Here is a 105879-nt window from a genome sequence, read left to right as displayed (position 1 = left end):
CCAGCGTTTGTGCCAGCGTTCCGGCAACCCCCAACAGGATCAGCCCGATCGCCATGGAATAGCCCAAATCCTGGCGGCGGGGCAGATCGAAGCTGTGCAGCACTTGCAGCTGGACCAGCAGCCGGGCCAGGACTAGGCGCATGTCGTTGAGGCTCCCCAGCAGCTGCCCGAAGAACGCCGCCAGCGCCAGCACCATGCCCAGCGCGATCGCGGCTTTAACGGCAGCATTGTTGCGGTAGCGCCGGTACCAGCTCCAAGCGGCACCGGCCAAGCTAGCCGGCAGCGCCCAAGCGCTCATGGCCGTGCCGGCCGCCCCATCGACCGCCACAATGCCGATAGCGACCAGCCCTTGCACGCCCGCGCGCAGGCTGACCGAATCTTCGACGGCTGCCCTAGGCGGCGCTCGCCCCAACTGCCGCAGCCGGCGGCGCCATGGCGTGCGTGGCAACGCGGCTAGCCCCATGGGCGATCGCGGTCCCTCAGGTGGCAAACGGGTTGGCATCCCGGCGCTTTACGATGGCCGGGTAGGCGCTTCCCCTAATCCCAACCTTCCCGGCAAGCAGCCCCCAGCCAACAACCCATGGATCTCGAGGCCCAACTCCAAGCTTTAATTGATGAAGCGCCGCAGGACGGAAGCATGCCGGAGGTGGTGGCCAACGCCGTCGTGCCCGTGCTGCGCGCGATCGCCGAGCAACTGCAGCAGCGGGAGTACTACATTCTCCAAACCATCGACGGGCGTTGGATGCTGACCGCGTTGCGCGATCCCGAGCGACCAGAGCGCGAGAAGCAGGCCATCTATGCCTTTGCCACCCATCAGGATGCGGCGCGCTTTCAAGGCAGCGCCGACCCGCAAGCGATGGCAGCGCCCGTGCCGGTTGCGCACGTGCTGTTCCAGCTGTTTGCCATGGAAGCCGCCGACAGCGTCGTTGTTCTGGACGCGCCAGGAAGTCTCAGCGACGGGATCGAGCTGCCGCGCCGTCAGCTGCAGGCGCTTATCGAACAGCAGCTCGAGCAAGACCGAGGCAGTCAGGAATCGGCTCCTTCCGATTGGGCTTGAGGAAGAGGGCTACTATCCCGGCTCCCCATCGCCCATTCCTGTGCGAAACCTCAAACGGTTGGGCTACGTCACCGACCCCTCAAGCGAGGTCGTTGCGATCTCAGCCTGCATGGGATAACTTAAACGCGCTCTGCCGGGCCATCGCTTTGTTGGGTGTGAAACAACTGCCGGATTGCATATGACTTCTATCCTGGTGACTGGCGGCGCCGGTTATATTGGCTCGCACGTGGTGCGGCAGCTGGGCGAAGCCGGCTACTTCCCCGTCACCTACGACAACGCCAGCCGCGGCGACCCCGCCCAAGTGCTCTACGGTGACTTCGTGCAAGGCGATCTGAGCGATCGCGAGCGGTTGCGCCAGACCTTCGCCCGCTACCGCTTTGCCGCCGTGCTGCACTTTGCGGCCAGCACGGTTGCCCCGGAATCGGTCGAGCAGCCGCTGGCTTACTACGCCAACAACACCGCCAACACGCTCAACTTACTGAGCTGCTGCCAGGAATTTGGCGTTCGCCAGTTCGTCTTCTCCAGTACGGCAGCGGTTTACGGCACGCCCCAGACTGTGCCGGTGGATGAGTCGGCGCCGCTGGCCCCCATTAACCCCTACGGCCACTCCAAGCGCATGAGCGAGCAAATCCTGCGCGATTGCGCGGCGGCCTGGGGGTTGCGGTTTGTGATTTTGCGCTATTTCAACGTGGCCGGGGCCGATCCGGCTGGGCGCTTAGGGCAGCCAAGCGCGCATGCGCTGCACCTGATCGACGCGGCTTGCGAAGCTGCCGCCGGCAAGCGAGATGGGGTCAGCATTTTTGGCACGGACTACCCCACCCGCGACGGTACGGGCATCCGCGATTACATTCACGTCGAGGACTTAGCATCCGCTCACCTGCAGGCCCTGCGCTACCTGCAAGCCGGCGGCCCCAGCGAGACGCTCAACTGCGGCTACGGGCGCGGCTACACCGTGCGCGAGGTGCTGCGTACCGTCAAAGCCGTGGCCGGGACTAATTTTCCGGTGTACGAAGCCCACCGCCGCCCGGGGGACCCGGCTGCCGTGGTGGCCCAGGCAGATCGAATCGCGCGCGTGCTGGACTGGCAGCCCCAGTACGATAGCCTCGAGGCCATTGTTGTCACGGCCTTAGCGAAGGGACAGCGCTTGGCGGCCGCCTGAGCTGGCCTAAGGCATTATTTGCGGTGTGAAGCGTGCGCCATGATCCCAGCGACGCAATCGGAACGCTGGTTGCCCCTGGCCCTGCTGCTCGCCGACCTGGTGGGCTTGGGGGCCGGCTTTGGAGCGGCCTACTGGCTGCGATTGGATCGGCTGCCGCTGGCCCAGGAAGCCGTTCCCTTTTACGGGCTAGCTCTGCTGCTGCCGGCTGGGTTGTATCTGGCCGATACGTACCACCCCGAGCGCGAGACCAAAATCGCTGGCCTGCGTCCGCCCTACCGCGTGATCGCGGCAAACGCGGTTGCGGGCATCTTGCTAGCCGCGATCGCCTACGTCGTCGGTGCTTGGGGCACCAACCCCTTCTACGGACGCACGGTCCTGCTGGGCGGGCTGGCCCTGTTTACGCTCTGGGCGACGGCAGCGCGGTTGAGCATTGCGCGCTGGTGGCGCGCGCAGTCGCTGCGCGCGCGCTGGCTGCTCGTGGGCGATCCCGACCGGACGCCGGCCCTGGCGGCTACCATCCAGCAGCGCTATCCCCAGGCCACCCTCGTCACGCGCAACCCGGATGGCGAGGGCTTGCCCCAGGGCTGCCAGCAGGCTTGGTCGGGCATCCTGCTGGCGGTCCCATCGCCGCTGCCGCAAGCGCTGGCCGCCGAGCTAGCCGAGCTGCGGCTGCGCGGCATCCCCATCTACCGCCCCATCGACTTTAGCGAGCGCTTTTTGGGCAAAATTACCCCTAGCGACGTTGCCAGCGAGTGGTTCCTGTTTGCCAATGGCTTTAACTTGCTGCAGAACCCCATTCAGGGGCGGGTCAAGCGCTTGGGCGATTTGGCGCTGACCGTAACGTTGCTGGTGGGGCTGTCGCCGCTGCTGGTGCTGACCGCCGCCGCCATCGTCTTGGAGAGCCCGGGGCCGGTGTTCTACCACCAGCAGCGCACGGGGCTGCACCGCCAACCGTTTTGGGCCCACAAGTTCCGCTCCATGGTGCCCAATGCCGAGCAAGGGCAGCAGCCCCAGTGGGCGGGCGCCGCCGATCCGCGCGTGACGCGCGTGGGGCGCTGGATCCGGCTGCTGCGCATCGATGAGCTACCGCAGCTGGGCAACGTCCTCAAGGGCGAGATGAGCCTGATCGGCCCGCGCCCGGAGCGGCCGGCCTTCGATCGCGAACTGGCAGCCCAAATCCTCTACTACAACATTCGCTATCTGGTCAAACCCGGCATCACCGGCTGGGCGCAGGTGCTCTATCCCTACGGGGCCTCGGTGGAGGATGCCTACGCCAAGCTCGAATACGACCTCTACTACATCAAAAATTACTCGCTGGCGCTAGATGTGGCGATCGCCCTCAAAACGCTGCGAGTGGTGCTGTTGGGCAAGGGCCGCTAGCGTGCGGCTGTTTGGCCGGACTTAATCAAAACTTTACCAGAACTTAACCTTGTTTTTGCAAAAGGCGATTGCAATAGCAGGTAGGATGGCGGCGACTCCTGAGCGATGACCCACTCTAGAGCGCAACCCGATTTAGGAATTACTTATGATGGTGTGGAACGCCCGGACTAAGCGAGCTATCTCGCTAACCTCGACCACGCTTTTGGCAGCGACGCTCGCTGCCTGCGGTCCGCAAGCCCAACAAACCAGCTCCGAACAAACTGGCTCCGATACAGGAGGCGAGTCCCAACCTAGTCAAGAAGGCGGAGGCGGAGAAATTAGCGGCTCCGTTGCCGTGGACGGCTCTAGCACGGTGTTCCCCATCGCCGAGGCGGTGGCCGAGGAGTTCCAGAAGGAATACCAAGGCGTCAACGTCACGGTGGGCGTCTCGGGGACCGGCGGCGGCTTCAAAAAGTTCTGCCGCGGTGATACGGATATCTCAGACGCCTCGCGCCCCATCCAGGCCGAGGAGATCGAGGTCTGCGAGAACAACGACATCGAGTATGTCGAGGTTCCGGTGGGCCGGGACGCGCTAGCCGTACTCGCCAACCCGGAAAACGACTGGGCCAGCTGCCTGACTACCGAGGAGCTCAAGACCATCTTTGAGCCCGAGGCTCAGGGCGAAATTACCAACTGGAGCGACATTCGCAGCGAGTTCCCGAACCAAGAGCTATCGCTCTACATCCCAGGCACGGACTCGGGCACCTTTGACTACTTCACCGAGACCATCGTGGGTGAGGCCGGCGCCAGCCGCGGCGATGTCACCGCCAGCGAGGACGACAACGTCCTGGTCCAGGGCATCAGCGACGACGTGAACGCCCTGGGCTATTTTGGCCTGGCCTACTACGAAGAAAACCAAGACAAGCTCAAGCCCATTGCGGTCGACAATGGCGACGGCTGCGTCGAGCCCAGCACCCAGACGGCCCAGTCGGGCGAGTATACGCCGCTAACGCGCCCGCTGTTTATGTACATCAATCGCGAGTCGCTAGAGAACAAACCCCAGGTTGAGGAGTTCGTCAGCTTCTTATTGGCGAGTGAGAACCAGGAACTAGTGAGCGAGGTGGGCTACATCCCCATCAGCGACGAGCTTTACCAGAAGGCCCAGACGCGCGTTGAGGAGCGCAAGACGGGCACCATGTTTGAAGACAACAGTGCTGTGGGCAAGAACTTGTCCGATCTGATGTAAGACCGCTAGCGCTCGCGCGAAGGATCCGTTCTAGTTAACGGATCCTTCGCATGCCGGCAATGGGAATCGTCGTGCGATGACAAACCGCCAACTGCTAACCGAGCTAGGGCGCAACTCGCAGCTCTGGCAGCCGCCGCGCGGGCTCAACAAGCTTGTGGAGCGCATTGCCGTTACGGTGTTCGGGCTCTTTGCCCTGGTCTCGGTGCTAACCACGTTCGGCATTGTCTTTGTCCTGCTGGGCGAAACGGTCAATTTCTTCGGCGAAGTCTCGCTCTGGCGCTTTTTGACCGATACGCGCTGGACGCCGCTGTTTACCGACAAGCAGTACGGCATCATGGTGCTGCTGAGTGCCACCTTCATGACGGCCACAATCGCGCTGCTGGTGGCTGTGCCCATCGGGATTATGGGCGCCATCTATCTGAGCGAGTACGCCAACGCCAAGGTGCGCCAGTGGGTCAAGCCCATGCTGGAGATCCTGGCCGGGGTGCCCACAGTGGTCTTTGGCTACTTTGCCCTGCTGTTTGTTACCCCGCTGCTGCAGGATCTGCTGGCGCCGCTGGGCATCGAACTTGACGGCTTTAACTCGATCAGCGCCGGCGTTGTCATGGGCTTTGCCATCGTGCCGCTGGTGGCTTCGCTGAGCGAGGACGCGCTCTACGCGGTACCGCAGCGCCTGCGCCAGGGCGCCTACGCCCTGGGGGCCACCAAGCGCGAGGTGGTTACGGGCGTGGTGCTGCCGGGAGCGCTCTCGGGCATTGTGGCCTCGATGGTGTTGGCCATGTCCCGGGCGGTGGGCGAGACCATGATCGTCACCGTGGCCGCCGGGCAAAGCCCCACCCTAACGCTCGACCCCACGGTGGCGGTCCAGACCATGACCTCGTTCATCGTGCAGGTGTCGCTGGGCGACGCGCCGGCCGGAACCCTGGCCTACAAGACCCTATTTGCGGTGGGCACGACTTTGTTCCTCATCACCCTCGCGCTCAACCTATTTAGTTTCTGGTTCGTTCGGGCCTTTCGGGAGGAGTACGAATGACGTCGTTTAGCTCTGCACCGGGGACTGCCACCCGATTCAAAACCTCACTGGCGCGCCGCTACCGGCAAGGCAGGATTTTTGAGTCGCTGGGCGTGATCGCCATTGTCCTGAGCCTGGTGGTGCTGGCAACGCTACTGGTCGATGTGCTCACCGATGGCCTCGGCACCCTCAACTGGAACTTTTTGAGGAGCTATCCCTCGCGCAAGCCAGAAGAGGCCGGGTTTCTCTCGGCCATTGTGGGCAGCATCTGGTTGATGGTCTGCACCGCGGTCATCTCGTTCACCATTGGCGTGGGGGCGGGCATCTTTTTAGAGGAATTCGCCCCGGATGCCCACTGGACCCGCGTGATCGAGATCAACATCAACAACCTGGCCGCCGTGCCCTCCATCATTTACGGGCTGCTGGGCCTGCAAATCTTTGTCAGCCTTGCCGAGCCCATCACCGGCGGGCGCAGCGTGCTCTCGGGCTCGCTGACCCTATCGCTGCTGGCGCTGCCCATCATCATTGTCTCCACACGCGAGGCACTGCGCGCCGTACCCAGCAGCATCCGTCAGGGGGCCCTGGCGCTGGGGGCGACGCGCTGGCAGACCGTGCGCCAGCAAGTCCTGCCGCTGGCGTTCCCCGGCATTATGACTGGCACCATCCTGGCGCTCTCGCGCGCCATTGGCGAGACGGCGCCGCTAATTGCGGTGGGCGCGCTCACCTACATTGCCTTCATTCCGGATTTCTGGCCCGTTTGGGAGGGGTTACGAATGCCGTTCACGGTCATGCCCATCCAAATCTACAACTGGGTCTCGCGCCCGTTCGAGGAGTTCCACGCCCTCGCCGCCACCGGCATCATCGTACTGATGGTGTTGCTGCTGCTAATGAATTCCATCGCCATTTTCATTCGCAACAAGCTCCAGCGCACGATCCAGTAATCCATCAAGTCTCGTCAATATATTACTGCCCTGCCGTTCTAGCCGAAGCTTCTTATGTCGAGCACCACCCCAGCTACTGCCCCAACCGCAACCGCCACCGAGCCGGTTATCCAAACCAATGACGTGCACGTCTACTACAGCGGCGCGCTGGCCGTGCGGGATGTCACCCTAGACATCCCGCAAAACCAAATCACGGCCTTCATTGGCCCCTCCGGCTGCGGCAAAAGCACCATCCTGCGCTGCTTCAACCGCCTCAACGACCTCATTCCTGGCGCGCGGGTTGCGGGCAGCATTCGCTACCGCGGCCGCGACCTCTACGGCAAGGGCGTGGACCCGGTGGAGGTGCGCCGCCGCATCGGCATGGTGTTCCAGCAGCCCAACCCCTTCCCCAAGCCCATCTACGACAACATCGCCTTTGGCGCCCGCGTCAACGGCTACCAGGGCAAAATTGACGATTTGGTGGAGCAGACGCTGCGGCGCGCGGCGCTCTGGGACGAGGTCAAAGACAAGCTCCAGGAGAGCGGCCTCTCGCTCTCGGGCGGCCAGCAGCAGCGGCTCTGCATTGCCCGCGCGATCGCCATTGAGCCCGAGGTCATCCTGCTGGACGAGCCCTGCTCGTCGCTGGATCCCATCTCCACCCTGTCGATTGAGGAGCTGCTGCGCGAGCTCAAAGAGGACTACACCATCGTCATTGTGACCCACAACATGCAGCAGGCCTCGCGCGTCTCGGACCGCACTGCCTTTTTCAACGCCGAGCCCAACGAAAAAACGGGCAAAACCGGCTATTTGGTGGAGTACAACGACACCAAAATGCTCTTTCAAAACCCGAAAGAGCAAGCCACGCACGAGTACGTTAGCGGCCGGTTCGGGTAATAACGACCGAGAACGCTTGCGCGGGGGCCATGCAATCGCTCCAGCAGCCCCAGCAGCTAGCCATGGATAGCGGTACTGTCCCGCCCGGACAGATTCTTCTCATTGAGGATGAAGCCCTGATCCGGGAGATGGTGGCAACGGCACTGGAGGAGCAAGGGCATACCATTACGGCGGTAGCCGACAGTCAAGCGGCCTTCGATCGCCTGCGCGCGGCCGAACCGGCTTTCGATTTGCTGGTGCTAGATCTAATGCTGCCCCAGGCAGATGGCCTCGAAATCTGCCAGTGGCTGCGCTACCAATCCAACGCCGTGCCCATTTTGATTCTCTCGGCCAAAGCTAGCGAGGGCGATCGGGTCGGGGGGTTGCAAGCTGGCGCCGACGACTACGTCACCAAGCCCTTTAGCCTGACCGAGTTGGTGGCGCGCTGCAACGCCCTGCTGCGCCGCCAGCAGTTTTTGGCCGCGCAGCAGCCGCCGGTGTTGCAGCATCGCGACATCCGGTTGTTCCCCAACGAGTGCCGGGTCACAGTGGGGAACCAGGAGCTGGCCCTCTCGCGCAAGGAATTCCAGCTGCTGGAGGCCCTCATCGAGACGCCGCGACGCGTGTGGTCCCGGGAGCAGCTGCTGGAGCGGATTTGGGGCCCCCATCACGTGGGCAACTCCAAAACGGTGGATGTCCACGTGCGCTGGCTGCGCGCCAAGCTAGAGCCCGATCCCTCCCACCCGCAGTACGTTGTCACCGTGCGCGGCTTTGGCTACCGCCTGGACTAAGGGGCAGTTCAGGCTTGGGCGCTAGCTTGGGGTGGCCCTCAGCCAGAGGAGGCGCTCATGCCAGACCAACGCCATGCCCTGCCGCTGTTGGGCGCGCTTGCCGTAGCGGCGGCCGGCTGCCAAGGTGGCGCAGGCAAGGCGGACCAGCGCGCCCAAACCTACCTCGAGCGCGGGCGCGTCCACCTGGAGCAGCAGGCCTATCCCCAAGCGATCGCAGCCTTCACCCAAGCCATCGAGCGCGACCCCGAGCTGGCGCGGGCCTACAACGAGCGTGGCGTCGCGCGGGCGCAGCTCGAGCGCTATCGCCCGGCGCTAGCAGACTACAACCGCGCCATCGCGCTAGATGCGGAAGTGGGCCGTGCCTACTACAACCGCGCGATCGCGCGCACCCAGCTGGAGAACTACGAGAGCGCCGTTGCGGATTTCACGCGCGCCATCGAGCGCCAGCCCGAGTTTGCCCCTGCCTATGCCAACCGCGGCGGCGCCTACTTGCAGCTCGGGCAGCCTAAAGCCGCCCTGCGCGACTTCCAGCAGGCGGCCCAGCTGTTCGAGCAGCAGGACAATCCGCGGGGCTACCGTCGCATGCGCAACGCCATCCGCTCGGTAGCCCCTTGATGTGATCGGCTCAACTAGAGCCAGCCGCCGCGCGCTCTTGCTCTTGGGCCAAGTACTTCTCGAGCTCCTGCAGCGTGCCATCGTCAAACTTGGTCTGCATGGGGCAGAACTTGGGCCCGCACATGGAGCAGAACTCGGCGCTTTTGTAGATGTCGGCCGGCAGGGTTTCGTCGTGGTACTCGCGCGCCCGCTCGGGGTCGAGCGCCAGCTCGAACTGCCGGTTCCAGTCAAAGTTGTAGCGGGCCTGGGAGAGCTCGTCGTCCCAGTTGCGGGCCCCTGGCCGGTGCCGGGCCACATCGGCAGCGTGGGCGGCGATGCGGTAGGCCATGAGGCCGTTGCGCACGTCCTCGGCATTGGGCAGCCCCAGGTGCTCTTTGGGCGTGACGTAGCAGAGCATGGCCGTGCCGTGCCAGCCAGCCATGGCCGCGCCGATGGCCGAGGTGATGTGGTCGTAACCAGGCGCCACATCGGTCACCAGCGGCCCCAGCACGTAGAAGGGCGCCTCCGAGCACTCTTCCATCTGCTTTTTGACGTTGTACTCGATCTGGTCCATGGGGACGTGGCCGGGGCCCTCCACCATGACCTGGACGTCGTGCTGCCAGGCCCGGCGCGTGAGCTGCCCCAGCGTGCGCAGCTCGGCCAACTGCGCCTCGTCCGAGGCGTCGTGGGTGCAACCCGGCCGCAGCGAGTCGCCCAGGCTGAAGGAGACATCGTACTTTTTGAAAATCGCGATGATGTCGTCAAAGTGCGTGTAGAGCGGGTTCTGCTGGTGGTGGTGCAGCATCCACTTAGCCAGGGTGCCGCCGCCGCGCGAGACAATGCCGGTGAGGCGGTTTTTGACCAGCGGCAGGTGCTCGATCAGGATGCCGGCGTGGATGGTTTGGTAGTCCACCCCTTGCTTGGCGTGCTCTTCAATGACGTGGAGGAAGTCGTCGGCGGTGAGGTGCTCGACGTTGCCGTGGACCCGCTCGAGCGCCTGGTAGACCGGCACCGTCCCAATGGGCACGGGCGAGGCATTGATGATGGCGCTGCGGATGGTATCGAGATCGCCGCCGCCGGTGGAGAGGTCCATGACCGTGTCGGCGCCGTAGTGGACGGCCTGCCGGAGCTTGTCCACCTCGCCGTCCAGGTCGGAAGTGTTGGGCGAGGCGCCAATGTTGGCATTGACCTTGCAGCGCGTGGCAACGCCAATCGCCATGGGCTCGAGGTTGGGGTGGTTGATGTTGGCCGGGACGATGGCGCGGCCGCGCGCCACTTCGTCGCGAATGAGCTCGGCCGGGAGGTTCTCCCGTTGGGCCACGTGGGCCATTTCTTCGGTGATGGTGCCCTGGCGGGCGTAGTGCATTTGGGTGACGTTATCTTGCCCGCGCCGCCGGGCGATCCAGTCTTCGCGCATGGTCGATTCCTCTCAGTAGCCGCTTCCCTGCGCCGGTACTAGCCGGACTCAGGTTCTAAGGGTGTGATCTCAGCCTGGTTGCGTTCAGGCACCCCTAGCATTGCTAGCGGATTCTACCACTGGCGGTTGGGCGGCAACCAGACTGGCCGCGATCGCCGCGCCGAAATGCCCGGTGGCAGTCGCGGCGGCTGACTGGGCCTCTAGCACTGTGGCTTCAGCCAAGCAGAAGGCAATCGCTTTGCCGCGGGCGCAATCGTTCCTATCATGGGGTGACGCTTGCGACCGCGCGGCTGCTTGTCCCGGTTGCTGCCCGTCGAACGTCGAGCTGTCATGTTCCAATCCCGCCGCCGCTTCTCGAACCGCCGCAGCTTTGCCAGGCGATCGCGCCGCCAGCGCGTGCCCTGGATCCGAGTGGGGATAGCTTTAGTTGCGGCCGCGATTGGGCTGGAGCTGGCTGCGCGAGCGTTCCTGGGCGTTTTGGGGGCAGGCGGATCCCCGAGCGTCAACGGTCCGGGCGGCATCCCGGCAGCGGCCTACCAACTGCAATTCCAAACCCAAGATGGCCGCCCCATCGCTGGCCTAACCGAAGGCGGCAATCCTATCGCGCGGCGCGATCCGCAATTGGGCTATCGCTTGGCCGGCGACCAACAAAGCCCCTTCTGGCAGATCGGCGAGCGCGGCTTCCGCAACGCTGAGCCCGTGCCGCCGGCCAAACCGGAGGACGAAATTCGCGTCTTTATTTTGGGCGGATCGGCAGCCTTCGGCCAGTGGGCCGATGGCAACAGCGCCACCATCGCGCCCAAGCTCGAGCAGCAGCTCAACGAGCGCGTGGCGCGCCAGCAAAACTCGCCGGGGGAGTACCGCCCCGACGTTCTGCCGTTTTACAAGCCCACCCGGCGCGAGGCGCTGTCGCGACCGCCCAAAATTCGGGAAGGCAACTACCGCGTTATTAATGCCGCCGTGCCCGGCCATGCCTCGGGCAACCAGCTGGCGCGGCTGGCGCTGCAAGTGCTGTCTTACCAGCCGGATGCAATCGTCGCCATTGACGGCTACCGCGATTTGCTGTTGCCCGGCGATCGCCAGGCCGCGGATATCCCGCAACTGGATGCCCTGCTGGCCGATGCCGGCCGTCACCTGCGCGCGCAGTGGGGCAATCCCCTGCAGCGCTGGTTGCAACAAACGGCGCTGGTCCGGGTGCTGGGGGCCTGGTTCTCGCCCAGCGGAACGACGTCGCTATCCGTGACCGAGGCCACTCTGGCAAGGGGCGGTCGCGCCGATGCATCCCTGACCGAGCGCCTGCCTACCCAGCAGGCCGAGCGCCAGCGCCGGGCAACGCGCTACCGCCGCCACCACCAGGCCATGGCCCAGGCGATCGCGGGCACCGACATCCCGCTGGTGAGCGTTTTACAACCCGAGATAACGGGACGCAGCTCGGCCCATCGCGCGCCCCAGGAGCAGGCCACGATCGACGAGCTGGGCGAGGCCTACGTGCAGCGCTTGCGGCAAGGCTACGCCCGGCTGGGGGCCGCCAACCAGCAGCTCGAGGCCGCCTTCGATGGCGTCACAGCGCTCAATCTGTACCAGCTCTATCAGGACTCGCCGGATCGGGCCTTCTACGACCCCATCCATCTCACCGAGCGCGCCAATGCCGCGCTGGCCGAGCGGCTCTATCAGGCTTTGGCCGGCCTCGAGGCCATGCAGATCGTCCCCGAGAATGCCGAACTCCCCGAGGGCGAATGAGCGAGCGCGCTACATTCCTGGCAATTGCAGGCCGCTGGTGAGGTCTTCCATGCGCGTCCGCATGGTCTCAGTGGAGCGGTTGTAGGCGTCTTTCATGGCAGCCGTAACGGCTTCCGAGAGCGCCTCTGCCCCCTTATCGAGAGCCTCGGGTGCAATCTCGACCTGACGCGGTTCCTGGTTGCCGCTCATGACGACCTTGACTAGGCCGTCTTCGCTCTGCCCTTCAATGTCAGTTTCCTCCAACTCTTGTTGGAGTTGCTGCGCGCCTTGCTGGACCTGCTGGGCTTTGCTAAAGGCCTCGCGCAGCTCTTTCATTTTGCCCAAGCCGAAGCCAAAGCCTTGGCCGCGCTCGTTGCGCTCGTTGCTGTCAGTCATACCTTAGGGTGGCTCGTTGCTGTGCGCGGTCTTCCAATTCTGGCACGGCTGCACCCCGCCGGTGATCGCCGCCGCGCTAAAACTCGCCTAACAATCGGACCTCGCGCTGCAGCCGGATCGCCCAGCGTTGCTCGACGCGCTCTTGGATGTAGCCAATCAGCTGCCAGATGTCGCTCGCGCGGGCATCGCCGCAGTTGAGAATGAAGTTGGCATGGCGCTGCGCGATCTGGGCGCCGCCAATTTGGTAGCCCTTGAGCCCGAGCTGCTCGATCAGCGCGGCAGCTGCGTAGGGCTCGGGGTTGCGAAAGACGCTACCGCAGCTGGGCAGGTGGTAAGGCTGGGTGCGCTTGCGGTGCTGCAGATTTTCCCGGGTGGCGGCTACTACTGTGTCTTTGGCGGCGCCGGGTTGCAACTGGAAGGTGGCCTCGACCACAACCCAATCGCTGCCTTGCAGGTTGGAGCTGCGATAGGCAAACGCCAGCGCCTCCGGGCCCCGCTCCTCAAGTTGGCCGTCGGGCCGCAGCAGCCGGGCGCGTACGAGCCGATCAGCAACGCAGCCTTGCTGGGCCCCGGCGTTCATTACCACCGCCCCGCCCACCGTTCCGGGGATGCCGACCGCCCATTCCAGGCCCTGCCAGCCCCATTTGGCTGCCTGCCACGCCAAGCTGGGGATGGTCTTGCCGGCCCCGACAGTGACCCGACCGGTTTCGGGATCGAAGTGCGCGTCGCGCAAGTGGCGCGTTGCGATCGCCAAGCCCGAAATGCCGCGATCGGCGATCAGCAAGTTGGAGCCAGCCCCCAGGACGGTAACGGGCAGGCCTTGCGCGCAGGCCCACTGTAGGCTGGCTTGCAGGTCTGCCCCGTTGTGGGGAGCGAAGTAGTGCTCGGCCGGTCCCCCGACCCGATACGAGGTCAGGTTCGCCAGCGGCAGCTGCGCGTAGAGCGGACAGTCCGTACCGGGAACGTAACCTGCCTCTGCCATGCTTGCTGTTGCGCGGGGGCGCTATTGAACTCGCTCCTCGGCCGAGAGCGCGGCGACTTGCTGCTGCTCTAGCTGCGCGAGCAGGTTGGGAACGATCTGGTTGAGGTTGCCTGCCGCCAACAAGATGACCAAATCCCCTGCTTGCAGGATTTCGCCGGTGAGCATCTCACTCAATCCGGCTAGGGTGGGGTGGTAGCGCGTGCGGGGATGACAGGCCGCGATCGCCTCAGCCACGCGGTCGCCCTCAACCGCGCCTGGCGCCTCGCCGGCACCGTAAACATCGGTCACGGCTACCACATCGGCATCGGCAAACGCGTCCCCAAACTCGTTCAAAAGCGCTTGCGCGCGGCTGTAGCGGTGGGGCTGAAAGACAGCCACCACGCGCCGTTGCGCGGGCGCGGCGCGCAAGCGGGCCGCTGCCAGGGTCGCCCGAATTTCGTTGGGATGGTGGGCGTAGTCATCGAACACATCGATGCCGTTGCAGCAGCCGCGATGTTCGAACCGCCGCTTGGTGCCGGCAAACGTGCCCAGCGCTTCGGCAATGGTGGCAAACGATAGGCCCAACTGCCGCCCCACTGCAACGGCTGCCAAGCCATTGCTGAGGTTGTGCTGGCCCAGCAGCTGCAGGCGCAGCTGGCCCAAGCAGCGATCGCGCTCCCAGACGGTGGCGGTCGTCTCCTGGGCGCCGCAGGCAATATCGGTGGCGGTGTAGGTGGCCCCAGTTTGGGGCGAGAGGCTGTAGCTCACTTGCGGGCGCAGCTGCGTTCTGACCTGCTCGCAATCGAGGCAGCCCACCAAGAGCTGGCACTGGCGCGCGAAGGTGGCAAACGTTTGCACGGCGGCTTCCACGCTTGCGTAGCGATCGGGGTGATCCAGAGCAATGTTGGTCACGACCCCAATCTGGGGGTGCAGCTTGGCCAGCGTACCGTCCGATTCGTCTGCTTCGGCGACTAGGTGGCGCCCCTGGCCCAGGCGAGCGTTGCCCCCCCAGGTCTCCACTTCACCGCCCACGGCGATGGTGGGGTCCAGCCCCGCTTGCAACAGCAGATGCCCGATGGCACTGCTGGTAGTAGTTTTGCCGTGCGTCCCGGCAACCGCAATGCTGTCGCGCTCGTTGGCTAGCGCCGCTAGGACATCAGAGCGATGCCAGATCGCGCAGCCGCGCTGCAGGGCGGCGTCGTACTCGTGATTGGTGCTGGCGATCGCGCTCGAGCAAACCACCTGCGGCGGTTGGGCAGCGCCATTGCCCGAGGCAAGGGCTGCCAAATTGCTGGCCGCTTGCTGCTCGAAGATCCGCACGCCTGCCGATTTCAGTCGCTGCGTCACGCGACTGCTGCCGAGATCGGAGCCTGAGACAGGGAACTGGCGCTGGGCCAGGATGTAGGCCAACGCCGACATGCCGATCCCGCCAATGCCAATGAAATGAAACGGCCGACCGCTCAAATCGACAGTATCCGACATCAAATCCTCGCAAGCAGCGGCACGTGCCGCGTCGCAACACGCGCCATCATAGTTGAGCGCGCGACCGATGTCACCGATCGAGGCGATGGAAGGCCCGGTTGCCGGCGATCCGTTCCCGAAGGCCCGTTGTTTTCGGCCTGCGCTCATCGAGTTTAAGATTCTTTTCAACAGCACTCACCCGTTACGATACAATCGGTGTCGCTAACAATGACCGTACTGTTATCGAGCTTGCACGCGAGGGCGAGGCCAATTGATTAGAGTAGCCATTAACGGGTTCGGACGGATCGGACGCAACTTCCTGCGATGCTGGCTGCAGCGCCAGAACAGCCAGGTTCAAATTGTTGCCATCAACGATACCTCCGATCCCAAAACCAACGCGCACCTGCTGAAGTACGACACGACTTTTGGCGAACTGAAAGCTGATGTTAGCGCCAGCGAAGATGCCCTCACCGTTGGCGGGAACACCATCAAGTGCGTTTCGGATCGCGATCCGGTCAACTTGCCCTGGGACTCGCTCGGGGTCGATTTGGTGGTGGAATCCACGGGGATCTTTACCACTAAAGAAAAGGCCTCCAAGCACTTGGCAGCAGGCGCCAATAAGGTCCTGCTAACCGCGCCGGGCAAAGGTGGCGGCATTCCCACCTATCTGGTAGGGGTCAACGAAAACAGCTACCGGCACGACGACGGTAACGAGGTCATCAGCAACGCGAGCTGCACCACCAATTGCCTGGCCCCAATCGCCAAAGTCCTGCACGAGGAGTTCGGCATCGTCCAAGGGACGATGACCACCACCCACAGCTACACCGGGGACCAGCGACTGCTCGATGCCAGCCACAAAGACCTGCGGCGCGCGCGGGCCGCGGCCAACAACATCGTTCCGACAACCACCGGCGCTGCCGAGGCCGTAGCGCTGGTCGTCCCCGAGCTCGAGGGCAAACTCAACGGGGTCGCCATGCGCGTGCCCACTCCCAACGTCTCGGTGGTCGATTTCGTGGCGCAGGTGGAGAAACCCACCATCCCCGATCAAGTCAACGAGGTTCTCAAGGCTGCTTCCGAAAATTCCATGCGGGGCATCATTGAGTACAGCGACGAGCCGCTGGTCTCTTCCGATTACTGCGGTCACGATGCCTCCTCCATCGTCGATGCCAGCCTGACCATGGTCCTGGGCGGCAACATGGTCAAAGTCATCTCCTGGTACGACAACGAGTGGGGCTACTCCCAGCGCGTGCTCGATCTGGCCGAAGTCGTCGCCGATAAGTGGCCGGCTTGAGCAGCTCGGACGCTCCCGATTGACCGTCCTAGTATTAGCTCCCTAGGCCGTGCGGCTTGCTGCCACACGGCTTTTTTAGCGGCACGGCTCAAAAATGCTGGTAGCCCGCCCCCAGCACCTGCTGGTTCCCGGCGCGATCGGCAAGGGCGACCGAGCGCTCCGCCGTGATGCGGCCGACGATCGCGGCACCGGCGCCCAACTGCGGCAGCAGCCACCGGGCGCTAGCAGACGGCAGGCATAGCACTAGCTCAAAATCTTCGCCGCCGTAGAGGCACCACTGCTGGCTGCGCTCGAGCCCCACAAAACGCGCCAGAGCAGCGGAGATGGGCAGGGCCTCGCGCTCCAGGGTTGCCCCCACATCGCTGGCCTGGCAGAGCTGCAAAACGGCCTCGGCTAGGCCGTCGCTGCTATCGGTCCCGGCAACGCTGGCTTGGGCGCTAACAGCTGCAATAGCGGCCAGGGCATCCAGCCGCGGCTGCGGCCGCTGGTGGGCCTGCACCAGCTCGGCCCGCTCGCTGGCACCCAGATGGTCCCCTTGCTCGGGGTTGAGGAGCAGCTCCAAGCCGGCTCGCGCGCAACCGTGGTAGCCCGAGGCAACGATGGCATCCCCAGCGCTTGCCTGGGAGCGTCGCAGCAGGTGCTGGGGCGCAACGCTCCCCAGGGCCGTCACGGCGGCCGCGATCGCTGGGGCGCGGCTGAGATCGCCGCCCACAATGCCAGCTCCGTGCGGCTGCAAGCAGGCATTGAATCCGCTGTAGAATCGCTCCACCCAATCGAGCGCCGTATCGCGGGGCAGCTGCAGGCCCACGGCCAGTCCAAGCGGCGCCGCCCCCATGGCAGCCAGATCCGAGAGGTTGGCCGCGGCTGCCCGCCACCCGGCATCTTCCGGCTGCGTCGTGCGCTCGCTGAAATGAACGCCTTCGACCAAGGTGTCGGTTGTGACGGTCAGCCAGCGATCGCGCTCCAGCGCCAGAACGGCTGCGTCGTCGGCTAGGGCCTGGGGCGGGCAAAAGCGCTGCAGTTGCTGGAGTAGCAACCGCTCGCTCAACTCGCCGACCGGGCGCGATGGCTGCTCCATGGGGTGGCATCCGCCGTCGTTTAGCGTGTCTGGGGGGCGCCTTGGGGGCGCACCAAGTCATCTAGCCCGCGCACTACGCGCGCCGAGCGGATCTTGTCGCCTTCCTGCAAATCTTGCAGGATTTCGTCGCCTTGGATGGTGTAGCCGAACGCGGCGTAGCGGCCGTCCATGACGTTAAAGCCAGGCGGCGTCAGCTCCGAGTCGTATTTGAGCAAGAAAAACTGCGAAGACCCGCCGTTGGGATCGTCGCTCGGTCGCGCCAGGGCAACGGTGCCATTAGCGGAGAAAGGTAGAACCGGTTGGGCCTGGTAGCGGCCGGCCTCTTCGAGCGTCTGCCCGTAGCTGGGCCGCCGGTCGCCGCGGACGAAAATCTCGAGCGGAACGGTGCGCTCCTGGCCGGTCTCGGGATCGATGAAGCCCGTCTCAGCCCCCTGCGGGTTGCCCGTCTGGGCCAAAAAGTCGCGCACGCGGTGGAAGGGGAGCCCGTCGTAAAAGCCGCGATCGACCAGATCGACAAAGTTACCGGCGGTGAGGGGGGCACTGTAGCCGTCGGCCACTACCGTCATGGTGCCCTGCGTGGTCTCAAGCTCGACCGTGGCGCGCCCCTTGAGCCGCGGCAGGTGATCGAAGCGCTCGGGAATGGCGTACGGAAACGCAGCCACCATCTGCTCGGCCAACCGATCGAAGCGCTCGAGCAGCTCGCGCCGCTCGTCCCGGACGCGCTCCACATCGCGATCGGCAACGGCTGCCTCCACCTGTTGGAGCTGCGAGCGCAGCTGCGGCAGCAGCTCCTGGGCCGCTGCCTGATGCTGCTGCGGCACATCGGCCATTAGCGCCGAGCGGCGATCGCGCAAGAGGCGGGCCGCTTGTTGGAGGTTTTGCTCGATAGCACCCCAGCGCCGCCGTCGCAGCAGCCGCACGGTTTCCTCAACGTGGCGTTCGAACTCGCGCGCGGGCTCGCTGTCGATGGGAAGCGCCCGGCGCAGCAAGGTTTTGGGGTTGGTGACCGTGTCGCCTTGCGGCAATCGCTCTTGCGCGGGCTCAGTACTGCCATTGCCGCCGAACCAGTCCTCCCACCAAGCGCCGCTCAGCCCAATGGTGAGCGACACTAGCACGATAGCCGCAGCCGCCGCGCGAAGCGCACGCACGAGCCTGCTCCATGGGATGCGGTTGGTACCAGTCATAGTTTCCCCTGCTGGCAGCGGACCAGGGCGTCACGCACTCCACAATCCTGCCACAGGGGGACGGACGGGCGCTCGGGGTCGTTGATGCGCGTGGTGCCATGCGCCGCCCAGCGGTGCGGTTTTGCTAAGCTAAGGGCCGCCCAACTCGCTTGCAAGCGGGCTGAGTAGCAGGCAGGCTAGTCAAGCGCACATCAAGCCAAGTTCCCCGTGTCCGGTCGCGCGACTGTTTACCCAAGACGCCGCCCCAAACGCCGCGAGCGTTCTCCTGCAGCTGACTTTGCTAGCGGCGTTTTGAAATCGACTGGCGGTACCGTTTTGGGCATTGGCATGCTGGCCAGCGCCATTGCAGCTGGCGGGCTGGTAGGCCTAGCCGTCAGCTTTCGCAACCTCCCCAATATGGGGGTCCTGCAGAACTATTCGCCTACTGAAGCCAGCTACATCTACGATGTCAACGGCAATTTGCTCACGCGCATTCACGATGGCTCCCTGCGCGAAACCGTCGAGCTAGACCAAGTCTCGCCCCATCTCAAGCGGGCCGTCCTGGCGATTGAAGACAGCCACTTCTACCAGCATCCCGGCATCAATCCCACCAGCGTTGCCCGCGCCTTTCGGGCCAATCTGCGGCAGGGCGATATTGCCCAAGGGGCTTCAACGTTGACCATGCAGTTGGTCAAGAACTTGTTTCTGTCGCCCGAGCAGACCTACAGCCGCAAGTTGGCTGAGAGCGTCATGGCGCTGCGCATCGAGCAAATCTATAGCAAGGACCAAATCTTTAAGCTCTACCTCAATAACGTCTTTTGGGGCCATAACACTTACGGTGTCGAAACGGCGGCCTACACTTACTTTCGCAAGTCCGCCTCAGAGCTCAATCTGGCCGAAGCGGCCATGATGGCCGGTCTCATTCGGGCCCCCGAGCGCTACAGCCCCTTTGTCGACTATGCGGCCACCAAGCGGCGGCAGGCCGTCGTACTCGAGCGCATGCAGCAGCTGGGCTGGATTAGCGCCCAGCAAAAAAAGCAGGCCTTCAACAAGCCGCTGCGGGTGGGCAAACCCATCGCCTGGCTCGATAGCGAGCTGCCCTACGTGACGCAGGCCGTTAAAGCCGAGCTCAAGGGGCGCTTTGGAGCCGAAGCCGTACGTGAGGGTGGGTTGCGCGTGCAGACCACCATCGACCAGGGCTTCCAGGACATGGCCAAAGCCACGGTGAAGCAGGCGCACCAAAATATCGTCCGCCAAGGGGTCAATGCCAAGCAAATGGCGCTGGTGGCAGTCGATCCGCGCACCCATTTCGTCAAGGTCATGGTCGGTGGCGTTGACTACGACAAGAGCCAGTACAACCGCGCTGTCCAGGCGCGGCGCCAGCCCGGATCGTCGTTTAAGCCCTTCGTTTACTACACCGCTTTTGCCAGCGGCAACTACCTGCCCGGCTCCAAAATCAAAGATATCCCGGTTCGCTACGGCAACTACAAGCCGACTAACTACGGGGGCGGCTACATGGGCACGATTACGCTGCGGACCGCCCTGGTTCAGTCGCGCAACATCCCGGCGGTCAAGCTCGGCCAAGCCTTGGGGCTGGAGAACGTCATTTTCAACGTGCGCAAGCTGGGCGTTGAGAGTCCCATGGCGCCGGTGCGATCGCTGCCGCTGGGACCGGAGGAAGTCTCGCCGCTGGAGATGGCCAATGCCTATGCCACCTTCGCCAGCAATGGTTGGTACGAAGATGCCACCGCCATCGTGCGTGCGACCAACAGCGACGGCCGCGTCCTGATTGACAACCAGCCCCAGCCCAAGCGCGTTCTCAATCCCTGGGCAACGGCAACGCTAACGGACGTGCTGAAAGACGTAGTCGCTGTCGGCACGGGGCAGGCTGCCCGCATCGGCCGGCCGGCCGCCGGCAAGACGGGAACGACACGCTACTCGCGCGATGCCTGGTTTGTGGGCTACGTCCCGCAACTGGCAGCAGCCGTTTGGGTGGGCAACGACGACAGCACCCGCATGGGAACCAACATCAGTGGCGGTGCCGTAGCCGCCCCTGCCTGGCGGCGCTTTATGATAAAAGCCCTAGATGACAAACCCGTCCAGCAGTTCTCCGACCCCAATCAGTTTCAGCGGCCGGCTTCCTAAAAGGCGCTAGCGCTCGTTTTCCAGCTCGGCTTTCATGCGCTCCAGGGTCGCTTCCATGTGGTCGAACATTTGCTGGGGCGTGAGGCCAAACCGATCGAGCTGGGTCTGGAGCTGCTGGGTCGTCATCTGGGCCATGAAGTCCTCGGAGAGCTCAAAGCGCTTCATGAAAATCTTGTAGCGCTCCATGAGCTCTTCCATGCGCTCGATAAAAAGCTTTTTGCCCTCGTGATCGAACTGGCCGTACTTGCTGCCCAGCTGCATCAGCGACTGGTACTGCTGGAACAGTTCTTGGGCTTCTTGTTGGACGATTTCGGAGTCAAAAAATCCCATGGCTGAGCGGCTAGCCGTTGCGCTAGCGGACCGTATCGGCTGCTTGGTATCTATTGTAGAGTGAGCGCGTGCTGCGCCTGCGTTCGGTTTTCCGGCCCTGGATCCGGTTGGCCCATCTAGCCGTTGCGCTCGCCGGCAGCTGTATCGGCTGCAGCAGTAGTGATCGCCATCGCCGCAATGGGGGCGGTGGCTGCGCGCAGGATGCGATCACCGAGCGAAACCGTCTGGAACCCTGCAGCTGTTGCCGCTTCCAATTCCGATTCGCTCCAGCCGCCCTCAGGGCCGGTCGCAATGGCAATTGCGCTTGCCTTGGTTGGGGGCAGGCAGGCCAGCAGGGGCGGCGCGCCGGCGCGGGCAGCTGCCAGGTAGCGCGCTCGGCCGGCATCCGGCACTTGCAGGGCTCGGTCGAACGGAACGGGGTCACCCACAGTGGGGACAACGGCCCGCTCGGCTTGCTCGGCGGCTTCTTGCGCGATCCGGCACCAGCGGCGCAGCTTGTTGGCGCCAGGTTGCAGCAGGGCACGATCGCTGGTGACGGGCACGATGGTGCTAACGCCCAGCTCCGTCGCGCAGCGCACGACCCCATCAAACGCGCTCCCTTTGGGCAGGGCAGCCAGCAGCATTACATCCCAAGCCAGCTCGCGGGCAGCCGCTGCCGTTGCGACTAGGCGAGCCGCAGCGAAATCTTCCAACTGCACCTGCCACGAGCGCCCGCAACCGTCGGTGGCCACAAAGCGATCGCCGGGCTGGAGTCGCAGCACCCGATAAAGGTAATGTTGCTGCTCGCGCGTCAATTGGAGCCGATCGGCAGCCAGCTGCTCCGGCGCAACCACCAACCGTTGCTGCTGCGCCAATGCGACCTTCGCGAGCTCGCCCTAAAAATCGTACCGCGCCAGCTGCTGTTGGCAGCCGAGCGGATGACAGGCTGCCGAAGGGAAGCTATCCTAACGGCGCCTCTTTTGAGATGGACCCTATCTGGCCTGCTAGTCGAACGACTATCGGACTGGATGGAAACGTATCACCAGGAGCGGAAACCATGGCGCTTCCCAACAAACAGTCTGAATTGAGGTTACCCACCTCTCGGCGCAACTTACTGAAATTAGGCGGGCTTGCTTTAGGCGGCATGGCCTTGGCAAGCGTTCCCACAGCAATTAGCGCGCAAACGAGCAACGGGGCCAAAACGATCCGGTTGCGAAATAACGATACCGGCATTCTCAACTTTGCCCTTCTCCTGGAAGAGCTAGAAGCCGCGTTCTATCAGCAAGCTGCCCAATCCGGGCAAATAACCGACACGCAAGAAAGCGAGTATATTGAAGCCCTAGGGCGCCACGAGTCCGAGCACGTCAGCTTCCTGCGCGAGGTTCTAGGGCAAGACACGGCGTTTGAAACCAACGAGCTCAGCTTCAACCAACAAGGGGTCTCCGAGCTGTTGGCCGATTGCCAAACCATTCTGGATAGTGCGGTTCTGCTCGAGGATTTGGGCGTTCATGCCTACAACGGCGCGGGCGTCAAAATTAAAAACCCAACTTACCTGCGGGCAGCCGGCTCGATCGTCTCGGTTGAGGGGCGGCACAGTGCTGGCGTCCGCGGACTGCTAGGGCGCTCGGCCACGCAAACGCCTGAGGAGCGCCAGGTGAGCGATGCCGACTTGGCCAGCAAGCTCAACCCCTTTCAGGGGCGCGCCTACGACGAGCTCTGCACGCCCAAGCAAATCGTCTCCGTCGTGGACTCGCTCAATATCCTCAACAATCCCATCCGAGGGTCGCTGGTTCGCTAATAGGAGGACTGACCGTGAAACGCTTATTCCAAGGCGCGCTCGCGCAACTCAAAGGCATCCCCAACAGCTGGGTTGCTCGGCCAGTCAGTATCGGAGTGCTGGCATGGGCCCTGGCAGCCCTACTGGCCTTTGGTCCCGCCACCCCAGCGCGGGCGCAACCCCAAACCGAATCCCTGAGCACGCAGCAAGTCATCGAATACGCGCTCACCCTAGAAAAATTAGAAGCGGATTTTTACCAACGCGCCGCGGATGCCGTCGCCAGCGGTCAACTCGGCGACGTTCCCCAGCCGGCGATCGATGCCATCCAGGCCTATGGCGAAGATGAGGCCCAGCACGTGGCCGATCTGTCCCAGGTGCTGAGCGCGCTGGATGGCAACCCAGACCAGGTCACTATTCCAGAGGAACCCAACTACACTGCCATTTTGGACCGCGATCCGTTCGCCAGCGTCGAGGATCTGCTGTTGGCCGGCCAACTGGTAGAGGATTTAGGCGTTGCAGCCTACAAAGGGCAGGTCACCAACCTGCAAGCTGAAGGCCAAGAACCCCCTCTGAGGCGAATTCTGCCGGGGCAAAAGCGCAACCCGGGGTTGGCAGGGGCGCTCGAAATTCACTCGGTCGAAGCCCGCCACGCCGCTGGCCTCCGTTACCTGCGCCAGTCGCTGCTCGATGCCGACATTCGGCCCTGGATCCGGAGCGGGGAAGAAGTCATCTATACCGAGGAGCGCTCGGGCTCGACGATTCCGTACGCCTCCGAGGCCTTTGATGGCTACGCCACCCGAAGCGAGGTCCTAGAGCTCGTCAATCCTGTCTTGCAAGCTGAGGCCGCGCCGCAACCGGCGCCAGAGGACGAACAGTGCCAGTGCCCGCCCCAACAGCAGCAACCGCCTCAGCAGCAACAACCCCCCCAACCGCAACCGGAGCAAGACCAAACCGAGCAAGGTGGTGACGTCCGCGGTTTGTGGTAGCGGCCTAGCGATTGGCTAGCGGCTGCAACAATTTGAGCAGCAGATGCACGCTGACCAAAGTTCATAACTCCTATATTGAAGGAGTTTTGGAGATCGCAATCTAGTGCACAAGCCACGAGAATTGGTATCAACCGTTCCGCTTATGCAATCCCAACTGCCCGGTATGGTCCAGCGCTGCTTGTCGTTGGCTGCCGCCATGGTTGGTGGGAGTTGGCTGTTGGGCGCACCCCCGCTTATAGCCCAGCAAGCACCGCGTTCTGCCGCTGATCGCCCCTCAGGGCAGCCACAAACGACGCGGGAGGCGCGCACGCGCTTGGTGCTCAACCGCAAGCGCCGCCAGGTCACCCTCTATCGGGGGGATACGCCGGTTGAGAGCTACCCGGTTGCGGTGGGCAAACCGGGTTGGGAAACCCCCACCGGCACCTTTAAGGTTGAGCGCAAAGTTCGCGACCCCACCTGGGTGAGCCCGTTCTCGGGCGAGGTTGTCCCTAGCGACGCTCCGGATAATCCCATTGGGGACTACTGGTTGGGCTTTGCCAGAACTGACAAAAACGTGATTGGCTTTCACGATACGCCCAGGCCCAGCTCGGTGGGTAAAGCCGCTTCGCACGGCTGCGTTCGCCTGTACCGCGATGACATGCGCGAGCTGTTTTCCCGCGTTACAGTCGGGACGCCCGTCCAAGTCGTTGACCGGCAGGTCTCACGGCGCGGCAGCGGCTCTCGGCGCGCCAGCGATCGCTAGGTTGGGTTCCCATCGGCGGGTAAGTAGGCCTCCAGCGCCTCGTTGGCCAACGCTGCCATCGATTTGCCCTGCCGCGCGGCTGCCGCTTTGAGGCGGGCATGCACCTCATCGCGGACGCTGATGCGGTGGCGCCGGCTCCCGCCGTTGGCCGGGCGCGGGTGACGTTGGGCGCGAACTACTTCTTCTGCCGGCGCTGCAACGGGCGTGTAGGTAGCTGCAAACTGCCGAATGGCCTCAAAGCCCACGCGGTTGCAGAACGGCCCAAGCCCTTCGCCCGCACGGCGCGCTTGCTTGAAATAGGCCAGGATGGGCTCGAGCGTGCTATCCAGTTCTCGCTCGGGCACTTTGTCTTGATAGGGCTGTGCCAGTTGCGTCTGATCGGGGGTGCCACCCAACCAGATTTCGTAGGTTCCGGGCGTGTTGCCCACCAAGCCCAGCTCGGCCATGTAGGGGCGGGCGCAGCCGTTGGGGCACCCGGTCATGCGGATGGCAATGGCCTCATCGTCCAGCGCCAGCTTATGCAACAACGTCCGAATGCGATCGATGACCCCTGGTAGGACCCGCTCGGATTCGGTAATGGCCAAGCCGCAGGTGGGCATGGCCGGGCAGGCCATGGAATAGCGCAGTAGCGGGTCGATCTCGCCCGGATCGGTGGGCGTGCCGTGCTGGCGAAACAGTGCCTCAATTGCCGCTCGCTCGCTGGGATCGATGTCGCAGAGCAACACGTTGTGGTTGGGGGTCAGCCGCAGCGGCAGCTCGTAGCGATCAACGGCCTGCCGCAGTGCCGTTTTGAGCTGCAGCTGCCCCTCGTCTTTGATGCGACCGTTTTCGACGGGCAGGCCCAGAAACAGTTTGCCGTCCCCCTGCTCGTGCCAGCCCAGGTAGTCGCGGTAGCGGAACTCGGGCAGCGGTTGCCAGGCCTGGAGGGGCTTGCCCAAATAGCGCTCCACCGTTTGGCGGAACCGCTCGATGCCCCAGTCGTGGATCAGGTACTTCATCCGCGCGTGGCTGCGATCGGCGCGATCACCAAAGTCGCGCTGCGTGGCCACCACGGCCTTGACCAAATCGTAGACATCCGCCCGGTCGATGTAGCCTAGGGGCTCGCCCGCGCGCGGAAAGGTGGCTTCTTTGCCGTAGGTGCGCCCCATGCCGCCACCCACCAGCACATCGAACCCTTGGAGCTCGCCGCGCTCGTCGGTAATGACCACCAGCGCCAGATCGTGGGTGTAAACATCGATGGAGTTGTCGCCGGGGACAGTGACGCAAGTTTTGAACTTGCGCGGCATGTAGTGCTCCCCGTAGATGGGTTCTTCCTTGTCCGGGAAGATCGTGCCGTTGCCATCGCGCTGCCGCGCGGCTTTGACCTCAGGGGCTTCCTCGGCCGAGATGGCTTTTTCGCCATCCAGCCAGATCTCGTAGTAAGCGCCGGACTGCGGCCGCAGCAGGTCGGCGATGTTGTGCGCGTACTCGCGGGCGTAGCGGTATGCCGGGCGATCCTGAAATGGGGCCGGCGGCGCCATAACGTTGCGGTTGAGGTCGCCGCAGGCCCCCAGCGTCGAGCCCATGTTGCGAACGATGCTGGCGATCGCCGTTTTGAGGTTCTGCTTGAGGATGCCGTGCAGCTGGAAGCCCTGCCGGTCGGTCACTCGCAAGGTGCCGTTGCCGTACCCATCGGCCAATTCATCCAGGGTTCGGTAGAGCTGCGCCGGGATGAACCCGCCCGGCGAGCGGGTGCGCAGCATGAACTGGTAGTCCTTATCCTGTCCTTTTTGGCGGTTGTCGCGGTTGTCCTGCTGGTAAGAGCCGTGAAATTTGAGGATTTGGACGGCATCCTTGCTAACGCAGGGTGCATCCTCAGGCAGCTCGTCAGCGAGCGGCTGGCGCAAATACTGGCTGCTGGCTTTGATGCCCTCTAGCTTGGCGGGCTTGGTGCGCTTGCGGGCTCGGGTCTGGGGGGTGGTAACCATGGCGTTCGCTAGGGCGAATCGCAACTGTCGGGGGTTGGATCGCCGGTAAGTCGGTCGGGATTGTGAAGATTATCTTACATCCTATCGTCCCAAGGGGCGGCTGCCAGCAGGGCGGCGGTTACGTTCTGTAACGCCCGTCACAGCGCGCGCTGCTAGCGGGACAGGCGCGCTAGTTGCGCTCCGCTTCGCTCAGGCGGCGGATGTTGAGCACGTCGCTCATTTTTTTGATCTGGTCGAAGCTGCGCTGCAGCTGCTCGCGATCGCGCACCTCAATCGACAGGTGAATCAGGGCAGGATGGCCCGAGTCCGTTTTGACCTGCGCATTGCACACGTTGATGTGGCGATCGCTGAGGCGCGAGAGAATGTCTTTGAACACGCCCACGCGATCGATGGCCTCGATCTCGACCTCTACTGGGTATTTGGGCGCGCGTCCGTTCTGCTGCTTCCAGGCCACCGGCACCAAGCGCTCTCCAGGCACGTTGGCTGCGTTGGGGCAGTCCTGGCGGTGGATGGTGATGCCGCGCTTGCGCGTAACTACCCCCAGGATCGCTTCGCCCGGCACCGGATGGCAGCAACCGGCGATCGCGTGCGTCAGGCCTTCCACGCCTTCAATGGGGGACTCGGTGCCGTCACCGGGGCGAAACTCGCGCGTGGGCGCCGAGCGGAAGGCTTGCAGCTCGCTCTCCTCGCTCGTATCGGCGGCGGGCTCGCTGGTATCGGCAACCGGTTGCTGCTCGAGCAGGGCCTCGCGCAGCTTGTTGACGGCCGATTCGAGCGCGATCTCGCCGTAGCCGATGGCGGCCAGCCAGTCATCGACGCTCTGGTAGTTGCTGCGCTCGACAACGTTCAGGATGGGCTCCGATTTGAGCATGGACTCAAAGCCCGCTTTGCCCAGAGCCTTCTCCAGCATGGACCGGCCGCGGGCAATGTTTTCGTTGCGGTGGGAGCGCTTGTACCACTGCCGGATGCGGGTGCGCGCGCTGGGCGTGACGGCAAAGTTGAGCCAATCCAGGCTGGGATGGGCGTTTTTTTGCGTCACGATTTCGACGATGTCGCCGTTCTCGAGCGGCCTATCCAGCGGGCTCCACTGGCCGTTGACCCGGGCGCCTTTCATGTGATTGCCCACCTCGGTATGGATGTGGTAGGCAAAATCGACGGGCGTGGCCCCGCGCGAGAGGGCAACGACGTCCCCTTGCGGGGTAAAGACGTAGACGTCGTCTTCAAACAGGTTGTCTTTGAGGTGCTCGACGTACTCCTGGGCATCCTTGAGGTCGTTTTGCCACTCCAGCAGCTGCCGCAGCCAGGTGAATTTTTCCTCCTGCGGGCTGGCCTGGACGTTGCTCATGCCGCCACTTTCTTTGTAGAGCCAGTGTGCGGCGATGCCGTACTCAGCAACGTGGTGCATCTCCACGGTGCGGATCTGCAGCTCCAGCGGCCGGCCTGTGGGGCCAATGACGCTGGTGTGCAGCGACTGGTACTGATTGGGCTTGGGCAGGCCGATGTAGTCCTTAAAACGGCCGGGAATGGGGCGAAAGGCGTCGTGGACGATGGCCAGGGCGCGGTAGCACTCTTCCTTGGTGCTAACGATGATGCGCAGGGCAGCAATGTCGTAGATTTGCTCGAAGGACTTTTGCTGCTGCTGCATCTTGCGGTAGATGCCGTAGAGGTGCTTGGGCCGCCACGTCAGCTCGGAGACGTTAATGCCGGCCCCTTCCAATCGCTGGCGCAACGTCTCGGCAACCGTTTCCAGGCGGCGCTCGCGATCAGTGCGGCGCTCGGCGACCAGCGCTTGAATGCGCTGGTACTGCTCCGGCTCCAGAACCTTAAAGGCCAGATCCTCGAGCTCCCACTTAACGCGCCCGATGCCCAGGCGGTTGGCGAGCGGGGCAAAAATTTCGCGCGTTTCCTGGGCAATGCTGCGCTGCTTGTGGGCTGGCAGGTGCTCGAGCGTGCGCATGTTGTGCAGGCGATCGGCCAATTTGACCACAATTACGCGGATGTCCTGGGCCATCGCCAAAAACATGCGCCGAAAGTTCTCGGCCTGGCGCTCGGTGGTGCTGGCAAAGTTGAATTTGGAGAGTTTGGTAACGCCCTCTACCAGCTGCCGCACTTCGCTGCCAAAGCGCGCCTCGATGTCCTCGGGCGTGACCTCGGTATCTTCAACAATGTCGTGCAAAAAGCCCGCGGCTAGCATGGCGCTATCGCCGCCCAATTCGCGCAGCAGCCCGGCAACGGCAATAGGATGGGCAATGTAGGGCTCGCCCGATTTGCGGTACTGCCCCTCGTGCAGCTGGTAGGCAAAGTCAAACGCGTCAGCCACCTGGCAGGCATCGGGCTGCTCTGTGGGGGCCGCTTCGCTGGGCTGGCGGGCCGTGCGACAGGTGGCGAGGCACTCGCTCAGCCATTCGGGCAGCGCGACGTCTTGGTAGTTGCCAGCGGCTGCGATCGCATCCATAATTGTTGCGTCGAATGGGCAGCAGTGCGCGCTTGAACCCAGCCAGCTGCCAGCGCGGCAGGATCCTGGGTAGCAAAAATTCTAACCTACATAGGCAGCCGATGTTACCGCAAACACATTGCGAGCGCTATCGGGCGCTGGGGCAACAATTGGGGCAGTTGCAGCAGCTTGCCGAAGCGCCCGATGCGGATGCGGCCGAACTAGCGCGCCAGTGCCAGCAGCTTGAGCAGCAGTTTCAAACCGACATCATGGCGCTCACCGACCGAGAACTCGATCCCCAGATGGGCGCGCAGTGGCAGTCGCTGCAAACGGAGATGCATCGCATGATGCGGTTGCTGCGCACCGATGTCACGTTCTTGCAGGCCGCGCGGCAGTCGGCTTTGCGGCAGAAGCGGCAGGCCAGCATCCGTGATCGCCTGGCGCACCTCAGCAGCTACGTTGAAGCGCTACTGCAGCTATAGTCTGGGCCCATGGGCGAGCCGTTACTGCAACTAGAGCACCTGCGCGTGGGCTACGGCAGCCCCCCAACGAATTGGGCTGTCGATGGCGTGTCGCTGCAGCTCGCCGCGGGCGAAAAGCTGGGCCTAGTGGGCGAGTCGGGGTGCGGCAAATCGACGCTCGGCCGCGCCATCATGCGGTTGCTTCCCCAAGCCACAGTCGAGGGCAACGTGCGGGTTGGGGGACACTCGGTCTGGGCGCTCGATGCTGCCCGACTGCGCCGGTTCCGCGGCGAAACGGCGGCGCTGATCTTTCAAGATCCGCTCACGCGCCTCGATCCGCTCATGACCGTGGGCGATCACTGCTTGGAGACGCTGCGCGCGCACCGCCCCAAGCTCTCGCAGCGGCAGGCGCGCGCCCGCGCCCTGGAGACGCTGCGCGCCGTCCAAATACCGACCGAGCGCTGGTCGCAGTACCCGCACGAATTTAGCGGCGGCATGCGCCAGCGCGTCGCCATTGCCCTGGCGCTGCTGCTCGAGCCGCAGCTCATCATTGCCGATGAGCCCACCACCAGCCTGGATGTCACCGTTGCGGCCGAGATCTTGCAGTTGCTCGCCCGCGCTTGCGAGCAGCGCGGTGCCGCCCTGTTGCTCGTCTCGCACGATTTGGCCGCAATTGGCGCCTATTGCGAGCGCATTGCGGTCATGCAAGCCGGGCAAATCGTGGAATCGGGGGCGACGGCCGCATTGCTGGAGCGCCCGCAACACGAGCAGACGCGCGCCTTGCTGCGATCAGCGCTGCAACTGCAGCGACCCCCCGAGGCCGCTGCGGAGACCGCTGTTCGCACTGAGCCCCCTTTACTGCAAGTTCGCGAGCTTAAGCTGCACTACACGCTCGAGCGCAATGTCGTTCAGCAGCTGGTCTCGCGCGAGCGGCCCACTATTAAGGCGGTCGATGGGGTGAGCTTTTCGCTCTATCGCGGTGAGACCTTGGGCTTGGTGGGCGAATCCGGCTGCGGTAAAAGCACGCTCTCGCGCGCGATCCTGCAGCTGGTGCGCCCCAGCGCTGGCACGGTTGTCCTCCAAGGACAAGAACTCACCCAGCTGTCGGCCCGAGCGATGCGCCGGCGCCGCCGCCAGATGCAGATAGTGTTTCAGGATCCGCTGGCGTGCCTCAATCCGCTCATGCCAGTGGGCGCGATCGTCGCCGAGCCGCTTCGGATCCACCGGTTGGCATCGCAGCGAGACGCACGCGCCCAAGCCCGCCAGATGCTCGAGCAGGTGTGGTTGAGCCCTGCCCCCAGCTACGAGCAGCGCTATCCGCGCGATCTCTCCGGCGGACAGCAGCAGCGGGTTGCACTCGCGCGGGCCCTGATTACCCATCCCCAGCTGCTGATCTGCGATGAGCCCGTCAGCATGCTGGATGCCAGCGTGCAGGCCCAAGTGTTGGCCCTGATGCAATCGCTGCAAGCCCAGCTCGGGCTAACGTACCTGTTCGTTACCCACGATCTGGCGATCGCGCGCTATCTGAGCGATCGCATCGCCGTAATGAGCGCCGGCCGGATCGTCGAACTGGGCCCGACCCAGCAGATCTTTGCCCAGCCCCAGCACGCGTACACGCAAAAGCTGCTGCGCGCGGCACCGCGCTTGGCCGCGCGCGCCTAGCTAAACTGGGCGGCAGCCAACAGCCGCATCCCAGCGCAGCACGCATGATCGATGATGACCCCATCGGGCGGCAAAACTTTCGCCGAGCCATTGCGGTTCCGGACGAGCGTATCGATTTGGGCCGAGCCGCGCTCTATCTAGCCCAGGAAGACGATCCCCACCTCGATCCCGAGGCAACGCTCGCCACCCTGGATCGCATGGCCCAAGCCCTGCACTCGCGCTTGCCGCCCGAGCGCTATCCGCTGCGGGTCATCCACACCATCAACGATTACCTCTACGGCGAGCTGAGCTTCTGCGGCAACCGCCAGGACTACTACAATCCGCGCAACAGCTTCCTCCACCAGGTCCTCGCGCACCGCACGGGCATTCCCATCTCACTCTCGCTGGTCTATCTGGAGCTAGCGCGCCGGATTGATTTTCCCATGGTGGGGATCGGCATGCCCGGCCACTTCCTCATCCAGCCCGATTTTGAAGGGGCTGGCATTTTCGTCGATGCTTTCGAGGGCGGCGAAATCCTATTCGAGCAGGATTGCCAAGCCAAGCTGCAGCAGATCTACCAGCAGCCTGTCTCGCTCGAGCGGCACTGGCTGCAACCCATCGGCAACCGGCAGTTCCTGGCGCGTATGCTGACTAATTTAAAAGCCATCTATCTCGAGCGTCAGGACGTCGCGCGGACGCTGGCCGCTGTCGAGCGGATCGTGCTGCTGTTCCCTGAGGCGGCGCGCGAGCGCCGCGATCGCGGCTTGCTCTACTACCAGTTGGGCGATCGCCAGGCCGCCGCGCGCGATTTGGCCTACTACCTGCAATGCGAGCCCAACGCGCGCGATGCCGCCACCATCCGGCGGCTCTGGGCCGAGCTGGCCGGCTAGCCTAGTTATTGGTGCTGGTAGATTTCTTCGGCAACGCGCTTGAGCCGTCGCAGCTGAGCCTGCATGTCGTGCCGGGTCCAGCCAGCTGCTAGCGCGTTAAATCCCCAGCGCACCAGCGGGTTGGGTACTTCAAAGGTAAAGCGGTTGAGCAACAGGGTCCCGCGGGCATTGGGCTGGCACTCCCAGCGATCGCTGCCCCGGAAAAAGCCGCTAAAAGCCCAGACGATGGCGCCCGGCTCGCGCTCGACCACCACGCTTTTGAGGGTGGGCTCAACCGCCGGCACCTGAAGGGTGAAGCGAAAGCGACTGCCCACCGCGGTGCTCCATTCCCCCACCGGCTCGCAACGCAGGGCTGGGTTGAGCCAGCGGTGCATGAGCTCGCGCTCGGTCAAGCAGCGCTCGACGGCCGTCGCGCTAGCGGCAATCTGGATGGATTGCTCGAACACGTGCCGCGGTGCCATGCAACACCCTTCCCAATTGCTGGGCAGCTCGGCTAAACTCAGGGCGATAGTAGCGGCAATCCGCCGCTTTGCGGGTTCAAGCTTGGTTGTTGGTCGCGTAGCTTGCGCTCGTCGCCAACCCTCCCCTACGGTCCTACCAGTACCGCAGACCGAGCAAGCGTTAACTGAATCGCACCGCGCTCGCTAACAAACCTCCCTGTAGACCGAGTCAAAGTTGGTTAAGCATGCCACAACTAACACTTTTAGTGACAGCGGTAACGGGGCCTGCGTTCCTGGCACAGCAGCAGCCAGATACGTCCCCATCCCCGCCTAGAAACCCCCCGAGTGATGCCCAACCAGCCCCCGAGACAGCTGCAGATGGGGCCGGCGGCATGGGCAACCAGCTCGTGGACCAAATCACCACTGCCCTGGGCAGCGATGTCTTTTCGCTGATCAAGGCGATCGTCATTCTGATCGTGGGCTGGATCGTGGCCGCGGTGGGCAAATCCATCACGCGCGGCATCCTGCGCCGTACGAGCATCGACAATCGCATTGCCAGCTGGATCGCCGGCGACCGGGCCGATCACGAATCCCTTCCCATCGAGCGCTGGATCTCGGATATCGTCTACTGGCTGATCCTGCTGTTTACGGTTGTTGCCTTTCTGCAGGCCCTAAAGCTTGAGGCAGTCTCGGAGCCGCTCAATACGCTGCTGAACCAAGTGACGGGCTTCTTACCGCAGCTGGGGGCTGCCCTCATCCTGCTGGCCGTTGCTTGGGGCATCGCGACGATCGTACGGGCGCTGGTGACCACCACGCTGCGGACGCTGCGCGTGGACGAGCGCCTCAACCAGCAAACGGGCGGCACCGGGCAGCAGAACCAGCTGCAGTTGACCAACACCATTGGCAACACCCTCTACTGGTTCATCTTTCTGCTGTTTTTGCCCACCATTCTCAGCACCCTGCAGCTACAGGGAACGCTGACGCCGGTGCGCGACCTGCTGGATGGCATCCTCGCGGTCTTGCCCAACGTGCTGGCCGCCGTGCTAATCGGCGCCATCGGCTGGATCGGCGCTCAGATTGCGAGCCGCTTTGTCATCAACCTGGTGGCAGCCTCCGGTGTGGACGGCATCGGCCAGCGCTTCGGCTTGACCGGAGCGGCCGGGCGCCCCTCGCTCTCCAGCATGACGGGGGCCGTCGTTCAGGTCTCGGTGCTGGTTCCGGTCGCCATCTACGCCCTAGGCAAGCTCAACATTCCGGCCATCACCGAGCCGGCTACCCAAATGCTGACCTCGATCGGGGTCTTGATTCCGCGCCTGATTGCGGCCTCGGTCGTGTTGGTGCTGGCCTATGCGGGCGGGCGCTACGTTGCCGACTTTGTGACCAACATCCTGACCAACGTGGGCTTCAACAACCTGCTCCGCTGGTTGGAATTGCCCGGCACCGGTCAAGCGCAAGGCGCAGGGCCAGGCATGGCAGCGCCCTCCAGCCGGGGCCAAACGCCCTCCCAGCTTATGGGCACCATTTCGCTGGTGGGCATCATGCTGTTCGCCACGCTGGCAGCCGTCAACATCTTGCAAATCGAGGCTTTGACGGAGCTGGTTAGCGGCATCATTGTCATTGCGGGGCGCATCCTGACAGGACTGCTCGTCTTTGTGATCGGGCTGTATCTGGCCAACTGGGCCTTCAACCTAATCGCCAACACGGGCCTGCGCCAAGCCCGAACCCTGGGCCAAACGGCGCGCATCATCACGATCGCGTTTGCCGTCGCGCTGGCGCTGCGCCAGATTGGGGTGGCAACCAGCATCGTCAACCTGGCCTTTGGGCTGCTGTTGGGCTCAATTGCGGTTGCGATCGCGCTGGCCTTTGGCTTGGGCAGCCGCGACATTGCAGCCGAGCAGGTCCGCGAATGGGTGGATGCCCTCAAACGGCGCTAAGCGCCCGGATGGCCGTGCAGCCATAAGCGTGCAGGGGGACCTTTGGGTCCCCCTGATTTCGTTGGACGCTCAGACGCGACCGCGCATGCGCTGCGACATTTCGTTAGGCGCCGGCGAGTGGGCCAAGGCCGTGTCGGCATCGATGCGGCCGGCTTGGTAGAGTGCAAACAGCGACCGATTCATGGTCGTCATCCCATAGAAGGTGTCCTCGGCCATCAGGCGCGAGATCTCGTCGTTTTTGCCATCACGAATGTATAGCAAAAACACCTGGATCGTGAACGGATTTGTATCCCTAGCGCCAAGAGACTAATTCCCTGTTCGGGCCGACCTCGGGATTATCCCAATAGACTTGTTTCGTTCACGATGTGATCTGCGGTTGCTATAGTCCCGGACGGTTTCGGTGTTAATGAGAATGTCGTGGAATGCCGCCCGCTTGCCCTCAGTCGTGCGACACAAGCCCTGCGAGACAACAGCGATCAGCGACTCGGCCAGCGCCACGCGCATGGCGTCTTGCTCGTCAGCGCTGTAGAGGTTGAGGATGCGCTCGATGGATTTAACGGCGCTGTTGGTGTGCAGGGTTCCCATGACTACGTGCCCGGTTTGGGCGGCTTTGAGCGCCGTGTTGACGGTCTCGGTATCGCGCATCTCGCCGATCAAGATAAAGTCAGGGTCTTCACGCAGCGAGGCTTTGAGGGCATTGTCGAATTTGAGGGTATGCATGCCTACCTCGCGCTGCCGCACCAGCGACTTTTGGCTGCTGTAGACAAACTCGATGGGATCCTCGATGCTGATGATGTGCTTGGGCATCGAGCGGTTGATGTAGTCCACCATGGCCGCCATGGTGGTGGATTTGCCCGATCCGGTAGGGCCGGTGACCAGGATTAGGCCCTTGTCGTAGTGGCAGAGGTCGCGAAACACCCCCGGCAAGGCCAGCTGCTCCAGCGTCATCACCGCCAGCGGGATCAGGCGCAAGACCATGGCCGGCCCGTTGAGAGCCTGGAACGCATTGATCCGCACTCGAGCGAATTCGTACTGCGTGGCGCCGTCGAACTCCAGGGTTTGCTGGAACTGCTGAATGTCCTCGGTGGCAAGCGCTTCCTGCAGCCAACTGGTGAAGGTGGCTCGGTCGGTTACCGGGTAGGCCAGGGCTTCCATCTCGCCGCGGTTGCGAACGCGCGGCACCTCGCCCACGCCCAGGTGAATGTCGGAGAAGCCGCGCTCGTTGGCCTCGCGCACGATTTGCGCCAGGGGTGGTTGGCCGGCCGGCCGTTGCGCGGGTGGGAGGGTGGCATCGCGACCAGCGGTCTCGCCTTGGGGCGAGCGAGCGGGCTGGGGCGGCGGTGGCGGCGGGCTGCGCCGGGCAGGCGATCCGTCAGGCATGGCAGCTGGCATTGTGAGCTCACAGCACTCACAGCGGAGCTTTCCCCAGCGCCCGGCGCGCGTTCGATTTTATTGCGGGATTTAACAAACATTAACGCCACATCGCGATCGCGCCCCAAGTGCTGAGCGGCCGCGATCGCAGCGTTGAGGCTTGCAACGCTGCCCGAGGCACTCGCTGTGGGGTTAATTTTGGTAACGCTCTTCCCAGCAACCAATTAAAGGCTCGCTAGCATACCAGCAACTCCAAAACAATGCAGCTTTATCGCTCACATCTGAACCACATACATCGTTATTAGGAGGTCGGCATGTCACTGGCCCAGGATTTCCGACAAGACTCCGTTCAGCTATGGGGAACCCTCAAAAGCTTTGCGCTCTGGAACTTTACGTTATTGGTTTGCCTGCTCGTCGCCGGCTTCCCGCTCGTTGCCATTGCGGCAACTGTAGGCCTGTTTCTGGCCATGACGCTGCATGCGCTCGTGCCGGCTAGTGCGGTCCTGATGGTGGCCGGCAGCCTCATTGGGAGCAGCGTTATTGCCATTGCACTTAGCTCGGCCATTTTGACGCTCAAAGGCATTCACCTGCAACGCATTCCGTGGCTGCACTGGCTCAACGGCAAAGCCGCCGTGCTGCCCCGAAGCCAGTATGGCGCGTGCCAGTTGGCCTGCGATCTCCAGCTTGAAGCCTGAGCGCACCGCCAACGCGCAGGTAGCACAGCCCGGCCCGCCTCGGCCGGGCTTTTTGGGCCGCGCCGGCATCTGGCAATGGTTTAGAATGCGGCCAGGCTCGCAAGCGGAGCGCCACTGCCGGAGTAAGATGAGGCACCCGCGGCCCATCCTGGGAGGTCTTCCATGACGGCGCCCGCGGCGTCGGTTGCCATTGCACTGGGCACGCGGCCGGAAGCAATCAAGCTAGCGCCGGTCATCCGCCAGCTCCGCAAGGCCGAGGCCGTTGAGGTTCAAGTCATCCTAACCGGCCAGCACCGCGAGATGGTCGATCGGGTCATGCAGCTGTTCGACCTCCGCGTCGACCGGGACTTGCAGATCGTGCGCGAGCGCCACACGCTCACCGAGCTGACTTGCCGCAGCTTGGAGGGCCTTGCGGAGCTGTTCCAGCAGCTGCAGCCCGAAATGGTGCTGGTCCAGGGCGATACCACGACTGCCTTTGCGGCTGCCCTGGGCGCGTTCTATCAAAAGGTCCCCGTCGGTCACGTGGAGGCCGGGCTGCGCTCTCACGACTTGGCCAATCCCTATCCGGAAGAGGCCAACCGGCGCCTGATCTCGCAGCTGGCCGAGCTGCACTTTGCCCCCACGCGCTCGGCCGTTGCCAACCTCGAGCGCTCCGGCGTCAGCGGCGAGATCCATCACACTGGCAACACCGTCATCGATGCGCTGCTGAGCGTGGCCGAGCGCCATCCAGATTGCCCGGTTGAGGGCATGGCTTGGCAAGACTATCGGGTGCTGCTGGTTACCGTGCACCGACGCGAGAGTTGGGGGGCGCCGCTGCAAGGCATTGCTGCCGGGCTGCGCCGCATTCTGGATCGCTTTCCCGATACGGCGCTGCTGCTGCCGCTCCATCCCAACCCAGCGGTGGGCGATTCCATGCGCAAGCAGTTGGGCGACCACCCGCGCGCCTTTTTGACGGCACCGCTGAGCTATCCGCAGTTAGTGGGCGCCATCCAGCGCTGCCACTTGTTGCTGACCGATTCGGGCGGCCTGCAGGAGGAAGCCCCCAGTTTGGGCAAGCCCGTGTTGGTCCTGCGCGAGACCACCGAACGCAGCGAGGCGATCGCGGCCGGAACGGCCCGTTTGGTAGGCGTCGACCCCGATCGCATCCTGGCTGCAGCCAGCGAATTGCTGAGCGATGCGGCCAGCTACCGCGCCATGGCAGCTGCTAGCAATCCCTTCGGCGACGGCCGCGCTGCCGAGCGGATCTTGCAAGCCGTTCGGAACCGCTTCCAGCTTGCAGTTAGGGGGTGATGCAATCTCCTACGGATGCTAGCGTTGTGTCGATTCAAGCCCGCTGCCCCCTCGTTAGATGGCTGCCGAACGAAGCCGCGCCGCGAGCAACCCGACCGTCCTGAGCGTCGATTTGGGGCGGACCTCAACCAAAGCGTGCGTCAGCCGCGATCCGAATAGCGTCGTTCTAATCCCGGCCAACGTTGCCCAGCTCAGCACCGAACAAGTCCGGCGGGGCGTTTTTGACGCGCGCCTGGCCGATCCGCTGCTGGACATGTGGCTCGAGTATCAGGGCCGCGGTTATGCCTTGGGCCAGCTTGCCGCCGATTTTGGGGCCGATCTGGGACTGGGTAGCTCCAAACTCGAGGGGGCCCTGGTCAAGGTGTTTGCCAGCATAGGCTACTTTGGCCTCAGCGGCGAGGTTTCGGTCGTGCTGGGGCTGCCTTACCAATCCCAAGAGCAATTCGAGCGCGATAAAGCCGAGGTCCAGGGGCTGCTGCAGTCGCCGCATGTCATGAGCTATCGGGGCGAGGAAATTGCGGTCGACATCAAGCAGGTTTAGTCCATCCCGGAAGGGTACGGCAGCCTGCTCTGGATGGAAGCCCTACAGCACGACAGCGGCGAGAACCGCCTGCGCGATGCCTCGGTGGCCATTGCCGACATCGGCCACCAAACCACCGATCTGCTGCTGGCCGATCGCTTCCGGTTTGCGCGAGGGATCTCCCAGAGCGAACCCTTTGCCATGAGTCAGTTTTACGAGCAAGTGGCCGCCCAAATCCAGGGCGCGGACAGCCAGTCGCTCCATTTGATCCGGGCCGTCAACCGGCCGGAAGGCGAGCGGTTCTATCGGCCGCAGGGCGCAATCCAGCCCACCAACCTGGACGAGATTCTGCCTAGCTTGCGCAAAAGCTTTGCCCGCGAGCTGCGCGATCGCCTGATTGCCTGGCTCCCCGAGCGAACGACCGATGTGGTCGTAACGGGCGGCGGTGGCGAGTTTTTCTGGGAAGAGCTCCAGCAGCTGCTGGCCCAAGCCCAGCTAGGGGGCCACCTGGCCAAACCCTCGTGCGAGGCCAATGCGCTGGGCCAGCACATCTACGGGGAAGTGCGGCAGGAAGCCGCCCGGCATTGACGGCAAGGGGGCAAGTGCCATGGCCAAAAAGGCGAACAAGAGCGTTGCGTTCTCGGACCACCAAGCTGATCGGCGCTTGCTGCAGCGCGTCGAGCAGGCGCTAGCGGCGCGCAAAGATGGCAGTTTCAGCGCGCTTTGCAAGCAAGCCCTCAACGCCTTTCTGGACCCAGCCGAATCGGAGTCTGCCGACAGCCAGCAGCAGCGCAGCGAGATCCAGCAGGTGCTCGCCGCCCGAGCCCAGGCGGAGGAATCCCGCTCGGGGACGAGCGAATCCGGGATGAGCGAGCAGCTCGAGCGAACCAAAACCGAGCTGGAGGCGCGGATCGCCGGCTTGCAGGAGCAGCTCGAGCGCGAGCGATCGCAGCAGGAGCAGCAAGCGACCGGATCGCAGGCCCTAGCACAGCGGCTCGAGCGCTTGGAAGCGCGCACCGAGCAGCAGTTCGAGCGGATCCAGCAAAAGCTGGCCCAGCTAGAGCAATCCTGGGCGGGGTCGCGATCGCAACCCGCTCACTCCGAGGCGGCCGAACCGCCCGACTCCGGCGAGGCACCCGCTCGACAGGCGGCGGAGCCATCGGGCCAACAGGCCGATGCCGATACCCTGGTGGCGCACTTCGGCCAACTCCTAGATGACTTCTAAACGCCCCGGCTGGGGTGAGACCATTGATCGAGGCTGAGTTCGGCGCGAGCGCTTCCATGCGAGCAGCGGTCATGACGGCACCGGGCAATCCTGAAGTTCTGGAAGAACGGCAGGTGCCGGATCCCCAAATTAAGGCCCCTACCGAGCTGCGCGTTCGGCTGCAGGCTGCCGGCGTCAATCCGGTCGATACCAAGCTGCGCCAGCGCGGCGTTTTCTACCCCGACGCCTTGCCGGCCATTTTGGGCTGCGATGGGGCCGGCACAGTGGAGGCAGTCGGCTCGGCCGTCGAGAGCTTCCAGCCGGGCGATGCGGTGTATTTTTGCCAGGGCGGCTTAGGCAAGCCGGGCACGGGCAACTATGCCGAGCTGGCCGTGGTCGACGAGCGCTTTGTGGCGCGCAAGCCGCAATCGCTTTCATTTGCCCAAGCCGCGGCAGCCCCGCTGGTGCTGATTACCGCCTGGGAAGGACTCTACGATCGCGGCCAACTGCAAGCCGGTCAGAGCGCGCTCGTCCATGCGGGCGCCGGCGGCGTCGGCCACGTGGCCATCCAGCTGGCCAAGCTGCAAGGGGCCAGCGTGGCAACGACGGTCAGCACGGAAGAAAAAGCGACCTTCGTCCGCCAGCTAGGTGCCGATTGGGTCATTTTTTACCAACAGGAAGACTTCGTCCAAGCGGCGCGCGATTGGACGGCCGGTCAAGGCGTCGATCTGGCTTTCGATACGGTAGGCCCTTCGGTCCTGTCGCCTTCCTTGGGGGCCGTGCGGCCCTACGGCAACGCCGTTACGCTCCTGCAGGCAGGCGCCGAAACGGATTGGAAGGAAGCGCGCTCGCGCAACCTGCGCGTGGGCTTTGAGCTCATGCTCACGCCGCAGTTGCAAGGCCCGATCGAGGCGCAGCGCGCCCAAGCCCAAATCCTGCAGCAGTGTGCCGACTGGATCGATCGCGGCCGCCTGCGCATTCGGCTGGCCCAAACCTATCCGCTCTCGCAAGTGCAAGCTGCCCACCAGTTGCTAGAGCAAGGGGCCATGACCGGCAAGGTTGCGCTGACCGTGGCGTGACGCGACCCGGCTTGCTGGCCCGAAGCCTGGCTGGCGGATTGGCGGTGCTGCTAGTGGCGCTGCTGGTGTTGCCAGCGCCGCTGCACGCCGCCCCTGAGCGCGAGCCGCTCACGCTGGAGGCGCTGCAGGCGCGGGCAGCAGCCCCCGCCAGCCCCAACGGCAGCGCCACCATCGACTTGCAAGCCTTTGCCATTGACCTGCGCGCCGAGAACGCCGAATTCCGCGATCGCTTTTACCGCATCCTGCAACAGGCGCTAGCGCGCTCGCCGGTGCCGCTCGGGCTCGATTTGCGCCAATCGGTCATTCAGGGACAGCTCAACTTAGCCAAGCTGGGGATAGCCCCGGATGCCGAGACGCTCGCACTCACCGAGGCCGAGCGAGCTAAATTGGAGCGCCTGCGCGCCGCCGAGGAGGGCACAGCGGAAGCTGCTCCCCAAGCCAGCCAGGAGCGCAGCGTTGCCTTGCTACGCGGCCCGCTCGATCTGAGCGAGGCAGAGCTGCAAGGCCCGGTTGAGGGCAACGGCATGCTGTTCCTGCAGCCAATACGCGCCCTAGGAACGGCATTTGCCGGTACGGTCAACTGGTCGCGGGCGCACTTTGGCGGCGAGCTAGACTTCAGCCGCGCTAGCTTCGGCGAAACTGCCACCTTCGCCCACAGCACCTTCTTTGCCTCAGCGACGTTTCGCCGGGCTGACTTTCAGGGCAACGCGCATTTTGCCCAAGCCTTCTTTCACCAAGGCGCTAGCATGGCGCACGCCGACTTTGGCGGCGTTGCCGACTGGACGCAGGTCCGCTGGTACGGCCAAGCCGACCTAGCGCAGACCAACTGGCAGGACCGGGTCCTATTTGCCAAGGGCCGCTTCCTGGATGAAGTCACGCTGGCCGAAGCTACCTTCGAGGGGCCGGTCACCTTCCGCGGTGCCCGCTTCAATGCCCCTGTTGCGTTGCAGGGCGTTAGCCTGTTCGCCCAGCTCGATTTCAGCAATGCCGTTTTTGCGCGCGGGACTTATCTCAACGTTGCCAACCTCGCCTTCGATGCCAACAAAACGCGGATTTTAGGCGATCCGGGCGCCATCGGCCGGGCCATTTCGGTTCCGACGCTGCAGGGCAACGAAAGCGTCCTGCGCAACCTAGTGTTCAACTTTCGCAGCCTAGAGCAAGTCCAGGATGCCAACTGGCTGGAGTATCAAACGCAACGGTTGCGGTTGGCGCAAATCGCCGAGCGTTGGGCTGGGACGCCACTGGCGCAACGCTGGCACTGGAAGCGCGTGCGGGAAGCCGTGCAATGGTTGGGATTGAGCGTGCTGCTGCTGTTGAGCCAGTACGGTACGAACGTGGGGCTAGTGGTCAGTGTCGGCATTTTGGGCGCCGCTTACTTTGCGGTCCTGTTTTGGTTCCTGGACCGGTGGCGGCGGCGGCGCCCGGCCGCCATTCTGCCGGGTCGGCAAGAAACCGCTTGCATGGCTCTCAGCTTCGGCCTGGTCAGCGCGCTCAGTCTGCTGGCGCTGGTGCGCTCGGCCGAGCAGCCGGTGCTGACCCTGGCCTGTTTGGGCGCCATGGTACTGCCCGTGCCGCTGTTGCTGGTGGCGCGCCTGTACCGCCAGGGACGCTACCACGACATGCTCGATGTCACCTACTTAGTGGAAGACGGCAGCGCGCGCCAGTTGCGCCTGCTCGTCGTCCGCCTGCCTATCATCCCCAAGTTTTATTTCTACCGCGATCACTTTACCCCCATCCGCTGTGATCGCCGCTGGGGATGGCTCAACTACTACGATTTCAGCTTTAACAACCTGCTCAAGCTGGGCTTCAACGACATTCGGCTGCGCGATCAGCACTTGCCCGGCACCGTAAGCGCCCTGGTCTGGTACCAGTGGGGGCTGGGCAGCCTCTACATCGGGTTGTTGATCTGGACCCTATCGCGCACGATTCCGGGGCTCAACCTGCTGCTCTATTTAGGGTAGCCGGCTGGCTAGACGGCCGCTTCGGCAGATTTGAGATACTCGGTATTGACTCCCGAGTCGCGGACCAGCACGATTTTGCCCGTGCGGGCGATCTCGCGGATGCCAAATTTGTCCAGCATCTGCACGATGGCGACCATCTTGCCCGGATCGCCCACCACCTCGAGCGTGAGCGTGTGCTCGGAAACATCGACAACGCGCGCCCGAAACACTTGGGCCAGCTCGATGATCTCGCCCCGGTTGGCATCTGTGGCATTAACCTTGAGCAGCATAAGCTCGCGCTCAACGCAAGGCGTTTGCGTCACATCCTGTACCTGCAGCACGTTGACCAGCTTGTAGAGCTGCTTGACCAGCTGCTCGACAGTGCGGTCGTCGCCCGGAACGACCATCGTAAGGCGCGAGATGCCTGGCTCCTCGGCCGGCCCCACTGCAAGGCTCTCGATGTTGTAGCTGCGTCGGGCGAACAAGCCGGCAATGCGGGTCAAAACGCCGGCTTCGTCCTCCACCATGACCGTTAGCGTATGCTTGATTGAAACGCTGTCCTCCAACAAGCCCCCCAAGGGAACGAGTCACCCTAGCGCCCGAGCTGCCAGGCGGGCATCGCCAGCGATCCGATCCTACACCGCTGCGATCGCCGGCTTGCGGCTTCCAGTAGGCCGGCGGCCGCTTTTATCAAACGACGCCAGATTAGACAAGCAATCGTTACATACGTTAATAATGAGGTGGCCGCGGCAGTCGCTTGCCCTGCGCGCCTGGCTCCGATGCCAAGCAGATCGCTTGCAGCCAACTCGCACTAGAAGGAGGTCACTATGGCCGAGCAAAATTCCAATTTCCAACGGCAGTACGCTGACTACGCCCGCAAGTTCGAATTTGGCTCCAACCCAAGCGCCGAGCTGTGGAACGGGCGCCTAGCCATGATCGGCTTTTTGAGTGCGCTGATTGTGGAGCTCCTGACCGGTCAAGGCGTTCTGGATTTCCTGGGCCTGCTCTAGATCGCACCCGACCGAATCGGGCAACAATGGCAAGCGGCAGGGGGCAACCTCTGCCGTTCGCTTGATGTGGAGCTGGCAATCGGATGTTGGATCGCTCCCGCTGGCAGCAAGCTTACGGCGATTTGGCTACGCGCTTTCAATTTGGGTTTAGCCCTAGCGCCGAGGTTTGGAACGGCCGCCTGGCCATGATCGGCTTTGCGAGCGCGATCGCCATTGAGGGCTTAACCGACCAGGGCTTGCTCCACTTTTGGGGCTTGCTCTGAGCTATCCGGCTCGGGAGCGGCTGGCGCAACCCGGGCTAGCGCCTCGCGCACCAGCGCCGAGCCAGAGGTGGCGCGATGCGCGTTCTCGCTAAGGTGGCACCGCCAGGCCTTGGCGCCGGGCCGGCCGCAAAATAGGTTCAACATGGGCTGGGTCAGGGCAACCAGCTTGGCACCTCGGGCCATCCATTCATCAATGTAGGGCAGCATCGCCTCGACCGCTTCCTGGCGGGTTGAGGGCGCGCTCGCATCGCCGTAAACGTAGCGATCAACAAACGCCAGCAGGTACGGGTCGTCGCAAGCCACCCGCCCCATCATGACGGCATCGACAAACCGCAGGTGATGCTGGATTTGTGCCAGCGTCGTAATGCCGCCGTTGGTCTCGATTGTCAGGTGGGGAAACTCGCGCTTGAGTTGGTGGATCTCGGCGTGGCGCAGCGGCGGGACGTTGCGATTTTCGCGCGGGCTCAACCCCTGCAACCAGGCCTTGCGCGCGTGGACGGTAAAGCGCTGGCAGCCGGCCTCGGCAACAATGCGGACGAAGCGCGCCAGATCGGCGTAGCGATCTTGATTGTCGATGCCAATGCGATGCTTGACCGTTACCGGCAGGGTCGTTGCCGCGCGCATTGCGCTAACGGCGCGCGCCACGCGCTCGGGTTGCGCCATCAGGCAAGCCCCGAGCTCGCCTTGCTGCACGCGATCGCTGGGACATCCCACGTTGAGGTTGAGCTCGTCATAGCCCCAGTCCTGGGCAATGCGAGCGCACTCGGCAACCGCCGCCGGTTCGATGCCGCCGATTTGCAGCGCAAGCGGCCTCTCGCGCTCGTCAAACCCCAGCAGCCGCTCGCGGTCGCCGTGGCGGATGGCGGCCGCGGTTACCATCTCGGTGTAAAGGAGCGTGCGGCGCGTTAGCTGCCGCATGAAGTAGCGAAAGTGGCGGTCGGTGCGGTCCATCATGGGCGCCACACTGACCGCATGGTTGGGGCTAGCGGAACTAGCTAAATCGGGCATGCTGCTCGGAGCGATCGCCCCTAGCTCAACTGCTCGTTCAGCCTAGCGCAGCCCCTCAGGCCGAGCCCGTTGCCGCCATGACCGAGTCATCGAGGATGGCTTTGTCCATGACGCGCCCCTCGGCATCCAGCTGATAGACGATGGGCACGCCGGTCGAGAGCTCCAGGTTGGGGACTTCCTCCTCGCTCAGCCCATCCAAGGTCATGACAATGGAGCGCAAGGAGTTGCCGTGAGCGGCAACCAAGGCGTTCTCGCCATTCTGCAAGTTGGGCAGGATGCGCGAGCGGAAAAAGGGCACGGTGCGGGCGGCATTATCTTGCAAGCTCTCGCCGCCGGGCGGGCGGCTGGCGTAGGAGCGCCGCCAGCGCCGCACTGTTTCCTCGCCCATATCGCGCACGGTTTTGGCCTTGTTGAGCCCCTGCAAGCTGCCGTAGCAGCGCTCGTCAAGCGCCCGGCACAGATACACGGGCATCTCTCGGTCGGGATCGCCTTGGTAGCTATCCCATCCCTGCCAATCGGAATCGTCAGCTTCGTGCCGCAGGACCGGGCTTTTGAGGCCGCAGGTGCCTTCGCACTCGGTCAAGCAGATCACCGCCGTCTCGATGGCGCGGATGAGCAAGCTAGTAAAGCAAATATCGATGCGGTAAGGGCTGAGCTTGGCTGCTGCTCGCCGCGCTTCGTCGCGCCCCTCGCGGCTCAGCGGGACATCAACCCAGCCTGTAAAGCGCCCCTGAGCGTTCCAAGTGCTTTGACCGTGGCGGATCAGAATGAGCTGCGACATGGGGGTAGCGCTGGCAGCAGTGGCTCTTGCGTGCGCGGCCGTTGGGATTGTTCAACTGCTAAGCATACCAGATACCAACTGGGATGAGAATGCCGTGATCGCCGAGTGAAACGATCACGCGCAGCAGCGGCATTACCGGGTCGCGCGCATCGCCATCAGCCACCATGGTTGGGAAGGGCAACCATCCAGTGCTAAGGAGCGCAAGCAGCCGTGGCAGAACGCGCCCGACAATTGCTGGTGGGCTCAATGGCCCCTTGCAGCGGCAAAACGGCGACGATCGTGGGACTTGCTTGCCAGCTGCAACAGCGCGGCATGGCGATTGCCTGCGGCAAACCCCTAGGGACCACCCCTCAGGACGGTGCGGCAGCGACGGAGGAAGCAGACCTTCAGTTCATCCAACGAACGCTGGCCCTACCGCCCGAGCGCTGCTACCCGCCCATCTTGCAGCTGGATTCCCCCACCGTCGCCCGGCAATTGCGCGGTGAGGGGCCGCGCGATCTCGAGGATCGCTTGCAGCAGTACGCCGCGCAGTTCCGAGGCGATTTGACGTTGCTGGAGGGGCCGCAAACCCTGGCGGCCGGTGCCGCGTTCCAGCTGTCGTTGCCGCAAATGGCAGCGGCGCTGACGGCGGATGTCGCGCTTGTGGCGCGCTACGACGCGTGCCAACTGGCCGACGAACTCCTGGCCGCCCGAAGTGCGCTGGGGGAGCGGCTGCTGGGGGTTGCCATCAGCGACGTTCCGGCCGAGGCATTGCCCAGTGCCACCACCGAGCTCGTGCCGTATCTGGAGCGCTCGGGCATTCCGGTGTTGGGAGCACTCCCGCGGCAGAGCTTGCTGCGCGGGGTCAGCGTGCGCGAGCTGGCCCAGCAGCTCCAAGCCCAGGTTCTCTGCCGCCGCGATCGCCTGGATCTGATGGTGGAAACCTTGGCCATTGGCGCCATGAACGTCAGCTCGGCCATCCAGTACTTTCGCCAGCGCGCCAACTTGGCGGTCGTGACCGGCGGTGATCGCAGCGACCTGCAGATGGCTGCCCTCGAGACTGCAACCACGCACTGCCTAGTGCTAACCGGCGGCGTGCGGCCGCGGGATTTTGTCCTGGCGCAAGCCGAGCGGCTGGAGATTCCGGTGCTATCGGTGGATCGCGATACGTTGGCCGCGGTGGAGACCGCCGATTGGGCCTTCGGTCAAGCGCGCTTTGCGGCGCTGGCGAAAGTGCCGTGCGTTCGGGAGCTGATCGGCACCCATTTCGACACCGACCGGCTGTTGCGCAGTCTGGGGTGGGAACCAGCCGTCCCAACGCCATAAGCAGGCGGCTGACCTCGAATCGCGCAGCCCCGCTTCGCATCTGCTTGTCCCATCGGCCAAAATGGGAACAAGCTAGCTGCGGCTGGCATTAGCGCTAACTTGCAATCAACCAGGTAGGTCATGCAAACGCTGCCGAAATCGGACGCTGGCACTGAGGCGCCCCAAACTGATACCGCCATCCACCGCCGCAAGACCCGCCCTGTTCCGGTGGGCAACGTCACCATCGGTGGCGGCCACCCTGTGGTGGTGCAGTCCATGATCAACGAGGACACCCTCGATGTGGAAGGCTGCGTTGCAGCCATTCAAAACCTGCACCAGCAGGGCAGCGAAATCGTACGCGTTACGGTGCCTAGTCTGGCGCACGCCAAGGCGCTCGCCCAGATCAAATCGCGCTTGCAAGAAAGCTATCAGCCCGTGCCGCTGGTGGCCGACGTCCACCACAACGGCATGAAGATTGCGCTCGAGGTGGCCAAGCACGTCGACAAAGTCCGCATCAATCCCGGTCTCTACGTCTTCGAAAAGCCCAAATCCGGCCGCACGGAGTACACCCAAGCCGAGTTTGATGAAATCGGCAACAAAATCCGCGAGACCCTGGAGCCGCTGGTTGCCACGCTGCGCGAACGGGGCAAGGCCATGCGCATTGGGGTCAACCACGGCTCGCTAGCCGAGCGGATGCTGTTTACCTACGGCGACACGCCCGAGGGCATGGTGCAGTCCGCCCTCGAGTTCATCCGCATTTGCGAATCGCTGGATTTTTACAACCTGGTGATCTCGCTCAAAGCCTCGCGCGTGCCCGTCATGCTGGCGGCCTACCGTTTGATGGTGCAGCGCATGGACGAGCTGGGGATGGATTACCCGCTCCATTTGGGCGTCACTGAAGCCGGCGACGGCGAGTACGGGCGCCTCAAATCCAGCACGGGTATCGGCACCCTGCTGGCCGAGGGCATCGGCGATACCATTCGCGTTTCACTGACCGAACCGCCCGAGAATGAGCTGCCCGTTTGCTACAGCATCCTGCAATCGCTGGGGCTGCGCAAGACCATGGTGGAGTACGTGGCGTGTCCCTCTTGCGGTCGGACGCAGTTCAACTTGGAGGAGGTTCTCCAGGAGGTGCGCGAGGCCACCAGCCACCTCAAGGGGCTGGACATCGCCGTCATGGGCTGCATTGTCAACGGACCCGGCGAAATGGCCGATGCCGACTACGGCTACGTGGGCAAGCAGCCCGGCTACATTGCGCTCTATCGCGGCAAGGAAGAAATCAAGCGGGTCCCGCAAGAGCGCGGCGTTGAGGAGCTCATCAACTTGATCAAAGCCGACGGGCGCTGGGTCGACCCGAATGATGCCCGGACCAGCTAAAATGCCCCAGCGGCGCGCCGTTACGCTTGCAGAGTTGCTTGGAGTTAAGTTTTGGATCTATCGCGCATCCCCGCCCAACCCGAGCCCGGAACGATCAACTTGGCGATCGAGATTCCGGGCGGCAGTAAAAACAAGTACGAGTTCGACAAGGACCTCAACGCGTTCGCCCTCGATCGGGTGCTGTACTCCTCCCTGCAGTACCCATACGATTACGGCTTTGTCCCCAACACGCTCGCCGACGATGGCGATCCGCTCGATGGCATGGTCTTAATGGATCAGCCCACCTTCCCGGGGTGCATCATCCCGGCGCGCGCGATCAGCATGCTGGAGATGATCGACGATGGCGATCGCGACGAGAAGCTCTTGTGCGTGCCCACCGAAGATCCGCGCTACCAAAACGTCAAGTCGCTGGCCGATATAGCCCAACACCGCCAGGACGAAATCGCCGAGTTTTTCCGTACCTACAAAAACTTGGAAAACAAGGTCACCGAGATCTTGGGCTGGAAGGACGTCGAGCAGGTCAGCACGCTGGTGGATAAATCCGTCAAGGCCGGCAGTCAAGCTTAACCGGGATAGGGCCGCTCGTGCCGATGCCGGCCGAGCGGCTTCCCAGCGCTAGTGCTGCTTGGTGTGGCCGTGTTGGCGCTCGTTCAGCTCGTTCAGGCGGCGGCGGGCCGCCTGGAAGGCATCGCGGATGACCGCCTCGAGCGGGGCGTCGCGGCTGCCTTCGCCAGGATTTTTCGCTACGGCAATCTCGTGCCCGGGCGGAACGGTAGCGTCAATGCGCACCCGATAAGGCGAACCGCTACGCGGCTGCTCGTGGACTTTTTCCACCGAGACGCGGCAGCTATCTAGCTGGTTGCAAACTTGCTCGAGCTTGGCAACCTTGTCGCGAATGAGCGACTCTAGCGCCTCGGTTTTGTCAACGTTGCGGTAGTCAACTTCGAGCGGTACCTGCATGGTTAATCCCCGCTGCCGTGCTAGCGATAGGCTGTCTTGGCGGCAAGCTTATGCAGTCCGGTTGGCCTGGCATTGCCCCCTGCATTGGGCGCCCGTTAAAACGGCTTGCCGGTTCTTAAGGCTGAACGCCGTCGGGGTGGGCGCTTTATCCAGGCACGCAGCTAGCAGCCACACGCTCAGCCAGCTGCAAGCACTGGGGCACGAACGTTGAGCGAACGAGGACCCCGGATTGCACTGACCCCTATGGGCAATGGGCGAACTCAACTCCAGCCGATCCGGCCGCTGCTACTCCTCGTGCTCTTCAAACGGGTCGCTCAACTCAGCAGCCGGCGGCCCAAAGGCCATGTAAATGGCATACCCTGTGACGCCAACGACAACCGCCGCAATGGTGACGCTAATGGCGGTTGCTGGTTCCATAGGAACGATGTGATTGATAAGGTCTCCTTCTTTTATAATTTTACATGCCCTTAAAGAGCGCGACGAGCACCCTCGGTATTGCTATGCCACAACGCACTTGGTTGGGTGACATTCTCAAGCCACTGAACTCCGAATACGGTAAGGTCGTGCCCGGCTGGGGGACGACGCCGCTGATGGGCGTTTTCATGGGGCTGTTTTTTGTCTTTTTGCTCATCATCCTGCAGATCTACAACTCGTCCCTGCTAATCGAGGGGGTCGAGGCAGACTGGCGCAGCTTGAGCCAATCTCTAGGGCAATAGCAACCTAGCAGTCGGGCCGAGCGCCCCGACCGCAGGTTAAGTGTCGAGCGCAAGCGAGGAGCGCCCTCATGAACGTCTTTGGCGTTGGATTGCCGGAGATGGCCCTCATTTTTGCCGTTGCGCTGCTGGTATTTGGGCCCAAAAAGCTTCCTGAAATTGGGCGCAGCCTAGGCAAGGCCATGCGGAGCTTTCAGGATGCGTCCCAATCGTTCCAGGACCAGTTCCGGCAGGAGAGCCAGCAGCTGCAGGAATCCGTCCGGATGACCGCAGAGCTCGAATCGGATCAATCCCAATCCCCTCAAAGCAGCGATAGCGCGCAGAACCCGTCTGCCAATAGCACTGCGAACGGTACGGAAGCCGCTCGCAACGACTAGGCGATCCGGCGTGAGGGGGGACGCCTGGGCCGGTCGCGTTCGGGCTAGACTGAATGGTAGCCCCCTAGGGGGCTATCGCTATGGCGATATGGGCGGCTGGATTCGGGCGAGCGCCCTGGCGGAAGTCTCGGAGGTTACCGATGAGCGATCGCAATCCCTACGCCGAACTTGGGGTCGCGGAAGACGCTTCTTTCGAGCAGATCCAAGATGCCAAAAATCGCCTCATGCGCGAGCACAAAGATGACAGTGCAGTTTTGGAGAGCGTCGAAGCGGCCTACGATGCGATCATCATGGAGCGCTTGAAGCAGCGCCAAGAGGGCAAGATCAAAGTCCCCGAACGCATCCGGTTTCCGCATCGCGGCGCTCAGGAACCCACGCAATCCAAACCATCCCCGGCCAGTGCCCCACCGAGCTGGTTCCAGCGATCGCTCGATACCCCCTCGCGCGACGACATTCTCATCCCAGCGGCTATCTACATCCTGCTGAGTGCCGTTGCGCTTTTTTACGAGCCCAGCCAAGGCTCGGTCCTGCCGCTGCTAGTTGCCCTGGGGTTCGGCGCTTGCCTCTATTGGCTCAACCGCAAAGAACAGCGCTTTGGGCGCGCGCTTGCGATCTCGCTAGTCAGCTTGATTGCGGGCATCGGTATTGGAACGGGGCTGGCCCAGACGGACCTGACCGCCGCATTGGCAACCGACCAGTTTGCTGCCCTAGTGGCGTTTTTTACCTTCTGGCTGACCGGCAGCTTTCTGCGCTAGCCGGAAGCAACGGCTGAGGTGGCGGTCGCAACGGTCTCGATGGCATCGCCCAAGCTGTCGGCAAGGCAATCGGGGCGGTAGCGCTGCAGCTGCTCGCGATTGCGGATGCCGCACAGAACCCCAATCGATCGGACCCCATTGGCCCGGGCGGCCAGAATGTCGGCCTCGGTATCGCCCACCATCCACACCTCCGAGGCCGGCGGTAGCTCGGCTAGGGCGCGAGCCATCAGGAGCGATTTATCGCGCACGTCGCCGGTTTTGACGGCCGCGTTGCCCAAGCAGTAGCACTGCTGCGGCGGGAAAAACCGCTCCAGCCCGAAGCGATCCAGTGCAAACGCTAGTTCCTGATGGCGGCGCATGGTGAGCACGCTCAAGGCCATGCCCGCTCGCTGCGCTCGCTCCAGGACGGGGATGGCGTCTGGCTGCAAGCAATCGTGAATTAGATAAGGCAAGGTGTGAATGTTGACGCGCCGCAGGTGGGCAAAAATCTGGGCTTGAGCCTCGTCTAGCCCCGACATGCGGCCGATGCGGCGCTCGGGGACGCGCGCGCGCTTGAGCTGCCAGAACCGTTCTTTAGAGAGCGCGCGCACGGGTTGCCCGGCTTCGCGTGCCTGCTCCAAGCAGAATCGATAGACCCGATAGTAACGGTCGGAGACATCAACCAGCGGACCGTCAAAATCGGTAATGAGCCGGATCATAGAGCAATAATTCTTAACTGGCCGCTACAATTCTATCGGGTTTGGCTCGCAAGGGCCCATTCGCAGGCCGTTGCCCCTACAAGCTGGCCCGCTTGAGCTGCTCCCGTTCCATGGCTTCAAACAGCGCTTGGAAGTTGCCCTCACCAAACCCTTGCGCTTGCTGGCGGCGCTCGATCAGCTCAAAGAAAAACGTGGGGCAGTGGAAAATGGGCTGGGTAAAAATTTGCAGCAGTAAGGGAGACGCCTCGGAGTGCCCGTTCGTTTCGGAGCGCTCGCAATCGACCAGGACTTGGGCTTCGGCGATCACTTGCCACTCGCTGGGCGAGAGCGGTAGTTGGGGCGAGCGGGCCTGCAGCCGCTCGTAGTAGGCCTCGGGGACGGGCAAAAACGGAACGCCCGCTTGGCGGAGCTCGCGCGTCGCCTGCGCAATGGGCTGCACCTGCAGGGCCAGATGTTGCAGCCCGGGGCCGCCGTTGGCCTGCAAAAATTCCGCAATTTGCGAATTGGCCGAGCTGGGCTCGTTGATGGGGAGGCGAACGCCACTGTCGGGATGGACCATGACCTGGGAGTACAGGCCCGATTGTTGGGTTTGGATGCTAAAGCGCTGCTGTCGCTGGAAGCCCAAGGTCGCCTCGTACCAAGCAGCGGTGGACTCGAGCGCTCCGGCCGGGACGTTGACCACAGCGTGGTCGATGCCGCTAAAGGTGACCTCGGGCGCTGCTGGGGCAGAAGCGGCTGGGGAGCCCTCGCTCCAATGGGGAAGGGGGGGCGTGCTGCCGCTGCGCTCGATTAGCGTGTGCGCAATGCCAGCCGGGCTAGCCAACGAGCACCATCGCAGCGTCCCCTGCGGGTCCGACTGGGTCTGAATGCGCCCGCGATCGCCGCCCGAGGCGCAATAGAAGTCGATGTCGGCAACGCGGAAGGCCAGCTCGGCAACCCCCGGCGGGCGATCAGCCAAATAGGGCGCCACCGGACTGGCAGGCGAGCGCGGGGACGAGAGCGCCAGCGTCACCGGGCCGCTGCGCAGGATCTCGGTGTCCGTGTCGGTGGCGCAGCTGCCGCTGGCAATGGGGACAAAGCCCATTGCATGCGCGAACCAGCGGCGCCACCGCGGGGCATCGTCGAGGTAGAAGTGAACGTGGTCAATCTGCATCGGCCGGATCGGCATCCTGGGTGCGATGGCTGGCTGCGCCGCCCCCCAGTCAGGGTAGCCTGTTGCCGGTTGGCACTGGCAGCCCGAGCGAGCCCCGAGCGGTTGCTATGCTGCGGTCGTATTGATGGAGCGAGGCCACGGCAAGCAATGGCTGCACGACTGTCGCCGTTCCAAAGATTTTTGCTGACTTGACTGCTCATCCTGGTAACGGGTTGGGTGACCGTCAGCACGCTGGATCACGTCAGCGGCCTCATCGGCTTGCTGCTGACAGCGGCCCTAATCGCGTTTTTGTTCAACTACGCCGTTGCCGGCTTGCAGCGGCTGTCCCTCCCGCGCGGGATCGCCATTCCGCTGGCCTAATTCCGCTGGCCTATCTGGCCGCCATTTTGGTTACCACGTTGGTGGGCTTTACGGTGGTGCCGCCTGCCATCGATCAAGGGCGGCAGCTGGTTGCGCGCTTGCCGGCCCTGCTCGATGACTTGCAGCGGCAGCTAGCGGCCGCTCAGGCCTGGGCGGAAGCCAACGATTTGCCCGTTGATTTCAAACCCATCGCCGATCGCGTGATCGAGCGCCTGCAGAATCAGTTTCAAAACATTGCCTCCACCGGCTTTGGGGTGGTGCTGGGCACGTTCAACTGGGTCATCGAAGCCATTTTGATCGTGGTGGTCTCGTTCTACATGCTGCTTGACAGTGCCCGCCTCTGGCGCGGCATCACCTTGTTTTTGGCACCGCCCATCCAACAGGAGCTCACCCGCGCGCTCCAGCAGAACCTGCAGCGCTTTGTCACCGGGCAGCTGTTGCTAGGGAGCTTCATGGCGGCAACCCTAACGCTGGCGTTTCGGGTGTTGGACGTTCCCTTCTTTTTGCTGTTCGCGCTGTTTGTGGGCGCCCTAGAGCTCATCCCCTTTATTGGGGCCACCATTGGCATCGGCACGGTTACCCTGCTTGTGGCCTTTATCGATGGGTGGCTGGCACTGCAAGTGCTGGCCGTGTCGGTCGTCGTGCAGCAGTTCAAAGACAACTTGGTCAGCCCGCGGGTTATGGGCAACCTCACGGGGCTATCGCCCGTGGTCATTTTGGTCGCGTTGCTGTTGGGCGCGCGCATTGGTGGGCTGCTGGGCGTCATTCTGGCCATCCCAGTAACGGGGGCTCTCAAGAGCTTGACCGATGTCATCGCCGATCCGGCACTGCCGCCGCAAACGGGGGCGTTTTTCAACAACCCCTTGCAGCCCAAGCCCTCTGCCGCGGCGTTGAGCCCGTCCGAACCGAGCCAGCCCGCCTCAGGAGGAAGTTAGCGGCATATCGGAAGGCTGCTCGCTCGATTCGAGCTCGGCAGTCGCATTGGCTTCGCCATCGTGCGGCTGGTAAACGGGCAAATCGAACCAAAACGTGGTTCCGAGCCCGACCTCGCTCTCGAGGTGGATCTGGCTGTGGTGCTTCTCGACAATGTTTTTGACAATGGAGAGCCCCAAGCCGGTCCCCTCGAGCGTGTGAACCCGATCCTCGACCCGATAAAAGCGATCGAAGATCGCCGCTTTGTCCTCGGAGGCAATCCCAATGCCGGTATCGGCCACGGCCACGCGCACGCGCTCGCCTTCGTAAGCATGCGCCCGCTCGCCATCGAACCGGTAGGCGCGCAGCGTGACCTGCCCACCGGCTGAGGTGAACTTGAGCGAGTTGCCCACCAAGTTAGTCAGCACCTGCAACAGCAAGTCGTAGTTGCCCCAAACGGGCGGCAATTGCGATTCGAGCTCCGATTTGAGCTCGATCTCGCGTTCTTGGGCATTGAGGTGGTAGTTGCGGACGGTTTGCTCGATGGCCTGGGCCAGATCGATGGCGCTGAAGCGATAGCTTCTGCCCGACTCCAGCCGCGAGAGATCCAGCACGTCATTAACCAGGCGCGTGAGCCGGTCGGCTTCGTGGTTGGCGGTTTGCAAGAACTCCTGGCGTTCCTGCCCGCCCAACTCCTCGCCGTACTCGTTGAGGGTCTCAACGAACGATTTGATGTTGAACAGCGGCGTCCGCAGCTCGTGCGAGACGTTGCTGATGAACTGGCTTTTGGCCGCGTTGAGCTCTGCCTCGCGGGTGATGTCTTGTACTGTCATGGCGATGCCTTTGACCCCTTCGCGGGATTGCCCGAACACTTGGGTCAGCAAGATGCGGACGGTGCGCTGGTTGGGGGCATCCAGGGTGATGCGGAATTCGCCGCCGTCGCGCCACTGCGAGCCATGCTCGGGTCCCTCGGTGTGGGTGGGGTCGCTGCCTTCGGGCTCGAGCGTTTCGCCCGCCGCAATGCGGTAGAGCGGTTGGGTGATCTCGACCGTAACGGCCGCCGGCAAGTGGTAGAGGACGTTCTCACCGACGGGATCGCGCTGCTGCCAGCCAAAGATACGCCGCGCCGTGGGGTTGACCAACATGACCTGTAGGTTGGCATCGAGCAGAACGGCGCCATCGGCAATGGTCGAGACTAGGGTGTCCAGCTTGGCCTTTTCGGCAGTGAGCTCCTCGATGTTTTGCTCTTCGTAACGCTTCAGCCGCTCGGCCATGTGGTTGAAGCTGGCAATGAGCTCGCCCAACTCCCCGCCAAAAGGCAACTCGATGCGCTGCTTGAAGTTGCCGGCGGCGATGTTGCGCACGCCCGCCACCAGCTCTTTGATAGGTTTGGTAATCGTGAGTGCATTGAACACGATCCCCAGCAGCACCAGCGCCCAAATGGCAATAAAAACCGCGATGGTAACATCGCGGGTCAGGTTGGCAGAGGCGACTACTGTGGGATTGGGATTGATGCCCAAGGCCAAGACGCCCAGGTACTTGCCTTCGTGGCGCAGCGGCACAAAGACATCCGTCACTTCCCCATTGGGGGTCACATGCTGGCGCACGAACGGTGCCTCGGAATCGGCAGCGTAGCCCTCAGGCAGCTCGATCCGCCGCTGGAGCGTTAGCTCGCTCTGCGGTTCCGACTCGGAGAAGGGAACGCCAAAAAGGATTTGGCCGCTCTCGTCGGCGTAGAGGATGTAGCGAACGCTTTCGGTGCTGCGGTAAAAGCGTCCCGAGAACTGAGCGACGGACTCCAGATCGCCCTCGGCGATTGGGGGCGCCACGTTGGCAGCCAGCAGCAACCCCAAATCCCGCCCAAAGCGGGTGTCGTTCATGCGGGCATCCTGCTGGATGGCATTGACGGCCCAAAAGGTCAGGCCGCTCATGACCAGCGATACCACCAGCGTGGCAACGCCCAGCAGGCGGGTCTGGAGGGTAAAGTCGGCCCACCAGCGGGCGATGGCGTCTCGGATTCGGCGCAGGAGTGCCAACAACAGTGGGTGTAGTCGCTAGCGCGTTTTAGGGGTGCGGCCGCAGCCGCCTGACGGCAACGCATTTTGCCCGCTAGGGCAATTGCGGGCGGCCGCTCGGCAGCCGCTGCGAGATTAAAGTTAGGGAATCTTTGTTCCCTTAAGTTTATCTTAATATAAGTTTATATCAGATTTGACAGCGCGCGATCGCCCGGCGCCTTAGCTGAGGCGATCGCCGATGTCGCGGCGGTAGTACTTGCCAGCAAACGCGATGCGCTCGGTCGCAGCATAAGCCTGGGCGCGCGCCCGCTCGAACGTCTCGCCAGTGGCCGTCACGGCCAGGACCCGACCGCCAGCGGTGACGCATCCCCCCTGCTCGGTGTGCTGGGTTCCGGCATGAAACAGCACCCCCCCAGCCTGCTGCGCCTCAGCTAGACCGGTGATGGCATGGCCTTTTTCATAGGCACCGGGATAGCCTTGCGCGGCGGTTACGACGCAAACCGCTCGCTGGGGATACCATTGCAGCGCTGGTACTGCTGCCAGCCGACGCTCGGTACAGGCCAGCAGCAGCTCATCCAGCGGCGAGCGCAGCAGCGGCAGTACGGCCTGGATTTCGGGATCGCCAAAGCGGCAATTGAACTCCAGCACGCGAGGCTCGCCTTGGGGGGTCACCATCAAGCCGGCATAGAGCACGCCCCGATAGTCAATGCCGCGCGATCGCAGCGCGCTCACGGTGGGTTGCAAGATCTCCTGCTCGATGCGCGCCATTAGGGCGCCATCAGCCAGCGGTGCGGGCGCGCAAGCCCCCATGCCTCCGGTATTGGCCCCCGTGTCGCCCTCGCCAATGCGCTTGTAGTCCTGGGAAGGCAGCAGCGGACGCACGGTCTGCCCGTCCGTGAGGGCCATGACCGTGAGCTCGTCCCCCTGCAAGCACTCCTCAACGACCAGCGCGGTATGGCCCTGTTGGAATAGCTCGGCGATCGCGGCCTGGGCTTGCGCCACCGTCGTAGCAATGACGACGCCTTTGCCCGCTGCCAAGCCGTCGGCTTTGACAGCCAGGGGCGCGCCCTGGCGGCGTACGTAGTCATGGGCAGCGGTGGCATTGGTGAACGTCGCGGCGGCTGCGGTGGGGATGCCGGCCGAGGCCAGCAGATCCTTGGTCCAAGCCTTGCTGGCCTCGAGCTGCGCGCCTGCTTGGGTGGGACCGAAGGTGGGGATGCCGCGCTCGTGCAGGTAGTCGGTTAACCCCTGTGCCAGCGGTCCTTCCTGTCCGACCACGGCCAGCTCGATGCCGCGCTCCTGCACGCAGCGCGCAATGCCGGCGAAATCGTCGGCAGCGAGGGCAACGTTCTGACAGCCGGCCGTCCGAGCAGTCCCGCCATTACCGGGCAGGCAGAAGGCGCGCTCGATGTGCGGCGATTGCAATAGCTTCCAGGCCAGCGCGTGCTCGCGCCCCCCACTCCCAATGACGGCAACCTTCATAACCGCCCCGCAAGTGTCCGCTCAAATTGTAAGCTGCTGCCGGTGCTGGCTGGACGCGGCCCGGTTGCCACGAGCCGCTAGAATCCAGTCCGTCCGTTGCAAGGGGGACCATGGCAACCCATCTAGTAACTGGTGCTGCCGGTTTTATCGGCTCTCACGTGGCCGAAGCGCTGCTACAGCAGGGCGAGCGCGTCATCGGCATCGACAGCTTCAACGACTACTACGATGCAGCGCTCAAGCGCCAAAACGTCGCGGCGCTGCAGTCCCATGCGGCGTTCGAGCTCATCGCGGGCGAGATTCAGACGCTCGATTGGCCGGCGCTGCTGGCGCAAAGCTCGACGGTATTTCACCAAGCGGCCCAAGCAGGCGTACGCGCCAGTTGGGGGCAAGGCTTTGGGGACTACACCGAACGCAACATCAATGCCACCCAGTGCATGCTGGAGGCCGCCAAGCATGCCTCGGGGTTGCAGCGTTTTGTCTTTGCCTCCACCTCCTCGGTCTACGGCAATGCCGAGACCCTGCCCACCCCCGAGTCGGTTTGCCCGCAGCCCATCTCCCCCTACGGCATCACCAAGCTGGCTGCCGAGCAGCTCTGCTGGCTCTACTGGCAAAACTTCGGCGTTCCGGCGACGGCGCTGCGCTACTTCACCGTCTACGGCCCGCGGCAGCGACCGGATATGGCGTTTCACAAGTTTTTCCGGGCCGCGCTTGCCGGCGAGCCCATCGCCGTTTACGGTGACGGCCGGCAGACGCGCGATTTTACCTTCATCAGCGATGCCGTCGCTGCCAACTTGGCGGCCGCGCAAGCCCCAGAAGCGGTAGGGCAGGCCATCAACGTCGGCGGCGGCAGCCGCGTCGCGCTGACCGAGGTGCTGGATGCCATCGAGCGGACGGTCGGTCGGTCGCTGCAACGTCGCTACGCCGAGCGCGCCATGGGCGATGCGCGCCATACGGGGGCCGATGTCTCGCGGGCGCATCGGGTGCTGGGCTATCGACCGCAAGTGCCGCTAGAGTCCGGATTGCAGCAGCAGTGGGCCTGGATGCAGGCCACCTATGAGGCTGCAACCGGTTAGCGTTAGGCATCGGCAGCCGCTTTTTGCTGCTGGTAGCGCGCTTTGAACGTGCGCTGCTGCTGGTGGTGGTCGACAATGGGGGGCGGATAGCCGCAGCGATCGCGCTCGGCCTCCGGGATGTTGCCGCTAACGAGCGCTTCCGGCTCCAGCGATCGCAGCTCCGGCACCCAAGCGCGCACGTACTCGCCTTCAGGGTCGAACTTGCGGGCCTGGGTAGTGGGGTTGAACACGCGCAGCGGCTTGGGATCGAGCCCACACGAGGTACTCCATTGCCAGCCGCCGTTGTTGGCAGCCAAATCGCCGTCAAAAAGCGCTTGCATGAAGTAGCGCTCGCCCCAGCGCCAGTCAACGAGCAGATCTTTGGTCAAAAAGTTCGCCACGATCATGCGGCAGCGGTTGTGCATCCAGCCCACGGCATTGAGCTGGCGCATGGCGGCATCCACAATGGGATAGCCCGTTTGCCCGGCGCACCACGCCGCGAAGCGCTCGGGATCGTTGTCCCACGGAAAGCCCACAAACACTCGCCGGTAAGGTCCATCGGCCAGCTTGGGGAAAAAGTACAGGGCATGCTGGTAGAACTCGCGCCAGGCCAGCTCCTGCTGCCAGGCTTGCACGCTGTGGCTGGCTTCCTCGCTGCGGCTGGTGGTGCCTGTGGCGCTGGCCGCCTGCCACACCTCGCGAATGCCGATGGCCCCCAGTTTGAGCGCGGCACTAAGCTGGGAGGTGCCTTCAACCGCCGGGAAGTCGCGCTGCCAGCCGTAGTCGCCCAAGGCGCGATCACAAAAGGCGGTCAGGCGCTGCCGCGCTGCCGCCTCGCCCGGTGCTAGCGGCAGCTCACCGCGCCAGCTAAAGCCCAGCTCGCGCTCGCTCGGCAGCGACCGGGCACCGGCTGCTTGGGCGGCGCGCCGCTCTTGCTCGCTCAACCCCTGCGCTGCCTCCAAGGCGGCCGCGGGTGCTGCCTTGGGCTGGCGCTGCCAGTTGCGGGCAAACGGCCCAAAGACCGTATAAGGTTGGCTGCTCGATTGCGTCCGGATCTCGCCGGGGGCATGCAGCAGCTGGTCCCAGTAGCCGTGCGCGGCAATACCGCGCTCGTGCAGGGCCTCGCCCACGGCGCGATCGCGAGCTCGGGCGTAGGGCTCGATATCCCAATTCCAAAAGACCGCGCTGGCCCCAATCGCCGCCGCGAGCGCTGGAATGCCGCGGCTGGGGTCATCGTACAGCACCAGCAGCTCGCTGCCCGCTTGCCAGTAGCGCTGCTGCAGCTCGCGCAGGCAACCTAGCAGGTATGCAACACGGGCAGGGGCCACTGCCGGTCCCAGTAAGGCCGGGTCAAAGCAAAACGCGCCCACCACGCGCTCGCTTTGCCGGTGGGCAGCGGCCAGGCCGATGTTGTCGGAGGCGCGCAGATCGCGGCGGTGCCAAAACAGGACCCGCTCGCTCATGCCGCCTCCAAATGCGGGCGCGCCAGCCAAAAGCTACCGATGGATTTGGCATCCACAGGCTCGCCAGCCCGAATGGCATCCTCGAGCGCCTGGGGCGTTAGGGTCACGATCTCGATGTCCTCATCGGCATCGCCGCTGGGAGGCGCAGCTAGCAGCTCCAGCTCGCGTGCCAGGAAGGCATAGATGTATTCGTCCGAATAGCCGGGCGCGAGGGCAAACTCCCCCAGCGCTTGCCAGCGGTGGGTGCGGTAGCCAATCTCTTCCTCAATTTCGCGCGCGATGGTGGTGGCGGCGCTTTCCCCCGGTTCGAGCGTTCCGGCAGGAAACTCCAGCAGCCGGTCGCTGACGGTGAAGCGATACTGCCGCACCAGCACCAGCTCGCCTTGGGACGTTACCGGTACGGCCAGGGCGCCACCGGGATGGCGGATGCACTCCCAGTCGCCCTCGCTTTGGTTGGGCAGGCGCAGGGCATTGACTTCAAAGTCGAACTTGCGGCCTTGGTAGCGCAAGCGCTGCTTGAGCAGCTGCGGCGGTTCCGAGCCGGGGGGCATGGCAGGTCAGAGCGGGCATACGCCGGACCAGTCTAGCGCTTGCGCCAGCGAGGCCATGGTTTGCCCCGAGACGGGATGCCGCCAGTGGGGGGCAATCTCGGCTAGCGGCACCAGCACAAAGGCCCGCTCGGACAGGCGCGGGTGCGGCAGCTGCAACTGGGGCGTGGCCGCGATCACCTGTCCGAATAGGATCAGATCCAAATCGAGGACCCGCGGTCCCCAGCGCTGCTGGCGCTGGCGCCCGAACTCGGTCTCGACGGCCAGCAAGCGCTCGAGCAGCGCTTTTGGCGGCAGCGTGCTGGCCAGCAGCGCGCTGCCGTTGACGAAGGCGGGCTGGGGCGGCCCTATGGGGACGGTGCGATACCAGCGCGAGCGCTGCTGCACGGTCAGCTCGGGCTCGCGCTCGAGCCGCGCGAGGGCGCGCTCCAAGATCGCTTGGGACTCGCCCAAGTTGCTACCGAGCGCGATCGCGGCCGTGTCGCTGTTGGGGGCGGCCATGGGCGCAGCATCCAGCAGCGGCTCGATACACTAGAAATCAACTTAGCAAGCGCCGTTGCAATGGCCCCATGTCGCATCCCATCTATCTCGATTGCCACGCCACTACACCCGTTGACGAGCGGGTCGTGGAGGCCATGCTGCCCTATTTCAACCAACGCTTTGGCAATCCCGCCAGCGGGGTTCACGCCTACGGCTGGGAAGCCGAGGCAGCGGTCGAACGCGCCCGCCAAACGGTGGCTGAGGCCATTGGGGCCACCCCCGATGAGATCGCGTTTACCAGCGGCGCTACTGAAGCCAACAACCTCGCCATTAAGGGAACGGCCGAGGCGTACTTTCGCCGCGGCCGCCACATTGTGACGGTGCAGACCGAGCACCGCGCCGTCCTCGATCCCTGCAATTACCTGGAGCAGTTGGGGTTTGAGGTCACCTACCTGCCTGTGAATGCCCAAGGGCTGCTCGATCCCCAGCAGGTGGCGCAAGCCCTGCGCCGCGATACGGTACTGGTTTCGGTCATGGTGGCCAACAATGAGATTGGCGTGCTGCAACCGATTGGCGAAATTGGGGCTATTTGCCGGGAGCACGGGGTGCCGTTCCACACCGATGCCGCCCAGGCGATCGCCCGGGTACCGCTGTCGGTGGATGCGCTGGCAGTGGATCTGATGTCGCTGACCGCGCACAAGGCCTACGGTCCCAAGGGAATTGGGGCGCTCTACGTGCGGCAGCGCCAGCGGCGCGCGCGCCTGGCACCGCAGATGCACGGCGGCGGCCAAGAAGGCAACTTGCGCCCCGGAACGCTCTATCCGCCCCAAATCGCGGGCATGGCCAAGGCAATCGAGCTGGGCTGCGCTGAGATGGCAGCGCGGGCGCAACACCAGCGGCAGCTGCGGCAGCGCCTGTGGGCCCAGCTGAGCGCAGCCTTGGACAGCCTTTATCTCAACGGCCACCCCAGCGAGCGCTTGCCGGGCAATCTCAACATCAGCGTTGCCGGTGTTGATGGTTTGTCCCTGCTATCGGGGGTGATGGCCGTAGCGGCCGTGTCTGCGGGCTCGGCTTGCAGCTCGGGCTCGAGCGCCCCTTCCCACGTTCTGAAAGCGTTGGGGCGCTCGGATCGGCTGGCGCGCGCGTCGCTGCGCTTTGGCATCGGGCGCGACAATACCGCCGAGCAGATCGATCGCGTCGCTCGCCAGACCGTCGCGACCGTCCGATCGCTGCGCTCGGCCGAGACAGTTGCCGCCGCGAAGCCAACTTCCTCTGGCGGCTAGCTTGCCAGTAACGCCTACAGCCGTTACGGTCAAAGGCAATCCCGCCCGTTCCAGCCAATGCGGCGCGACTGGCGCAACGCTCCGGCGCTCGAGAGTGGCGATCGCAACGGCTACAAGGCGCGCTGACAGGCGCTCCCGGCGTTGCCGCGCGACTGGATGGCAGCCCAGCGGGCACTAGCGGCTGCCCGTGCGAATCAAGGTTGTCCGGCGCCCAACTCCGGCCTGCGGCGAGCGCTGCATTGACTGGCGTGGGGATGCGTCTTGGCTAATTTTTTTGGCGACTGAAGGCACCAGCCGCTGCTGGGGCTGCTGCTGGATTCGGTGAACCGTTTTGAGGAAAATGCATGCCCAAGCAAATCGTCATTGCGGAGCAGTATCACGTTGCTGCTGTCTTTGCTGAGGATCGCATCGACGAGTTTGTCGTTGCAGCCGGCAAACAGCAGGTCGGCGATATCTATCTCGGGGTTGTCGAGAACATCATCCCCGGCATTGATGCGGCATTCGTCAACATCGGCGATGCCGAGCGCAACGGCTTCATGCACGTTACCGATTTAGGGCCGCTGCGGCAAAAGCGCAGCGCGGGCACCATCACCGAGCTGCTCGTGCCGTACCAAAAGGTGCTGGTGCAGGTGATGAAGGAACCGACCAGCACCAAAGGGCCGCGGCTGACCGGCAACATTACGCTGCCGGGGCGCTACGTCGTTCTCATGCCCTACGGCAAAGGCGTCAATCTCTCCCAGCGCATCAGCCAGGACAGCGAGCGCAACCGCTTGCGCGCGCTGGGCGTTTTGACCAAGCCAGCCGGTATGGGGTTGCTGGTGCGAACCGAGGCTGAGGGCCAACCCGAAGAAACCATCGTTGAGGATCTGGAATCGCTGCAATCGCAGTGGGAGCAAATCCAGGAGCAGGCCGGCACGGCCAAGCCCCCTGCCCTACTGACGCGCGACGACGATTTCATTCAGCGGGTTTTGCGCGATAGCTACTCCAGCGACGTCAACCGCATTGTGGTCGACTCTGACCCCGCGCTCAAGCAAGTCAAACAACAGCTAACCAACTGGAATGGGGGGCAAAAACTCAGTGGGGTCGTGCTTGATCGCCACCGCGAGTCCCAGCCCATCCTGGACTACTTCCGCATCACAGCCACCATCCGGGAGGCGCTCAAGCCGCGCGTAGAGCTGCCCTCGGGCGGCCACATTGTCATCGAGCCCACCGAGGCCCTAACCGTCGTCGATGTCAACTCCGGCTCGTTTACGCGCTCGGCCACCGCGCGCGAGACCGTATTGTGGACCAACTGCGAGGCAGCTTGGGAGATCGCCCGCCAGTTGCGCCTGCGCAAAATCGGCGGGGTGATTATTGTCGATTTCATCGACATGGAGTCGCGGCGCGATCAGCTGCGCGTGCTGGAGTACTTCGACCAGGCCCTCCAAGCTGACAAGGCCAAACCCCAAATCGCCCAACTCTCCGAGCTGGGCCTAATCGAGCTGACCCGCAAGCGCGAAGGCAAAAGCTTGTACGAGCTCTTTAGCCAAACCTGCACCAGCTGCGAAGGACTGGGGCACCTGGCGCGCCTGCCGGGCGAGCCGGATGGCGAGCGCCCGAGCGGGCCCCAGCAGCGACCGAGCCTGAGCGAAGCGAAAGCAACGGATGGGGTCCCCGCGGCTGGCGACGATGCCGGCAGCGATCGCGATTTGGAGTTGCTCAACCATCCCGACTATCGCGGCCGGCGCGGGGGCGAGCGGCGCGGTTCCCGCCGGCGCCGCAACGGCAAATCCGGAACGAGCAAATCGAGCGGCGAGGCCAGCCCCCCAAACGAGTCCGCATCCCAAAAAGCCACAGGGAGCGCCCGCAGCCCCCGCGGCAAAGGCAAATCGCGCTCGGAGCGCAACCAAACGCCTGCACCTGCTTCGGAGACTAGCCCAACAGAGGCTGATGGGGGGACCGGCAAATCCCCGTCGCGCAGTCGGGTGCGCTCGGATCGCAGCGCCGCCTCGGACAAAGCGCCCCTGGAAACGGTGACTGTGGAGATGACGCCGCAGGAACAGCAAGTCTATGCCCTGATGGGCCTTTCGCCGCTCGTTCGACTGGATCGCGAAATTAGCAACCCGCAATCGGTGGTTGCCCAAGTGCGGCCCCCGGCTGAGGCGAGCGCTGCTCCCGCCGCCTCTGCTCCGCAAGCGGCAAGCGGGGATAGCAACCAACCCTCGAGCGGTTCGGCGCGCGAGCGCTCGACCGTGACGCCCCCACGGCGCCGGCGGCGCCGCCGCAGTGCCAGCCAGGATGGCAACGCCACCCAGTCCTAATGCCGGCGCAGCAACCGGGCGATGCCCTCGTTGCGGGCGTGGATGAGGTCGGCCGCGGGGCCTTGTTTGGCCCTGTCGTCGCGGCAGCAGTGGTCTTACCGGCCTCGGCCTCGGGCGAGCTGGTCCGAGCGGGCGTCCGCGACAGCAAGCAGCTCTCGGCGCAACGGCGGCAGGCCCTGGTCCCCACCATCGGCAATGTGGCCCGCGATTGGGCGGTGGCCAGCGCGAGCGCCCGCGAGATTGATCGGCTCAACGTCCGCCAGGCCGCCCGATTGGCGATGGTGCGTGCGGTCGATGCCTTGGCCGTGCGTCCCCAGGCTTGCTGGATTGACGGTCGGGAGCAGCTTCCCGAGCTGGCGCTGCCGCAGCGCAGCTGGATTCGCGGCGATGCGCGCGTTGCCGCGATTGCCGCCGCCAGCATTGTGGCCAAGGTTTGCCGGGACGAGTGCATCGCTCAGCAAGCCCCCACCTATCCGGCCTACGACCTAGCCGCGAACAAAGGCTATGGAACGCGCCGCCACCGGCAAGCCCTACAGCGCTACGGCCCCTCGGACCAGCACCGCCGGTCGTTCCGTCCCTGCCAACAAGCGCCAGCAGCGTCCCATCGGGATTAAGCCGGCGGCCGTTCCGCCCTCGAGTGCGGTAGCAAGCCCATCCCGCCGGAGGCCGCCTCGCTCGCCCACTGTTGGTAGTCGGCAATGAGCGGGCCGCGCAAGCGCTGCGCCATGCGCGCCAGGATGCTTTTGAGCAGTCCGTTGCCGGTTCGCTGCAGCCACGGGCGCGGCGTTAGCTGCAGCGGAGGCGGCAGATCGACCGTCACGGTTAGATCTGCTTGGCCCCGCAGGCAAGTCGTTGCCCCGTTCTGCTCGGGCGCGAGCTGGCCGCGAACGGCTAGGCCAAAACGAGCGTTGATGTAGTCGTTGCCTCGGATCTGGCAGTCCCGCGATCGCAGATGGAGCGTCCCATCGCTAGTTGGGGTGACCTGGAGCTCTACCACCGGCTGAAAGCGATACGCCATGAGGCTAATGGGCCGCATGGTGAGGCGAAAGCGCTCGGGCGAGAGCTGCACTACCGGATTGGGGCGGGCGATGGCGTGTACCAAGCGCTGGGGTTGGCGCAGGTAGTGGCGAATGGGCACCGAACGCTCGCGAACGGGAATGGCAACGCGCTCGGTCGCGCTAAAGCGGATGGAGTCTGTCATTAGGCTGCGGCCCAAAGCGCATCAGGGGCTGCCAGGCTGCTGGCGCGACCGGTTGGCAGCGTGCCCTTAATCTCATAATAAAATTTTACATCCGGATTCGGCCGTTCCCGCGCGCAATCGACAGGCAAGCGGTATTGGGAAATACTGGAGCATGGCACTAGCTAGCGCTGGTGGCAGCAGGAGGCGCTCGGCCATGACAACCTCCATCGCCCACCTCGGCCCTAGCGGAACGCACGCCGAAACGGCCGCTTTGGCTTACGCCCGCTGGCTGCAACAAAACCGGGACTGCTCGGGGTGGCTCTGCCCCTATCCCAGCATCACCCAAACGCTGGATGCAGTCGCCCGCGGTGAGGTTGCGTTGGGGATCGTGCCGGTCGAGAACTCGATCGAAGGGAGCGTTGCCATCGCGCTGGATAAGCTCTGGGAACTGGAGGTCCTCCAGATTCAGCAAGCCTTAGTGCTGCCGGTGGCGCACGCGCTGCTGTCCCATGCCCGCTCGCTGTCGGCACTGCGAACGGTTTATTCGCACCCGCAGGCTCTGGCGCAGTGCCAGGGCTGGCTGGATCGCTACCTGCCCGAGGCCCAGCTCATCCCCATGCAGTCGACAACTGAAGCCCTAGACGCACTCGCCCGCGAGCCGCAAGCCGCCGCGATCGCTTCGCCGCGCGCTGCCCGGCTCTACAACCTGCCGGTGCTGGCCGCCGAGGTCAGCGACTACCCCGACAACTGCACCCGCTTTTGGGTCCTGGGCCTGCAGCCTGCTACTAGCGGCCGCTACGTCTCGCTGGCTTTTAGCGCTCCGGCCAACGCACCAGGCACCCTGGTCAATCCCCTGTCGGCCTTTGCCCAACGCGATATCAACCTGACGCGCATCGAGTCTCGACCCACCAAGCGCTCGTTGGGCGAATACCTATTTTTTATCGATTTCGAGGGCGATACGCACCAACCTGCGGTTCAGGCTGCCCTAGCGGAGCTGCGAGCCCATACGGAGGTGCTCAAAATCTTTGGCAACTACGATGTGTTGCCCGTGCGCGATCCGCAGGCTCAGTGAGCGCTAGTCGCCTAGGGCATCCTTGAGGGCTGTCCGAGCCGCCAAACTGTCGCGCGTGGCCGTCAGGAGCTGCGACAGGCGTTGCAGGCGGGCAGCCGTATCCTGCATCTCCAGCAGGGCCTGCTGCTCGCTAGCGACCCCGTGCAGGTTGCTGGCAACCCAGTAGGACAGTTCCGTCGGCAGGCTGGGCAAATCCTCGGGCAGCTCCATCGTCCGGTCGGTCAGCTTGGCCGAGAGCCGCACCACATCGCGCAGTTGCTGCTCCAGCTCGCTGGCTAGCGGCTGCAAATCCCGCTCGGGCGAGTGGTCCTCGATCCACTCCACCAGGCCCACGCGGTAGGGTTTCTCGCGGACGTACTCTAGCAAGCGGAAGCGCTGCTGCCCCACCGTCAGCACGTTCATGCGGTCGTCAGCCAGGCGCTGGTGTTGCGTCACTTCGGCACAGCAACCCACGCTCGCGATTTCGCCGCTGCTGGGATCGACCATCAGCACGCCAAAGCGCTTGTCTTCGGCCAGGATCGTGTTCATCAAGATCCGGTAGCGAAATTCAAAGACGTGAAGCGGCAGCGGTCGCCCTGGAAACAGTACGACCTCCGGTAGCGGAAACAGCGGCAGTTCTCGAACGGCAATGGAAGCAGCCATCGTCCCTCAGCAGCAATCGGGGGTGCCCAACCGAACGATAGCGAACGGGACGCCCGCTTCGTAGGCCGCTCGCCCTAGAGCTTGACTTCAATGTCGACGCCAGCCGGCAGATCCAGCTTCATGAGCGCGTCGATGGTTTGCGAGGACGGTTGGTAGATGTCGACGATGCGGCGGTGGGTGCGGGTCTCGAAGTGCTCGCGCGCGTCCTTATCGACGTGGGGCGAGCGCAGCAAGCAGTAGACTTTGCGCTTGGTCGGTAGCGGAATGGGCCCGATCGCGGTGGCGTTGGTGCGGTTGGCCGTATCGACAATCTTCTCGCAAGAGGTATCGAGCAGGCCGCGATCGAAAGCCTTGAGGCGAATGCGAATTTTTTGCTGCTGGATGGTTGCCATGGCGGTCTATCCGGTTCTGCCGAGAGCGACAAACGAAGGCGCGAAGGAAGCTGGCGCGGTGCTCGGCCGCTCCCCTCCCTCGCGCCCTCGCTGGGGGCGAGCTAATTGACGATCTTGGTGACGACGCCGGCCCCGATGGTGCGCCCGCCTTCGCGGATGGCAAAGCGCATGTTTTCTTCGATCGCCACCGGATAGATCAACTCGACCGTCATGCGGACGCGATCGCCGGGCATGACCATCTCGGCTTCGCTGCCGTCATCGCCGGTGAAACCTTCGATCGTGCCGGTGACGTCAGTCGTCCGCATGAAAAACTGCGGGCGATAGTTGATGAAAAACGGCGTGTGCCGGCCGCCTTCATCCTTTTTGAGGACATAAACCTGGGCCTCAAACTTGGTGTGCGGCGTGATCGAGCCGGGCTTGGCGATCACCATACCCCGCTCGATACCATCCTTTTCCACGCCGCGCAGCAGCACGCCGACGTTGTCGCCGGCAATGCCTTCATCCAGCGTCTTCTGGAACATCTCAACGCTGGTGACGGTGGTCTTGCGCGTTTCTTGCACGCCCACCAACTCGACCTCGGTGCCTGGGGTGATTTTGCCGCGCTCGACGCGGCCGGTGGCCACGGTGCCGCGGCCCGTAATGGAGAAAACGTCCTCGACCGCCATCAAAAAGGGCTTGTCGACATCGCGATCCGGGGTGGGAATGTGGTCGTCCACGGCATCCATGAGTTCGTAGACTTTATCCACCCACTCGTTGTCGCCGCGCTGGATGCTGGGATCCTGGGAGAGCGCATCGAGGGCGTTGAGCGCCGAGCCGCGCACGATGGGCGTTTCGTCGCCGGCAAATTCGTACTCGCTCAGCAGCTCGCGGATCTCGAGCTCGACCAGCTCGAGCAGTTCTTCATCGTCCACCTGGTCCTGCTTGTTCAAAAAGACGACCAGGTTGGGAACCCCAACCTGCTTGGCCAGCAGGATGTGCTCGCGCGTTTGGGGCATGGGCCCATCGGCTGCCGAGACCACCAAAATGGCGCCATCCATCTGGGCGGCGCCGGTGATCATGTTTTTGACGTAGTCAGCGTGCCCGGGGCAGTCAACGTGGGCGTAGTGGCGGTTGTCCGTTTCGTACTCCAGGTGCGCGGTGTTGATGGTAATGCCGCGCTCTTTTTCCTCCGGAGCCGCATCGATCTCTTCAAACTTCCAGCTGCGGCCTTGGCCCACTGAGGCCAGGGACAGCGAAATGGAAGCGCTGAGGGTCGTTTTGCCGTGATCGACGTGGCCGATCGTGCCGAGATTGACGTGCGGTTTGGTCCGTTCGAACTTTTCGCGTGCCATGGGTCGTTGCTTTCCTTTACCTCGCTAGTTGTTGCTTTGGTTTTGGGTAATAATGCCCTCAGCGACGTGCTGGGGCACTTGTTCGTACCGGCTGAACTCCATGGTGAACATGCCGCGCCCCTGGGTCTGCGAGCGGATATCCGTAGCATAGCCAAACATCTCTGCAAGCGGCACCAGTGCCGAGATTTTGGCTATGCCCGATTCAGTATCCATGCTCTCAACGTGACCGCGGCGTGCGTTGAGATCGCCGATGACATCGCCAAGAAACTCTTCAGGAACCTCAACTTGCACGTTCATGTTGGGCTCCAGCAAAACCGGCTCGGCTTTTTTGATGGCTTCGCGGATGCCCATCGAACCGGCAATCTTGAACGCCATCTCGGAGGAATCGACGTCGTGGTAGGAGCCATCCACCAGAATGACCTTGAGGTCGATCACCGGATAGCCGGCCACGACCCCCGACTCGCACGTTTCTTTGACCCCTTCTTCCACCGACGGGACGTACTCTTTGGGCACGACGCCCCCCACGATCTTGGAGACGAACTCCAAGCCGCTGCCGGGTTCTTGGGGCTCGATTTGCAAAATGACGTGGCCGTACTGCCCCCGGCCGCCGCTCTGGCGGATGAATTTGCCCTCGGCCTCGGCAGAGGTGCGGATGGTTTCTCGGTAAGCCACCTGGGGCTGGCCGACATCCGCTTCCACTTTGAACTCGCGCAGCATGCGATCAACCAGGACCTCCAGGTGCAACTCGCCCATCCCAGCCACAACGGTCTGGTTGGTTTCGGGATCCTGGTGCACGCGGAAGGTGGGATCCTCGTCCGATAGGGCCTGCAGCGCCTTAGACAGCTTGTCCATGTCCTGGTTGGATTTGGGTTCCAACGCCACCGAAATGACGGGCTCGGGCACGTAGATGGACTCGAGGATGATGGGGTGCTGGGAATCGCAGAGCGTATCGCCTGTGGTGGTCTCTTTGAGCCCAACGATCGCGCCCAACTCGCCTGCTCGAAGCTCGTCCACCTCGATGCGCTCGTTGGATTTCATCACGATCAGGCGCGAGATGCGCTCTTTTTTCTCTTTGGTGGCGTTGTAAACGTAGGTGCCTTTTTGCAGAACCCCCGAATAGACGCGGATAAAGGTCAAGCGCCCGTAGGGATCGGCAGCCACCTTGAACGCCAGCGCCGATAGGGGCTCGCTGTCATCAGCGGGCCGCGTCCCCTGGCTGCCATCCGGCAGGTACCCCTCAATGGCCGGAACCTGGGTGGGCGCTGGCAGATAGTCGACGACGGCATTGAGCAGCAACTGCACGCCTTTGTTTTTAAAGGCCGAGCCGCAGAACATGGGCACCATCTCGTTGTTGATGGTGGCTTGGCGGATGGCGCTGCGGATCTCATCCTCATCGAGGGACTCATCCGCCAAATACTTCTCCAACAGGGTCTCGTCCGTCTCGGCAACGGCCTCCAGCAGAATGCCGCGGTACTTATCGGCCGTCTCGCGGATGTCGTCGGGAATGTCGGTTTTCTCGATTTCGGTGCCCAGCTCGTTGTGGTAAATATAAGCCTGCATCTCGACCAGATCGACCAGGCCGCGGAATTCGTCCTCCTGGCCGATGGGAATCTGAACCGGAACGGCATTGGTCCGCAGGCGCTCCCGCATTTGCTGGTAAACTTTATAGAAATCCGCACCAGCGCGGTCCATTTTGTTGACGAACGCAATGCTGGGGACTTGGTAGCGCTCGGCTTGCCGCCAAACGGTCTCGGTTTGCGGTTGAACGCCGCCCACCGAGCACAGGACCGTAATCACGCCATCCAGCACTCGCATGGAGCGCTCGACTTCAATGGTGAAGTCGACGTGCCCCGGCGTATCGAGAATGTTGATTTTGTGATCCAGCCAGCTCGTGCTAATGGCGGCTGCCGTAATGGTGATGCCGCGCTCTTTTTCTTGGGACATCCAGTCCATGACAGCGTTGCCGTCGTGGACTTCGCCCAGCCGGTGGGCGATTCCCGAGTAAAATAGAATCCGTTCGGTTGCGGTCGTTTTGCCCGCATCAATGTGGGCGGCAATCCCAATGTTGCGGACTCGCTCTAGCGGGGTCGTGCTTGCCATAGCTACCTCCTTGACTGGCAAAGCGTCATGCGGGGCTTTGCCACCTCAGCGCTGTCTCCAATTCTAGATTTTCGTTCCTCGGCCGCAGCAGTGGAGGTAGGCCGGACGCCGGTCTCTGCGTTCGTCCGCTGCCCCGCGATCCTGCCGGGCGATCAGCGGTCAGTAGCGATAGTGCGCGAAGGCCTTGTTGGCCTCGGCCATTTTGTGGGTTTCTTCGCGCTTGCGGATCGCGTTGCCCGTCTCGTTGGCCGCGTCCATAATTTCGTTGGCAAACCGTACCGACATAGTTTTGCCCGGGCGCGTGCGCGAGAAACGGGCCAGCCAGCGCAGCGCTAAGGCAGTGCCGCGCTCGGAACGGACCTCCATGGGGACCTGGTAAGTTGCCCCGCCCACGCGGCGGGCTTTGACTTCCACAAGCGGCGTGACATTACTGACGGCCGTCTCAAAAGTCTCGAGCGGATCCGCCCCCGTTCGCTCGCCCACAATGGAGAAGGCATCGTAGAGAATTTTGGCGGCTTTGGCCTTTTTGCCATCGACCATGAGCCGCCGCACCATCATGCCGACCAGGCGGCTGTTGTAGACCGGATCGGGCGGAACGGTGCGCTTTTGATAGGTGGAACGTCTGGACATGGTGCAATTCGGGCTTCGGTGGAGCGGAGCGGGTAGGCTGAGAAACTGCTAGGGCCTCCCCTAGCAAGCAAGGTACAAGCAGCGAGCTGGCCCGCCAGCTTATTTGGGGCGCTTGGTCCCGTACTTAGAACGCCCTTTGCGGCGTTCTTTAACCCCGGCGGTATCCAAGGCACCGCGGACGACTTGGTAGCGCACGCCCGGCAAGTCTTTGACGCGGCCGCCTCGGACCAAAACGACCGAGTGCTCTTGCAAGTTGTGACCGATGCCTGGGATGTAGGCAGTCACCTCGTAGCCGGAGGTGAGCCGGACGCGGGCCACCTTACGTAAAGCCGAATTGGGTTTTTTGGGCGTGGTGGTATAGACGCGCGTGCAAACGCCGCGGCGCTGCGGACAGCGCCGCATTGCCGGCGATTTGGATCCTTCGTAGCTCCGCGAGCGTCCTTTACGAACGAGCTGCTGGATGGTGGGCATGGAATGAGGGCAGTGCCAATGGTTTAGCAAACAAGCGGCTCACCACTATAACCCATACATCGCCCAACAGCAAGCGCGCTCTTGCCCGAGCGGCGCCGCCCGCGATCGGCCCTAGCTGGCAGCCTCGGATGGGCCTAGGGCAAACGAATGGCCGCATCCGCAGGTCTCGCTGGCAGCGGAGTTGTCGAAATGAAAGCTGCCTCCCATGAGGTCTTCCGAGTAATCGATGCGGAGGCCGTCGAGGTAGCGCTCGCTGGCGGCTTCAATCGCGATCGCGATGCCGTTGCTCTGGCAGCAGCGATCACTGGGCTGGCACTCGGGCACCAGCGCTAGCGAGTAGACCCAGCCCGCGCACCCACCGGCTTCAACGCTCAGGCGCAACCAGCAATCGGTTTGCTCGCGGCTCGCTTGCAGGCGGGCGATCTCATCGCGGGCGGCTGGGGTTAGCTGGATCGGGGCAGCTGGCATGACACCGAAGCGGGGGTTGCGAGCAACAGCGCGGTGAGCCCCAACTCAATCGCGCGCGTAGTCATCCTGATAGCGCACGATGTCATCTTCGCCCACGTACTCGCCATTTTGAACCTCGATCAAAACGAGCTTGATGGCACCGGGATTCTCCAGCCGATGGTGGGTCCCCTGCGGAACGTAGGTCGATTCGTTGTTGCCTAGGATGAGCTCGCGATCGCCGCAGACCACCTTGGCCGTTCCCGAAACGACGATCCAATGCTCGCTGCGGTGGTAGTGCATCTGCAGGCTGAGGCGATGCCCGGGCTCGACCTCGATGCGCTTGATTTTGTAGCGGGGGCCTTGCTCCAACAGGCTGAAGCTGCCCCAAGGGCGGTGCTCGACTGGGACTGCACCGGCCGTTGCCGTCGCAACCTGGCTGGACTCGGCTACCATGCTCCGTTCTCCTGGGCAACTCGCACGGGACTCAGCGTTACTCTAGCAAACCCGAATCGCTAGCGCGCGCGATCGCGCTGCAGGAAGATGCCCAGCCCATTGTGAACCCGGCCGGCAACGGCAGGCGGCGGGTCGAGCAGCTGGCCGCCCAGGTACAGCGCGCTCGAGTTGCCCCCGTCGAGGTTGAGCGCGCTCTGGGCTCCCAGGCGCTGCATCAGTTGTGCTGTCTGGGCGAGGGTGGGGCCGCCATCGCTTTTCTGCCCGTAAAAGGTGGCCACAATCAAGCTGCCGCTATTGCCAATGCCAATAGCGCTGCGCGGGGCTGCCTGATTGCGGAATGGCTGGCTAAAGTTCTCGGCTCGGGCATCCAGGACCGTGCGGCCGTCTTGCAGCAGCAGCGGTCCCGCCCCCAGCACGTGGGGATAGTCAGCAAAGGCTGCCGGCGAGGTTTGGGCGCGCAGGCTGACTGCCTTACCGCGGGTCAGGGCTGAGGCTGCCCCCTCACTGTCACTGCCGCGAACGGCCAGCACGTAACCGTTTGCGGGGATGTCAAAGGCCCGCTCGCCCGCGCGCAACGACGAGGCGCGGCGCACGATGCGACCGTCGCGCACGACCGCCACCGTTTCGCCATCGGTCATGGGCGTATAGGTCTGGCCCCAGGCCGGGGTATAGCGGGCGATGCCGGATTGGGTGTAGCCCGTATTGAGCAGCGGCACCGGCCAGCTGGGGCCCCCTTCCAGGGTGAGGGTTTCGCGGCGGCGCAGCCGCGCGATGGTGCCTTGACCGCGCTCGTTCCAGGCGAACGCGCCCCGATCGAGGATGGGACCGGAGAGCCAGCGCCCGTCGCGGCGGATCGCGCCCAGCGGCAGCTGGCTGTTGCGATTGAAAAAACCCCCATTGATGGCAGCAGTGGCCCCCTGCTGCCGAGCCATTTGGGCCAGCGGCGCAATGCCTTGCATGCCAGCATCCTCTGCCTGGATGGGACGCAGCGAGACGCGCGCCGGATCTAGGCTCAACCACACAGCCGGAAAGCGAGTATCGCCGGCCGTGATCGTGTCTTGGTGCCAGCTCACCCCCGGTGCCCAGCGAATCTCGCGCTGCTGCAGCGATCGCGGCCGGAAATCGATCGCGATCCGGGCCGGATCGCGCAGGGTTTGGACCTGCGGAACCAAGCCCGCCGGGATGTCAAACTGCAGCTGCGCGGCGTCTTGGCCTGCCGCCTTGACGGCCGTCACCTCTGAGTCGCGTGCTTGCAATTGCGCAGCGGCAGTGGCCGCAACGGTCACTGTCGCCGTACCGTCGCGGACGCGCCAATGCCAAAACGTGGGCCGGCTCAAATCGAGGACGATGCGCTCGCCCCAGGGGTGCTGGCCGCGACGGATGCCCTCCAGGCGAGCTTTAGGGGGCTCGATGCGAAGGGTTTGGCCTTGCACTCGGGTGCTCGCGCCGGTACGCTCGAACAAGCGATTGAGCGCCAGATAGCGTTGGGTCTCTTGGCGCCGCGCTTTTAGGGTCAGCGACGCCTCAAACCAACGCACGGCTTGGCGTTGCGGATCGTCGGTGCCAGCCAGCTCGATGCCCAGCTGACGGGCAGCCGTATCGCCAATGCCAATGCGCGCGTTACCGCCTTGCTGCCATTGGGCCCAGGGGACCGAGAGGGTACGGCTGCCGATGGCGATGCGATCGCCTTGCTGGCGAGCGGACTGGGCGGCTGCAGGACTGGCCGTACCCAGGATGGCAACGACGGCCCCTAGGGCTAGCTGAGGCCACTGAAACCGCGTTTTGAGCGTGATCGCTACCATTGCTCTAGATTTGGACTGGCGGCGCGTGCGAGCCCGGCTGCAACCGTGGCTATACCATGCAGGAGGTCAACTGAAGCAGCATACCGCTCCCGCGTTAAGATAAGGGGTTACTAAGGATCGCCTAACGGTCCAATCCACTCCAGGGTGCAGGCTCAACCCCTTAGTTGCTATCCCCCATGGGCTGCCACCGTCAAGCCGGATGCGCAGCAACTCTCGGGTGCCCGCAGCGTAGTGGCGGATTGACTGGAACCACGGCGGGACAGGTGCCTGCAGACATCCGTCAGTTCTGCCAACCGCAAGCGCGGTGGACAGCAACGGCCCGTCCGCTAACGATTGCAATCAACGCATATGGACCATTCAAACCCCATCCCGGCAACGCCGAACCACCCGGCTGAACCGCGCGCCATTGCAGGCGAACGAGACGCGTGCGGTGTGGGCTTTATAGCCTCGCAGACGGGCGAATCCAGCCACCAATTGGTGCGGCAGGCGCTATCGGCCCTGGGCTGTTTGGAGCACCGGGGTGCCTGCAGCGCCGACCGGGATACCGGGGATGGCGCGGGCCTGATGAGTGCCATCCCGTGGCCTTTGTTCCGCAACTGGTTGCAACAGCAGCAGTGTGAGGTTCCCAACCCCGAACGCTTTGCGGTTGGCATGGTGTTTCTGCCCCAGCAAGGGGCACAAGCCAGCCAGGCGCGCGCCTGCATCGAGCAAGCGTTGCAAGCTCGGGCGTTCCGAGTGTTGGGATGGCGCGAGGTCCCCATCGATCACAGCGTATTGGGCCCTGAAGCCCAAGCCAACCAGCCGCGCATCGAACAAGTACTGGTGGCCGCCCCTGAGGGCTTGCAAGGCGATGCCTTAGAGCGCGCGCTCTATCCGGCGCGAGCGGCTGCGGACAAGCAACTCGCCGCCATCTCAGCCAGCTGCCACGTTTGCTCGCTCTCGAGCTGTACCCTGGTCTATAAGGGGATGCTGCGCTCGGCCGTTTTAGGGGAGTTTTTCCAGGACCTGCAAGATCCCCACTTTGAGAGTCCTTTTGCGGTTTACCACCGCCGCTTTAGCACCAACACTATGCCGCGATGGCCCCTGGCGCAACCCATGCGCTTGCTGGGGCACAACGGCGAGATCAACACGCTCCAGGGCAACATTAACTGGATGGCCGCGCGCGAGGCCGAGCTGGCCTCGCCGCACTGGAGCAGCGCCGATCTCGAAGCCCTGACGCCGCTGGTGGACAACGAGCGCAGCGACTCGGCCAATCTGGACAGCGTCATGGAGCTGTTGGTGCGCGCCGGGCACACCCCTGCTGAGGCTGTGGCCATCCTGGTGCCCGAGGCCTATCAAAACCAGCCCGAGTTGGCCTCCTACCCCGAAATTGTCGATTTCTACGAGTACTACAGCGGCATCCAAGAGCCCTGGGATGGCCCGGCCATGCTGACGTTTAGCGATGGCAAGACCGTTGGGGCAGCCCTGGATCGCAACGGGCTGCGCCCCGCGCGCTACTGCATCACGCGCGAGGGCTACGCCATTGTCAGCTCGGAAGCCGGCGTTGTTGAGATCCCCGAGGGCGACATCGTCGAGAAAGGGCGCCTCGGCCCCGGCCAGACCATTGCCGTCGACCTCGAGCGCGGCGAGATCCTCAAAAACTGGGAGATCAAGCAGCGCATTGCCCGGCAAAACCTCTATGGCGAGTGGGTTCGCGCTCACCGAGCCGAGGCCGCCAAGCAACCCTTTAACGAAGCGCCCAGCTGGGACGAAGCAGCCCTGCGACAGCAACAAGCAGCGTTCGGTTACACGGCCGAGGACCTGGAGGTCGTCATCCAGCCCATGGCCACTCAGGGCAAAGAGCCCACATTTTGCATGGGCGATGACATTCCGCTGGCTGTCCTGTCGCAGCAACCGCACCTACTGTACGACTACTTCAAGCAGCGCTTTGCCCAGGTCACCAACCCGGCCATCGATCCGCTGCGTGAGAGCCTGGTGATGTCGCTGAGCATGCGGTTGGGCGCGCGCGGCAACTGGCTCCATCCCCAGCCTGAGGATGCGCGGTTGCTCAAGCTGGAGAGCCCGGTCCTCAACGAAGCCGAGCTGGCTGCCGTTCGCGAGCATACTGACTTTAGCGCGCAGACGCTATCTACGCTCTACCCCGCAGCCGAGGGGCCATCGGGATTGGAGCCGACCGTTCGCGCGCTGTGTGATCGCGCCGAAGCGGCCGTGCGGGCTGGTACCGAGATTTTGGTGCTCAGCGATCGCGCCCCGCATCCGGTCGATGCGGACCATGCCTACATCCCGCCGCTGGTTGCGGTCGGGGCAGTGCACCACCACCTCATCCGGCAGGGGCTGCGCATGCGGGCCTCGCTAATTGTCGATACGGCCCAGTGCTGGAGCACCCACCACTACGCCTGCGCCATCGGCTATGGGGCCTCGGCGGTCTGCCCGTATTTGGCCCTGGAGAGCGTGCGGCAGTGGCGCAGCGATCCCAAAACGCAAAAGCTGATGGACAAGGGCAAGCTCGAGCCCATAAGCTGCGCCCAAGCTCAACAGCACTATCGCAAGGCGGTGGAGACGGGACTGCTCAAGATCCTCTCCAAGATGGGGATTTCGCTGCTGTCGTCCTATCACGGCGCCCAGATCTTCGAGGCCGTCGGCATCGGCCCTGAGCTCTGCGAGCTGGCCTTTGCCGGGACCACCTCGCGCGTGGGCGGGCTCACCGTTAGCGAGCTGGCGCAAGAAACGCTGGCGTTCCACCAGCGCGGCTTCCCCGAGCCGCAAGGCAAAAAGCTCGAGAACGCCGGCTTTGTCAACGCGCGCCCGGGCGGCGAGTACCACATGAACAGCCCGGAGATGGCCAAAGCGCTGCACAAGGCCGTGCGCGCCTATGACAACCTCGACTCGGGCGGCAACGGCCACTCGGGCAACGGGCAGGACGCCTTCGACCACTACGAGCTCTACAAGCAGCACTTGCAGCAGCGCCCGGCAACGGCCCTGCGCGATTTGCTGGATTTTGCCAGCGATCGCGAGGCCATTCCCATCGAGGAAGTCGAGCCGGTGGAGGCCATCGTCGAGCGCTTCTGTACGGGGGCCATGTCGCTGGGCGCGCTCTCGCGCGAAGCCCACGAGAGCCTGGCCATTGCCATGAACCGCATCGGCGGCAAGTCCAACTCCGGTGAAGGGGGCGAGGATCCGCTGCGCTTTGAGGTCCTTAACGATGTTGATGGCAGCGGGCACTCGCCCACGCTGCCGCACTTGAGCGGCCTCAAAAACGGCGACACGGCCAGCTCGGCGATCAAGCAAGTGGCCTCGGGGCGCTTTGGGGTAACCCCTGAGTACCTGATGAGCGCCCGACAGGTGGAGATCAAGATCGCCCAGGGGTCCAAGCCCGGCGAGGGCGGTCAGCTCCCGGGCAAAAAAGTCAGCCCCTACATTGCCATGCTGCGGCGCTCCAAACCCGGCGTGCCGCTGATTTCACCCCCGCCGCACCACGACATTTACTCCATTGAGGACCTGGCGCAGCTCATTTTCGACCTGCACCAGATCAACCCGCAGGCTGGGGTTTCGGTCAAGCTGGTGGCCGAGATCGGCATTGGCACCATTGCGGCTGGCGTGGCCAAAGCCAACGCCGACATCATTCAGGTCTCAGGCCAAGACGGCGGCACGGGGGCCTCGCCGCTGAGCTCCATCAAGCACGCCGGCCTCCCCTGGGAGCTGGGCGTGACCGAGGTGCACCGCACGCTGATGGCAAACGGCCTGCGCGATCGCGTCGTGCTGCGCACCGACGGCGGTCTCAAAACCGGCTGGGACGTGCTCATGGCGGCCCTGCTGGGGGCCGAGGAGTACGGCTTTGGCTCGGTCTCCATGATTGCCGAGGGCTGCATCATGGCCCGGATCTGCCACACCAACAATTGCCCGGTGGGCGTTGCCACCCAACAGGAGCGGTTGCGGCAGCGCTTTAGCGGCACCCCCGGCCACGTGGTCAACTTTTTCTACTTTGTGGCCCAAGAGGTGCGCTCGCTGCTGGCGCGCTTGGGCTACCGCCGGCTCTCGGAGGTCATTGGCCGCTCGGACCTGCTGCAGCCGCGCAGCGACCTGCAGCTGGCCAAAACCCAGCGCGTGCTGGATGGCCTGGACTGCCTGCTGGATCTGCCCGATGCGCGCGCCGATCGCAGCTGGTTGGCCCACAGCGGCGTCCACGGCAACGGGCCCGTGCTGGACGATCGCTTGCTGCGCGACCCCGACATTGCCGGTGCCATTCGCGATCGCGGCCGCGTGCGCCAGGCCTGGTCCATTGCCAATACCGATCGGGCCGTGGGGGCGCGGCTGGCCGGTGCCATCGCCCGCCAGCACGGCGACACGGGCTTTGACGGGCAGATCGCGCTCGACTTTAGCGGCACGGCCGGCCAGAGCTTTGGGGCCTTTACCGTGCCGGGCATGGCACTCACCCTCACCGGCGAAGCCAACGACTACGTGGGCAAAGGCATGCACGGCGGCGAGATTGCCATCCAACCTGCCGCCGAAGCCCGCTACGATCCGGCCGAGAACGCCATCATCGGCAACACGTGCCTGTACGGGGCTACTGGCGGCGTCCTGTACGCCAACGGGCGAGCGGGCGAGCGCTTTGGCGTTCGCAACTCCTTCGCCCGGGCCGTGGTGCTGGGGGCCGGCGATCACTGCTGCGAGTACATGACCGGCGGCGCGATCGTGGTGCTCGGACCGGTGGGGCGCAACGTGGGCGCCGGCATGACTGGCGGCTTGGGCTACTTTTTGGACGAAGACGGGCGCTTCCCCGAGCGCGTCAACGGCGAGATCGTCAAGCTGCAGCGCGTGGTGACCCAGGTCGCCGAGCGGCAGCTCTGGGAGCTGATTGCCACCCACGCGCAAAAAACCGGCAGCCGCAAAGCCCAGCGAATTCTGGATGACTGGCAGCGCTACCTGCCCCAGTTCTGGCAGATTGTGCCGCCAGCCGAGGAAAACACCCAGGAAGCCAACCCGCAAGCTTCCGAAGCTGAGGAAAAAGTCCTGGCCTCAGCGCAGTAACCACTGGCGCGCTCGGACCGTTGCTGCGCGCGCCACTGCCAAGCCCATCGAGCCTGGAGAACCATGGATTGGAACGCGCTTGCCGAGCGCACCCTAGCCGGCCAAACGCCCAGCCGCGAGGAAGCGCTTGCAGTGCTGCAAGCGCCGGATGAAGCGCTGCTGGAGCAGCTGGCGGCTGCCTACCGCGTGCGCCGCCACTACTGGGGCAACCGGATCCGCCTGCACTTTTTGCTCAACGCTCAGAGCGGGCTCTGCCAGGAAGACTGCCACTACTGCGCGCAATCGAAAATCTCGGCGGCTCAAATCGAGCAGTACCCGCTGCTGGCCCAGGAGCAGATCTTGCAGGCTGCCGAGCAGGCGCATCGCTTGCAGTCCGGCACGTTTTGCCTGGTCATGTCCGGGCGCGGCCCCACCGAAGCCACGCTGCCGCGCGTGCTGGAGGCCGTCCGCGAGATCAAATCGCGCTATCCGCTCAAAGTGTGCGCCTGCCTGGGGCTGCTGGCCGCCGACCAGGCCCAGCGCTTGGCCGAAGCGGGGGTCGATCGCGTCAACCACAACCTCAACACCTCCGAGGCGCACCATTCCAACATCTGCACCACCCACACCTTTGCCGATCGCGTGGCTACGCTGCGCAACGTCCAAAGTGCCGGCATGACCACCTGCTGCGGCGGCATCCTGGGCATGGGCGAATCGGATGGCGATGTGGTAGATCTGGCCCGCTCGCTGCGCGAGTTGGATGTCACCAGCGTGCCCATCAACTTTTTGATCCCCATCGACGGGACGCCGCTGGGCGGCCACCACCAATTGGACCCGCGCTATTGCCTGCGCGCGCTCTGCCTCTATCGCTTTTTGCTCCCCGACAAAGAGATCCGCATCGCCGGCGGCCGCGAGTACCACCTGCGATCGCTGCAGCCCCTGGGGCTGTATCCGGCCAACTCGATATTCATTGCCGATTATTTGACCACCCCCGGGCAGGCCGCCGAGCAGGACCTGCAAACCATCCGCGATGCGGGCTTTAGTTTGGAGGCAGCTGACGGCTCGGCGCTGGATGCCGCCACCCTCGAGCGTGCCGCGGCCGATGCCAGGCAAGCCTCGCCGGCAAGCGGCTAAACGGTGGCTTTGCCCACGCGCTCGCAGTAGAGCTGGGCAATGCGATCGGCGGCGGCCTCGGCGCTCAGGCTGTCCGTGGCAATCTCGATGGCGTCCGCAGCCTGCTGCAGCGGTGCGACCTGGCGGTTGCGATCGTAGGCGTCGCGCTGCTGAATGTTGCCTTCGAGCTGGGCCTGGGTAACCGTATCGGCGCTCCCTTGCGCCTTGAGGTCCTGCAGCCGCCGGCGTGCGCGCTCGCTCACCGAGGCGGTCAAATAGATTTTGAGCTCGGCATCCGGAAAAACGTAGGTCCCCATGTCGCGCCCCTCGGCCACAAACCCGCCTTTCTCGCCCCACTGCCGCTGTTGCTTGACCAGCTCGTGGCGGGCGGCCGGATGGGCGGCAACGGCCGAGACGCGTGCCGTGACCTCTGGGCTTCGGATGGCCTCGGTGACATCTTGCCCATCCACCCACACCCGAACCGGAGAGGCTGCCTCACCAGCCGCAATCAGCTGAATTTGCGCCTGGCTGGCCAGCTCGGCAATGGCAGGTTCATCGTCGATGGCCGCGTTCGAGCGCCCAACCAGCCAGGTCAGCGCCCGATACATGGCCCCCGTATCCAAATAGGCCAAGCCCAACCGCTCCGCCACGCGCCACGTCACCGTGGACTTGCCAGCACCGGCCGGGCCGTCAATGGCAACAATGGGCTGGCGCTGCCACAGCACGACGTTGTCAATCAGCCGCGTGCCGCCGATTCGCGCTGCAACGCCCAACAACCCGCGCGTTTCGACGCGCTCGAGCGGCACCAGGGTATCGGGATGGACCAGCTCGACGTACTCCAGCTCGAGTTCGGTTACTCCGGCAAGCGCCTGCCGAACTTCGCGGACGAGTGCCGAGCGCGTCTCAGTCCCCTGCTCGAAACGCTGCCGGGCGCGCTGCAGGCTTTGAGCCAGCGCGCTCGCTTGCGCTTGCTGGCGCTCGCTCAAGTATTGATTGCGCGAACTCACGGCCAAGCCCGACGGCTCCCGGATGATGGGACAGGCCCGGATCTCGACCGGCAAGTTCAAATCAGCCACCAAGCGCCGCACGATCGCCAACTGCTGGGCATCTTTCTGGCCGAAGTAAGCCACGCTCGGCCGGACGATGTTGAGCAGTTTGGTCACCACGGTGGCCACGCCTTCAAAATGGCCCGCTCGCACCGGCCCGCACATGACTGCCAGCATCCCCGATGGGGGCACGATCTGGGTCAGTCCATCCGAGTGCGCCGCCGGCTCCGCTGCCACCTTCTCGCCATAGAGGTCGCGGGCTGTGGGGGCAAAGACCAGATCCACCCCCAGCTGCTGGCAAACTTCGCAGTCCTGGGCCAGCGAGCGCGGATAGCGCTCCCAATCCGAGCCGGGCTCAAACTGCAGCGGATTGACGAAAATACTGACGATGGCGCCTTCATTATCGGCAACCGCGCGCGAGATCAAGTGGCGATGGCCGGCGTGCAGCGCCCCCATGGTAGGCACCAACCCCAGCTTTTTGCCCTGCCAGTGACAGGCCAACTCAGCGCGCAGACCGGCCACCGTCTCGAATAGCCGCACGAGCCCTCCTGCAATCGCTTGCAGCACTTGGCTGCCCGCTAGCGCGGGATGCCCGATCCCAATTTAATGGCAGCAGCCGGCATGCTCTAGGCGCACGCCGGCTGCTTCTTAGCGCCGAGTCCGGTTGGCTGCTAGCGGCCCAGCACCTGCACGCGAACGGGCGCTGTCCCGCCCATGCCGATGGCGCGGGCAGCACCGCGCGAGAGATCGATGATGCGCTCGGCCACGTAGGGACCGCGATCGTTGATGCGCACCACGATCGATTCGCCGTTGCGCAGGTTGGTGACGCGCACCCGCGTCCCTAGCGGTAGCGACTTGTGCGCCGCGGTTTTCGCCCACTGATTGAAGACCTCACCGCTGGCGGTGCGCTGGCCGTGGAATTTGGGACCGTACCAGGAAGCGCGACCCCGCAGCGTTGTGGAAGCGACCTGGAAGCCGGGCTCTGTCGCTGCCGAATCGGCAACTGCCTGCGATGGCGCAGCGGCTGGCGGGCTGGCGCTCTCGCCGCTAGCCGCAGCCAGTGCCGGCGAGCGCTTGCTGTCCGCAGCCGCAACGCTGCCAAGGGCAGCCGTTAGTACGGCAATCGTCAGGCGTCGAGACACTTGGCGTTTCACGTTCCGTTCCTCCTAAAACGTGCTTCACGTTCGTTTCACGTTTGCCGCAGATGGGACGGTGGTGGAAAAAGTTCCTACCCAGGTTAGAGACGTACTCTATCCGTAGGCTTAGGCAATTCGACTTAAACAAGCCTAATGGCACTGGCAGAAGACCGTATCAGAGGCGACAAGTAATGCCATCCGGGATGGCTGATGCAATTGCTACATCCACCACGCAGGCGAGCTAGAATCGCGCCGCAGGCAACCATCCGGGAGCGAGCGGGCATGGATTACCGGGAAGCTGGGGTCGATCTCGAAGCCGGGCGCGCCTTCGTCGACCGCATCGGAGCCCTGCTGCGCCAGACCCATCGCCCGGAGGTGGCGGGTGGAGTGGGCCACTTCGGCGCGGGCTGCCATCTCCCCAGCGGCTACCGCGAGCCCATGCTGATCTCGGGCGCGGATGGCGTGGGCACCAAGCTCAAGCTGGCCCAAGCCCTGGACCGGCACGAGACGGTGGGGATCGATTTGGTGGCCATGTGCGCCAACGATGTCCTGACTGCCGGTGCCGAACCGCTGCTGTTTTTGGATTATTTGGCCACCAGCCAGCTGGATCGGGAGCGGCTGGCGCGCGTCGTCGAGGGGATCTCGCAGGGGTGCCAAGCTAGCGGTTGCGCTTTGCTCGGCGGCGAAACGGCCGAAATGCCCGATTTTTACCCAGCCGGCGCCTACGATCTGGCCGGGTTCTGCGTGGGCGTGGTGGAGCGATCGCGGCGGTTGGACGGCAGCCAGGTCCGTACGGGCGATGTTGCCATCGGGCTGGCCAGCCAGGGGCCGCACAGCAACGGCTACAGCCTGATCCGCCGGATCGTCGAGCGCGGGGGATGGTCTTGGCAGGATTGCCCCAGCCTGTTGGGCGGCGAGTGTCTGGGCGAAGCCCTACTGCGCCCCACCGCAATCTACGTTCGCCCCATCCTTGAAGCCCTGTGTTCTGACATGGAGATCCGCGGCATGGCCCACATCACCGGCGGCGGCCTGCCCGAGAACCTACCCCGCTGCCTCAACGCAGGCCAAGCGATCGCCCTCGAGCGCGACAGTTGGCCCGTTCCGCCGGTGTTTCGCTGGCTGGCCCAAGCCGGCGATGTCAGCGAGGTGGCCATGTTCGAGGCCTTCAACATGGGAATCGGCTTTGTTGTCCTTGTGCCGGCCGAAGGTGCGGAGGCGGCGTTGCAGTGGTTTCGCGCGCGCGATTTGGGGGCCTGGCCGATTGGCGAGGTCATTCCAGGGAACGGTTCCGTTGAGGGGCTTCCCGCTTGAGCGGCGCTCGGTGCCCGCAAAGTTGCGCTGCCGGCGGCTGGGGTCACTCGCTGGCGCTGCCGGCCCCGGCAACCGCCTCCAGCGCAGCGCGCGCAGCGGCCTTCTCGGCCGCTTTTTTGCTGGGGCCGCTCCCCGTGCCGTAGTGCTCGCCGGCGATGCGCACCTCGGCTGCAAACTGCTTGGCATGGTCCTGCCCGGCTTCGCTGACGATCGCGTAGTGCGGAAGCTCGCCCGCACGGGCCAGCGCCCACTCCTGCAACCGGCCCTTGGCGTTGATATCGGGACCGGCGCGGCTGGCAGCCCGCTCGGCTAGGGGTAAAAACAGCACCTGTAGGAACGCCTCAACCGCCTCAATGCCCGCATCGAGATAGTAAGCCCCCACGACCGCTTCAAACGTATCGCTCAGGATCTCGGGATTGTGGCGGCTGCCTTGCCGCTCGGCGCCTTTGCCCAGCCGCACCCAGTGATCGAGGCCCAATTGTACGGCCAGCTCGGCCAACTGGTGCTGGTTGTTAACCAGCGCCGCGCGCAGGTGGCTGAGCTCGCCCTCGCGCCTGTCGGGATAGCGCTCGTAGAGCAGCTTGCCCACCAAAAAGCCCAGCACGGCATCGCCCAAAAACTCCAAGCGCTCGTTGTCATCGCCCCAGTTGGGATGCTCGTGACCGTAGGAGCGGTGGGTGAGCGCTTGTTCCCAGAGCTCGGGGTGGCGGAAGGTGGGGAGCTGGCTCTCGCGCTCGGTCACCATGGCGCGCCGCTTAGGCCTCAAAACGCCTGCCCCAATCGTAGCGGCACACTCGGGGACTAGGGCGAGGTGGCGGACGCCCCAAAGCGGGTGGCCCGAAACGGACCAATATCGTGCTCGGTCTCGCTGCTGGTGACGAGCTCGGCCAGCACCTTGCCCACCAAGGTCGAGAACTTGAATCCGTGGCCGGAGAAGCCAGTGGCAAAGGCCACGTGCGGCGCCTGCGGCAGCGTATCGATGGCGAAATCGCAATCGGGGGTCATGGCGTACCGGCATCGCCGCGTCGAGCGGAGCGGGCCGTTGGCCTCCGGGACGTAGCGGCGAATGAAACGGCGCATGCGGGCTTCCCAGTGCGGATCGGGGCTGCGATCCGCGTCGCTGGGTGAGGCCACCGTGTCCCAGCCATAGAGCGTCGTTAGCTTAACGCCGCAGCCATCGTGGGCGGGGATGCCGTAGGGCTTTTGCCCCCACTCGCCATCGAGATGGCCCAGAAATACCGGGCAGCGAGCGCTATCAAACAGGGTGCGCGCCCGGGGCTGGAAAAACCCCAACTGCGCCGGCATCACGGCCAGCGGCAGCGTCACGCCCTGCCGGGCAAGCAGCGGCCGCGCCCAGCTCCCGGTCGCAATCGCCAACCGGCCGGCCGTATAGGTCTCGGTCCGGGTCTGCACTGCAACGCTGCCATTGCGTACGGCAATGTCGCTGACGGGCGTGCGCTCCAGCAGGGTTGCGCCCTGTGCCTGCGCCAGGCGCACGTGGGCGCGCACGCAGCGCGAGGCCGCCAGCCATCCGGTCGCTTGCTGGTACAGAACGCGCATGCCGTCGTCAAAGCGAAACTGCGGAAACTGCCGGCGCGCTTCCGTCGCCTCAAACGCCTCGTACGGGATGCCCGCTGCCGCCATGCTGCGCTCCAGGCGCTGGAAGGCTGGCTGCCGGGGATCGCCAAAGTCGATGCCGCCGGTGCGGGTATAGAGCGTCTCGCTGGCTTCGGCCTCCAGGGCCTGCCACAGCGGGTAAGCCGCTTTCATGAGTGCGATGTAGTGCGGCCGGTCGTAGGCATAGCGGATGATGCACGAGGGCCCGTAGGAACCGCCGTTGCGATGGTCGAGCTCGAACTGCTCCAGCAGCAAGACGCGCTGCTGGCGGCACGCGAGATAGTAGGCAGCGGCGCTGCCCATGGCCCCCGCGCCAATGACAATGGCGTCGTAGTGGCCTCCCAAGGTTGCCCGGCCTCTAGCGATCGGCTCCGCGGCAAGCTAGCAGATTCTGCCGTTGCAACCGTGGGCTAGCATCAGGCTGCTGCAATTGCCTCGCCCCATGCGCCATTTCCCCTATCGCTTTTGGACAACGCTGTTGCTGGCCGCAGTGCTCGGATTGGGCCTTCTAAGTGCCCCTGCTTGCGCCCAATCGGGCTCCACCCGCATCCCCGACATTCAGGGCGCAGGGCACCGGACGCCGCTCGATGGCGAGCGCGTGGCTGAGGTCCCCGGTATTGCCACTGCCACGACCGAGGAGGGCTTTTTCATGCAGGCCCCCACCCCCGATGGCAAGCCGGCCACCTCAGACGGCATTTTTGTCTATACCGCCGAGCCGCCAGCGGTCGAGGTGGCTGATGCCGTCAGCGTGATGGGGACGGCGCAGGAGTACTTGCGTAGCGATCGCGACCGGGATCTGACCGTGACCGAAATCGATGCGTCTGAGGATGCGGCCACCGTTATGGTCACCGCCAGCGGCAAGGCTTTGCCCGAGCCAACCGTGATCGGCCGTAGCGGCCGCAAGCCGCCCGCTCGCACCATCGATGACGACGGCCTGAGCGCCTTCGAGCCCCGCCAGGACGGGATCGATTTCTACGAAAGCCTGGAAGGCATGCGCGTGCGCGTTGACAGCGCCCTCGTCACGGGGCCAACGCGCGGCGATCGCGCAGTCGTGCTGGCCGATGGCGGCCGCGATGCCCAGCCTCAGACCTGGCAGGGAGGCGTTGCGGTTGACCCCAACGACTTCAACCCAGAGCGAATTGGGATCGACGGCGAATTAGTAGGAGGCATGCCGGCAGCAGCAGTCGGCGATCGCTTTGCCGGTCCCATCACGGGCGTTTTGGATTACAACCGGGGCCATTTTGAGTTGCTGGCCACCCAGCCGCTTCCGGATCTGGCACCTGCCGAGCTGGCGCGCGAGCGCAGCGATTTGAGTGGGGCAGCCGAGCGCTTGAGGGTTGCGACCTTCAACGTTGAGAATCTCGATCCCGGCGACGGCGATCACTTTGAGGCGCTGGCTGCCCAAATCGTCGAGGGGCTCAAGGCGCCCGAGGTTCTGGCGCTAGCGGAAGTGCAGGATAATAGCGGCCCAACCGACGACGGCACAGTCGCCGCCGATGCCACCTACCGCCAGCTCATTGAGGCCATCGGGACAGCTCAGGGGCCGCGCTACGCCTTTACCGACATTGCGCCCGCTGACGGTCGAGACGGCGGCCAACCGGGCGGCAACATCCGCGTGGGATTGCTCTACCGGCCGGATCGGATCGCGCTGGCCGAGCGCCCTAAAGGAGACGCAACGACAGCAACTGCGGTCAGGGCAGAGGGCGAGCGCGCTGCGCTCTCGCTCTGCCCCGGCCGCATTGAACCGGCCAGCCCGGCCTTTGAGGACAGCCGCAAGCCGCTTGCGGCCGAGTTCCGCTTCAACGGCGAGCGCCTGTTTGTCATTGGCAACCACTTTGTCTCTAAAGGCGGTGATGCCCCGCTCTTTGGGGCCGAGCAGCCCCCGCCGCAGCCATCGCGCCAGCAGCGCAACGCGCAGGCAAAGGCCGTCAACCGCTTCGCCAACGAGCTGCTGGCGATCAATCCCGATGCCAATATTGTGGTTTTGGGCGATTTGAACGATTTTGCCTTCTCGCCGCCACTGCAAACCCTCAAAGGCGACGCGCTGCGCAATCTGACTGAGACACTCCCGCGCCCGCAGCGCTACTCGTATATCTTCCAGGGCAACGCCCAGACCCTGGATCACATCTTGGTCAGCGATGCGCTGGCGCAAGCTGCGCAGGCCGACATCGTCCACCTCAACGCTGGCTTTCGGGGCGCTAGCAGCGACCACGACCCCGCGATCGCGCGCCTGTCATTCGAGCCCTAGTAATGTTCGAGGCAAGCAACTCGCGCCTTATTGGGTGCCGGTTTGCATTCCCTTTGATAGTTGCTGGCAGGCCGCAACCGGGAGTTGGCAGAATCCGATTGGGGTCAATGGGGCGCTGCGATTCAGGCAATGTCAATGCCACCCGAAGCAACCCTACCCCTTACGGGCGTGGCGAGGCGCGAGCGTGCGGCAGCATGAGCAGCCAGGTTACCTCTAATGGCATCCTGCCGCTACCGGCCATGGGCTGCGGCACCTGGGCTTGGGGCAACCGCTTGGTCTGGAACTACGACGAGCGCCTGGATCCGCAATTGCAGGCGGCTTTTGAGACCTGCGTCCGCGGCGGCGCGACGCTATTTGACTCTGGCGATTCCTACGGCATTGGGCGGCGCAACGGCCGCAGCGAGCGGCTGCTGGGCCAATTTTGGCAAGCCTATCGCGGTCCCAACCGGGACCGGATTTGCCTGGCCACCAAGCTGGCTGCTTATCCGTGGCGGCTGACGCGGCGCGCGCTGCTCCGGGCCGGTGGGGCCTCAGCGGCGCGTTTGGGCCACAAACTGGATCTGGTGCAGCTGCATTGGTCGCCGGCTCAGTACGCCCCCTGGCAGGAAGGACCGCTGCTGCGCGGGTTGGCCGACTGCTACCAGCACGGGATGGCCGCTGCCGTGGGCCTCTCCAACTACGGCCCGAGGGGCCTGCAGCGGGCGCATCGCAAGCTGGCCGAGTGCGGTGCCCCCGTCGCGACGCTGCAGATCCAGTACTCGCTGCTATCGAACGGCCCCATGGCCGCAGAGGTGCGCGAGCTGTGCGGCGAGCGCGGCATCCGGGTCATTGCCTACAGCCCGCTGGCGCTGGGGTTGCTAACCGGTAAGTACCGCGAGGCAGGCCCCCTACTGGTTGGGTTGCGGCGGCCGCTGTTTCGGCGCTTGTTGCCCGGCATCCGCCCGCTGCTGCAGGCGCTGGCGGCGATCGCGGCGGAACGCCAAGCAAGCCAGGCGCAAGTCGCGCTCAACTGGTGCCTCTGCCAAGGCACCATTCCCATTCCCGGGGCCAAAAGCGCCCAGCAGGCGCGCGAAAACCTGGGCGCACTGGGATGGTCGCTATCGGCCGGTGAGATTGCCGAGCTCGAGCGCGCCGCGCAACGCTGCGAGCGCCGCATGGTCCAGAATGCGTTCCAGACCCGCTAGCCGCCTGCCATGCTCACTAGCTACTACGCCGTGACGCCGCCCGAGACGCCGGGGGCAATCTGCATCAGCCGGGGTATGCCCCACCGCACCCGCTACCGGCGCTACTGGCCCCTGGCTCCCGGCAAATGGTTCAAATCCGTCAGCCGAGCCACCTACCTATCGCGCTATCGCACCATTCTGGATGCTCTCGATCCCGAGCGCGTGTGGGCCGAGCTGTACGAGCTGGCCGCGGGGGCCGAGCCCATCCTACTGTGCTTTGAATCGCCCCAAGGCTTTTGCCACCGGCGGTTGGCTGCCCGCTGGCTGGCATCAAATCTGGGCGTGACCGTTCCCGAAGGTCGCCTTGAGAACGGCCGGCGCATCACGGTAGCCCCCTGGTAAGAGCGGGCGCAGCCGTTGCCGCTGCAGCTGGCGTGGTTCTAGAGCAACGCTAAGCTAGGGCCAAGCGGCGCTTGCTGAGCCGCTCCAACGCCGTTACAACGCCCGCTATGGATTGGGCCGAGCGCAAGGCGGACGATCCCTGGGCGACCGAGCGCCTCTCGGCCGTCGAGCGCGCCGATGCCGCTGACTGCCGCTCGCCATTCGAGCACGATCGGGATCGCATCATCCACAGCGTGACGTTCCGGCGGCTGCAGGGCAAAACGCAGATTTTTGCCCCCGGCGAAGCCGAGTTTTTGCGCACGCGCGTCACCCACTCCATTGAGGTTGCCCAAATCGGGCGCGCCCTGGCCAAAATGACCGAGCTGCCCGGCAGTTTGGTGGAAGCAGCCTGCTTGGCGCACGATCTAGGCCATCCGCCGTTCGGGCACGCCGGCGAGACGGTGCTCGATGAGCTCATGCACCTCTACGGCGGCTTTGAGGGCAACGCGCAGACATTCCGCCTGCTGACCCGCCTGGAGGAAAAAAGCAAGGCCTATGCCGGGCTTAACCTCACGCGGGCGACCCTGCTGAGCGTGTTGAAATATCCCTACCGGCGCAGTGCCGGCGCCGGTAAGTTCCTCTACGAGGAGGACGCCGACCGCTGCGAGGCCTGGCTGTTCCGCGGCAGCGCGCACCAGCTCCTCGATGCCGCCCACCGCGATCGCCCGCCACCCCGCACGATCGCTTGCCAGCTGATGGACTGGGCCGACGATGTCGCCTACTCGGTCCACGACATGGAGGATGGGTTGCAGAGCGGCTTTCTGCTGCCGTCCATGCCGCTCGAGCGCATTGCCGATTGGGTATGGTACCGCCTGCAGCTCACCGCGGTTCCGGATAACCTGACGCGCGAGCGCGTCGTTGCCATCCTAGGCGAGCTCAAGGGACGCCTGGACCAACCGGATGCCACCATCCGCGAAGTGACCGGCTACTATATCGATCGCTTTGTCTCCAGCATCCGGATCGTCCCTACTCAACGCCCGGAAGGCCCGTTTGACTACACCCTAGCGGTCCCCGAGGACATCCGGCAGGAATGCGCCGTCTTTAAGGCGCTGACACTGGAGTTCATCATCCTGGACGAGCGCACCACCACCCTGGCTTACAAAGGCCGCGAGATCCTCTCGCGCCTGTTCCGGGTACTGCTGGAGAATGCCGATCCCAGTGCCGGCAAGCAGCGCTTCGAGCTGTTCCCGCGGGCCATGCGCCCCCAGCTCGAGCAGCAAGCGGCGGGCGAGGCCGGCTACGCTCGCACCATCTGCGATTACCTGGCCGGCATGACGGACGGCCAGGCCTTGCGGCTGTACCGGCGCCTGTTTGAATCGACCGGTAGCTCGCTGTTCGAGCCCGTTCAGGGGCACTGCTGACTTTCCCGTGTACGCTAGCGTCGTCATCCCGACCTACAACCGCAAGCTTATCCTGCAAAAGTGCTTGCGCGCGCTCGAGCGGCAGTCCGTTCCTGCGGGCAGCCCGCTCCAGGACTACGAAGTCGTGGTGGTCGATGACGGCTCCACCGACGGCACCTCAGCCTGGCTGGCCAGCGCTGCTCGGGAGCTCCCACACGTGCGAACGCTGGTGCAAGCCAACCAGGGGCCGGCTGTCGCTCGCAACCGAGGCGTGCGGGCAGCGCGCGGCGATACCATCGTCTTTATCGATAGCGATCTGGTGGTCGTGCCGCAATTCCTGCACGCCCACGCTTGCGCCCTTACCCAAACGGGCAGCGCCCGCGCGTTTACCTACGGCCGCGTAGTCAACACCAGCAACTTTGCGGATCCCATGGCCGAGCCCTACAAGCTCACCGATGTCTCGGCTGCTTACTTTGCTACCGGCAACGTCGCGATCGCGCGCGCATGGCTGGAGCGAGCGGGTTTGTTCGATACCCGCTTCCAGCACTACGGTTGGGAAGATCTGGAGTTGGGCGTCCGGCTCAAGCAACTGGGGCTCAAGCTCATCAAGTGCCCCCAGGCCGTGGGCTATCACTGGCACCCACCCTTTCGGCTGGAGCAGATCCCCGCGCTGATCGAGCGGGAGGTCCAGCGCGGGCGCATGGGCGTGCTGTTCTATCGCAAGCATCCCACTTGGCAAGTGCGGCTCATGGTGCAGATGACCCCACTGCACCGCTGCCTTTGGGGGCTGCTGTCGCTGGGCGGCCGGCTCAACGAGCGCACCATGGCTCCGCTGTTGCAGTGGCTGATCGCCCGCGGCCGCTCGGGGCTGGCCCACGAACTGGCCCGGATCTTTCTCAACTGGTACTGCGTGCAGGCCGTTTACGCCGAGCGCGCCCGGCAGTCGCGCTCGGCCCCGTAGCGTAGCGCTCGGAGGCGCTTATGCCCGCGAGGCATCCGGTGACGTTGCTGAGCGACTTTGGGCTGCAGGATCCCTACGTCGGCATCATGAAAGGCGCGATCGCGACCACCGATCCGCACGTCCCCATTCACGATCTGACCCACCAGCTGCCCGCGCAAAACGTGGCAGCCGGGCGCTTTGCGCTCGCCAGCGCCGCGCCCTACTTTCCCGAGGCGACCGTGCACGTGGCCGTGGTGGATCCGGGGGTGGGCAGCCAGCGGCGTGGCATTGCCGTTGCCTTTGAAGGTGGCTTTGCCGTTGGCCCGGACAACGGTTTGTTGGGCGGCCTGCTGGCGCTTTATCCGCCGCAAGCTGCCGTCACGTTGACCGAGCCGGCCTACTGGCGCACGCGCTCCCCCAGTGCCACCTTCCACGGTCGCGACATTTTTGCGCCGGTCGGCGCCCACCTGGCACGCGGCACGCCCCTGGCTGAGTTGGGCGAGCGCCTTGCCCCCGACGCCCTCGTGCAGCTACCGCTGGCCGAGCAGCAGGCCACAGCCACCGGCATCGCCGGCTGCATTCAGTACGTGGATGCCTTTGGCAACCTCATTACCAACGTGGCCGGGCAAGCCGTGCGCGATCGCCACTGGTGGGCCCGTGCGGCCGGTTGCGATATTCCCAGCGCGCGGACTTACAGCGATCGGGCGGCAGGCGAGTTGCTCGCGCTAGAGGGTAGCCACGGCTGGGTGGAGCTAGCCGTCAACGGCGGCAGCGCCCAATCCCAGTTGCAGCTCGAGTGGGGCAGCCCCATCGAGCTCGTTTGGCATCCCGCTTGAGGCCGGCTCGCTTTGCAGTTGCGGCGATGGCAGCATGGGCTGCTGCTGGCGCGGCTGGGGAAGGGTAATATCGCGCGTTTGGACCGGTTGCTCTAGCTGCTCGAGCCCAGGTTCAATGGCATCGGGATTGCCCACGACTAGGGTTACCAGGCGCTCGGGGTGCAGCGACTCGCGCACCGCGCGCAAGACATCCTCGGCTGTTGTCGCTTCTACCCCGCGCCGGTACTGCCACAAAAAATCCGGCGGGTAATCGTAGTAGTCGTAGCGCATCCGCCGCGCCAGCGTTTGGCTGGGATCCTCAAACTCAAACGGGAACGCGTTGAGGATCGTGCTTTTGGCGCCCTCCAGCGCCTCCTCCTGGAGCGGCTCGCGCTGCATGCGCTCTAGCTCCGAGCGCAGCGATCGGATGAACGGCACTGTCTGCTGGGATTGAGTCTGCCCGCCGGCAACAAACATCCCGTCGTAATCGTAGCTGGGGTTCCATTTCCCGGAAACGGAATAGGCCAGTCCCTGCTGCGATCGCAGCCGGTCGAACAGCCGACCGCCCAAGCCGTTGAGCGCCTCGTTCATGACATCCAGGGCTGGGTAGTCCTCGCTGTCGTACTGCCCGTCCAGGTGTCCCAAGCGGATGTAGCTTTGGGTGAGCTGCGACTGCTCGGCGACAAAAATGCCGCCATCGCGAGCCTGACCGGCAGCCGGGACGGTCGGGCTGGGCTCGGCAGCTGGCGCTTCCCAGTCGCCAAAGGCTCGGGCAATGCGATTGCGCATGGCCGCCACCTCAAAGTCGCCGATCGCGCCCAAGATGATGTTATCCGGCCGAAAGTAGGTCTGGTAAAAATCGATGATGTCCGTGCGCGAGATGTTGTTGAGCGTTGCGTAATCGGCAATGCGGGCATAGGGGCTGCTATCGCCATAGACCAACTCACTGAATTCGCGCGCGGCAATGCGGCCGGCCTCGTCGTTGCGCCGCGCGATTTCCCCGCGCTTTTGCGTTTTGGCTAGCGCGATCTTGTCGGGGGCAAAGGCCGGTTGGCGCAGAACCTGGGCGAATAAATCGAGTACCGCATCCAGATCGGGACGCAGGGCCTCAAAGCTGGCCTCGCCGCGCGTGGTGCCAATGCTGGTCTCGATCAAGGCAGCTCGCCGCTCCAGCATGCGGTTGAGCTCGTCCAGCGCGTGCTGCTGCGTGCCGCCGGTGCGCAGAACTTTGCCCGCGAGCTCGGCGAGCCCTACCTTATTGGCCGGCTCCAGCCGCGAGCCGGTGCGAACGAACGCCCGGCCGCTCACCAAGGGCAAGTCGCGATCGGGCAGCAAATACACGGTCATGCCATTATCGAGCTGGTAGCGCTCGCAATCGGGCGGTGCCGGCTCGGGTTGGGGCGGAAACGAGAGTTCGGTGTAGTGCTTGGGGGTGGCGGCTTCCGCTTGAGAGGCGATCGTTCCTCGGCCGAACGCCAACAGCAGGGCCAGGACGATCCCTAGCCCGATCCAGCTCAGGGTCTTAACCGTTCGGTTAGTGCTTGCGATTGCCATGGCCGCCGCTCACTCGTTGGATGAATCCGCACTCTCGGGCAGGATGCGCCCGACGATGCGGTTTTGGGGTTGAAAGGTCTCCTGGGCCACGCGCCGGAGGTCTTGGGCGGTGACTTGGGCGATGGCTTCAATCTCGTCGAATAGGTTGCGCCAGTCGCCGGTTTTGCCCTCAAATTCGGCCAGCAGCCGCGCCATGCCGCGATTGGAGTCCAGCGAGCGTACTAGCTCCGCCCGAGCTTGCGTTTTGACCCGCTCGAGCTCGGCGGCGGTGACCGGTTCGGTCTTGAGGCACTCGATTTGGGCGCGCATCTGCTGGCCTAGCGCATCGACGCTGCTATTAGGGGCTGTCAGGCCGTAGAACAGGATAAGGCTGGGAAATTTCTCGCCCGGAAAGCTGCTAATCCCTTCTACGTTGAGGGCTAGCTGCTGCTCCTGCACCAGCGACTGGTAGAGCCGGGAGGTGCGACCGCCGCTCAACAGCCGGGTGACGATCTCGTAAACGGCATGGTCGGGATTGTCGATGGCAGGGCGGTGGTAGGCCTCCAGGTACCACGGGCGCGAGGGGAGCCGCAGCGTCACCTCGCGCGGTTGCTGCTGCTCGGGCTCGAGGTTGCCCGTTGGGGGCAGATCGGCCTGCGAGGGGTAGCGCCCAAAATACGTTCGGGCGAGCTGCTTCACTTCCGCCGGATCGACATCTCCCACAACAGCGCCGATGAGCTGCCCGGGCGTGTAGTAGGTTTGGAAAAACTCGCGAACGTCCTGCCGTCGCAGCTGGCGCAAGTCGCGCTCGTAGCCAATGACAGGCTGCCCATAGGGATGGTCAGTGTAAGCAGTCTCTAGAAATTCCACCATCGCCTTGCCAATGGGCGAGTTCTCTACCCGCTGGCGGCGCTCTTCCAAAACGACTTGCTTTTCTTTATAAAACTGGCGAAAGACCGGCTCGAGGAACCGCTCTGACTCCAACGACATCCACAGCTCGAGCTTGTTGGCTGGCAGGTTGTAAAAGTACATGGTGTAGTCGGCCGAGGTGGCGGCGTTGAGCCCCACGCCGCCAGCCCGTTGCACGATTTGGCTGAACTCGTTGGGCACCACGTACTCGGCTGCCTGGGCCTGTACGCGCTGAAATTGTTGCTGCAGCCGCTTGGCTTTTTGCGAGTTGCCGGCTTCTTGGGCAGCCTGGATCCGGTCAAACAAGCGGTCCAGGCGCTTTAGCAGCGGTTTTTCTTTGGGGTAGTTGCGCGTTCCGATGCGCTCGGTCCCTTTAAACGCCAAATGCTCCAACAAGTGAGCGACCCCGGTTTTGCCCTCGGGCTCATTGGCTGCTCCCACATCGGCATACGTCACGAACGAAACGACCGGCGCTTCCCAATCGGGCAAAATCAGGAACCGCATGCCGTTGGCTAGCTCGTACTCGATAACGCGATCACGAACGCGCTCCAGCGAGGCCTGAATGGGGTCGGAGGCAGCTTGCTGCCCCCATGCCTGGGCCGGCAGTCCGCCCCATCCCAATAGCAAAACCACCAGCAGACTGGCTAGGGAGCGGACGGCACAGCGAGCGAAGCGAGGCATGAATGGCCGCAAAATGGATGTCCTCTAGGGTAATGGCAGGGCTGGGCGGCTGGCAGCCGGCTCGTCACAGCTTGCCGAAGCGGCGATGGCGCTGCTGGTAGGCGGCAAGGGCCCGGTGGAAGTCGCCGCGATCGAAATCCGGCCAGAGCGTCTCGGTTACGTAGATTTCGGCGTAGGCAATCTGCCAGAGCAGAAAATTGCTCAACCGCATCTCGCCGCTGGTGCGAATCAGCAGGTCGGGCTCGGGCATGCCCGCCGTATCGAGCGCTTGCGCCACGCAGCCATCGTCAATGGCATTGGGGGAGAGTTCGCCGGCGGCAACCTGATGGGCCAGGCGGCGGCAAGCCCGAACGATATCTTGGCGGCCGCCGTAGTCGATGGCAACGTTAAAGCGGATGGCCTGGTTTTGGGCCGTTTGCGCGCTGGCTTGCTGCATGCGCGACTGCAGCGAAGGCGATAGGGCCTCGTGGTTGCCAATAAAGTTGATGCGCACGCCCTCGCGATCCATTTCGTCGAGCTCTGCTTGCAATTGGCGCTCGAATAGGCCCAGCAGGAAATCGACTTCGGTGGCGGGGCGGTGCCAGTTCTCCGTGGAGAAAGCATAGACCGTTAGCTGCCCGATGCCCCAGTCCTTGCAGCAGCGCAGCAGCGCTTTCAGCGCTTTGACACCCTGACGGTGGCCTTCGATGCGCGATAAGCCCCGTTGCGTCGCCCACCGCCCGTTGCCGTCCATGATCGCTGCTACATGCTGCGGGAGCCGGTCGCTGTCGAGATCTGCCGGTAGGCTTGAGCGGAGTTGCGCGGTCATGGTGGGGCAGTCCGCTAACAGCAGAATGAAACTAGCACGTTAACCCGTTTGGGTTGCTGCTTACAACCAATTGCGGGGCCATGGAGCGGCAGCACTGAGCGAGGACTGGCCCTGCCGGATATCGGTTCCGCGATCGCAGCTGTAGCGCTGATAAGCAATAGGCACGCTCCAACCCATCAAGCGGTGATATGCCCGCTCGTGCCGTTGGCAGGGACGCGCACCAACCGTTAGCACGGGCGGATAATCGGCGCGCTCCAGATCGGGCAGCATCACCCAAAGGCTCTGGGGGGCATCTGAGAGATCGCTCACCCTCTGCCAGATGCGGCTACCATCGCCCTCAAGCTCAAACAGGGCAAATTGCGTCTCGCTCGAGTCGGCCGCGCCGTTAAGCGCCCAGGCATAGCTCAAGCTGCGAGCCAATCCCAGCGGGTGCCGATAGCCCATGGCCAGCATCAGCGGCTCGGGAGCTCGCTCGAGTTGAGATGTGACCCGAGCGGGCAAGTAGGGCTTGGCAAAAGCTAGATCGCTTATGACGACTAGGGAGCTTACAATGCCGACCGCAACCACCAAAGTAGTGCGAGCGGGGAAACGCGGCCGCAATCGCCTTAGGGAGTACTGGGATAGTTGGTTCCACTGGGCTTGCAAGCTAGCGCCCACCAAAGCGCAAAATGCCGGAAAGTAGATGCAGTTATACCGAAAAGCGACGCTCGTATCGCGCTCGAGCCCGTAAATGAGGGCCAAAAACTGCAGCAAAACGGCGACTGCAAAACCACCAATTGATTGAATGGCCGATCGGGTTGCTGGCTGCCGCCAGAGCCGTCGCATCCCTGCTGCGATCTGCCAGGCCAGCCACCCGGCAAACGCAAGCATGGCTGCTCCTGACGCAATTTGAATGCCCAACGGTTGCCGCTCCAGCGGCAGCATGACAGCCATGACGATCCAGCCCGCCAGCGTGCGGTACAGCGGCCCGAGCAAGTCGGGCTCGGGCAGCCAGCCGGTCTTAGCATCGCCGTAGTGCTGCAGCAAGTAAGGTATCCAAGGCCAATAAGCCAGGCCGATGCTAGCGAGGGTGCCTCCCAATGCAGCCAGATGGCTGGGATGGCGATACAGCTGCACGATAAGCACAACCGCTTGAGCGAATAAGGCCAACAGGAAAAAGTAATGGGTGTAGCAGCCGGCAATATTGATAGCTCCCCAGCCCAGCCACACGAGCGGCCGCTGTCGCCCGCACTCGGCATCGCGTTGAATTTGGAGCATGCCCACCAGGGCAAGCAAAATGAGCGCTAGCAGGATCCCGTACTGGCGCGCTTCCTGCGCCAGATAAATCCCGAACGGAGAAACTGCCATGGCAGCCGCTCCCGCCAAGCCAGCCCGTGGCGAAACCGCAAGGCGATTGAGGGCGTAGATAGCCGCAATGGCGACAAGGCTGCCCAGCGCTGGCAGCGATCGCAACTTCCAAGCCAGCGATGCCGCGAGCGAGCTGAGCCCCTGCAACCACTGATGCATCAGGCAGAAAAATAGCGGTGGGTGCGTCGATTGGGTCCCGATCAAGCGGGCTACTCTTGCGCAGTTGCCATCCGGCGGGAGTGCAAACAGTCGCTCTAGCTCAGATGGTGTCAGGGTCACACCCACCGGTACGGCCTCGTAACCGCGCCCAAGCGCCATGAGCGCAGTCACAATTTCATCCAACCAAAGCGGTTTGACCGCCAAGTTTCCAAAGCGCAGGAAGGCCCCCAGAGCAATAATGGCCACCAGAATGGCGCCGTGACGCCAGCGCTGGCGCGATCGCGCCCCCATAGGCCTTGGCTTGCAGCTCGCCGCTGTCATTTTAAGCCGGCTGCGATTGCAGGCCGTATGGCTCAGGCGCTGGTCGAAACGCTAAGGTTTGGCCGGAATGCCAACAAGCGGCGATGGATCCGTTCCCCAAGGCCAGTCGGCGTGCGCGCATGGGTTGGATGGTGGGCAGCTTGCTGCTGGCCGGTGCGTTTGCCTTTGAGATTGCATGGTTGCTTCGCCCGCCATCGCCTCCCACCTCGCGTTCGGCCAGCTCGGACCCCAAAGCGAACGAGCCGCAGCGCTCGCGACCCTCGCCTCAAGCTCAGCCTGATGGCAGCCCAGCTGCGACGGAGGCCGAGCCTCCTGCCGGAGCATCTGACGCCACCGGTGGCTCTGGTCCCGAAGCCCATCAGCGGATCTTTGAGGTGGGCGAGCGCGTGGGCCTGCAGCAGCGCGTCGTTACGCTAACGCGGTTGCGCCGCGACGTGCGGCTGCCCGGCGTGCAACCAGTGGGCGAGTTTCTGGTCATTGAAGGGCAGATGGAGAACCTGGCCCAACAAACGAGCCCCCAGTATTGGTCCACCTTTGTCACTGTTGACGAGCAGGGGCGGCGCTACCAGGCTGAGCCGCCTGGCGTTCAACAGGCTGCGCAAGCTAAATACGACAAAGCCAGCTATACCAAACCCATCCCGCCCGGGATGACCGTCGAGTTCGTCGCTGCCTTCGACATCAACCCCTCGGTTCGCAAGCTCAAGCTCGTTATGGATGCCACTGCCGCTGCTGGCAGCAAGCGCGTTGTTAATTTGGGGTCGCCGCCGCGGGCAAACGCCGATGCTGACGTGGTGCCTTCCGCCCAGTCAGCGCCTCATGGCGAAGGGTCCGATGGGGCTGCCACGGAGTAAGCAAACCGACCTGCATTGTTTGCCCAGTTTATGCCGGGACCACCCAAGGCAACTGGGAGACGCTCAAAACCGAGTTCTGCCAAGATGCGTACCGCACGACTCGGGAGAGCGGGCGCGCCAGTTCAAGCAGCGCTTGTACGGAGCCATCAACCAGATTGAGCTTGGAGCCCCCAAGACCATTGCGGCACCGCCAGAACGGGATCTCTGAGCGTTTGCCCGCTCTCCCTTGGTGAGATAGAGTTGACGCCTTTGCCCGAGATGCTTGCGTGATGTCTGGCCCGCTCTACTCCGTTCTGGCATTTGCGGTGGCTGCCGGTGTGGTTTGGGTGGTAACGCCGCTGCTGCAAACTCTAGGCTTGCGTAGCGGCAATGTCGATCGGCCCGATGAGCGCAAGCACCATCAAAACCAAACCGTCAATCTAGGCGGCATTGCCATTTTTGGCGGCGTACTAGCTGCATTTTTGCTGCTATGGGGCGCGGGCGCATTTGAGGATTTGGCACCAGCAACGGAGGGGCAGGTTTGGGTCCTTTTGGTGGGCGGAACGGCTTTTTTTGTTGTGGGGCTAATTGACGATCTGCGCTCGCTCCCAGCCATGCTGCGGTTGGCCATTCAAATGGCCATCGCCGTCTTGGTTTGGACCATGGGGATTGAGGTCCGGTTTGTATCAGTTTTGCTCGAGTCCATCGCAGGCACCAACCTGTCACTGGATTGGGTCAACTTGCCCGTTACGGCTATCTGGTTGGTGGGCATGGCCAATGCCATTAATTGGATGGACGGATTGGATGGCCTGGCTGCCGGGATGTCGGGGATTGCGGCAGCCGTCATGGCGGCTGCGACCGCCGTTACGGCCGAGCCAGCTTCTGCCCCCGTTGGTCTGGCTCTGGCCGGTAGCAGCTTGGGGTTTTTGCGCTACAACTTCCACCCCTCGCAAATTTTTATGGGGGATTCCGGTTCTTATTTTTTGGGCTTCACCTTGGCCGCTTTGGCGGCCATTGGCTTGGTGCAAACGAACGTGCTGTCGGCAGTGGCGATCCCATTTCTGGTCCTGGCGGTCCCGATTGGGGACATGTCAGCGGTAATCGGGATGCGCCTGCTGCGCGGCCATTCTCCACTCAAGCCGGACCGACGCCACCTACACCACCGCCTGCTTGCAGCCGGCGTTTCGCAGCGCGCGATCGCCATCCTGATCTACAGCTTAACGGCCTGGGTGGGCGCGCTGGCCCTGCTGTTGGTTGGGACACCCGGCGGAGTCGCTTGCGTTCTGGGGGCTACCGGTCTTTTGGCCTATGCCAGTTGGCACGCTCGGCGCCAGGCGCGCTCGCGCCATCGTGCCGATTGAGTCGTTCCCGCAACCACCATGTCCGCTGAAATCCTCTCCATCGGAACCGAGTTACTGCTGGGCGATATCGTCGATACCAACGCGCAGTTTTTGGGCCAGCAGCTCGCGCGCCTGGGCATTCCGCATTATTACCAAACCACGGTTGGCGACAACGCCGAACGCTTGCAAACGGCGCTAGCTGTCGCCAGCGAGCGCTCGAGCCTGCTCATCCTAACGGGAGGGCTAGGCCCCACGCCCGATGACATCACCACCGAAACAGTGGCCGAGTTCTTTGGGGCACCGCTGGTCGAGCATCCGGAACTGCTCGAAGATATCCGCACCAAATACGCGCGGCGCGGGCGCCAGATGAGCGACAGCAACCGCAAGCAAGCGCAGCTGCCAAGCGGCGCCCAGATTTTGTACAACCCCATCGGGAGTGCCTCCGGCGCGATCTGGCAGCCGCGCTCGGGATTGACCGTCCTGACCTTTCCAGGCGTCCCGGCCGAGATGGCGCGCATGTGGCGCGAGACGGCCGTTCCCTACTTGCAGCAACAAGGATGGGGGCAGCACGTCATCCTCAGCCGGGTGCTGAAGTTTTGGGGGCCGCCTGAGGCTGAACTGGCCGAGCGGGTAGCATCGCTCCTGCAGCGCTCGCATCCAACCGTTGCCCCCTATTCTTCAAATGGGGAAGTGCGCCTGCGCCTGTCGGCGCGCGCCCCAACCGAAGCCGGGGCTTGGGAAGCGATCGCGCCCATCGAACGGCAGCTGCGCGCCATCGGCGGGCAAGATTGCTTTGGGGCCGATGGCGATACGCTGGCTTCGGTCGTGGGCGAGTACCTGCGCGCTGCCAGCGAGACTGTGAGCGTTGCCGAGTCCTGCACGGGGGGGGGATTGGGCGAAGCCTTAACCGCACTACCGGGCAGCTCGGCCTATTTTGAGGGCGGCATTGTGGCCTATCAGGACCGGATCAAGCGCCAGCTGCTGAGAGTCGATCCGGACGAGCTGGCCCGATCGGGGGCTGTCAGTTCGCCCGTCGCCGAGCAGATGGCAGCTGGCGCGGCGCAACGCTTGGGAACGCCGTGGGGGTTGAGCATTACCGGCATTGCCGGACCCGGCGGGGGCACGACAGCCAAGCCCGTCGGCCTGGCCTACATTGGCCTTGCAACCCCGGCTGGCGAACGGCTTAGCTGCGAGCTCAGAGCCGGCGAAACCCGAGGACGCTCGACCATCCGAACGGTCTGCACTCGCCATGCGCTGGATCGGCTGCGGCGCCAGTTGCTGGCCCGCTAGGGCTGATGGGGCTGTGCTAACGTATTAAGAAAGCCATCGGCAGGTCGCGATCGTTCGCGCGGATTGCCATAATAAGAAATGGCATCTTCAGGCTTTCCTAGCTCAATGCTCGTTTCGAGAGGAGCTTCTTCTAATGTTGGAACTGCTGGAACAGGTTTGGGAGAAACTCAAGCAGTGGTCCCGCGAACTGCTGGAGACCCTTTTGGGGCCTGAAGGCGAGCCGGATTGCGAAACCATTACCGTACGCGCGGATGATGAGGCCGCTCGTCGCCAGCGGCGATAAGCCAGCGTGACTGCTGGTGCGTCGGTAACGAGCGTGTTGGTGTTGCACGGCCCCAACCTCAACTTGTTGGGGCAGCGCGAGCCAGGCGTTTACGGCACAGTAACGCTGGCAGGGATTGAGGCACAGCTACAAGCGCGCGCCGAACAACTAGGCGTAACCGTCTCCAGCTTGCAATCCAACCGCGAAGGGGTCTTGGTCGATGCAATCCAACAGGCGCCGACGCAGCATTACGGCATTGCTATTAACGCGGGGGCTTACACGCATACCAGCATTGCCCTGCGGGACGTGATCGCCGCAGTGAGTTTACCAACGGTCGAAGTCCATCTCAGCAACCTTTACCAGCGCGAGTCCTTCCGGCATCACTCATACATTGCGCCCGTTGCAACCGGTCAGATCGCCGGGTTCGGGAGCGATAGCTACGTTCTAGGACTGGAGGCGCTCGTCAACTGCATCCGGCGCCACCGCTCGCCGTGATCCCGGATCCGGCTGCACCCCCCTTGGCGCTCCTCGACCGGTTCCGCGGCTCCTTACTGGGAATCGCGCTCGGGGAGCAGATTGGGTCGCAGCAATGGGCTTCTGCGGCGGCCGCCCCGTCGGTTTGGCAGCAAATTGCGCTCGCAACAGCTCGCTATCTCAGCTCCCGGGGAGATTGGAGCGCGGATGGCCTCTGCGCGGAGCTGCAACGGGAGCAACCGGCGTTGCTGCAGTCGCGTGGCTGCGCTCAGCCGGGAGAAGCTGCGCTCGCGACGCTCCCCATCGCGCTGTTCTTTCACGACGATTGGGCACTGGCGCGCGCGCGCTTGCAGGACGGTGCCTGCCTTTGGCAACAGCCGAGCGAGCCGTCGGAGGAAGTCCTGGCGTGGGGGATAGCGATCACTCGGGAGCTAGCAGCCTCGGCTCCCGGGGGGGCTAGCTCAGAAAATGCCACCAGCTCCCTTGCGATGGCCACGGATGCCGCCCTGGCGCTGGCATGGGAGTGCTATCAGCTTACGCCCACCGCTGCTCGGCTCTGCGTGGCGCGCGCCGCTCGCGCCCGGGAGCGGGAAGCGCTGGCGGCGGCCCTAGCGGGGGCACTGGCTGGCAGCCACAGCGGTTGGAGCGGTATACCGATTGCGTGGCGAGTGGCACTGCGGCACGCGTCTCACTTTCCGGCCCTCGAGGCAGCAGCCTCGCAATTGCTCGCCGGTTGGTCGGGGGCCGCCGCTCCCGGGGAGGCGCTAGCGCGCGCTGCGGTCGCCGCCCCCGGCGGCCTGCGATCCGGCTAGGGGAACCCGCCAGCCGGCTTCAGTACAAACGCCGCTCAGTGGCCGATCCCAAGGGTCGGTAGGCAAGACCTGAGGGCAGGCAAAATCGAACGCGATCCCCACGGTGGGGATGGCAGCTAGGGCCGGCGAGCTCAGGCAGCGATCGTAGAAGCCGCCGCCATAGCCCAGGCGGTACCCGCGCGCATCGCACGCCACCGCTGGAACCAAAATCAGATCGGCCGCACTGGGATCGCAAGCTGGCAGATCGGGATGGGGCTCGCAAATGCCGTAGGCGCCCACCTGACAGGCATCGCCCGGCTGCCACCAGTGCCAGTAGAGCCGATCGCCAACGCAGCGCGGGAAGCCCCAGTTGCGATCGGGATGGCACTCGAACAGCGGGCTGAGATCCGGTTCTTGGCGGGTACTGAAGTAAGCCAGGATCGCCTGCGCCTGCGCAAAGGTGGGCGTAGCAGCCAAATGCTGGCAGATTCGCTCGCTGCGGGCGCGGACTGCCTCAGCCGGGAGCGAGCGGCGTTGGTGCAGCAGCGTTCGCCGCAGGGCGGCTTTCTCCATGGCAGCGCTCACTCAGCCTGGGATTTGCGGTGGGAGACTGAAATCGTGGTGCCCACGTTGCCGCGCGGGGCAAACTCGCCTTTGAGGGTTACCTCCAGCGGATTGCAGGCTGCAACGAAATCATCCAGCACTTGGTTGACGGCCTCTTCGTGGGAGATATAGCGATCACGATAGCCGTTGATATAGAGCTTGATGGCCTTGAGCTCGACTACCGTTGCATCGGGAACGTAGCTCAGATAGAGCGTGGCAAAGTCGGGGTAGCCCGAGAACGGGCACTTGCAGGTGAACTCGGGCAGCGTTACCTCAATGTGGTAGCGCCGCCCCGGTCGCGGGTTGGGGAAGGTGGTAAGCTCCGCTTCCGCAATGCGGCGCTCGCCGTATTTGGCCTCCGCCGCGGCCGCGTCGGTTGCAGGCGGCTGCTGCGCGGTGCTATCTGTCATGAACGATCACTGACGCTTGAGACGGCGCAACTCCTGCTGGAGCGCCTCGACTTGCTGGCGCAGCGTCTCGACATCCTCCGTTCGGGACGCCGAGGAACTGGCGTCTGCATCCTCCTCGGTCAGGATTTCGATCGATTGCGGTCCCGCTGTCGCATTGGTTGCATCCGATTCCTCGCCGGGTTGGGCGTTTTTAAGAATGTCGTTGACAAACTGGCGCGCCTCTTCAGAGCTCATTTCCCCGCGCGCAACGAGCTCCTCGGCCAGCTGCTGGCTTTTAGTGCGCAACTGCTGCAGCGTGCTCCCAGCCCGCTCGCCTGCATAGTCGGCCAAGCCCAAGCCCAGATAAAGCGCTTTTTGGAACCAATTGCCGAATTGCGCCATGGCGTCCGGTTAGCTGCCGCAACAGCGGCGAGTGGCAGGCAGTCCCGAGAGCGAGGACCCGGAACTCACGCCGATCTCAAGCATCCCTTATTGCTGCTACCTTCCGGTCCTGACAAGGTTCGGGCGTTGAGATCGCGTGAGCCCGGATCGCCTTTAAACTAACACATGGGGCGCTGGCCCCTGCAAAAGCCGCATGCGCGCTATTCCACGACAACGCGCCACTCGTGCAGCTCGTAGCGAACGCAACCGTTGGCGATCAGCGGATCCTGCTCCACGATGGCCTGGGCGGCTTCGCGCGAGGCCGCCTCAAAGATGAGCATGCCGCCTGCCGCATCGGCCCAGTAACCGCTCCGGGCGCGATGGCCCTGCTGGTTGAGCTCGCGCACGTAGGCCTTGTGAGCGGGGACGAAGCGATCGAAGGTGGCTTTATCGACGATGCCTTGCTCGATT

The 105879-nt window shown here is 64.0% G+C and carries 99 protein-coding genes, 1 other RNA gene, 2 pseudogenes and 1 riboswitch (1 of these 103 only partly in view); of the genes and pseudogenes, 53 read left to right on the top strand and 49 right to left on the bottom strand.

Annotated features, from left to right (window positions below):
• On the bottom strand, nt 1-463 hold a 463-nt coding region (locus BRC58_00800), incomplete at its 3' end, for a transglutaminase (protein PSP19672.1).
• Between the two features lie 117 nt (nt 464-580).
• Here BRC58_00800 and BRC58_00795 point away from each other — a divergent pair.
• The 9 genes from BRC58_00795 (at nt 581) to BRC58_00755 (ending at nt 9032) form a co-directional block, all read left to right on the top strand.
• On the top strand, nt 581-1057 hold the full coding sequence (locus tag BRC58_00795; GenBank protein PSP19671.1) for a hypothetical protein: 477 nt from the start codon (nt 581-583) through the stop codon (nt 1055-1057).
• Between the two features lie 178 nt (nt 1058-1235).
• A complete protein-coding gene (gene galE / locus BRC58_00790) occupies nt 1236-2216 on the top strand; it encodes a UDP-glucose 4-epimerase GalE (protein ID PSP19670.1) in 981 nt (326 codons plus the stop codon).
• 39 nt (nt 2217-2255) lie between these two features.
• The gene (locus tag BRC58_00785; GenBank protein ID PSP19669.1) at nt 2256-3596 is read left to right on the top strand and encodes a sugar transferase; all 1341 of its coding nucleotides are present in this window, start codon (nt 2256-2258) and stop codon (nt 3594-3596) included.
• A 148-nt stretch (nt 3597-3744) separates the two neighbouring features.
• The gene (locus tag BRC58_00780; protein PSP19685.1) at nt 3745-4821 is read left to right on the top strand and encodes a phosphate-binding protein; all 1077 of its coding nucleotides are present in this window, start codon (nt 3745-3747) and stop codon (nt 4819-4821) included.
• A 76-nt stretch (nt 4822-4897) separates the two neighbouring features.
• The gene (gene pstC, locus BRC58_00775) at nt 4898-5854 is read left to right on the top strand and encodes a phosphate ABC transporter permease subunit PstC (GenBank protein PSP19668.1); all 957 of its coding nucleotides are present in this window, start codon (nt 4898-4900) and stop codon (nt 5852-5854) included.
• On the top strand, nt 5851-6774 hold the full coding sequence (gene pstA, locus BRC58_00770; protein ID PSP19667.1) for a phosphate ABC transporter permease PtsA: 924 nt from the start codon (nt 5851-5853) through the stop codon (nt 6772-6774). Before pstC ends, pstA begins: the two co-directional genes overlap by 4 nt.
• A gap of 54 nt (nt 6775-6828) precedes the next feature.
• Nucleotides 6829-7647 carry a phosphate ABC transporter ATP-binding protein gene (gene pstB, locus BRC58_00765; GenBank protein ID PSP19666.1) on the top strand — a complete coding sequence of 273 codons (819 nt, stop codon included), beginning with the start codon at nt 6829-6831 and terminating at the stop codon, nt 7645-7647.
• A 29-nt stretch (nt 7648-7676) separates the two neighbouring features.
• Nucleotides 7677-8417 (top strand): DNA-binding response regulator, encoded by a 741-nt coding sequence (locus BRC58_00760; GenBank protein ID PSP19665.1) that lies wholly within the window; start codon nt 7677-7679, stop codon nt 8415-8417.
• Between the two features lie 57 nt (nt 8418-8474).
• Nucleotides 8475-9032 carry a hypothetical protein gene (locus BRC58_00755; protein PSP19664.1) on the top strand — a complete coding sequence of 186 codons (558 nt, stop codon included), beginning with the start codon at nt 8475-8477 and terminating at the stop codon, nt 9030-9032.
• 10 nt (nt 9033-9042) lie between these two features.
• On the opposite strand, the gene BRC58_00750 is transcribed toward BRC58_00755, so the two are convergent.
• Nucleotides 9043-10428, bottom strand: coding sequence for a thiamine biosynthesis protein ThiC (locus BRC58_00750; GenBank protein PSP19663.1), 1386 nt, complete (start codon nt 10426-10428; stop codon nt 9043-9045).
• A gap of 7 nt (nt 10429-10435) precedes the next feature.
• Nucleotides 10436-10534: riboswitch (TPP riboswitch) on the bottom strand.
• A 224-nt stretch (nt 10535-10758) separates the two neighbouring features.
• On the opposite strand from BRC58_00750, the gene BRC58_00745 reads away from it, so the two are divergent.
• Entirely contained in the window at nt 10759-12168 is a 1410-nt protein-coding gene (locus BRC58_00745; GenBank protein PSP19662.1) for a GDSL family lipase, read from the top strand.
• Between the two features lie 9 nt (nt 12169-12177).
• Here the strand turns inward: BRC58_00745 and BRC58_00740 are convergent, their stop codons facing one another.
• The 3 genes from BRC58_00740 to BRC58_00730 all read right to left on the bottom strand — a co-directional run bounded on the left by BRC58_00740 (nt 12178) and on the right by BRC58_00730 (nt 14986).
• On the bottom strand, nt 12178-12543 hold the full coding sequence (locus BRC58_00740; protein PSP19661.1) for a YbaB/EbfC family nucleoid-associated protein: 366 nt from the start codon (nt 12541-12543) through the stop codon (nt 12178-12180).
• Nucleotides 12544-12619: 76 nt separating this feature from the next.
• Nucleotides 12620-13525, bottom strand: a complete 906-nt coding sequence (locus BRC58_00735; GenBank protein PSP19660.1) for a UDP-N-acetylenolpyruvoylglucosamine reductase — start codon at nt 13523-13525, stop codon at nt 12620-12622.
• Nucleotides 13526-13546: 21 nt separating this feature from the next.
• Nucleotides 13547-14986 (bottom strand): UDP-N-acetylmuramate--L-alanine ligase, encoded by a 1440-nt coding sequence (locus tag BRC58_00730; protein PSP19659.1) that lies wholly within the window; start codon nt 14984-14986, stop codon nt 13547-13549.
• 250 nt (nt 14987-15236) lie between these two features.
• On the opposite strand from BRC58_00730, the gene gap reads away from it, so the two are divergent.
• Nucleotides 15237-16256: a type I glyceraldehyde-3-phosphate dehydrogenase gene (gene gap, locus BRC58_00725; GenBank protein ID PSP19658.1), complete on the top strand. Its 1020-nt coding sequence runs from the start codon at nt 15237-15239 to the stop codon at nt 16254-16256.
• A gap of 88 nt (nt 16257-16344) precedes the next feature.
• Here gap and BRC58_00720 read toward each other — a convergent pair whose 3' ends face one another.
• Together BRC58_00720 and BRC58_00715 are read right to left on the bottom strand one after the other, a co-directional pair.
• Nucleotides 16345-17334 (bottom strand): thiamine-phosphate kinase, encoded by a 990-nt coding sequence (locus BRC58_00720; GenBank protein ID PSP19657.1) that lies wholly within the window; start codon nt 17332-17334, stop codon nt 16345-16347.
• A 20-nt stretch (nt 17335-17354) separates the two neighbouring features.
• Nucleotides 17355-18518, bottom strand: coding sequence for a peptidylprolyl isomerase (locus tag BRC58_00715; GenBank protein PSP19656.1), 1164 nt, complete (start codon nt 18516-18518; stop codon nt 17355-17357).
• A gap of 327 nt (nt 18519-18845) precedes the next feature.
• Here BRC58_00715 and BRC58_00710 point away from each other — a divergent pair, with 327 nt between their 5' ends.
• Nucleotides 18846-20642 (top strand): penicillin-binding protein, encoded by a 1797-nt coding sequence (locus BRC58_00710; protein ID PSP19684.1) that lies wholly within the window; start codon nt 18846-18848, stop codon nt 20640-20642.
• 6 nt (nt 20643-20648) lie between these two features.
• Here the strand turns inward: BRC58_00710 and BRC58_00705 are convergent, their stop codons facing one another.
• Together BRC58_00705 and BRC58_00700 are read right to left on the bottom strand one after the other, a co-directional pair.
• The gene (locus tag BRC58_00705; protein PSP19655.1) at nt 20649-20972 is read right to left on the bottom strand and encodes a DUF1825 domain-containing protein; all 324 of its coding nucleotides are present in this window, start codon (nt 20970-20972) and stop codon (nt 20649-20651) included.
• 116 nt (nt 20973-21088) lie between these two features.
• Nucleotides 21089-21826, bottom strand: a complete 738-nt coding sequence (locus tag BRC58_00700) for a 16S rRNA (uracil(1498)-N(3))-methyltransferase (GenBank protein PSP19654.1) — start codon at nt 21824-21826, stop codon at nt 21089-21091.
• A gap of 182 nt (nt 21827-22008) precedes the next feature.
• On the opposite strand from BRC58_00700, the gene BRC58_00695 reads away from it, so the two are divergent.
• From BRC58_00695 to BRC58_00685, 3 genes are all read left to right on the top strand, one after another.
• On the top strand, nt 22009-22749 hold the full coding sequence (locus tag BRC58_00695) for a hypothetical protein (protein PSP19653.1): 741 nt from the start codon (nt 22009-22011) through the stop codon (nt 22747-22749).
• On the top strand, nt 22749-23714 hold the full coding sequence (locus tag BRC58_00690) for a hypothetical protein (protein ID PSP19652.1): 966 nt from the start codon (nt 22749-22751) through the stop codon (nt 23712-23714). The genes BRC58_00695 and BRC58_00690 overlap by 1 nt, the downstream gene beginning before the upstream one ends.
• A gap of 163 nt (nt 23715-23877) precedes the next feature.
• Nucleotides 23878-24456: a L,D-transpeptidase gene (locus tag BRC58_00685; protein ID PSP19651.1), complete on the top strand. Its 579-nt coding sequence runs from the start codon at nt 23878-23880 to the stop codon at nt 24454-24456.
• On the opposite strand, the gene BRC58_00680 is transcribed toward BRC58_00685, so the two are convergent.
• Complete coding sequence (locus tag BRC58_00680; GenBank protein ID PSP19650.1) at nt 24453-26423, bottom strand: sulfite reductase, ferredoxin dependent; 1971 nt, start codon at nt 26421-26423, stop codon at nt 24453-24455. The two genes, BRC58_00685 and BRC58_00680, sit on opposite strands and share 4 nt — an antisense overlap.
• Nucleotides 26424-26592: 169 nt before the next feature.
• The gene (locus BRC58_00675; GenBank protein PSP19649.1) at nt 26593-28878 is read right to left on the bottom strand and encodes a (p)ppGpp synthetase; all 2286 of its coding nucleotides are present in this window, start codon (nt 28876-28878) and stop codon (nt 26593-26595) included.
• A 101-nt stretch (nt 28879-28979) separates the two neighbouring features.
• On the opposite strand from BRC58_00675, the gene BRC58_00670 reads away from it, so the two are divergent.
• The 3 genes from BRC58_00670 to BRC58_00660 are packed head-to-tail and all read left to right on the top strand — an operon-like array spanning nt 28980 to nt 31849.
• Nucleotides 28980-29339 (top strand): hypothetical protein, encoded by a 360-nt coding sequence (locus tag BRC58_00670; GenBank protein PSP19648.1) that lies wholly within the window; start codon nt 28980-28982, stop codon nt 29337-29339.
• A 9-nt stretch (nt 29340-29348) separates the two neighbouring features.
• Complete coding sequence (locus tag BRC58_00665; protein ID PSP19647.1) at nt 29349-30980, top strand: ABC transporter ATP-binding protein; 1632 nt, start codon at nt 29349-29351, stop codon at nt 30978-30980.
• A gap of 44 nt (nt 30981-31024) precedes the next feature.
• Nucleotides 31025-31849: a hypothetical protein gene (locus tag BRC58_00660; protein PSP19646.1), complete on the top strand. Its 825-nt coding sequence runs from the start codon at nt 31025-31027 to the stop codon at nt 31847-31849.
• Between the two features lie 5 nt (nt 31850-31854).
• Here BRC58_00660 and BRC58_00655 read toward each other — a convergent pair whose 3' ends face one another.
• Nucleotides 31855-32310: an SRPBCC family protein gene (locus BRC58_00655; protein PSP19645.1), complete on the bottom strand. Its 456-nt coding sequence runs from the start codon at nt 32308-32310 to the stop codon at nt 31855-31857.
• 224 nt (nt 32311-32534) lie between these two features.
• Here BRC58_00655 and BRC58_00650 point away from each other — a divergent pair, with 224 nt between their 5' ends.
• Nucleotides 32535-34223 (top strand): hypothetical protein, encoded by a 1689-nt coding sequence (locus BRC58_00650; GenBank protein PSP19644.1) that lies wholly within the window; start codon nt 32535-32537, stop codon nt 34221-34223.
• 69 nt (nt 34224-34292) lie between these two features.
• On the opposite strand, the gene BRC58_00645 is transcribed toward BRC58_00650, so the two are convergent.
• Entirely contained in the window at nt 34293-34490 is a 198-nt protein-coding gene (locus BRC58_00645; GenBank protein ID PSP19643.1) for a hypothetical protein, read from the bottom strand.
• A gap of 39 nt (nt 34491-34529) precedes the next feature.
• Nucleotides 34530-35615, bottom strand: a complete 1086-nt coding sequence (locus BRC58_00640; protein ID PSP19642.1) for a type IV pili twitching motility protein PilT — start codon at nt 35613-35615, stop codon at nt 34530-34532.
• Between the two features lie 293 nt (nt 35616-35908).
• On the opposite strand from BRC58_00640, the gene BRC58_00635 reads away from it, so the two are divergent.
• The 6 genes and pseudogenes from BRC58_00635 to BRC58_00610 all read left to right on the top strand — a co-directional run bounded on the left by BRC58_00635 (nt 35909) and on the right by BRC58_00610 (nt 42343).
• Nucleotides 35909-36289 carry a hypothetical protein gene (locus BRC58_00635; protein PSP19641.1) on the top strand — a complete coding sequence of 127 codons (381 nt, stop codon included), beginning with the start codon at nt 35909-35911 and terminating at the stop codon, nt 36287-36289.
• Between the two features lie 162 nt (nt 36290-36451).
• Nucleotides 36452-37579: a UDP-N-acetylglucosamine 2-epimerase (non-hydrolyzing) gene (locus BRC58_00630; protein PSP19640.1), complete on the top strand. Its 1128-nt coding sequence runs from the start codon at nt 36452-36454 to the stop codon at nt 37577-37579.
• Nucleotides 37580-37637: 58 nt separating this feature from the next.
• Nucleotides 37638-38687 (top strand): annotated as a pseudogene (locus tag BRC58_00625) (chromosome segregation protein ParM).
• 19 nt (nt 38688-38706) lie between these two features.
• Entirely contained in the window at nt 38707-39324 is a 618-nt protein-coding gene (locus BRC58_00620; GenBank protein PSP19639.1) for a hypothetical protein, read from the top strand.
• Nucleotides 39325-39380: 56 nt separating this feature from the next.
• On the top strand, nt 39381-40382 hold the full coding sequence (locus BRC58_00615; GenBank protein PSP19638.1) for an alcohol dehydrogenase: 1002 nt from the start codon (nt 39381-39383) through the stop codon (nt 40380-40382).
• A gap of 26 nt (nt 40383-40408) precedes the next feature.
• Nucleotides 40409-42343 (top strand): low-complexity protein, encoded by a 1935-nt coding sequence (locus BRC58_00610; GenBank protein ID PSP19683.1) that lies wholly within the window; start codon nt 40409-40411, stop codon nt 42341-42343.
• A gap of 8 nt (nt 42344-42351) precedes the next feature.
• On the opposite strand, the gene BRC58_00605 is transcribed toward BRC58_00610, so the two are convergent.
• Nucleotides 42352-42870 (bottom strand): acetolactate synthase small subunit, encoded by a 519-nt coding sequence (locus BRC58_00605; GenBank protein ID PSP19682.1) that lies wholly within the window; start codon nt 42868-42870, stop codon nt 42352-42354.
• 279 nt (nt 42871-43149) lie between these two features.
• Here BRC58_00605 and BRC58_00600 point away from each other — a divergent pair, with 279 nt between their 5' ends.
• On the top strand, nt 43150-43332 hold the full coding sequence (locus BRC58_00600) for a chlorophyll A-B binding protein (GenBank protein PSP19637.1): 183 nt from the start codon (nt 43150-43152) through the stop codon (nt 43330-43332).
• An 83-nt stretch (nt 43333-43415) separates the two neighbouring features.
• Nucleotides 43416-43595 (top strand): chlorophyll A-B binding protein, encoded by a 180-nt coding sequence (locus tag BRC58_00595; protein PSP19636.1) that lies wholly within the window; start codon nt 43416-43418, stop codon nt 43593-43595.
• Here BRC58_00595 and BRC58_00590 read toward each other — a convergent pair.
• Nucleotides 43554-44603, bottom strand: a complete 1050-nt coding sequence (locus BRC58_00590) for a tRNA dihydrouridine(20/20a) synthase DusA (GenBank protein ID PSP19635.1) — start codon at nt 44601-44603, stop codon at nt 43554-43556. The genes BRC58_00595 and BRC58_00590 overlap by 42 nt on opposite strands.
• Nucleotides 44604-44658: 55 nt before the next feature.
• The gene (locus BRC58_00585; protein ID PSP19634.1) at nt 44659-45384 is read right to left on the bottom strand and encodes a 2,3-bisphosphoglycerate-dependent phosphoglycerate mutase; all 726 of its coding nucleotides are present in this window, start codon (nt 45382-45384) and stop codon (nt 44659-44661) included.
• A gap of 210 nt (nt 45385-45594) precedes the next feature.
• On the opposite strand from BRC58_00585, the gene BRC58_00580 reads away from it, so the two are divergent.
• The 3 genes from BRC58_00580 to BRC58_00570 all read left to right on the top strand — a co-directional run bounded on the left by BRC58_00580 (nt 45595) and on the right by BRC58_00570 (nt 48612).
• Nucleotides 45595-46689, top strand: coding sequence for a hypothetical protein (locus BRC58_00580; protein PSP19633.1), 1095 nt, complete (start codon nt 45595-45597; stop codon nt 46687-46689).
• Between the two features lie 120 nt (nt 46690-46809).
• On the top strand, nt 46810-48045 hold the full coding sequence (locus tag BRC58_00575) for a 4-hydroxy-3-methylbut-2-en-1-yl diphosphate synthase (GenBank protein PSP19632.1): 1236 nt from the start codon (nt 46810-46812) through the stop codon (nt 48043-48045).
• Nucleotides 48046-48096: 51 nt separating this feature from the next.
• Complete coding sequence (locus tag BRC58_00570; protein ID PSP19631.1) at nt 48097-48612, top strand: inorganic pyrophosphatase; 516 nt, start codon at nt 48097-48099, stop codon at nt 48610-48612.
• Between the two features lie 48 nt (nt 48613-48660).
• Here the strand turns inward: BRC58_00570 and BRC58_00565 are convergent, their stop codons facing one another.
• Both BRC58_00565 and psbN read right to left on the bottom strand, forming a co-directional pair.
• Entirely contained in the window at nt 48661-49005 is a 345-nt protein-coding gene (locus BRC58_00565) for a ribosome-associated protein (GenBank protein ID PSP19630.1), read from the bottom strand.
• 285 nt (nt 49006-49290) lie between these two features.
• A complete protein-coding gene (gene psbN, locus BRC58_00560; GenBank protein PSP19629.1) occupies nt 49291-49422 on the bottom strand; it encodes a photosystem II reaction center protein PsbN in 132 nt (43 codons plus the stop codon).
• An 83-nt stretch (nt 49423-49505) separates the two neighbouring features.
• Here psbN and BRC58_00555 point away from each other — a divergent pair, with 83 nt between their 5' ends.
• The 3 genes from BRC58_00555 to BRC58_00545 all read left to right on the top strand — a co-directional run bounded on the left by BRC58_00555 (nt 49506) and on the right by BRC58_00545 (nt 50850).
• The gene (locus BRC58_00555; GenBank protein ID PSP19628.1) at nt 49506-49721 is read left to right on the top strand and encodes a photosystem II reaction center protein PsbH; all 216 of its coding nucleotides are present in this window, start codon (nt 49506-49508) and stop codon (nt 49719-49721) included.
• Nucleotides 49722-49789: 68 nt separating this feature from the next.
• A complete protein-coding gene (gene tatA / locus BRC58_00550) occupies nt 49790-50095 on the top strand; it encodes a twin-arginine translocase TatA/TatE family subunit (GenBank protein ID PSP19627.1) in 306 nt (101 codons plus the stop codon).
• A 140-nt stretch (nt 50096-50235) separates the two neighbouring features.
• Nucleotides 50236-50850, top strand: a complete 615-nt coding sequence (locus BRC58_00545; protein ID PSP19626.1) for a molecular chaperone DnaJ — start codon at nt 50236-50238, stop codon at nt 50848-50850.
• Here the strand turns inward: BRC58_00545 and BRC58_00540 are convergent.
• Both BRC58_00540 and hppD read right to left on the bottom strand, forming a co-directional pair.
• Nucleotides 50847-51548 (bottom strand): haloacid dehalogenase, encoded by a 702-nt coding sequence (locus BRC58_00540; protein PSP19625.1) that lies wholly within the window; start codon nt 51546-51548, stop codon nt 50847-50849. The two genes, BRC58_00545 and BRC58_00540, sit on opposite strands and share 4 nt — an antisense overlap.
• Before the next feature lie 76 nt (nt 51549-51624).
• Nucleotides 51625-52701 carry a 4-hydroxyphenylpyruvate dioxygenase gene (gene hppD, locus BRC58_00535; GenBank protein ID PSP19624.1) on the bottom strand — a complete coding sequence of 359 codons (1077 nt, stop codon included), beginning with the start codon at nt 52699-52701 and terminating at the stop codon, nt 51625-51627.
• A 147-nt stretch (nt 52702-52848) separates the two neighbouring features.
• On the opposite strand from hppD, the pseudogene BRC58_00530 reads away from it, so the two are divergent.
• A pseudogene (locus BRC58_00530) lies at nt 52849-53996 on the top strand (AI-2E family transporter).
• Here the strand turns inward: BRC58_00530 and BRC58_00525 are convergent.
• Complete coding sequence (locus BRC58_00525) at nt 53982-55904, bottom strand: PAS domain-containing sensor histidine kinase (GenBank protein PSP19681.1); 1923 nt, start codon at nt 55902-55904, stop codon at nt 53982-53984. The pseudogene BRC58_00530 and the gene BRC58_00525 overlap by 15 nt on opposite strands.
• A gap of 303 nt (nt 55905-56207) precedes the next feature.
• On the bottom strand, nt 56208-57470 hold the full coding sequence (locus BRC58_00520; protein PSP19623.1) for a phosphoribosylamine--glycine ligase: 1263 nt from the start codon (nt 57468-57470) through the stop codon (nt 56208-56210).
• A 110-nt stretch (nt 57471-57580) separates the two neighbouring features.
• Here BRC58_00520 and BRC58_00515 point away from each other — a divergent pair, with 110 nt between their 5' ends.
• Entirely contained in the window at nt 57581-58543 is a 963-nt protein-coding gene (locus tag BRC58_00515) for a UDP-glucose 4-epimerase (protein PSP19622.1), read from the top strand.
• Nucleotides 58544-58545: 2 nt separating this feature from the next.
• Here BRC58_00515 and BRC58_00510 read toward each other — a convergent pair whose 3' ends face one another.
• The 3 genes from BRC58_00510 to folK are packed head-to-tail and all read right to left on the bottom strand — an operon-like array spanning nt 58546 to nt 61034.
• A complete protein-coding gene (locus BRC58_00510) occupies nt 58546-59985 on the bottom strand; it encodes a deoxyribodipyrimidine photolyase (protein ID PSP19621.1) in 1440 nt (479 codons plus the stop codon).
• Nucleotides 59982-60536 carry an NUDIX hydrolase gene (locus tag BRC58_00505; GenBank protein ID PSP19620.1) on the bottom strand — a complete coding sequence of 185 codons (555 nt, stop codon included), beginning with the start codon at nt 60534-60536 and terminating at the stop codon, nt 59982-59984. The genes BRC58_00510 and BRC58_00505 overlap by 4 nt, the downstream gene beginning before the upstream one ends.
• A 6-nt stretch (nt 60537-60542) precedes the next feature.
• A complete protein-coding gene (gene folK / locus BRC58_00500) occupies nt 60543-61034 on the bottom strand; it encodes a 2-amino-4-hydroxy-6-hydroxymethyldihydropteridine diphosphokinase (protein ID PSP19619.1) in 492 nt (163 codons plus the stop codon).
• Nucleotides 61035-61102: 68 nt separating this feature from the next.
• Between folK and BRC58_00495 the strand changes: the two genes are divergently transcribed.
• From BRC58_00495 to BRC58_00485, 3 genes are all read left to right on the top strand, one after another.
• Nucleotides 61103-62296 carry an IscS subfamily cysteine desulfurase gene (locus BRC58_00495; GenBank protein ID PSP19618.1) on the top strand — a complete coding sequence of 398 codons (1194 nt, stop codon included), beginning with the start codon at nt 61103-61105 and terminating at the stop codon, nt 62294-62296.
• A 344-nt stretch (nt 62297-62640) separates the two neighbouring features.
• Nucleotides 62641-64596, top strand: coding sequence for a ribonuclease E/G (locus tag BRC58_00490; GenBank protein ID PSP19617.1), 1956 nt, complete (start codon nt 62641-62643; stop codon nt 64594-64596).
• Nucleotides 64596-65210, top strand: coding sequence for a ribonuclease HII (locus tag BRC58_00485; GenBank protein PSP19616.1), 615 nt, complete (start codon nt 64596-64598; stop codon nt 65208-65210). Before BRC58_00490 ends, BRC58_00485 begins: the two co-directional genes overlap by 1 nt.
• On the opposite strand, the gene BRC58_00480 is transcribed toward BRC58_00485, so the two are convergent.
• Complete coding sequence (locus tag BRC58_00480) at nt 65207-65797, bottom strand: hypothetical protein (protein PSP19615.1); 591 nt, start codon at nt 65795-65797, stop codon at nt 65207-65209. The two genes, BRC58_00485 and BRC58_00480, sit on opposite strands and share 4 nt — an antisense overlap.
• Nucleotides 65798-65990: 193 nt before the next feature.
• On the opposite strand from BRC58_00480, the gene BRC58_00475 reads away from it, so the two are divergent.
• Nucleotides 65991-66848: a prephenate dehydratase gene (locus tag BRC58_00475; GenBank protein ID PSP19614.1), complete on the top strand. Its 858-nt coding sequence runs from the start codon at nt 65991-65993 to the stop codon at nt 66846-66848.
• 3 nt (nt 66849-66851) lie between these two features.
• Here the strand turns inward: BRC58_00475 and BRC58_00470 are convergent, their stop codons facing one another.
• From BRC58_00470 to BRC58_00430, 9 genes are all read right to left on the bottom strand, one after another.
• A complete protein-coding gene (locus BRC58_00470; GenBank protein ID PSP19613.1) occupies nt 66852-67490 on the bottom strand; it encodes an ATP-dependent protease in 639 nt (212 codons plus the stop codon).
• Between the two features lie 74 nt (nt 67491-67564).
• On the bottom strand, nt 67565-67882 hold the full coding sequence (locus BRC58_00465; protein PSP19612.1) for a 30S ribosomal protein S10: 318 nt from the start codon (nt 67880-67882) through the stop codon (nt 67565-67567).
• Between the two features lie 101 nt (nt 67883-67983).
• The gene (gene tuf, locus BRC58_00460) at nt 67984-69213 is read right to left on the bottom strand and encodes an elongation factor Tu (GenBank protein ID PSP19611.1); all 1230 of its coding nucleotides are present in this window, start codon (nt 69211-69213) and stop codon (nt 67984-67986) included.
• Between the two features lie 24 nt (nt 69214-69237).
• Nucleotides 69238-71313: an elongation factor G gene (gene fusA / locus BRC58_00455; protein ID PSP19610.1), complete on the bottom strand. Its 2076-nt coding sequence runs from the start codon at nt 71311-71313 to the stop codon at nt 69238-69240.
• A 159-nt stretch (nt 71314-71472) separates the two neighbouring features.
• Nucleotides 71473-71943, bottom strand: coding sequence for a 30S ribosomal protein S7 (locus BRC58_00450; GenBank protein PSP19609.1), 471 nt, complete (start codon nt 71941-71943; stop codon nt 71473-71475).
• Nucleotides 71944-72042: 99 nt separating this feature from the next.
• Entirely contained in the window at nt 72043-72414 is a 372-nt protein-coding gene (locus BRC58_00445) for a 30S ribosomal protein S12 (GenBank protein PSP19608.1), read from the bottom strand.
• 111 nt (nt 72415-72525) lie between these two features.
• A complete protein-coding gene (locus BRC58_00440) occupies nt 72526-72882 on the bottom strand; it encodes an iron-sulfur cluster assembly accessory protein (GenBank protein PSP19607.1) in 357 nt (118 codons plus the stop codon).
• A 45-nt stretch (nt 72883-72927) separates the two neighbouring features.
• On the bottom strand, nt 72928-73314 hold the full coding sequence (locus BRC58_00435) for a mannose-6-phosphate isomerase (GenBank protein PSP19606.1): 387 nt from the start codon (nt 73312-73314) through the stop codon (nt 72928-72930).
• 59 nt (nt 73315-73373) lie between these two features.
• On the bottom strand, nt 73374-75116 hold the full coding sequence (locus BRC58_00430) for a hypothetical protein (protein PSP19605.1): 1743 nt from the start codon (nt 75114-75116) through the stop codon (nt 73374-73376).
• A 348-nt stretch (nt 75117-75464) separates the two neighbouring features.
• Between BRC58_00430 and BRC58_00425 the strand changes: the two genes are divergently transcribed.
• Nucleotides 75465-80144 carry a glutamate synthase large subunit gene (locus BRC58_00425; GenBank protein PSP19604.1) on the top strand — a complete coding sequence of 1560 codons (4680 nt, stop codon included), beginning with the start codon at nt 75465-75467 and terminating at the stop codon, nt 80142-80144.
• Nucleotides 80145-80207: 63 nt separating this feature from the next.
• Nucleotides 80208-81254 (top strand): biotin synthase BioB, encoded by a 1047-nt coding sequence (locus BRC58_00420; GenBank protein ID PSP19603.1) that lies wholly within the window; start codon nt 80208-80210, stop codon nt 81252-81254.
• Here BRC58_00420 and BRC58_00415 read toward each other — a convergent pair.
• Nucleotides 81251-82819, bottom strand: a complete 1569-nt coding sequence (locus tag BRC58_00415; protein PSP19680.1) for a cytidylate kinase — start codon at nt 82817-82819, stop codon at nt 81251-81253. The two genes, BRC58_00420 and BRC58_00415, sit on opposite strands and share 4 nt — an antisense overlap.
• A gap of 131 nt (nt 82820-82950) precedes the next feature.
• Nucleotides 82951-83433 (bottom strand): septal ring lytic transglycosylase RlpA family lipoprotein, encoded by a 483-nt coding sequence (locus BRC58_00410; GenBank protein ID PSP19602.1) that lies wholly within the window; start codon nt 83431-83433, stop codon nt 82951-82953.
• Between the two features lie 264 nt (nt 83434-83697).
• On the opposite strand from BRC58_00410, the gene BRC58_00405 reads away from it, so the two are divergent.
• Entirely contained in the window at nt 83698-84726 is a 1029-nt protein-coding gene (locus BRC58_00405; GenBank protein ID PSP19601.1) for a phosphoribosylformylglycinamidine cyclo-ligase, read from the top strand.
• A gap of 43 nt (nt 84727-84769) precedes the next feature.
• Here the strand turns inward: BRC58_00405 and rnc are convergent, their stop codons facing one another.
• The gene (rnc, locus tag BRC58_00400; GenBank protein PSP19600.1) at nt 84770-85471 is read right to left on the bottom strand and encodes a ribonuclease III; all 702 of its coding nucleotides are present in this window, start codon (nt 85469-85471) and stop codon (nt 84770-84772) included.
• Nucleotides 85472-85527: 56 nt separating this feature from the next.
• Nucleotides 85528-86688 (bottom strand): N-methyl-L-tryptophan oxidase, encoded by a 1161-nt coding sequence (locus BRC58_00395; GenBank protein ID PSP19599.1) that lies wholly within the window; start codon nt 86686-86688, stop codon nt 85528-85530.
• Nucleotides 86689-86785: 97 nt separating this feature from the next.
• On the opposite strand from BRC58_00395, the gene BRC58_00390 reads away from it, so the two are divergent.
• From BRC58_00390 to BRC58_00365, 6 genes are all read left to right on the top strand, one after another.
• Nucleotides 86786-88591, top strand: coding sequence for a nuclease (locus BRC58_00390; GenBank protein ID PSP19598.1), 1806 nt, complete (start codon nt 86786-86788; stop codon nt 88589-88591).
• Nucleotides 88592-88785: 194 nt separating this feature from the next.
• Nucleotides 88786-89775: an aldo/keto reductase gene (locus tag BRC58_00385; GenBank protein ID PSP19597.1), complete on the top strand. Its 990-nt coding sequence runs from the start codon at nt 88786-88788 to the stop codon at nt 89773-89775.
• Nucleotides 89776-89784: 9 nt separating this feature from the next.
• A complete protein-coding gene (locus tag BRC58_00380) occupies nt 89785-90156 on the top strand; it encodes a hypothetical protein (protein PSP19596.1) in 372 nt (123 codons plus the stop codon).
• Between the two features lie 107 nt (nt 90157-90263).
• Complete coding sequence (locus tag BRC58_00375) at nt 90264-91556, top strand: hypothetical protein (GenBank protein ID PSP19595.1); 1293 nt, start codon at nt 90264-90266, stop codon at nt 91554-91556.
• Nucleotides 91557-91563: 7 nt separating this feature from the next.
• Nucleotides 91564-92496: a family 2 glycosyl transferase gene (locus BRC58_00370; protein ID PSP19594.1), complete on the top strand. Its 933-nt coding sequence runs from the start codon at nt 91564-91566 to the stop codon at nt 92494-92496.
• A gap of 20 nt (nt 92497-92516) precedes the next feature.
• A complete protein-coding gene (locus tag BRC58_00365) occupies nt 92517-93311 on the top strand; it encodes a hypothetical protein (GenBank protein PSP19593.1) in 795 nt (264 codons plus the stop codon).
• On the opposite strand, the gene BRC58_00360 is transcribed toward BRC58_00365, so the two are convergent.
• From BRC58_00360 to BRC58_00345, 4 genes are all read right to left on the bottom strand, one after another.
• Nucleotides 93228-94844, bottom strand: a complete 1617-nt coding sequence (locus BRC58_00360) for a peptidase M16 (protein PSP19592.1) — start codon at nt 94842-94844, stop codon at nt 93228-93230. The two genes, BRC58_00365 and BRC58_00360, sit on opposite strands and share 84 nt — an antisense overlap.
• Before the next feature lie 9 nt (nt 94845-94853).
• Nucleotides 94854-96413 carry a peptidase M16 gene (locus tag BRC58_00355; GenBank protein ID PSP19591.1) on the bottom strand — a complete coding sequence of 520 codons (1560 nt, stop codon included), beginning with the start codon at nt 96411-96413 and terminating at the stop codon, nt 94854-94856.
• A 64-nt stretch (nt 96414-96477) separates the two neighbouring features.
• Nucleotides 96478-97221, bottom strand: a complete 744-nt coding sequence (locus tag BRC58_00350; protein ID PSP19590.1) for an isoprenyl transferase — start codon at nt 97219-97221, stop codon at nt 96478-96480.
• A gap of 60 nt (nt 97222-97281) precedes the next feature.
• Nucleotides 97282-99048 carry a hypothetical protein gene (locus BRC58_00345; GenBank protein ID PSP19589.1) on the bottom strand — a complete coding sequence of 589 codons (1767 nt, stop codon included), beginning with the start codon at nt 99046-99048 and terminating at the stop codon, nt 97282-97284.
• A gap of 83 nt (nt 99049-99131) precedes the next feature.
• Between BRC58_00345 and BRC58_00340 the strand changes: the two genes are divergently transcribed.
• From BRC58_00340 to BRC58_00320, 5 genes are all read left to right on the top strand, one after another.
• On the top strand, nt 99132-99899 hold the full coding sequence (locus tag BRC58_00340) for a hypothetical protein (GenBank protein PSP19588.1): 768 nt from the start codon (nt 99132-99134) through the stop codon (nt 99897-99899).
• A gap of 269 nt (nt 99900-100168) precedes the next feature.
• Entirely contained in the window at nt 100169-101239 is a 1071-nt protein-coding gene (locus BRC58_00335; protein ID PSP19587.1) for an undecaprenyl-phosphate alpha-N-acetylglucosaminyl 1-phosphate transferase, read from the top strand.
• A gap of 18 nt (nt 101240-101257) precedes the next feature.
• Nucleotides 101258-102508, top strand: coding sequence for a competence/damage-inducible protein A (locus BRC58_00330; GenBank protein PSP19586.1), 1251 nt, complete (start codon nt 101258-101260; stop codon nt 102506-102508).
• A gap of 322 nt (nt 102509-102830) precedes the next feature.
• The gene (aroQ, locus tag BRC58_00325; GenBank protein PSP19679.1) at nt 102831-103265 is read left to right on the top strand and encodes a type II 3-dehydroquinate dehydratase; all 435 of its coding nucleotides are present in this window, start codon (nt 102831-102833) and stop codon (nt 103263-103265) included.
• Nucleotides 103262-104056 (top strand): hypothetical protein, encoded by a 795-nt coding sequence (locus BRC58_00320; protein PSP19585.1) that lies wholly within the window; start codon nt 103262-103264, stop codon nt 104054-104056. Before aroQ ends, BRC58_00320 begins: the two co-directional genes overlap by 4 nt.
• On the opposite strand, the gene BRC58_00315 is transcribed toward BRC58_00320, so the two are convergent.
• The 5 genes from BRC58_00315 to BRC58_00295 all read right to left on the bottom strand — a co-directional run.
• A complete protein-coding gene (locus BRC58_00315; GenBank protein ID PSP19584.1) occupies nt 104009-104608 on the bottom strand; it encodes a 5-formyltetrahydrofolate cyclo-ligase in 600 nt (199 codons plus the stop codon). The genes BRC58_00320 and BRC58_00315 overlap by 48 nt on opposite strands.
• Nucleotides 104609-104616: 8 nt before the next feature.
• The gene (locus BRC58_00310; protein PSP19583.1) at nt 104617-105048 is read right to left on the bottom strand and encodes an NADPH-dependent 7-cyano-7-deazaguanine reductase QueF; all 432 of its coding nucleotides are present in this window, start codon (nt 105046-105048) and stop codon (nt 104617-104619) included.
• 6 nt (nt 105049-105054) lie between these two features.
• Nucleotides 105055-105429 (bottom strand): hypothetical protein, encoded by a 375-nt coding sequence (locus BRC58_00305; GenBank protein ID PSP19582.1) that lies wholly within the window; start codon nt 105427-105429, stop codon nt 105055-105057.
• Between the two features lie 52 nt (nt 105430-105481).
• Nucleotides 105482-105578, bottom strand: an RNA gene (gene ffs / locus BRC58_00300) — signal recognition particle sRNA small type.
• Between the two features lie 51 nt (nt 105579-105629).
• Nucleotides 105630-105879 carry the 3' portion of a hypothetical protein gene (locus BRC58_00295; GenBank protein PSP19581.1) on the bottom strand. It continues 17 nt past the right edge of the window, so the window shows 250 of its 267 coding nt (coding positions 18-267); the start codon falls outside the window, past its right edge — the gene reads right to left on this strand; the stop codon is at nt 105630-105632.

The sequence above is a fragment of the Cyanobacteria bacterium QS_8_64_29 genome (assembly GCA_003022125.1).
Classification (GTDB): Bacteria; Cyanobacteriota; Cyanobacteriia; order Cyanobacteriales; family Rubidibacteraceae; genus QS-8-64-29.
The sequence above is the reverse complement of the archived record's forward strand: the minus strand, read 5'-3'. Positions and strand labels throughout refer to the sequence as shown.

Excerpts from the sequence above, each read along its gene's own strand:
- BRC58_00795 (PSP19671.1), top strand. The coding sequence starts at position 581 with ATGGATCTCGAGGCCCAACTCCAAGCTTTAATTGATGAAGCGCCGCAG.
- galE (PSP19670.1), top strand. The coding sequence starts at position 1,236 with ATGACTTCTATCCTGGTGACTGGCGGCGCCGGTTATATTGGCTCGCAC.
- BRC58_00785 (PSP19669.1), top strand. The coding sequence starts at position 2,256 with ATGATCCCAGCGACGCAATCGGAACGCTGGTTGCCCCTGGCCCTGCTG.
- BRC58_00780 (PSP19685.1), top strand. The coding sequence starts at position 3,745 with ATGGTGTGGAACGCCCGGACTAAGCGAGCTATCTCGCTAACCTCGACC.
- pstC (PSP19668.1), top strand. The coding sequence starts at position 4,898 with ATGACAAACCGCCAACTGCTAACCGAGCTAGGGCGCAACTCGCAGCTC.
- pstA (PSP19667.1), top strand. The coding sequence starts at position 5,851 with ATGACGTCGTTTAGCTCTGCACCGGGGACTGCCACCCGATTCAAAACC.
- pstB (PSP19666.1), top strand. The coding sequence starts at position 6,829 with ATGTCGAGCACCACCCCAGCTACTGCCCCAACCGCAACCGCCACCGAG.
- BRC58_00760 (PSP19665.1), top strand. The coding sequence starts at position 7,677 with ATGCAATCGCTCCAGCAGCCCCAGCAGCTAGCCATGGATAGCGGTACT.
- BRC58_00755 (PSP19664.1), top strand. The coding sequence starts at position 8,475 with ATGCCAGACCAACGCCATGCCCTGCCGCTGTTGGGCGCGCTTGCCGTA.
- BRC58_00750 (PSP19663.1), bottom strand. The coding sequence starts at position 10,428 with ATGCGCGAAGACTGGATCGCCCGGCGGCGCGGGCAAGATAACGTCACC.
- BRC58_00745 (PSP19662.1), top strand. The coding sequence starts at position 10,759 with ATGTTCCAATCCCGCCGCCGCTTCTCGAACCGCCGCAGCTTTGCCAGG.
- BRC58_00740 (PSP19661.1), bottom strand. The coding sequence starts at position 12,543 with ATGACTGACAGCAACGAGCGCAACGAGCGCGGCCAAGGCTTTGGCTTC.
- BRC58_00735 (PSP19660.1), bottom strand. The coding sequence starts at position 13,525 with ATGGCAGAGGCAGGTTACGTTCCCGGTACGGACTGTCCGCTCTACGCG.
- BRC58_00730 (PSP19659.1), bottom strand. The coding sequence starts at position 14,986 with ATGTCGGATACTGTCGATTTGAGCGGTCGGCCGTTTCATTTCATTGGC.
- BRC58_00720 (PSP19657.1), bottom strand. The coding sequence starts at position 17,334 with ATGGAGCAGCCATCGCGCCCGGTCGGCGAGTTGAGCGAGCGGTTGCTA.
- BRC58_00715 (PSP19656.1), bottom strand. The coding sequence starts at position 18,518 with ATGACTGGTACCAACCGCATCCCATGGAGCAGGCTCGTGCGTGCGCTT.
- BRC58_00710 (PSP19684.1), top strand. The coding sequence starts at position 18,846 with ATGCTGGCCAGCGCCATTGCAGCTGGCGGGCTGGTAGGCCTAGCCGTC.
- BRC58_00705 (PSP19655.1), bottom strand. The coding sequence starts at position 20,972 with ATGGGATTTTTTGACTCCGAAATCGTCCAACAAGAAGCCCAAGAACTG.
- BRC58_00695 (PSP19653.1), top strand. The coding sequence starts at position 22,009 with ATGGCGCTTCCCAACAAACAGTCTGAATTGAGGTTACCCACCTCTCGG.
- BRC58_00685 (PSP19651.1), top strand. The coding sequence starts at position 23,878 with ATGGTCCAGCGCTGCTTGTCGTTGGCTGCCGCCATGGTTGGTGGGAGT.
- BRC58_00680 (PSP19650.1), bottom strand. The coding sequence starts at position 26,423 with ATGGTTACCACCCCCCAGACCCGAGCCCGCAAGCGCACCAAGCCCGCC.
- BRC58_00675 (PSP19649.1), bottom strand. The coding sequence starts at position 28,878 with ATGGATGCGATCGCAGCCGCTGGCAACTACCAAGACGTCGCGCTGCCC.
- BRC58_00670 (PSP19648.1), top strand. The coding sequence starts at position 28,980 with ATGTTACCGCAAACACATTGCGAGCGCTATCGGGCGCTGGGGCAACAA.
- BRC58_00665 (PSP19647.1), top strand. The coding sequence starts at position 29,349 with ATGGGCGAGCCGTTACTGCAACTAGAGCACCTGCGCGTGGGCTACGGC.
- BRC58_00660 (PSP19646.1), top strand. The coding sequence starts at position 31,025 with ATGATCGATGATGACCCCATCGGGCGGCAAAACTTTCGCCGAGCCATT.
- BRC58_00655 (PSP19645.1), bottom strand. The coding sequence starts at position 32,310 with ATGGCACCGCGGCACGTGTTCGAGCAATCCATCCAGATTGCCGCTAGC.
- BRC58_00650 (PSP19644.1), top strand. The coding sequence starts at position 32,535 with ATGCCACAACTAACACTTTTAGTGACAGCGGTAACGGGGCCTGCGTTC.
- BRC58_00640 (PSP19642.1), bottom strand. The coding sequence starts at position 35,615 with ATGCCAGCTGCCATGCCTGACGGATCGCCTGCCCGGCGCAGCCCGCCG.
- BRC58_00635 (PSP19641.1), top strand. The coding sequence starts at position 35,909 with ATGTCACTGGCCCAGGATTTCCGACAAGACTCCGTTCAGCTATGGGGA.
- BRC58_00630 (PSP19640.1), top strand. The coding sequence starts at position 36,452 with ATGACGGCGCCCGCGGCGTCGGTTGCCATTGCACTGGGCACGCGGCCG.
- BRC58_00620 (PSP19639.1), top strand. The coding sequence starts at position 38,707 with ATGGCCAAAAAGGCGAACAAGAGCGTTGCGTTCTCGGACCACCAAGCT.
- BRC58_00615 (PSP19638.1), top strand. The coding sequence starts at position 39,381 with ATGCGAGCAGCGGTCATGACGGCACCGGGCAATCCTGAAGTTCTGGAA.
- BRC58_00600 (PSP19637.1), top strand. The coding sequence starts at position 43,150 with ATGGCCGAGCAAAATTCCAATTTCCAACGGCAGTACGCTGACTACGCC.
- BRC58_00595 (PSP19636.1), top strand. The coding sequence starts at position 43,416 with ATGTTGGATCGCTCCCGCTGGCAGCAAGCTTACGGCGATTTGGCTACG.
- BRC58_00590 (PSP19635.1), bottom strand. The coding sequence starts at position 44,603 with ATGCCCGATTTAGCTAGTTCCGCTAGCCCCAACCATGCGGTCAGTGTG.
- BRC58_00585 (PSP19634.1), bottom strand. The coding sequence starts at position 45,384 with ATGTCGCAGCTCATTCTGATCCGCCACGGTCAAAGCACTTGGAACGCT.
- BRC58_00575 (PSP19632.1), top strand. The coding sequence starts at position 46,810 with ATGCAAACGCTGCCGAAATCGGACGCTGGCACTGAGGCGCCCCAAACT.
- BRC58_00565 (PSP19630.1), bottom strand. The coding sequence starts at position 49,005 with ATGCAGGTACCGCTCGAAGTTGACTACCGCAACGTTGACAAAACCGAG.
- psbN (PSP19629.1), bottom strand. The coding sequence starts at position 49,422 with ATGGAACCAGCAACCGCCATTAGCGTCACCATTGCGGCGGTTGTCGTT.
- BRC58_00555 (PSP19628.1), top strand. The coding sequence starts at position 49,506 with ATGCCACAACGCACTTGGTTGGGTGACATTCTCAAGCCACTGAACTCC.
- tatA (PSP19627.1), top strand. The coding sequence starts at position 49,790 with ATGAACGTCTTTGGCGTTGGATTGCCGGAGATGGCCCTCATTTTTGCC.
- BRC58_00545 (PSP19626.1), top strand. The coding sequence starts at position 50,236 with ATGAGCGATCGCAATCCCTACGCCGAACTTGGGGTCGCGGAAGACGCT.
- BRC58_00540 (PSP19625.1), bottom strand. The coding sequence starts at position 51,548 with ATGATCCGGCTCATTACCGATTTTGACGGTCCGCTGGTTGATGTCTCC.
- hppD (PSP19624.1), bottom strand. The coding sequence starts at position 52,701 with ATGCAGATTGACCACGTTCACTTCTACCTCGACGATGCCCCGCGGTGG.
- BRC58_00525 (PSP19681.1), bottom strand. The coding sequence starts at position 55,904 with ATGAGCGGCCTGACCTTTTGGGCCGTCAATGCCATCCAGCAGGATGCC.
- BRC58_00520 (PSP19623.1), bottom strand. The coding sequence starts at position 57,470 with ATGAAGGTTGCCGTCATTGGGAGTGGGGGGCGCGAGCACGCGCTGGCC.
- BRC58_00515 (PSP19622.1), top strand. The coding sequence starts at position 57,581 with ATGGCAACCCATCTAGTAACTGGTGCTGCCGGTTTTATCGGCTCTCAC.
- BRC58_00510 (PSP19621.1), bottom strand. The coding sequence starts at position 59,985 with ATGAGCGAGCGGGTCCTGTTTTGGCACCGCCGCGATCTGCGCGCCTCC.
- BRC58_00505 (PSP19620.1), bottom strand. The coding sequence starts at position 60,536 with ATGCCCCCCGGCTCGGAACCGCCGCAGCTGCTCAAGCAGCGCTTGCGC.
- folK (PSP19619.1), bottom strand. The coding sequence starts at position 61,034 with ATGGCCGCCCCCAACAGCGACACGGCCGCGATCGCGCTCGGTAGCAAC.
- BRC58_00495 (PSP19618.1), top strand. The coding sequence starts at position 61,103 with ATGTCGCATCCCATCTATCTCGATTGCCACGCCACTACACCCGTTGAC.
- BRC58_00490 (PSP19617.1), top strand. The coding sequence starts at position 62,641 with ATGCCCAAGCAAATCGTCATTGCGGAGCAGTATCACGTTGCTGCTGTC.
- BRC58_00485 (PSP19616.1), top strand. The coding sequence starts at position 64,596 with ATGCCGGCGCAGCAACCGGGCGATGCCCTCGTTGCGGGCGTGGATGAG.
- BRC58_00480 (PSP19615.1), bottom strand. The coding sequence starts at position 65,797 with ATGACAGACTCCATCCGCTTTAGCGCGACCGAGCGCGTTGCCATTCCC.
- BRC58_00475 (PSP19614.1), top strand. The coding sequence starts at position 65,991 with ATGACAACCTCCATCGCCCACCTCGGCCCTAGCGGAACGCACGCCGAA.
- BRC58_00470 (PSP19613.1), bottom strand. The coding sequence starts at position 67,490 with ATGGCTGCTTCCATTGCCGTTCGAGAACTGCCGCTGTTTCCGCTACCG.
- BRC58_00465 (PSP19612.1), bottom strand. The coding sequence starts at position 67,882 with ATGGCAACCATCCAGCAGCAAAAAATTCGCATTCGCCTCAAGGCTTTC.
- tuf (PSP19611.1), bottom strand. The coding sequence starts at position 69,213 with ATGGCACGCGAAAAGTTCGAACGGACCAAACCGCACGTCAATCTCGGC.
- fusA (PSP19610.1), bottom strand. The coding sequence starts at position 71,313 with ATGGCAAGCACGACCCCGCTAGAGCGAGTCCGCAACATTGGGATTGCC.
- BRC58_00450 (PSP19609.1), bottom strand. The coding sequence starts at position 71,943 with ATGTCCAGACGTTCCACCTATCAAAAGCGCACCGTTCCGCCCGATCCG.
- BRC58_00445 (PSP19608.1), bottom strand. The coding sequence starts at position 72,414 with ATGCCCACCATCCAGCAGCTCGTTCGTAAAGGACGCTCGCGGAGCTAC.
- BRC58_00440 (PSP19607.1), bottom strand. The coding sequence starts at position 72,882 with ATGCCAGCTGCCCCGATCCAGCTAACCCCAGCCGCCCGCGATGAGATC.
- BRC58_00435 (PSP19606.1), bottom strand. The coding sequence starts at position 73,314 with ATGGTAGCCGAGTCCAGCCAGGTTGCGACGGCAACGGCCGGTGCAGTC.
- BRC58_00430 (PSP19605.1), bottom strand. The coding sequence starts at position 75,116 with ATGGTAGCGATCACGCTCAAAACGCGGTTTCAGTGGCCTCAGCTAGCC.
- BRC58_00425 (PSP19604.1), top strand. The coding sequence starts at position 75,465 with ATGGACCATTCAAACCCCATCCCGGCAACGCCGAACCACCCGGCTGAA.
- BRC58_00420 (PSP19603.1), top strand. The coding sequence starts at position 80,208 with ATGGATTGGAACGCGCTTGCCGAGCGCACCCTAGCCGGCCAAACGCCC.
- BRC58_00405 (PSP19601.1), top strand. The coding sequence starts at position 83,698 with ATGGATTACCGGGAAGCTGGGGTCGATCTCGAAGCCGGGCGCGCCTTC.
- rnc (PSP19600.1), bottom strand. The coding sequence starts at position 85,471 with ATGGTGACCGAGCGCGAGAGCCAGCTCCCCACCTTCCGCCACCCCGAG.
- BRC58_00390 (PSP19598.1), top strand. The coding sequence starts at position 86,786 with ATGCGCCATTTCCCCTATCGCTTTTGGACAACGCTGTTGCTGGCCGCA.
- BRC58_00385 (PSP19597.1), top strand. The coding sequence starts at position 88,786 with ATGAGCAGCCAGGTTACCTCTAATGGCATCCTGCCGCTACCGGCCATG.
- BRC58_00380 (PSP19596.1), top strand. The coding sequence starts at position 89,785 with ATGCTCACTAGCTACTACGCCGTGACGCCGCCCGAGACGCCGGGGGCA.
- BRC58_00375 (PSP19595.1), top strand. The coding sequence starts at position 90,264 with ATGGATTGGGCCGAGCGCAAGGCGGACGATCCCTGGGCGACCGAGCGC.
- BRC58_00365 (PSP19593.1), top strand. The coding sequence starts at position 92,517 with ATGCCCGCGAGGCATCCGGTGACGTTGCTGAGCGACTTTGGGCTGCAG.
- BRC58_00360 (PSP19592.1), bottom strand. The coding sequence starts at position 94,844 with ATGGCAATCGCAAGCACTAACCGAACGGTTAAGACCCTGAGCTGGATC.
- BRC58_00355 (PSP19591.1), bottom strand. The coding sequence starts at position 96,413 with ATGCCTCGCTTCGCTCGCTGTGCCGTCCGCTCCCTAGCCAGTCTGCTG.
- BRC58_00350 (PSP19590.1), bottom strand. The coding sequence starts at position 97,221 with ATGACCGCGCAACTCCGCTCAAGCCTACCGGCAGATCTCGACAGCGAC.
- BRC58_00345 (PSP19589.1), bottom strand. The coding sequence starts at position 99,048 with ATGACAGCGGCGAGCTGCAAGCCAAGGCCTATGGGGGCGCGATCGCGC.
- BRC58_00340 (PSP19588.1), top strand. The coding sequence starts at position 99,132 with ATGGATCCGTTCCCCAAGGCCAGTCGGCGTGCGCGCATGGGTTGGATG.
- BRC58_00335 (PSP19587.1), top strand. The coding sequence starts at position 100,169 with ATGTCTGGCCCGCTCTACTCCGTTCTGGCATTTGCGGTGGCTGCCGGT.
- BRC58_00330 (PSP19586.1), top strand. The coding sequence starts at position 101,258 with ATGTCCGCTGAAATCCTCTCCATCGGAACCGAGTTACTGCTGGGCGAT.
- BRC58_00315 (PSP19584.1), bottom strand. The coding sequence starts at position 104,608 with ATGGAGAAAGCCGCCCTGCGGCGAACGCTGCTGCACCAACGCCGCTCG.
- BRC58_00310 (PSP19583.1), bottom strand. The coding sequence starts at position 105,048 with ATGACAGATAGCACCGCGCAGCAGCCGCCTGCAACCGACGCGGCCGCG.
- BRC58_00305 (PSP19582.1), bottom strand. The coding sequence starts at position 105,429 with ATGGCGCAATTCGGCAATTGGTTCCAAAAAGCGCTTTATCTGGGCTTG.